103 protein-coding genes, 1 riboswitch and 3 other annotated features (2 of these 107 running past the window's edge) are annotated in these 115,343 nt (G+C 34.9%); of the genes, 79 read left to right on the top strand and 24 right to left on the bottom strand.

Going from position 1 to position 115,343, the window contains the following annotated elements; translation table 11 throughout:
• On the bottom strand, positions 1-1,952 hold the 5' portion of the coding sequence (locus tag QA612_RS05920) for a transglycosylase domain-containing protein (protein WP_278282848.1). The gene continues 994 nt to the left of window position 1, outside the view; only the first 1,952 of its 2,946 coding nucleotides appear in the window; the start codon lies at positions 1,950-1,952; the stop codon falls past the left edge of the window.
• 194 nt (positions 1,953-2,146) lie between these two features.
• Positions 2,147-2,358: a binding site (T-box leader), on the top strand.
• A gap of 66 nt (positions 2,359-2,424) precedes the next feature.
• On the opposite strand from QA612_RS05920, the gene tyrS reads away from it, so the two are divergent.
• Positions 2,425-3,699 carry a tyrosine--tRNA ligase gene (gene tyrS, locus QA612_RS05915; RefSeq protein ID WP_278282847.1) on the top strand — a complete coding sequence of 425 codons (1,275 nt, stop codon included), beginning with the start codon at positions 2,425-2,427 and terminating at the stop codon, positions 3,697-3,699.
• 83 nt (positions 3,700-3,782) lie between these two features.
• Here tyrS and QA612_RS05910 read toward each other — a convergent pair whose 3' ends face one another.
• A complete protein-coding gene (locus QA612_RS05910; RefSeq protein WP_278282846.1) occupies positions 3,783-4,193 on the bottom strand; it encodes a hypothetical protein in 411 nt (136 codons plus the stop codon).
• A gap of 553 nt (positions 4,194-4,746) precedes the next feature.
• The gene (gene rpsD, locus QA612_RS05905) at positions 4,747-5,349 is read right to left on the bottom strand and encodes a 30S ribosomal protein S4 (RefSeq protein ID WP_278282845.1); all 603 of its coding nucleotides are present in this window, start codon (positions 5,347-5,349) and stop codon (positions 4,747-4,749) included.
• Between the two features lie 414 nt (positions 5,350-5,763).
• Between rpsD and QA612_RS05900 the strand changes: the two genes are divergently transcribed.
• A complete protein-coding gene (locus tag QA612_RS05900) occupies positions 5,764-8,076 on the top strand; it encodes a sensor domain-containing diguanylate cyclase (protein ID WP_278282844.1) in 2,313 nt (770 codons plus the stop codon).
• Between the two features lie 80 nt (positions 8,077-8,156).
• On the opposite strand, the gene QA612_RS05895 is transcribed toward QA612_RS05900, so the two are convergent.
• Positions 8,157-8,636 carry a GAF domain-containing protein gene (locus QA612_RS05895; protein WP_278282843.1) on the bottom strand — a complete coding sequence of 160 codons (480 nt, stop codon included), beginning with the start codon at positions 8,634-8,636 and terminating at the stop codon, positions 8,157-8,159.
• Between the two features lie 80 nt (positions 8,637-8,716).
• On the opposite strand from QA612_RS05895, the gene refZ reads away from it, so the two are divergent.
• Entirely contained in the window at positions 8,717-9,340 is a 624-nt protein-coding gene (refZ, locus tag QA612_RS05890; RefSeq protein WP_278282842.1) for a forespore capture DNA-binding protein RefZ, read from the top strand.
• A gap of 21 nt (positions 9,341-9,361) precedes the next feature.
• Here the strand turns inward: refZ and hisJ are convergent, their stop codons facing one another.
• The gene (hisJ, locus tag QA612_RS05885) at positions 9,362-10,180 is read right to left on the bottom strand and encodes a histidinol-phosphatase HisJ (protein WP_278282841.1); all 819 of its coding nucleotides are present in this window, start codon (positions 10,178-10,180) and stop codon (positions 9,362-9,364) included.
• A gap of 666 nt (positions 10,181-10,846) precedes the next feature.
• Between hisJ and ezrA the strand changes: the two genes are divergently transcribed.
• Both ezrA and QA612_RS05875 read left to right on the top strand, forming a co-directional pair.
• Complete coding sequence (gene ezrA / locus QA612_RS05880; RefSeq protein WP_278282840.1) at positions 10,847-12,544, top strand: septation ring formation regulator EzrA; 1,698 nt, start codon at positions 10,847-10,849, stop codon at positions 12,542-12,544.
• A gap of 27 nt (positions 12,545-12,571) precedes the next feature.
• Positions 12,572-12,952: a hypothetical protein gene (locus QA612_RS05875; RefSeq protein ID WP_278282839.1), complete on the top strand. Its 381-nt coding sequence runs from the start codon at positions 12,572-12,574 to the stop codon at positions 12,950-12,952.
• Positions 12,953-13,315: 363 nt separating this feature from the next.
• Here QA612_RS05875 and brnQ read toward each other — a convergent pair whose 3' ends face one another.
• Complete coding sequence (gene brnQ, locus QA612_RS05870; protein WP_278282838.1) at positions 13,316-14,641, bottom strand: branched-chain amino acid transport system II carrier protein; 1,326 nt, start codon at positions 14,639-14,641, stop codon at positions 13,316-13,318.
• A gap of 569 nt (positions 14,642-15,210) precedes the next feature.
• Between brnQ and QA612_RS05865 the strand changes: the two genes are divergently transcribed.
• The 4 genes from QA612_RS05865 (at position 15,211) to QA612_RS05850 (ending at position 19,631) form a co-directional block, all read left to right on the top strand.
• Positions 15,211-16,356, top strand: a complete 1,146-nt coding sequence (locus QA612_RS05865) for a cysteine desulfurase family protein (protein ID WP_278282837.1) — start codon at positions 15,211-15,213, stop codon at positions 16,354-16,356.
• The gene (thiI, locus tag QA612_RS05860) at positions 16,353-17,561 is read left to right on the top strand and encodes a tRNA uracil 4-sulfurtransferase ThiI (RefSeq protein WP_278282836.1); all 1,209 of its coding nucleotides are present in this window, start codon (positions 16,353-16,355) and stop codon (positions 17,559-17,561) included. The genes QA612_RS05865 and thiI overlap by 4 nt, the downstream gene beginning before the upstream one ends.
• Before the next feature lie 112 nt (positions 17,562-17,673).
• On the top strand, positions 17,674-17,874 hold the full coding sequence (locus QA612_RS05855) for an alpha/beta-type small acid-soluble spore protein (RefSeq protein ID WP_278282835.1): 201 nt from the start codon (positions 17,674-17,676) through the stop codon (positions 17,872-17,874).
• 158 nt (positions 17,875-18,032) lie between these two features.
• Positions 18,033-19,631, top strand: coding sequence for an amidohydrolase (locus QA612_RS05850; RefSeq protein ID WP_278282834.1), 1,599 nt, complete (start codon positions 18,033-18,035; stop codon positions 19,629-19,631).
• Between the two features lie 29 nt (positions 19,632-19,660).
• Here the strand turns inward: QA612_RS05850 and QA612_RS05845 are convergent, their stop codons facing one another.
• Complete coding sequence (locus QA612_RS05845) at positions 19,661-20,458, bottom strand: NAD kinase (RefSeq protein WP_278282833.1); 798 nt, start codon at positions 20,456-20,458, stop codon at positions 19,661-19,663.
• A 173-nt stretch (positions 20,459-20,631) separates the two neighbouring features.
• Between QA612_RS05845 and sppA the strand changes: the two genes are divergently transcribed.
• The 9 genes from sppA (at position 20,632) to QA612_RS05800 (ending at position 29,996) form a co-directional block, all read left to right on the top strand.
• A complete protein-coding gene (sppA, locus tag QA612_RS05840; RefSeq protein WP_278282832.1) occupies positions 20,632-21,630 on the top strand; it encodes a signal peptide peptidase SppA in 999 nt (332 codons plus the stop codon).
• Positions 21,631-21,638: 8 nt separating this feature from the next.
• Positions 21,639-22,169 (top strand): RDD family protein, encoded by a 531-nt coding sequence (locus QA612_RS05835; protein ID WP_278282831.1) that lies wholly within the window; start codon positions 21,639-21,641, stop codon positions 22,167-22,169.
• Between the two features lie 66 nt (positions 22,170-22,235).
• Complete coding sequence (locus QA612_RS05830) at positions 22,236-22,895, top strand: DUF2953 domain-containing protein (RefSeq protein WP_278282830.1); 660 nt, start codon at positions 22,236-22,238, stop codon at positions 22,893-22,895.
• A complete protein-coding gene (ytfJ, locus tag QA612_RS05825; RefSeq protein WP_278282829.1) occupies positions 22,888-23,349 on the top strand; it encodes a GerW family sporulation protein in 462 nt (153 codons plus the stop codon). The genes QA612_RS05830 and ytfJ overlap by 8 nt, the downstream gene beginning before the upstream one ends.
• A 160-nt stretch (positions 23,350-23,509) precedes the next feature.
• Complete coding sequence (tpx, locus tag QA612_RS05820) at positions 23,510-24,010, top strand: thiol peroxidase (protein ID WP_278282828.1); 501 nt, start codon at positions 23,510-23,512, stop codon at positions 24,008-24,010.
• A 945-nt stretch (positions 24,011-24,955) separates the two neighbouring features.
• Entirely contained in the window at positions 24,956-25,387 is a 432-nt protein-coding gene (locus QA612_RS05815) for a hypothetical protein (protein ID WP_278282827.1), read from the top strand.
• Between the two features lie 925 nt (positions 25,388-26,312).
• Entirely contained in the window at positions 26,313-27,314 is a 1,002-nt protein-coding gene (locus QA612_RS05810) for a class I SAM-dependent methyltransferase (RefSeq protein ID WP_278282826.1), read from the top strand.
• A gap of 524 nt (positions 27,315-27,838) precedes the next feature.
• Positions 27,839-29,023, top strand: a complete 1,185-nt coding sequence (locus QA612_RS05805) for an acetate kinase (protein WP_278282825.1) — start codon at positions 27,839-27,841, stop codon at positions 29,021-29,023.
• Positions 29,024-29,156: 133 nt separating this feature from the next.
• A complete protein-coding gene (locus QA612_RS05800) occupies positions 29,157-29,996 on the top strand; it encodes an EcsC family protein (protein WP_278282824.1) in 840 nt (279 codons plus the stop codon).
• 57 nt (positions 29,997-30,053) lie between these two features.
• Here the strand turns inward: QA612_RS05800 and QA612_RS05795 are convergent, their stop codons facing one another.
• Positions 30,054-30,368 (bottom strand): hypothetical protein, encoded by a 315-nt coding sequence (locus QA612_RS05795; RefSeq protein ID WP_278282823.1) that lies wholly within the window; start codon positions 30,366-30,368, stop codon positions 30,054-30,056.
• 28 nt (positions 30,369-30,396) lie between these two features.
• A complete protein-coding gene (locus QA612_RS05790; RefSeq protein WP_278282822.1) occupies positions 30,397-30,837 on the bottom strand; it encodes a universal stress protein in 441 nt (146 codons plus the stop codon).
• A gap of 249 nt (positions 30,838-31,086) precedes the next feature.
• On the opposite strand from QA612_RS05790, the gene QA612_RS05785 reads away from it, so the two are divergent.
• Both QA612_RS05785 and QA612_RS05780 read left to right on the top strand, forming a co-directional pair.
• A complete protein-coding gene (locus QA612_RS05785; protein ID WP_278282821.1) occupies positions 31,087-31,845 on the top strand; it encodes an SDR family oxidoreductase in 759 nt (252 codons plus the stop codon).
• A gap of 60 nt (positions 31,846-31,905) precedes the next feature.
• Entirely contained in the window at positions 31,906-32,283 is a 378-nt protein-coding gene (locus tag QA612_RS05780) for a hypothetical protein (protein ID WP_278282820.1), read from the top strand.
• 60 nt (positions 32,284-32,343) lie between these two features.
• Here the strand turns inward: QA612_RS05780 and QA612_RS05775 are convergent, their stop codons facing one another.
• Positions 32,344-33,438 carry a M24 family metallopeptidase gene (locus QA612_RS05775; RefSeq protein ID WP_278282879.1) on the bottom strand — a complete coding sequence of 365 codons (1,095 nt, stop codon included), beginning with the start codon at positions 33,436-33,438 and terminating at the stop codon, positions 32,344-32,346.
• 198 nt (positions 33,439-33,636) lie between these two features.
• Between QA612_RS05775 and QA612_RS05770 the strand changes: the two genes are divergently transcribed.
• Both QA612_RS05770 and QA612_RS05765 read left to right on the top strand, forming a co-directional pair.
• Positions 33,637-34,320, top strand: a complete 684-nt coding sequence (locus QA612_RS05770) for a metal-dependent hydrolase (RefSeq protein ID WP_278282878.1) — start codon at positions 33,637-33,639, stop codon at positions 34,318-34,320.
• Between the two features lie 948 nt (positions 34,321-35,268).
• Entirely contained in the window at positions 35,269-36,576 is a 1,308-nt protein-coding gene (locus tag QA612_RS05765; RefSeq protein WP_278282819.1) for a CBS domain-containing protein, read from the top strand.
• 90 nt (positions 36,577-36,666) lie between these two features.
• On the opposite strand, the gene QA612_RS05760 is transcribed toward QA612_RS05765, so the two are convergent.
• Positions 36,667-36,987, bottom strand: coding sequence for a YtpI family protein (locus QA612_RS05760; protein WP_278282818.1), 321 nt, complete (start codon positions 36,985-36,987; stop codon positions 36,667-36,669).
• Positions 36,988-37,335: 348 nt separating this feature from the next.
• Between QA612_RS05760 and QA612_RS05755 the strand changes: the two genes are divergently transcribed.
• Positions 37,336-38,271, top strand: a complete 936-nt coding sequence (locus QA612_RS05755; protein ID WP_278282817.1) for a DHH family phosphoesterase — start codon at positions 37,336-37,338, stop codon at positions 38,269-38,271.
• 88 nt (positions 38,272-38,359) lie between these two features.
• Here the strand turns inward: QA612_RS05755 and QA612_RS05750 are convergent, their stop codons facing one another.
• The 3 genes from QA612_RS05750 to ytrH form a co-directional block, all read right to left on the bottom strand.
• Positions 38,360-38,545, bottom strand: coding sequence for a YtzJ family protein (locus QA612_RS05750; protein ID WP_278282816.1), 186 nt, complete (start codon positions 38,543-38,545; stop codon positions 38,360-38,362).
• 147 nt (positions 38,546-38,692) lie between these two features.
• The gene (gene ytrI, locus QA612_RS05745) at positions 38,693-39,196 is read right to left on the bottom strand and encodes a sporulation membrane protein YtrI (protein ID WP_278282815.1); all 504 of its coding nucleotides are present in this window, start codon (positions 39,194-39,196) and stop codon (positions 38,693-38,695) included.
• Entirely contained in the window at positions 39,193-39,525 is a 333-nt protein-coding gene (gene ytrH, locus QA612_RS05740) for a sporulation membrane protein YtrH (protein WP_278282814.1), read from the bottom strand. The genes ytrI and ytrH overlap by 4 nt, the downstream gene beginning before the upstream one ends.
• A 204-nt stretch (positions 39,526-39,729) precedes the next feature.
• On the opposite strand from ytrH, the gene dnaE reads away from it, so the two are divergent.
• The 8 genes from dnaE (at position 39,730) to QA612_RS05700 (ending at position 50,980) form a co-directional block, all read left to right on the top strand.
• On the top strand, positions 39,730-43,137 hold the full coding sequence (gene dnaE / locus QA612_RS05735; RefSeq protein ID WP_278282813.1) for a DNA polymerase III subunit alpha: 3,408 nt from the start codon (positions 39,730-39,732) through the stop codon (positions 43,135-43,137).
• 216 nt (positions 43,138-43,353) lie between these two features.
• Entirely contained in the window at positions 43,354-44,592 is a 1,239-nt protein-coding gene (gene ystJ, locus QA612_RS05730; protein ID WP_278282812.1) for an NADP-dependent malic enzyme, read from the top strand.
• A 42-nt stretch (positions 44,593-44,634) separates the two neighbouring features.
• Positions 44,635-45,291: a FadR/GntR family transcriptional regulator gene (locus QA612_RS05725; RefSeq protein ID WP_278282811.1), complete on the top strand. Its 657-nt coding sequence runs from the start codon at positions 44,635-44,637 to the stop codon at positions 45,289-45,291.
• Positions 45,292-45,569: 278 nt separating this feature from the next.
• Positions 45,570-46,448, top strand: a complete 879-nt coding sequence (gene accD / locus QA612_RS05720) for an acetyl-CoA carboxylase, carboxyltransferase subunit beta (RefSeq protein ID WP_278282810.1) — start codon at positions 45,570-45,572, stop codon at positions 46,446-46,448.
• Positions 46,441-47,421 (top strand): acetyl-CoA carboxylase carboxyl transferase subunit alpha, encoded by a 981-nt coding sequence (gene accA / locus QA612_RS05715; protein WP_278282809.1) that lies wholly within the window; start codon positions 46,441-46,443, stop codon positions 47,419-47,421. The genes accD and accA overlap by 8 nt, the downstream gene beginning before the upstream one ends.
• Positions 47,422-47,555: 134 nt before the next feature.
• Positions 47,556-48,515 carry a 6-phosphofructokinase gene (gene pfkA, locus QA612_RS05710; RefSeq protein WP_278282808.1) on the top strand — a complete coding sequence of 320 codons (960 nt, stop codon included), beginning with the start codon at positions 47,556-47,558 and terminating at the stop codon, positions 48,513-48,515.
• A 185-nt stretch (positions 48,516-48,700) separates the two neighbouring features.
• Positions 48,701-50,455, top strand: a complete 1,755-nt coding sequence (gene pyk, locus QA612_RS05705; RefSeq protein WP_278282807.1) for a pyruvate kinase — start codon at positions 48,701-48,703, stop codon at positions 50,453-50,455.
• Between the two features lie 123 nt (positions 50,456-50,578).
• Entirely contained in the window at positions 50,579-50,980 is a 402-nt protein-coding gene (locus QA612_RS05700) for an FxsA family protein (protein WP_278282806.1), read from the top strand.
• A gap of 575 nt (positions 50,981-51,555) precedes the next feature.
• On the opposite strand, the gene ytvI is transcribed toward QA612_RS05700, so the two are convergent.
• Complete coding sequence (ytvI, locus tag QA612_RS05695; protein WP_278282805.1) at positions 51,556-52,677, bottom strand: sporulation integral membrane protein YtvI; 1,122 nt, start codon at positions 52,675-52,677, stop codon at positions 51,556-51,558.
• A 429-nt stretch (positions 52,678-53,106) separates the two neighbouring features.
• Here ytvI and QA612_RS05690 point away from each other — a divergent pair, with 429 nt between their 5' ends.
• From QA612_RS05690 to coaE, 11 genes are all read left to right on the top strand, one after another.
• Positions 53,107-53,580 (top strand): DUF441 domain-containing protein, encoded by a 474-nt coding sequence (locus QA612_RS05690; RefSeq protein ID WP_278282804.1) that lies wholly within the window; start codon positions 53,107-53,109, stop codon positions 53,578-53,580.
• A 371-nt stretch (positions 53,581-53,951) separates the two neighbouring features.
• Entirely contained in the window at positions 53,952-55,067 is a 1,116-nt protein-coding gene (citZ, locus tag QA612_RS05685; RefSeq protein WP_278282803.1) for a citrate synthase, read from the top strand.
• A 94-nt stretch (positions 55,068-55,161) separates the two neighbouring features.
• Positions 55,162-56,427, top strand: coding sequence for an NADP-dependent isocitrate dehydrogenase (gene icd, locus QA612_RS05680; RefSeq protein ID WP_278282802.1), 1,266 nt, complete (start codon positions 55,162-55,164; stop codon positions 56,425-56,427).
• Positions 56,428-56,504: 77 nt separating this feature from the next.
• Positions 56,505-57,446 carry a malate dehydrogenase gene (mdh, locus tag QA612_RS05675; protein ID WP_278282801.1) on the top strand — a complete coding sequence of 314 codons (942 nt, stop codon included), beginning with the start codon at positions 56,505-56,507 and terminating at the stop codon, positions 57,444-57,446.
• A 96-nt stretch (positions 57,447-57,542) separates the two neighbouring features.
• Positions 57,543-58,031 (top strand): MaoC/PaaZ C-terminal domain-containing protein, encoded by a 489-nt coding sequence (locus QA612_RS05670; RefSeq protein WP_347568858.1) that lies wholly within the window; start codon positions 57,543-57,545, stop codon positions 58,029-58,031.
• A gap of 549 nt (positions 58,032-58,580) precedes the next feature.
• The gene (locus tag QA612_RS05665; RefSeq protein WP_278282800.1) at positions 58,581-59,297 is read left to right on the top strand and encodes a response regulator transcription factor; all 717 of its coding nucleotides are present in this window, start codon (positions 58,581-58,583) and stop codon (positions 59,295-59,297) included.
• Entirely contained in the window at positions 59,290-61,080 is a 1,791-nt protein-coding gene (pnpS, locus tag QA612_RS05660; RefSeq protein WP_278282799.1) for a two-component system histidine kinase PnpS, read from the top strand. The genes QA612_RS05665 and pnpS overlap by 8 nt, the downstream gene beginning before the upstream one ends.
• Positions 61,081-61,813: 733 nt before the next feature.
• Positions 61,814-64,447, top strand: coding sequence for a DNA polymerase I (gene polA, locus QA612_RS05655; protein WP_278282798.1), 2,634 nt, complete (start codon positions 61,814-61,816; stop codon positions 64,445-64,447).
• Between the two features lie 59 nt (positions 64,448-64,506).
• Positions 64,507-65,346 carry a DNA-formamidopyrimidine glycosylase gene (mutM, locus tag QA612_RS05650; RefSeq protein WP_278282797.1) on the top strand — a complete coding sequence of 280 codons (840 nt, stop codon included), beginning with the start codon at positions 64,507-64,509 and terminating at the stop codon, positions 65,344-65,346.
• Positions 65,347-65,441: 95 nt separating this feature from the next.
• Positions 65,442-66,080 carry a sporulation membrane protein YtaF gene (ytaF, locus tag QA612_RS05645; RefSeq protein WP_278282796.1) on the top strand — a complete coding sequence of 213 codons (639 nt, stop codon included), beginning with the start codon at positions 65,442-65,444 and terminating at the stop codon, positions 66,078-66,080.
• Between the two features lie 194 nt (positions 66,081-66,274).
• On the top strand, positions 66,275-66,868 hold the full coding sequence (coaE, locus tag QA612_RS05640; protein ID WP_278282795.1) for a dephospho-CoA kinase: 594 nt from the start codon (positions 66,275-66,277) through the stop codon (positions 66,866-66,868).
• A gap of 317 nt (positions 66,869-67,185) precedes the next feature.
• On the opposite strand, the gene QA612_RS05635 is transcribed toward coaE, so the two are convergent.
• Both QA612_RS05635 and QA612_RS05630 read right to left on the bottom strand, forming a co-directional pair.
• The gene (locus QA612_RS05635; protein WP_278282794.1) at positions 67,186-67,938 is read right to left on the bottom strand and encodes a hypothetical protein; all 753 of its coding nucleotides are present in this window, start codon (positions 67,936-67,938) and stop codon (positions 67,186-67,188) included.
• Entirely contained in the window at positions 67,926-68,474 is a 549-nt protein-coding gene (locus QA612_RS05630) for a sigma-70 family RNA polymerase sigma factor (RefSeq protein ID WP_278282793.1), read from the bottom strand. Before QA612_RS05630 ends, QA612_RS05635 begins: the two co-directional genes overlap by 13 nt.
• A 428-nt stretch (positions 68,475-68,902) precedes the next feature.
• Between QA612_RS05630 and QA612_RS05625 the strand changes: the two genes are divergently transcribed.
• From QA612_RS05625 to QA612_RS05560, 14 genes are all read left to right on the top strand, one after another.
• Positions 68,903-69,931, top strand: a complete 1,029-nt coding sequence (locus tag QA612_RS05625; RefSeq protein ID WP_278282792.1) for a glyceraldehyde-3-phosphate dehydrogenase — start codon at positions 68,903-68,905, stop codon at positions 69,929-69,931.
• A gap of 120 nt (positions 69,932-70,051) precedes the next feature.
• Complete coding sequence (gene speD, locus QA612_RS05620) at positions 70,052-70,432, top strand: adenosylmethionine decarboxylase (protein WP_278282791.1); 381 nt, start codon at positions 70,052-70,054, stop codon at positions 70,430-70,432.
• A gap of 726 nt (positions 70,433-71,158) precedes the next feature.
• Positions 71,159-71,566, top strand: a complete 408-nt coding sequence (locus QA612_RS05615) for a DUF1499 domain-containing protein (protein WP_278282790.1) — start codon at positions 71,159-71,161, stop codon at positions 71,564-71,566.
• Between the two features lie 35 nt (positions 71,567-71,601).
• Positions 71,602-72,069 (top strand): transcriptional regulator NrdR, encoded by a 468-nt coding sequence (gene nrdR / locus QA612_RS05610; RefSeq protein WP_278282789.1) that lies wholly within the window; start codon positions 71,602-71,604, stop codon positions 72,067-72,069.
• A gap of 114 nt (positions 72,070-72,183) precedes the next feature.
• Positions 72,184-73,599 (top strand): replication initiation and membrane attachment family protein, encoded by a 1,416-nt coding sequence (locus QA612_RS05605; RefSeq protein WP_278282788.1) that lies wholly within the window; start codon positions 72,184-72,186, stop codon positions 73,597-73,599.
• A gap of 3 nt (positions 73,600-73,602) precedes the next feature.
• On the top strand, positions 73,603-74,538 hold the full coding sequence (dnaI, locus tag QA612_RS05600) for a primosomal protein DnaI (protein WP_278282787.1): 936 nt from the start codon (positions 73,603-73,605) through the stop codon (positions 74,536-74,538).
• A gap of 201 nt (positions 74,539-74,739) precedes the next feature.
• Entirely contained in the window at positions 74,740-75,846 is a 1,107-nt protein-coding gene (gene mqnC / locus QA612_RS05595; protein WP_278282786.1) for a cyclic dehypoxanthinyl futalosine synthase, read from the top strand.
• Positions 75,847-76,124: 278 nt separating this feature from the next.
• Positions 76,125-76,988, top strand: a complete 864-nt coding sequence (locus QA612_RS05590; protein ID WP_278282785.1) for a putative sporulation protein YtxC — start codon at positions 76,125-76,127, stop codon at positions 76,986-76,988.
• A 540-nt stretch (positions 76,989-77,528) separates the two neighbouring features.
• Positions 77,529-79,484 carry a threonine--tRNA ligase gene (thrS, locus tag QA612_RS05585; protein ID WP_278282784.1) on the top strand — a complete coding sequence of 652 codons (1,956 nt, stop codon included), beginning with the start codon at positions 77,529-77,531 and terminating at the stop codon, positions 79,482-79,484.
• Between the two features lie 43 nt (positions 79,485-79,527).
• Positions 79,528-79,649, top strand: a sequence feature (ribosomal protein L20 leader region).
• Between the two features lie 90 nt (positions 79,650-79,739).
• Positions 79,740-80,243, top strand: a complete 504-nt coding sequence (infC, locus tag QA612_RS05580) for a translation initiation factor IF-3 (protein ID WP_278282783.1) — start codon at positions 79,740-79,742, stop codon at positions 80,241-80,243.
• Between the two features lie 108 nt (positions 80,244-80,351).
• Entirely contained in the window at positions 80,352-80,540 is a 189-nt protein-coding gene (rpmI, locus tag QA612_RS05575; protein ID WP_278282782.1) for a 50S ribosomal protein L35, read from the top strand.
• A gap of 84 nt (positions 80,541-80,624) precedes the next feature.
• Positions 80,625-80,981 (top strand): 50S ribosomal protein L20, encoded by a 357-nt coding sequence (gene rplT / locus QA612_RS05570; RefSeq protein ID WP_278282781.1) that lies wholly within the window; start codon positions 80,625-80,627, stop codon positions 80,979-80,981.
• 223 nt (positions 80,982-81,204) lie between these two features.
• The gene (locus tag QA612_RS05565) at positions 81,205-81,474 is read left to right on the top strand and encodes a DUF1294 domain-containing protein (RefSeq protein WP_278282876.1); all 270 of its coding nucleotides are present in this window, start codon (positions 81,205-81,207) and stop codon (positions 81,472-81,474) included.
• An 85-nt stretch (positions 81,475-81,559) separates the two neighbouring features.
• Positions 81,560-82,144, top strand: coding sequence for a TVP38/TMEM64 family protein (locus tag QA612_RS05560; RefSeq protein WP_278282780.1), 585 nt, complete (start codon positions 81,560-81,562; stop codon positions 82,142-82,144).
• A 66-nt stretch (positions 82,145-82,210) separates the two neighbouring features.
• Here the strand turns inward: QA612_RS05560 and ligD are convergent, their stop codons facing one another.
• Genes ligD through ku form a run of 3 tightly spaced genes read right to left on the bottom strand, consistent with a single transcriptional unit; the run spans position 82,211 to position 85,310 of the window.
• Positions 82,211-83,479, bottom strand: a complete 1,269-nt coding sequence (gene ligD, locus QA612_RS05555) for a DNA ligase D (protein WP_278282779.1) — start codon at positions 83,477-83,479, stop codon at positions 82,211-82,213.
• A 25-nt stretch (positions 83,480-83,504) separates the two neighbouring features.
• Positions 83,505-84,446 carry an ATP-dependent DNA ligase gene (locus QA612_RS05550; protein WP_278282778.1) on the bottom strand — a complete coding sequence of 314 codons (942 nt, stop codon included), beginning with the start codon at positions 84,444-84,446 and terminating at the stop codon, positions 83,505-83,507.
• 12 nt (positions 84,447-84,458) lie between these two features.
• Entirely contained in the window at positions 84,459-85,310 is an 852-nt protein-coding gene (gene ku / locus QA612_RS05545) for a non-homologous end joining protein Ku (RefSeq protein WP_278282777.1), read from the bottom strand.
• Positions 85,311-85,470: 160 nt separating this feature from the next.
• Between ku and QA612_RS05540 the strand changes: the two genes are divergently transcribed.
• Entirely contained in the window at positions 85,471-86,010 is a 540-nt protein-coding gene (locus QA612_RS05540) for a hypothetical protein (RefSeq protein ID WP_278282776.1), read from the top strand.
• 125 nt (positions 86,011-86,135) lie between these two features.
• Here the strand turns inward: QA612_RS05540 and QA612_RS05535 are convergent, their stop codons facing one another.
• On the bottom strand, positions 86,136-86,537 hold the full coding sequence (locus tag QA612_RS05535) for a sigma-w pathway protein ysdB (RefSeq protein ID WP_278282775.1): 402 nt from the start codon (positions 86,535-86,537) through the stop codon (positions 86,136-86,138).
• A gap of 194 nt (positions 86,538-86,731) precedes the next feature.
• Here QA612_RS05535 and QA612_RS05530 point away from each other — a divergent pair, with 194 nt between their 5' ends.
• A complete protein-coding gene (locus QA612_RS05530; protein ID WP_278282774.1) occupies positions 86,732-87,232 on the top strand; it encodes a dUTP diphosphatase in 501 nt (166 codons plus the stop codon).
• Between the two features lie 117 nt (positions 87,233-87,349).
• On the top strand, positions 87,350-88,426 hold the full coding sequence (locus tag QA612_RS05525) for a M42 family metallopeptidase (protein ID WP_278282773.1): 1,077 nt from the start codon (positions 87,350-87,352) through the stop codon (positions 88,424-88,426).
• Positions 88,427-88,510: 84 nt separating this feature from the next.
• Here the strand turns inward: QA612_RS05525 and sspI are convergent, their stop codons facing one another.
• The gene (gene sspI / locus QA612_RS05520; protein WP_278282772.1) at positions 88,511-88,717 is read right to left on the bottom strand and encodes a small acid-soluble spore protein SspI; all 207 of its coding nucleotides are present in this window, start codon (positions 88,715-88,717) and stop codon (positions 88,511-88,513) included.
• Between the two features lie 188 nt (positions 88,718-88,905).
• Here sspI and QA612_RS05515 point away from each other — a divergent pair, with 188 nt between their 5' ends.
• The 4 genes from QA612_RS05515 to QA612_RS05500 all read left to right on the top strand — a co-directional run bounded on the left by QA612_RS05515 (position 88,906) and on the right by QA612_RS05500 (position 94,379).
• Positions 88,906-89,658, top strand: a complete 753-nt coding sequence (locus QA612_RS05515; RefSeq protein WP_278282771.1) for a TrmH family RNA methyltransferase — start codon at positions 88,906-88,908, stop codon at positions 89,656-89,658.
• Positions 89,659-89,754: 96 nt separating this feature from the next.
• Positions 89,755-90,000, top strand: a binding site (T-box leader).
• Between the two features lie 74 nt (positions 90,001-90,074).
• Positions 90,075-91,109 carry a phenylalanine--tRNA ligase subunit alpha gene (pheS, locus tag QA612_RS05510; protein ID WP_278282770.1) on the top strand — a complete coding sequence of 345 codons (1,035 nt, stop codon included), beginning with the start codon at positions 90,075-90,077 and terminating at the stop codon, positions 91,107-91,109.
• Positions 91,110-91,135: 26 nt separating this feature from the next.
• Positions 91,136-93,559, top strand: a complete 2,424-nt coding sequence (gene pheT, locus QA612_RS05505) for a phenylalanine--tRNA ligase subunit beta (protein WP_278282769.1) — start codon at positions 91,136-91,138, stop codon at positions 93,557-93,559.
• Positions 93,560-93,653: 94 nt separating this feature from the next.
• Positions 93,654-94,379: a metallophosphoesterase family protein gene (locus QA612_RS05500; protein ID WP_278282768.1), complete on the top strand. Its 726-nt coding sequence runs from the start codon at positions 93,654-93,656 to the stop codon at positions 94,377-94,379.
• An 83-nt stretch (positions 94,380-94,462) separates the two neighbouring features.
• Here QA612_RS05500 and rnhC read toward each other — a convergent pair whose 3' ends face one another.
• Positions 94,463-95,425, bottom strand: a complete 963-nt coding sequence (rnhC, locus tag QA612_RS05495; protein ID WP_278282767.1) for a ribonuclease HIII — start codon at positions 95,423-95,425, stop codon at positions 94,463-94,465.
• 172 nt (positions 95,426-95,597) lie between these two features.
• Here rnhC and zapA point away from each other — a divergent pair, with 172 nt between their 5' ends.
• The 13 genes from zapA to QA612_RS05430 all read left to right on the top strand — a co-directional run bounded on the left by zapA (position 95,598) and on the right by QA612_RS05430 (position 111,881).
• Positions 95,598-95,852 carry a cell division protein ZapA gene (gene zapA, locus QA612_RS05490; RefSeq protein ID WP_278282766.1) on the top strand — a complete coding sequence of 85 codons (255 nt, stop codon included), beginning with the start codon at positions 95,598-95,600 and terminating at the stop codon, positions 95,850-95,852.
• A gap of 2 nt (positions 95,853-95,854) precedes the next feature.
• Positions 95,855-96,391, top strand: coding sequence for a CvpA family protein (locus QA612_RS05485; protein WP_278282765.1), 537 nt, complete (start codon positions 95,855-95,857; stop codon positions 96,389-96,391).
• Between the two features lie 351 nt (positions 96,392-96,742).
• The gene (gene polX, locus QA612_RS05480; RefSeq protein WP_278282764.1) at positions 96,743-98,464 is read left to right on the top strand and encodes a DNA polymerase/3'-5' exonuclease PolX; all 1,722 of its coding nucleotides are present in this window, start codon (positions 96,743-96,745) and stop codon (positions 98,462-98,464) included.
• Between the two features lie 20 nt (positions 98,465-98,484).
• Positions 98,485-100,851 (top strand): endonuclease MutS2, encoded by a 2,367-nt coding sequence (locus QA612_RS05475; protein WP_278282763.1) that lies wholly within the window; start codon positions 98,485-98,487, stop codon positions 100,849-100,851.
• Between the two features lie 12 nt (positions 100,852-100,863).
• A complete protein-coding gene (locus QA612_RS05470) occupies positions 100,864-101,271 on the top strand; it encodes a DUF350 domain-containing protein (protein WP_278282762.1) in 408 nt (135 codons plus the stop codon).
• A 444-nt stretch (positions 101,272-101,715) separates the two neighbouring features.
• Positions 101,716-103,431, top strand: a complete 1,716-nt coding sequence (locus QA612_RS05465) for a long-chain-fatty-acid--CoA ligase (RefSeq protein WP_278282761.1) — start codon at positions 101,716-101,718, stop codon at positions 103,429-103,431.
• 436 nt (positions 103,432-103,867) lie between these two features.
• Positions 103,868-104,458 (top strand): TetR/AcrR family transcriptional regulator, encoded by a 591-nt coding sequence (locus QA612_RS05460; protein ID WP_278282760.1) that lies wholly within the window; start codon positions 103,868-103,870, stop codon positions 104,456-104,458.
• Positions 104,459-104,482: 24 nt separating this feature from the next.
• Complete coding sequence (locus QA612_RS05455) at positions 104,483-105,262, top strand: enoyl-CoA hydratase (protein WP_278282759.1); 780 nt, start codon at positions 104,483-104,485, stop codon at positions 105,260-105,262.
• A 389-nt stretch (positions 105,263-105,651) separates the two neighbouring features.
• The gene (locus tag QA612_RS05450) at positions 105,652-106,422 is read left to right on the top strand and encodes an electron transfer flavoprotein subunit beta/FixA family protein (RefSeq protein ID WP_278282758.1); all 771 of its coding nucleotides are present in this window, start codon (positions 105,652-105,654) and stop codon (positions 106,420-106,422) included.
• Between the two features lie 19 nt (positions 106,423-106,441).
• Positions 106,442-107,419: an electron transfer flavoprotein subunit alpha/FixB family protein gene (locus QA612_RS05445; RefSeq protein ID WP_278282757.1), complete on the top strand. Its 978-nt coding sequence runs from the start codon at positions 106,442-106,444 to the stop codon at positions 107,417-107,419.
• 271 nt (positions 107,420-107,690) lie between these two features.
• Entirely contained in the window at positions 107,691-108,005 is a 315-nt protein-coding gene (gene trxA, locus QA612_RS05440; RefSeq protein WP_278282756.1) for a thioredoxin, read from the top strand.
• Positions 108,006-108,183: 178 nt separating this feature from the next.
• On the top strand, positions 108,184-109,962 hold the full coding sequence (gene uvrC / locus QA612_RS05435) for an excinuclease ABC subunit UvrC (RefSeq protein ID WP_278282755.1): 1,779 nt from the start codon (positions 108,184-108,186) through the stop codon (positions 109,960-109,962).
• Positions 109,963-110,072: 110 nt separating this feature from the next.
• Positions 110,073-110,252, top strand: a riboswitch (Lysine riboswitch).
• Between the two features lie 390 nt (positions 110,253-110,642).
• The gene (locus QA612_RS05430) at positions 110,643-111,881 is read left to right on the top strand and encodes an aspartate kinase (protein WP_278282875.1); all 1,239 of its coding nucleotides are present in this window, start codon (positions 110,643-110,645) and stop codon (positions 111,879-111,881) included.
• Positions 111,882-112,005: 124 nt separating this feature from the next.
• On the opposite strand, the gene QA612_RS05425 is transcribed toward QA612_RS05430, so the two are convergent.
• Positions 112,006-112,449, bottom strand: a complete 444-nt coding sequence (locus QA612_RS05425; RefSeq protein WP_278282754.1) for a DUF2507 domain-containing protein — start codon at positions 112,447-112,449, stop codon at positions 112,006-112,008.
• A 334-nt stretch (positions 112,450-112,783) separates the two neighbouring features.
• On the opposite strand from QA612_RS05425, the gene QA612_RS05420 reads away from it, so the two are divergent.
• The 3 genes from QA612_RS05420 to sdhA form a co-directional block, all read left to right on the top strand.
• Positions 112,784-114,133 carry a TrkH family potassium uptake protein gene (locus QA612_RS05420; RefSeq protein WP_278282753.1) on the top strand — a complete coding sequence of 450 codons (1,350 nt, stop codon included), beginning with the start codon at positions 112,784-112,786 and terminating at the stop codon, positions 114,131-114,133.
• A 396-nt stretch (positions 114,134-114,529) separates the two neighbouring features.
• The gene (locus QA612_RS05415; RefSeq protein ID WP_278282752.1) at positions 114,530-115,138 is read left to right on the top strand and encodes a succinate dehydrogenase cytochrome b558 subunit; all 609 of its coding nucleotides are present in this window, start codon (positions 114,530-114,532) and stop codon (positions 115,136-115,138) included.
• Between the two features lie 22 nt (positions 115,139-115,160).
• A protein-coding gene (sdhA, locus tag QA612_RS05410; RefSeq protein ID WP_278282751.1) for a succinate dehydrogenase flavoprotein subunit crosses the window boundary here: on the top strand, positions 115,161-115,343 show its beginning. The gene runs 1,587 nt beyond the window's last position; only the first 183 of its 1,770 coding nucleotides appear in the window; it begins with the start codon at positions 115,161-115,163; the stop codon falls past the right edge of the window.

The raw sequence follows: 115,343 nt of genomic DNA, 5'->3' as shown, positions 1-115,343 counted from the left end.
TCCTGTGTCGTTCCTGTTTTTCCAGCCCAATCTGCAGTGAAGTTAAGATAACCAGGTATATCTGCAGCTGTACCCGGGGAACGCAGTACATCTCTCATCATATCAACCATTAAATAGCTGGTTTGTGGAGAAAAAACTTCCACAGGTTCTGAATCGTGCTCGAAAATAATCTCTCCACTAGATGTTTCAATTCTTTCTATTAAGTAGCTTTCTATATGTTTTCCTCCATTTGCAAACGTAGAATAAGCAGATGTATTTCCTTCCACAGTCATTTCTAACGTTCCTAAAGGTGATGATGGATGTGGAAAAGAGTAGTCATCCGGTAGAAATTCACCTAAACCAAACTTTTCTAGTCCAGCTCTTCGAAACTCATGAGGTATTTTTAATGCTTCTCTCACTGCTGGAACGTTTCTTGAACGTTGCAACGCTTCACGCGCAGTAATGATACCCATATGACCACCTTCAAAGTTGTTTACCTCTTGATCATCATCAGGTGGAGGATAGTAAAACTCCGTATCTGGAGTAATAATTCCTGGTTGTAACACTCCTGCTTCAAACCCTAAAGCATAAGTAAGCAGTGGCTTCATTGTGGAACCAGTTTGTCGTTCTGCTTGTGTTGCATGATTATAATTTTCTTGTGAATAGTCTCTACCACCGACAAAGCTTAAAATTCTCCCTGTACTATTTTCAATGAGAACTGAGCCGGTTTCTTCTAGAAATTGTCTTTCTACTGTTTCACCATGTTCATTTGTTCTCGTTCCCGATAAACTTGGCCCAAAGCTGTCTGCATAATCAGCTACAACTTGTTGATGAGCATCATAAATTTCCTTATCAATTGTTGTATGGACTTTATATCCATTTCTTTGTAGTAGTCGTGCGGCTTCTTCCTTGTATCTTTGTTCAGTTAAAGCAATTTGTGACGGATCGTCTATATCTTCAATATCAATTCCATCTTCCTCCATTAACACGGTTGCTAATAAATCTCGTGCCTTCGAACGAACTAAATCTGTAATGTATGGATAATCATCAATACTACTTGGTCTTGGTTCTATTAGATTTTCTCGAATATCATAATTAAGTGCTTCTTGATAATCTGCTTCAGAAATATACTCTTGTGAGTACATTCTATATAAAACAGTTCTCATTCGATTTAAGCCTGCATCCATGTTTTCCTTTACTTCCCCTTGTGATGTGAAAGGAGTGTAAGCAAATGGACTTTGTGGTAATCCTGCTATAAAAGCTGCTTGAGGTATATCAAGCTCATTTGCATTTACACCAAATAAACCTTGTGCAGCTGCTTGAATTCCAGCAATTTGTCTACCAGATGAATTTCTACCAAATGGAACAACATTTAAATAGGCTTCGAGAATTTCATCTTTTTCAAAAAAGCTCTCTACTCTTAAGGCTAGTAAAATTTCTGCTGCTTTACGATCATGTGTTACTTCACTTGTTAAAATTTGATTTTTTATTAACTGTTGAGTTAAGGTACTTCCCCCTGTTTGCATTGCTGCGTTAGAAAAGTCTTGATACAAAGCTCTTAATAAAGCCTTTGGAACAATTCCATCATGTTCAAAGAAGTATTCGTCTTCTGTTGCTATGACAGCATTGATTACGTGGTCTGATATATCCTCTAAAGGAATTTCTCTTCGTTCCAAAGGACTAGGTAAATCCCCAAGATACACATTGTCTGCAAAATAAATTTCTGTCGCTTCTTCATAATCATATATGTCTCTTAATAGTTCATCATAGGTCCGAACAGGCTCATCTTTTACAAGGGATGCAAAATACCCTGCACCTGCTCCACCTACAAAAAATAAGAGCATTGTTCCGAGAATAGCAAAAATTAAAAATAAGTTCCAAAATACTTGAGAGGTAATACGCACCCCTTTAAACACATATTGTGTTTCTCTTTTATTAAAGAGTTTATTTAAAGAAAATCGTTCTTTACTCATACAGGCAAACCTCCTAAAAAGTCATGAATATTATAGCATAAAAAAGAAGTTTATAATGAAATAACATGTACATTTCTTTAAATGTAATAAAAACTTCAATATAAGTATAAAAAGTTGGGAAATGCATATTAATCAAAATTTTATTGACAAACAAGAATGTAGTATGGTAAAAATATTCATTAGAAACTATTCATATTTTTACAATGAAAAGGAAGAAAGTAGTCTTCGTCTCCCTGTCCCAGAGAATCGGTGGTGCTGTGAACCGATACATAGACGAAAATGAATTACCTCCTTGGAGTATTTCTTCATAAAGAAGGACGTAGATGAGGCGTTAACCATATTGAGAGGAAAATTTACATTTAAAAATTTTCAATCAGGGTGGTACCGCGAACAACTCGTCCCTATGTATTTTACAGGGAGGAGTTTTTTTGTATTTCATTAGTAATCACAAATATTATGTAGAGGTGAAAAAATGACATTGTTAGAGGATTTAAAATTTCGTGGGTTAGTTAATCAAGTGACAGATGAAGAAGGCTTAACACATATTCTAAATAATGAATCTGTTACACTTTACTGTGGTTTTGATCCAACAGGAGACAGTTTACACATCGGACATTTGCTAACAATCTTAACATTACGTCGCTTCCAATTAGCTGGACATAAGCCATTAGCATTAGTTGGTGGAGCTACAGGATTAATTGGTGATCCAAGTGGTAAGAAAGCTGAGAGAACACTTAATGAGCAAAATGTAGTGGAAGATTTCAGTAATAAAATTAAAGGCCAGCTATCTCGTTTTTTAGATTTTGGTGGAGAAGACGGTGCACAGCTTGTTAATAATTATGATTGGATCGGTTCTATGTCAGTTATAGATTTTTTACGAGATGTTGGAAAAAACTTTGGATTAAATTATATGCTAGCAAAGGACTCCGTTGAGTCAAGGATTTCCTCCGGTATTTCATTTACTGAATTTAGCTACATGATTTTACAGTCGTTTGACTTTTATAAGCTATATAAAGAAAAGGGCTGTAAGCTACAAATAGGTGGTAGCGATCAATGGGGGAATATTACTGCTGGATTAGAGCTAATTAGAAAGATGTCAGGTCAAGAAGAGGATGAACGAGCTAAGGCTTTTGGTTTTACTATTCCTTTGGTAACAAAGGCTGATGGAACGAAGTTTGGTAAAACAGAAGGTGGAGCAATTTGGTTAGATTCTGAAAAAACTTCTCCATATGAATTTTATCAATTTCTATTAAATACAGATGATCAAGATGTCATTAAGTTTCTAAAGTACTTTACCTTCCTAAATAAAGAGGAAATTAACTCTCTAGAAGTTGAGGTGCAGGAACGTGCTCATGAAAGGGCTGCTCAAAAACGACTAGCTCAGGAATTAACTGCATTCGTTCATGGCGATGAAGCGTTAATGCAAGCAGAAAATATTTCTGCAGCTCTTTTTGGAAATGGTAACTTAAAGGAGCTTACAGCTGATGAAGTTTTACAAGGCTTTAAAGATGTACCTTCTTACACAATGACAGAAAAGGAAATAGGTCTAGTAGATTTATTAGTTAATGCGAAAATTTCACCATCGAAACGACAAGCACGTGAAGATATAAAAAATGGTGCCGTGTACATTAATGGAGAACGTTGCCAAGATGTAGAAAAAACGGTAGGTAATGAAGATAAAATTGAAGGTAAGTTTACAATCTTACGTAGAGGTAAAAAGAAATTTTATTTAATTCGCTATGAATAGTTCTAGTTAAGTATAAGAATCTTAACTTTATAATTAATCATAACATTGGGGCACTCCTATTAAAAATGGAGATGCTCCTATTTTTATATTTTATTATCTACCCTGAAAATAAGATAGAAGCCGCCAATAAGCCTGCAAATCGGTAAAAGAGGTTTGCGGTAATATAGAAGGCCGCCAATAAGCCTGCAAATCGGTAAAAGAGATTTGCGGTAGTATAGAAGGTCGTCAATAAGCCTGCAAATCGGAAAAAGAGATTTGCGGTAATATAGAAGGCCGCCAATAAGCCTGCAAATCGGAAAAAGAGATTTGCAGTAGTATAGAAGGCCGTCAATAAGCCTGCAAATCGGAAAAAGAGATTTGCAGTAGTATAGAAGGCCGTCAATAAGCCTGCAAATCGGTAAAGGAAGGTTTGCAGGAATATAGAAGGTCGCCAATGAGCCCGCAAATGGAGATAAGAAGAATTGTGGGAAGGTAGTATACTTTAGAAAGAACATTTTCATGCGCCATGGTGCAAGCCTTCACTTGCACGGGCGGTCTACCCTGAAAATACGGGGTATAAAAGCAAATTGAAGTATCGACAAAAATAACTATTTTCATACCTCATGGTGCAAATTTACACTTGCATCGGCGGTCTACTCTGAAAAAATAAGATAGAAGCCGCTTATCTGCCCGCAATTAGTGGAAAAATTGAAATGCGGTAAGATAGAAGCCGCCAATGTACCCGCAAATGAAGAGAAAAAAGCAATGCGGGATGAATGAAGACGATGTTCTTCCCACAAACTGCGGAAGATCACAAATGCGGGAAGGTAGTATTCTTTAGAAAGAACATTTTCATTTCCCATGGTGCAAATTTACACTTGCATGGGCGGTATACCCTGAAAATTGGTAATCCTAATAAGTTCTATAATGAACCATAATGGAGAATTAAGGAGATTGAACTATGTAATAAGAAACTGTAGATAAAGCTTACAATTACAGAGCAATAAAATAAATAAAAAAATAACCTGTCTCCAAAAGAAATAAATTCCTTTGAGACAGGTTATGTCCTTAACGTGAATAGAATTCAACGATTAACTGTTCAGTAATTTCAGCAGGTAATTCAGATCTTTCTGGAAGACGACTGAATCTACCTTCTAATTTTTCTGCATCAATTTCAAGATATGCTGGTACGAAGTCAGTTACTTCTACAGAATCTTTAATGATATCAAGGTTACGAGACTTTTCACGTAATCCAATTACTTGACCTGGTTGTACACGGTAGGAAGCGATATCAACGCGTCCGCCATCTACTGTAATATGACCGTGGTTTACAAGTTGACGTGCTTGTCGACGAGTACGTGCAAGGCCTAATCTGTAAACAAGGTTATCAAGGCGAGATTCAAGAAGGATCATGAAATTTTCACCATGGATACCTTTTAATTTACCAGCTTGATCAAATAATTTACGGAATTGACGTTCGTTCATTCCGTACATGTGACGAAGCTTTTGCTTCTCTTGTAATTGTAATCCGTATTCAGACATTTTCTTACGTTGGTTCGGTCCGTGTTCCCCCGGTCCGTATGGGCGCTTTTGAAGCTCTTTTCCAGTTCCGCTTAAAGAAATTCCTAAGCGACGGGAAAGCTTCCAGCTTGGTCCAGTATATCGACTCATAATGAGCCCTCCTTTATTTTGTGAAATTAGTGAAAATAATCAACAGTGGTAATCTCGATCACTTGGGCATTTTACTTTCATGTATCTTCGCCTCGACAGCTAGAGGTTACGGGATACACCTCGTTTTTTAGCAGCAGGATTTGCTGCGACGCATGCTGCGCCAGTACAATGAATGTGACTATCAAACGGGAATAAAATGAAACCACATGACGTTTACCGTGGCTGTCTTATTAACACAAATTATAGTGTATAATTTTCAAAAGTGTAAGTCAAGGGAAAATCCTTAAAGTTTAAAAATAAAAATATGTATTTTTACAAAATTGTGCAACAGTAGGCCAGCTTTTTGTTATACGATAGGAGTATAGAATATCATATTAAAAATTTTATATGGCAATTGAGAAAGTAGGGATTTATATGGTTTTAGAACCGTGTTCAATAAATTTCTCTAAGTTATTTTATATGCTTTTGAATGAAGATAATTCATTAGAGAATGATTTTTCACCAGCAATTATTTTTTTGTGTAATAGAGAAGGAGAAATCTTAATTACACATGAATATGGTGACCTGTCAAAAGAGATGATTGACTTTTATCATTCTGTTGAAGAATTTACTAATACAAAAGAACTTACATATTCAAATAGAGAATACCATATGTACAGGAAATTAATCGAGCTTCCAGCTGATTTGGAAGACTGGTACGGGTATTTAGGTATAATAACGGAGAAAAGCAAATACGACAAAAAAGTAGTATCAACTTTGTTACTTGGGTTAATAAAGTCACTGCAAATAGGAACGAAGCTTATTGAAGAGGAAAAAAGGAACAAGCATCTATTAAATAAAGATAGTGTTCATTACTTCATTAGTCGTATATTGAAAGAAACAGAATATACAAGCGATATTCAAGTATTCTCACACCATTTTCTCAATTGTCTACATCAATTAAATAACTATCAGGGAGAAGTAATATTTTCATTAACAAATAAGGCAAGTCAAGTATTCAATCCTGTGGAGGCCACAGATAAAAGTGTATTACAGTGGAAGGAATTATACGAGATTGATAAAGAAAGTTTGATAAACTATTTTCTGGAAATGAAAGAAAAAGGTTTTACGGCATTACACTACATAGATATAAAAGATAGAAAGCTTTTTTCAAAGCAATGTGAATATGAAAATATCATAATAATACCTGTATCTTATGGAATAAAGTACCTTGGAATCGTAATCTTTTTAGATAAGAACAATCGTGCCATGTTAAAGTCCATCGAATTGATAACAGTTCTATTAAAATCTATAGCACCATGGTTTAAACGTATGATTGATTACGAGCAAATGTTATTTGATAAGACACGTAAAGATCTATTACTTAAGGTAAATCGCAAATTTCATTCCTCTATGGATGTTAACGCAATATTGGAGGAAATTTTACAAGCACTTTTTGAAGCATATCCAAGCTTTCAAATAAATTTACTATTATCTCATGATTGGAATGTTCCTGAGCATCTTCCAATTGAACCCTTAGATTTTCAAGTTTCAACGGAGGACGATTTGGCAGCAAAAGCCTATTTAACCGGACATCTTCAACTAGAGGTTTCAATAAACGAAAGTAAAACATTTTTATATGTTCCATTAAAAGGAAAGCAAGGAGTATATGGCGTGTTTAAAATGGGAGCACTAAGCACAAAAGTTTTCCTTGAGGATGAATTAGAATTTATTCAAGTTTTAGCTGACACTGGAGGAAGTGCAATTGAGAACGCAGAATTATACCAACAATCTCAACAGCATATAGCTAACTTAAAGCTAATTAACCAAACCTCTCAGCAGCTAAATGAAAATTTAAAGCTATCTGATGTTGTTCAATATATGGTAAACCGCATGGTTCAAGATTTTTCAGCAGATGAAGTGGGGTTTATTATTTTTAGAGATAAGAATTTTAGTTCTCAGGATATTTTGGATGGGAGCAGTAGTTACTTTTTTTCTATTGATTGTATCCATACGTTAAAACCCATTGTAGAAAAAGTAAGAACGAATAAAGAAGGGGTCTTCAAAGGTAATGTTGAATTAGGAAATGACTCGAACTTTCACTCTATGATGATCGTTCCAATGATCCATAATAAAGAAGTTATAGGTGCTGTGATGGTTTTAGGCAGTCAAGCATATTCCTTTAGTTTCGACATGTTTAAATTGTTTCGTTCTCTTGTACAACATTCAACATTAGCGTTTGTGAACTCTATTCTTCACGGTGAACTAGAGCATCTCGTCATTACTGATTATTTAACAAAGCTATACACGAGAGAATATTTGGATGACCAAATTACTCAATCCTTTAATCAAGATCAAAAAGGGTCGTTTATATTAATTGATATTGATCACTTTAAGCAAATTAACGATCGTTTTGGGCACCAAATTGGGGATGATGTAATTATTCAAGTAGCAAATTCTATTAATGATAATATAAGAGGACATCAAGATTTAGCCGCACGCTGGGGCGGGGAAGAGTTAGCGGTGTATCTACGTGGGGCTGAACTAGAGGATGCGGTAAAGATAGCTGAGAGAATTAGAGAAAGAGTAATGAAAATAACCAATCCTCATGTGACAGTGTCTTGTGGAGTGGCAAGTTGGAGTGAAACTATCGGTAATAAGTCCTTAAAGACATTATTTAATTTTGCTGACCAAGCCCTTTATAATGCTAAAGAAAATGGTAGAAATAAAGTGAAATTTACACCATAATAAGAAGTTGTTCCGCACCAATAACGTTCGTTAGGTGCGGAATGTGTTTCTTATAATGTTATTACAGGTTGAACTTGTAATTATAAAAATTTAGTTAACGTAGAGACATATAATTCTAAACCTTTTTGATCATCTACTGAAAAACGATCCTTTAGGGGACTATCAATATCTAATACTCCAAGAAGTTTTTCTTCTTTAATTATTGGAATAACGATTTCTGAATTTGATGCAGCATCACAAGCAATATGTCCGGGAAATTCATGAACATCTTTTATTCGTAAAGTTTTTCTTTCCTTTGCGGCAGAACCACATACACCTTTTCCATTTGGAATGCGAACACAGGCCGGTAGCCCCTGGAAAGGGCCTAAGACAAGTTCGTCGTTTTTCCATAAATAAAATCCAACCCAGTTTACATCACGTAAAAACTGGTTTAATAGTGCTGAAGCATTACTCAAATTTGAAATGAGATCATCTTCTCCTTCTAATAATGCAGAGAGTTGTTTAGATAATGTATTGTATTGATTATTTATGGAACCAGCATAATTTTGTACTTGAAACATAAAAAACCTCCTAATTTTTTTAAAAGTATAACATATGAAAGATCTCGTATAATGTTTATCGTTTAAGGTGGTGAGAATGGATGAATAGCAAAGCATCAAAGGGAAAAGTAATTAAAGCATCTATTGAATTGTTTAATGTTCAAGGCTTTTCAGGGACGTCAGTACGTGATATTGCCCGGAAAGCAGAATGTAATGTTGCATTGATCTCTTACTATTTTGGAAGTAAACAAGGCCTTCTAGAACATTTAATTACAGAATTTCTAGAGGGATATGTTAATGTCATCGAAATACATGTAACGAATGCTAGAGAAAAAGTAGATACTTCATATGTTTGCCTATTAAAAACAATCTGGGATGTAATGGTGTATCAACAGGAGCATCACCAACTAGCACGATTTGTTCATCGAGAAATCACATTAGATACAACATTAGTACGAGAGTTAATGTCAACCTATTTAACAAAGGAAAAACACTTATTGCATACAATTTTGATGGTAGGTCATGAAAATAGTGAAATGGATGCATTACCTAATGAATACTTTGTACTTCAATTAAGAGGAATGCTAACAATGCCTTTTCTTCATCCGCAATACATTCGTGAAGTTTATCATTTAATGCCAAATGAAAGTCACTTTTTAGACCAATATTTTTCTGAAATTGCCAATTGGGTAGCAACTCATTTTAAACCCTCTATAACGGATTAGTATTATTTATAAACAATTGTTTTATAAGTTGGAAAGGTCTATTTCTTTACATATTTGTGACAAGCCCTGTCCTAGTTGATCTGATTGGTGGGCATCTGAACCATAAACAATGGGAATGTTCATTTCTATTGCCTTTCTAACCCATCTTATAGGTGGATATAGTTCTTTACAATATGGCTTAAATAGTCCTGCGCCATTGACGTCAATAGAATAATGCAACTCTCCTAATTTCATTAAAATATCTTCAATCAACTGACTATCATCGAAGGTTCTTGGAAACAATTTTTGAAATTTCCTAACCAAAGTAAAGTGACCAATTCTTTTAGGTTTAAAGTGGCCAAGATCAGAATCGATAGACATTTGAACGGTTCTGTAATAGGACTTATATACATCTTGAATTGAAGAAAATTGATGAACGAGGTCTTCAAATGAAGCTGGTGAGTAATCTAGACATATAAATTGGTTGTTCGGACATTTTAAGAAATGAACAGATAAGATAGAATCGTCTAGTGCATTACCCCAGTTATTTAGAAGGTCCTTTGTTTCCCTTTCAAATCCTTCAATATAGTCTACTTCTAATCCAATATGAATTTGAATGTGGTCTTTATACTGAAACTTAAGTTTATTTAATTGGTTAATATAACGATCTAAGTTATTCATTTCCATTGCACTATCCTTTAGTGGAACAGGGTCTGTAAACGTATTTGGTAATGGAGCATGCTCTGTAAACGTCATTTTTTTATAGCCGATATTAATTGCTTGTTCGATATATTTTTCGAATGAATCTGTTGATCCGTGTGGACAAAAAGGGCTATGTATATGACCATCAAAAATACTCATATGTTATGCACTCCTAAATAATAATTTATAATATGATTTAAATCACATGATTCTAGTTTGAAAAAGCCAGAAAAAGATAAAAAAAACATATATTTTGTAAATATTTCTTGCTTTTTGTATGTTAAAATAAGATTAATGTTATTTACTAGTTTGATTATATGAGACATTCATATAAATGTCTAAAACAAACAAGTTTAATAGGGAATTGTTTTTCATATGAATGATTTTCATATATAGAAATTTGTTGAAAAAGACGAACATTATTTTCGCTTGAAGTGGAAGGCTGTGACTCTAGCGACGAGCACTTGCTTCACGAATAGGCATGAGTTGTCTTGACGTACTTAACAACAGAGCAATACTTGTAGAGGCAGAGACAGGACAATATGCTTTAGTAGTATACAAAATGTCTAGTGTGGAGATTGAAGCCGCGCCCGGAGCTAGGATGGTGACATTACGCCGTTGCCTACAGGACGTAGGCTGCTCTAAGGCGTAATTGGTCCGTCTGAAGCGGAGATCGAATTATATTTAAATTTTTTGTATAGTTGTTCGTGTTTTAGAATGAAATAGTGAATTATGAAATTGACTCATATAATGATTTTTTTCATTAGAAATAGTATTTTTCGGGATTGTTAAAAAATAATAATGTAGCAGAAGGGATGGCCTCATATGTATATGTACATTATTTATGGATTAATTTTACTTATAGCCGTAGTAGTTTTTTATGGGGCATGGTCTAGGAAGAAAATTTATAAAGAAGTAGATCGACTAGAACATGAAAAAATACAACTATTAAATGAACCTGTTACTGATGAGCTTTCAAGAATTAAATCATTAAAAATGTTAGGGGAAACAGAAGAACGCTTTGACCAATGGAGAAATAGCTGGGATGAAATTGTAACTATACAGCTCCCTGATATTGAAGAAAAGCTTTTTGATATTGAAGAGTTAGCCAATAAATATAGATTTAATAAATGCAAAAGGCTAATAAAATTTGTAGATGAAGAATTTTCAAATATAAAAGAACATCTACAAGAGATGTTAGAAGAAATTGATCAGCTTGTACATAGTGAAGAGCAAAATCGTCAAGATATACATGAAGTAAAGAACTTTTATCATGAAGTAAAAAAGCTATTATGGGCACATCGTGGAACACTTGGAGGAACAGGAATTACACTAGACAAACAAATGAAAGAAGTACAGGAATTATTTAATACGTTTGAAATAAAGACAGAAGAAGGGAATTATCTACAAGCTCGTGAAACTCTTCTGCAAGCTCGTAATCAGTTGGAAAGTTTAAACGAGTTGATACAACAAGTTCCTCAATTTTTAGTACAAATTGAAAAAGAAATCCCTAGACAAATAGAGGATTTAGAAAAAGGATTAAGTGAATTAGAAGAAGAAGGTTACTCCTTGGAGCACTTTACTTTTAAATTCCAAATAAAGGATATGAAACGGAGACTATTCGCAATTCTCCCTTTAGTTGAAAATTTAAAGCTAGAAGAAGTTGGAGAACCAATTGAAATTATCCAAAAGGAAATTGATGAAATTTATGAAAAGTTAGAATATGAAGTTATATCTAAGCAAATTGTTCTAAAAGAAATTCCAGAAATACAAGAAAGACTTGGAAATCTTCCATTTCAATTTAAAAAATTAAGAGATGATACAGAAACTGTCAAATTAAGCTATCGGTTATCTGAAGAAGATGATCGTAAGCAATTGAAGATGGAGAAAAAGTTAAAGGATCTATCAAATCAGTTCTCTGTTATTCTCGATGCTATAGAAGAAAATAAGCAAACCTATACTGCCTTGAGAGGGATAATACAAGATTTTAAAGCTTCAATTGAAGAACTTGAAAAAGAAATGCAAGATGTAAATGATCGATTAAATCATCTTAGAAAAGATGAAAGGACAGCGGCTGAGACTATTAGTGAGTTAAGAAATAAATTAATCTTTGGGCATAAAAAACTTAAGAAGAGCAATTTACCAGGAGTACCAGAATCGTTGTTAATTGAATTAGATGAGGCGGAAAAAAATATATACCAAGCGTCAGATAAATTGAATGAAATACCGTTGTCTATGGATGAGGTACTTGCAAAGGTAGATGATGCGACTCATCATGTAGAACGTTGTGTTGAAAAATTATTAACAATATTAGAAGAAGCAGCATTAGCAGAAAGTGTTATTCAATATGGAAATCGTTATCGTAGACAGTACGACAATATAAATATTAGTTTGTTACAGGCAGAGGATTATTTCAGAAATTATCAATACAAAGATGCCCTAGAAATTGCAGTTCAAGCTATCGAACCAGTTGATCCAGACGTTTTAGAAAAAGTATCAGTATTAACATCAGCACATCATTAAAATTTATGTAAGGAGAGTACCTTTGTTATGAGGCTAAAAGGCTTCTTTGTAATAATAGCTATATTTTTATGTATAAGTGTATGGACTGTTGCTTTCCATTTCATATTCCCATTAGAAAGTAAAGAACAATCGGAAACGATAATAAAGGAATTTGCAGAAGATCACTTGATTGATGAGGAAAGAGAATGGAATGTTTCACTTGATGATAAAATGATTGAACCAACAGAAGTTTTAGAAAGTATTGAAGAAACAGTTGTAGTAGAAGAAAACTCTTGGAATTTTGATGTAGAAAGTCTTGTAACGAGAGGGATAAGGTATGGAGAGCTTAGTTCAGTTGCTCCTGATCAGGTAATATCCATTGATGAGCTACTCTCAATCATCAATCAACATAATAACCATATTGATTAGAATAAAGGTTAAAGCCTTGTACCAAAGCATACTAAGTCAATTACAGCAAAAAATTTAAGAATGCAATAATAAAAGGAAGAGGTTGTCCCTTAAGTCAAAGACTTTAAGGACAACCTTTTTTTCTAACGTTGTCTAGGAGACAGGATGTCGATGATTTAACCTTTGCCCACAGGACGTGGGCGTTCTTAGGTTAAATTGAGGCGCCATCACCTCGTGTCAAATGTTCTGTCCGTATAAAAAGTAAAAAGCACTTTTTAACGGACAGAACATTTGCTTGTCGCCGGAGATAGGATGTCGACATTACGCCATTGCCTACAGGACGTAGGCTGTACTTAGGCGTAATTGGGGCGCCTTGCGCTTTTCTTATTGAATTGGAAATCTCATTGCTCTTCTTGAAATGAGACCACCAATTACTCCACCAATAATGGCTGGAATTAACCAAGCTAAGCCAATATTGGATAAAGGGAGAATCGAAAGGATTGGTTGAAAGGTTTCATTAAATGTTGCTGTCTGGCTTAACCCATCAGGAATACTTACTAAAGCTGTTCCTGTTACAGCACCTTTAAACACTAACGAGTTATGATTAAAATAGCCACTAAATATTGTTAAAATAATTAGTACAATCGCAATTGGATAGATCATAAACAGTACTGGTAACGAAAATTGTATAAGTTGTGTCAACCCCATGTTTGCCATAGAAAAGCTAAATAATGCTATAACTCCTGTAGTTATAGGGTATGGGATAGTGGGCATAACTCGTTGAATATATTCTCCGAATGCAGAAATTAAACCTACAGAAGTTGTTAGACATGCAATTGTAATAACAATGGATAATAAAATTAAACCTGAAAACCCTAATAGATGCTGAGAAACTCCAGATAATATTGCTCCACCATTTTCCTTATAACCAATAACATCCACACTTGTTGAACCTAAATAGGCTAAAGTTAAATAAACGAATGCTAATCCAATTCCAGCTATAAAGCTAACTTGAGTTGCCTTTTTAATTACTTCTCTATGTGTTGAGATTCCTCGTTCCTTCATTCGAGTAATAACAATAATACCAAATACTAAAGCTGCAATCGCATCCATCGTAAAATATCCTTCTTGAAATCCTTTAAAAAATGAATGCTGCTCGTAACCTCCGATTGGGTAATTTGGAGAACCCATTGGCTGAAGGATACCTACCAAAGCTAACAAAACGAGAATGGATACTAAAATAGGTGTTAATACCTTTCCAATTCTTCCTACAAGTTTTGAGGGATTTAAACTTAACCAATAACTAATACCAAAGAAGAAGAAAGTGAAAACTAATAAGGAAAAAGTGTTGGGTCCTCCAGTTAAATAGGGTAAAAGTCCAATTTCATATGCAACTGATCCTGTTCGTGGAATCCCAAAAAGTGGTCCGATAGCTAAATAAACAGCTAAGGGAAAGATAATAGCAAAGAAAGGACTTACTTTTTGAGAAATTTTTTGCAAATCTCCTCCGGATTTTGCAATTGCGATAATTGCTAGTATTGGTAAACCTACACCAGTAACTAAGAATCCAAACGTTGCAGTCCAAATAGCTGTTCCTGACTCTTGACCGAGTGCAGGAGGGAAAATTAGGTTACCAGCACCTAAAAAGAGTGCAAACATCATTAAACCAATCATAATCGTATCTTTTGTAGTATATTCATTGTTGTTCATCTAGGAAGGGCCTCCTTATTATTATGTAGTATTATTTTTCTTAAACAAATTATGTGGTCCAAAAAACAAGCCCAAAGTATTTTAACATATAGAAAGATTGATAACAGTGATAATTATGTGAAAATAATATTAATTGAGAAAAAACTTTTTAAATTTATGGCTATGTTGAAGGATAGTGTTGTTTTTAATAAGAATTTGATTTTTGCGGATCATGGGAGACTCCTGCGAGAAGAGCAATAGCTACGAGCACATGCTTCACGAATAAACTGCGAGTTGTCTCGGCGCATCAAACATTAGAGCAACACTAGCAGAGGAAGAGACAGAAGCCTATAGTAAGACTGTTCTTGCTTCCGAGGTAGCTGAGGCATTGCCCGCACAAGACAGGACGTCAGGATAACACCGTTGCCCACAGGACGTGGGCTGCTCTTAGGTGTAATTGGAGCATTGAGGAGCAAAAATTAACAATGAAGATTAACAGAGTCAAATATATAAATCCTGTTAGATATACTTTCAATGTGTTAAGATGAATTGTTGAAGTATTATAATAGTTGGAAAAAAGGGGTATTTTTATGATTTATTTTGATAATAGTGCTACTACAAAACCTTATAAAGAAGTAGTGGAAACATATATAAAAACTGCATCTGAATATTTTGGCAATCCATCCTCACTTCATCCATTAGGCAAAGCATCGGAACGTCTGTTAAATCAAGCGCGAGAGTTAGGTGCAACATATTTGAATGTATTACCAAAAGAAGTGTATTTTACCTCAGGAGGTACGGAAGGGAATAATATTGCAATTAAAGGGACTGCTCGTTTACATAAGTCTAGAGGGCGTCACTTAATCACGACCAACATTGAACACCCTTCCTCTCTAGAAGCGTTTCAGCAATTAGAGTCTGAAGGGTTTGAAGTAACATATTTAGAAGTAGATGAAAATGGTGTAATAACAACTAACCAAGTTGCGGCTGCAATAAAATCTAATACGATACTCGTTTCGATTATTCATGTAAATAATGAAGTGGGTTCAATATTACCTATTAACGGAATTGGACAACTGTTGACAAACTATCCAAAAATTTTATTTCATGTGGATCATGTTCAAGGGTTTGGTAAAGTTCCTCTACGTTTTTATGAAGATAAAGTTGATTTGTGTACCATTTCTGCCCACAAATTTCATGGCTTAAAAGGGAATGGAATTTTATATATTCGTGATGGAGTCCGAGTAGAACCGTTAATGTCTGGTGGCAAGCAGGAACGGGGAAATCGACCTGGAACGGAAAATGTTCCTGGGGTTGTTGCTATGATAAAGGCTCTTCGATTAAGCTTGCAGGCTTCAAAAAAGAATGTTGAATCAATGGAAAAAATGAACCGATGGATTGAAAAGGAATGTTTTGATTTAGATGGAGTTGTCATTAATTCCCCAACCATGAGAGCACCTCATATTTTAAATATGTCTGTTATAGGGGTAAAACCAGAGGTAGTTGTGCAAGCTTTAGCTGAAAAAGATATATATGTTTCTACAAAATCAGCTTGTTCCTCTAAACAATCAGAACCTAGTAAGGTTTTAGAGGCTATGGGCTTTGATAATGACCGATCATCCACATCCATAAGGCTCTCCTTTACTTATGAAAATACTATGGAAGAAGCGATGCTTTTTGTTCAAGCATTTTCATCAACTGTAGAAACATTAAAAAAGGTGGTAGAGAAGAAATGAAATATAATCACATATTAATTCGCTATGCGGAATTAGCATTAAAAGGAAAAAATAGAAAAGAGTTCGAAAAAAAACTACAGGATAATTTGAAATTTGCTCTTTACTCTTTCCCAGAGTCAAAAGTACAGCGAACCTTTGGCAGGATGTTTATTGAATTAAATGGTGAAGAGGAGAATCGAGTTTCTGAACGATTAAAGGATGTATTTGGAATTCATTCTTTTAGTCCTTCGTTAAAAATTGATTTGAACCAAGACGACATTAATGAAGCGGCTCTTTGGGCAGTTAGAGATGCTTTACCTAATGAATCTGGTACATTTAAAGTGACGGCTAAAAGGCCAAACAAAGCATATCCAATCAGGTCTCAACAATTAAATTATGACATTGGATCTCATATACTAAGAAATACATCTGGCTTGACAGTAGATGTTCATAATCCAGATGTAGAAGTAAAGGTAGAAGTGCGCCAAGAAGCAGCTTATATTATGTGTAAAACGATTAAAGGAGCAGGAGGCTTACCAATACGAACAGCCGGAAAAGTGTTATTAATGCTATCTGGTGGAATTGACAGTCCTGTGGCAGGATACTTTGCTTTAAAAAGAGGGGTGGAGCTAGAAGCAATTCATTTCCACAGTCCCCCTTTTACAAATGAAAGAGCAAAACAAAAGGTCATTGATTTAAGTCGTGTTCTAACAAAATTTGGTGGTAGTATGAAGCTACATATTATTCCTTTTACCGATGCACAACAAGCTATACATCAAAAGGTTCCTGATAAATATGAGATGACAATTATGCGTAGATTCATGTTACGAATTGCTGAAGCTGCTGCGAAGAAAAATGGAGCAATAGGAATTGTTAATGGGGAGAGTCTAGGACAGGTAGCTAGTCAAACATTAGATAGTATGTATACGATAAATGAAGTGACCAATATGCCTATTATAAGACCTTTAGTTACAATGGATAAATTAGATGTTATTAAGGTGGCTAAGGACATAGGAACATATGATTTATCCATTTTACCTTACGAGGATTGTTGTACAATTTTCCTTCCTCCTCAAACGAAAACAAAGCCTAATAGGGAGAAGGCAAATTTGTATGAAAAGGAATTAAATATAGAGTTATATGTGCAAGATGCAATAGAACGAATGGAAACGATAAAGATTACACCTAATTCGGAAGTAGATAAGGAATTTGAAGATCTTTTTTAACGTAGTTTCTCTGAATGATAATGTTAGTAAAAATTTCCATGAAAAAATTTAAATAAACATACATGTTATCACTTTAAGTACGCATTCTATGTGTACAAGGGAGGTGAAAAACATGGCGAACAACAATAGTTCTAACCAATTATTAGTCCCTGGTGTCCAGCAAGCGTTGGATCAAATGAAGTATGAAATTGCGCAAGAGTTTGGTGTTCAGCTTGGTCCAGATGCCACTTCTCGTGCTAATGGATCTGTAGGTGGAGAAATTACAAAACGTTTAGTGCAAATGGCTGAACAACAAATGGGTGGATCTCAATAAAAAAATAAGTGGAACATGAAGAGGTATCTTAAACAAGATATCTCTTCTTTTATTATGTCTTTAAACACCTGCATTGGTCAATAGAATGACACATGTTTTACAATAGGATTTTGTTTTTATAGAATAAAATAAAGTGGGAAAAAATGGAGGGGGATTCTGTGGGAACTTTATGGTTTGGAGGAAAAATTAGAACTTTACAACATAAAAAAGATATAAAAGAAGCTGTATTTGTGCAAGATGGAATTATAAAAGGGGTTGGAGAAAAATCAGACTTAGAAAATCAGTTTAAAAACAGTATTTTAGAATATAAAGATCTTAACGATGCTGTAATGTATCCTGGATTTGTTGATAGCCATTTACATATGCTTGGACATGGTGAAAAGTTGTTACGATTGGATTTGTCACATGTTGAAAGCATTGATCAGTTGAAGGCGGTATTGAAAAAAGCTTCTACTAACCTTTCACAAAATGATTGGTTAATTGGAGAAGGATTTAATGAAAATCTCTATCCTGATCAGAGAATCCCAGACCGACTACTTTTAGATGAAGTGACTACAGAACATCCAATAGTATTAACTCGTGTTTGTCGCCATGCATTAGTTACAAATTCATTTGGATTACAACTAGCGAATGTTGATGCTGAAACTCTAAATCCATCAGGAGGTGTAATAGTTAAAGATAGCTTTGGTGTTCCAACAGGTTATTTATTGGACCAGGCACAAGAATTAGTGAAAGGCATACTACCTAAACATGACTATTCATACTTAATGAGGGCATTAAAGACTTCACTACATGATTTATGGAGGCATGGATTTGTTGGAGGGCATACAGAGGATTTAAACTATTATGGAGATCCAGTTAGTACACTACAGACCTTTTACGATGTTATTGATGGAGAAAAAGTAAAATTTAGAGCAGACCTACTTATTCATCATGAAGTAGCACCGGAAATTATTGTTGAAAATAATAAATGTAAAAATAATCCATTCATAAATTTAAATTCTATAAAAATATTTGCTGATGGTGCTCTTGGAGGGAGAACAGCTTTATTAAAAGAACCTTACTGGGATGATCCATCGACAAATGGGGTAGCCATTCATTCTTATGAAACGTTATTAAAAATTGTAGAAAATGCACGTAAATTAAATATGCCGGTAGCAATTCATGTTATAGGGGATCTGGCATTAGAATATGCATTGGATGCTTTAGAAAAATTTCCTGTACAAAGTGGAAAACGAGATCGACTCATCCATTTACAGGTAACAAGTGTAGAGTTAATCAAACGGTTAAAAAGGTTACCTGTAGTATTAGATATACAGCCTCGTTTTGTTGCTTCTGACTTTCCTTGGGTAGAAGAAAGATTAGGGAAAGAAAGAACAAAGCATTCGTTTGCTTGGAAAACACTTACAGATGCCGGTTTAATATGTGCAGGTGGATCAGATGCCCCTATTGAGCCAATTGACCCTATGCTTGGATTACATGCTGCAGTAACACGTCGAAAGCCAAAAGAAAATCATGAAGGGTATAACCCTTCTGAAAAACTGTCTTTGTTCCAAGCATTGCGGTTGTTTACAGAAGGAAGTGCTATGGCTATTTGTAAAGAGAGGGAGAGAGGTCTCATAAAGGAAGGGTATTGTGCTGATTTTACCATTTTAGATAAAGACTTGTTTGAACTATCACCTGATGAATGGTTGAACGTAAATGTGGTCATGACAGTTGTTGATAACACAGTGATGTTTAAGAGAAATTCTAAATAAAATGCGCCTCATGATAGAGGCGCAAGTTCTTAAAGAAAGTTCCTTTTTACTTTGTGCATAAAGGAGTTGTCTTTCATTTTTACTGTTTTTATAACTTTATCTGATACTTTTACCCTTACTTCATGGGAATGACGAATACTTAAGGCTTCATTATCTACACCTATAATTGGGTGATCATTCCCATCTTGAACAATTTTTAGTACGAGCTCCCTATCGCTATTTAGTATTAGTGGTGAGCCTAATGTACGGTATTCATTATTGTTTAAGGAAGATATTTCAGTTAACTGCATACTTTCTAGTCTTGGATCGACGACTGCACCTCTTAATGATTTATTGTATGCTGTGCTTCCGGTAGGAGTTGAAACTACCATTCCATCTCCACGGAAAGTTTCAAAGTACAAATCATCAATAAATACATCAATTGCAAAGGTTTTGATAATATTTGAACGTATAGAACATTCATTTATACATTCAAACTTTTGGACTCCATCTACCGTAACTTCGAGTGTTGGATAACGAAGGACTTCAACAAAATTGCTTTGAAGAGCTGATTCAATCCTTTCAAAGTCATTTAAATTAAAATCTGTATAAAATCCAAGCTTTTTATCATTAAGTCCTACATAAAGGCATTCCTCTTGGAATCCAGTTTTTCTAATTGCTTGAAGAAAGGAACCATCTCCACCAATACTTGCAATAATGTTGGCTTCTTTCACATCACTGACAAGCTTGTACCCATACTTTCTGCCAATGTTTTTTAATTCTTCAATTTTTGGTTCTAATTCTTCAGATGGTTTGTAGTAAAGATAAACATTTTTTCTTTCTGTCATTGTGTTCTTCCTTTCGTAAAATACTAGGATAATTTTTTACAGAAGTTCGTTTCAATTAAGTGTTTCTTAATATAACTACATGTCTAGTGTTTCTCGATTTGTTCGTCAAATCCTGCTATAAATAGATAAAAAGTTGTACAGTTCACAAAATAGTAAAGAACGGAGGTATTCTTATGAACTCAAAACGATGGGTAGCAATCTTTATTGCAGTGGGGTTATTTTTAGTATCCAGTGCATTTACAATGTTTACAACCGTATTTTCCACAACTTGGGATGATTTATTCCAAGTTTCAGATCATGATTTTGAAGAAAAGATAATTGAAAGAGGAAATGGTAATGGAAAAATTGCTGTTGTCTCATTAAATGGTGTTATTGAAAGTGGTTATGACGTACCGAGCATTTTTTCGTCTGTAGGCTATAATCATAAAGAATTTTTACAGCAATTAGATTATGCAGCGAAAGATGGACAAGTGAGGGGAATAATTATTCATGTTAATACTCCAGGAGGTGGAGTGGTGGAAAGTAGTGAGATACACGATAAAATTGTTTCTATTCAAGAGGAATATAATAAACCAGTGTATATTTCAATGGGAAGTATGGCTGCAAGTGGTGGTTATTATATTGCAGCGCCTGCATCTGGAATATATGCAAATCCTCAAACATTAACTGGCTCAATTGGCGTCATAATGCAATCAATCAATGTTAGTCAATTAGCTGAAGATTTAGGGATTCAGGCAGAAGTTATTAAAAGTGGTCCTTATAAAGATATAATGTCAGCTACTCGAGAGATGACAGAAGATGAACGTGAAATCATGCAAATAATGATTGATGAATCGTATGAAAATTTTGTTGATGTTATTGAAGCTGGACGAGACTTGCCTCGATCAGAAATATATGAACTTGCTGATGGAAGAATATTTAGTGGAAGGCAAGCGTATGAGGCTGGATTAATAGACGGGTTAGGTCATTTACATGATGTTTATGACATAGTTAGAGAAGAACTAGGTCAGGGAAACTTAGAAATTGTTGAATATACCACATCTATAGGATTATCATCTTTGTTCTCTTACTCTATTCAAGAAATCTTATCAAATCAATCTGAACTTTTAGGATTGAGGGGTTGGCTTCAGCAAAACCAAGGACCAAAAATGATGTATTTGTATACAGATTGAGGTGAAAAATGACAATGCATGAGCAGGAACAAAGAAACGTAAAAAAAGTAGAGGTGGGAAGTGATGAACATGTAAGCTATGTTCCAGCTGGTTTTTGGATGAGGTTATGGGCTTATTTAATCGATCTATTGGTTGTTTCGAGCTTAAATGGAATAATTATAGTCCCTATTTTTGCCTTTACTAATTTGCATGATGCAACGATAGGATTTTATTCTATTGCCGGTATCTTCGGAGTAGCTTTAAGCTTTGCTTATTTTTCTGTCCTGACAAAGATATGGCAACAAACTATTGGTAAAAGGATAATGGGTGTTAAGGTTCAATCAGATCATGCATGTGAATTGACGTGGGGAGATGTATTAATTCGAGAGGTTGTTGGAAGGTATATTCATCAATCTATCTTTATAACAAATGCGTTATATTTAATTATTCCATTTCATGAAAGTAAAAAGGGAATTCATGACATGATAGCTGATACACTTGTCATTTTGGAACCAAGAAATAAATTAATTATTAAAAAACATAGTAAAGAGAAAATATAAGAATATTCTTTAGCCTGTTGGAGAAAATTTCTAACAGGCATAATTATTTCGTTGAGGAGGGATGTAATGAAATATTTTTTTTTACTTTTACTACTACCATTTATTGTTTTCTTGAAAATAAAGGTGAATGTTACATATATGCATAATGGCAAGGATGATAATTTGTCCCTCCGTTTTAAGGTATTGTTTTTTCGGTATACAGTGGAGGTTCCTGTACTTGCAATTGATGATGAAAGTCCATCAATTGTCTATAAAGAAGAAAGAAAAAGTGCTATTGGAGAAAAAGAAATTAATGAAAAGTTTACTTTACACCGCTTTTTAGATGACGTGAAACATTTTGAGAGATTTATCAAACATGTAGTTGGTTTTCACACAATCGTTCGAAAATTTATGAAAAACGTTTCGGTTAATGAATTTTATTGGGAAACACAAATGGGAGCAGGTGATGCTGCTTTAACTGGATCTTCCTCAGGAATCCTATGGGCCATTAAAGGAAATGCTATTGGTATAATGGCTAATTATATGAAGCTAAAAACAGAACCTAAAATAAAAATTGATCCTCAATTTCAACAAATGGTGTTAAAAACTGCATTTAAATGCATGGTTTCCTTTCGAATCGGACATGCTATCCTTGCAGGAATAAAGGTTCTACGTCATTGGAAAAAGGGTAGAACATTGTTCAAAAAAAGCATGGATCAATCATCTGGGAGGGATTTAAATGTCTGATCATCCTATTCAAGGACTAATGAAAACAGCAATGGAAAATTTAAAGGAAATGGTAGATGTTAATACGATTGTTGGTGACCCTGTTGAGACCCCTGATGGAAGTGTGATTCTTCCAATTTCAAAGGTAGGTTTTGGCTTTGCAGCCGGAGGTAGTGAGTTTATTCTAGAAAGTTCGCCAAAAACAGCTACTGAATCAGAAAAAAAGCACCCATTTGGTGGAGGTAGCGGTGGTGGTGTTTCCATTACCCCTATTGCCTTTCTCGTAGTGAGTAGTCAAGGAGTGAAAATGGTTCATTTAGATCAAAGTACTCATTTATACGAAAAGCTTCTAGAATTTACCCCACAGGTAGTAGATAAGATTCAACAGATTTTACAATCAAACCAAAATAATAATAATCAAAACCAAACTCAACAGTCACCAGATGTTAACATTAAAGTTGATCCAGAAATTTAAAGAAAAGAGAAACCCCTTATTCATGGTTTCACCACGGATAAGGGGTTTTTAATATTTTTATAGGAAAAAATATTTAAATATGAGCATATCACTGTTTATATGACTAGCCAATGTGGTATTTTATGTATGTATTCAATTTTAAATAGGAGGAGATTTACATATGGCTGAAGTAACATTTAAAGGAAATCCAGTGAAGTTAATTGGCTCTCAGGTAAAGGTTGGAGATGCAGCGCCACAATTTAAAGTGTTAGCAAATGACCTTTCTGAGGTGACTTTGGACGATTCAAAAGGAAAGGTAAGATTAATTTCCGTTGTACCATCTATTGATACTGGCGTATGTGAACAACAAACTCGTCGATTTAATGAAGAGGCTTCTAAATTAGATAATGTAGAGGTATTAACAATTAGTGTAGACTTACCTTTTGCTCAGAAGCGTTGGTGTGCTGCTGAAGGTATTGATAATCTACAAACATTATCTGACCACCGTGATTTATCATTTGGTACAAACTATGGAGTAGCTATTGAAGAACTGCGTTTATTAAGTCGTTCTATTTTTGTTGTAGATTCTTCTGATAAGGTTACTTATGTAGAGTATGTTCCAGAGGTAACAGACCATCCAAATTATGATGCTGCACTTGAAGCTGCTAGAAACGCAAACTAATATTAGCTTGTGAATTTTATATTAAAAAAGAAAGGCATCCTAATGATGCTTTTCTTTTTTTAAAAGATAAAGTTTAAAATTTTCACTCTACGTAAGGATGTCGATATTACAACGTTGCCTACAGGGCTTAGGCAGTTCTTAGGCGTATTTGGGGCGCCTTGCGCTTTTCTTATTTGGTTCTCCTGAAAATTTCATTTGTAAAAATACGCGGTATAAAAGCAAATTGAAGTATCGACAAAAATAACTATTTTCATACCTCATGGTGCAAACTTCACTTGCATCGGGGTCTACCCTGAAAATAAGATAGAAGCCACCAATGTTCCCGCAAATGGAGTGAAAGAAGAAATGCGGGATGAATGAAGACGATATTCTTCCTACAAACGGCGGAAGATCACAAATGAGGGAAGGGAGTATACCTTAGAAAGAGTATTTTCATCCCACATGGTGCAAGCCTTCACTTGCATCGGCGGTCTACCCTGAAAATACGAAGGTTCTTGACGTCCGCAAAGCAGTGAAAAATCCAAATACGGTACTCAAAAAGCGTTCCAGAAGCCCGGAAAGTTGGAAAATCATGAAATGCAAAGCCCAAGAAGCATTCTAGACAACTACATATCTGCAAAACCATAAGATGCGATTGCAGAGAAAGAACATTTTCATCCTCCATGGTGAAATTCACACTTGCATGAGTGGTCTACCCTGAAAATACGCGGTATAAAAGCAAAATGAAGTATTGACAAAAATGATTATTTTCATACCTCATGGTGCAAACTTACACTTGCATTGGGGTCTACCCTGAAAATACGAATGATTCTGGAGTGAAAGGCAGCGACTCAATCGACGAAACTTCAAATCGACTACCCGTTGTCTCGACGGATGAAGATACAGAGCAACACTATACATAGGTAGATAATAAAGTGGCACTACAACTGGTAATTCTAAAAATTCATGATGATAGTGAAGAAGAAGGCTGAACCATCAAGTTCCTGCGCATTGTTGATTTGCAGGTTCATTGGTATCCACTCTATGAACCTGCAAATTTGCTTTTTCCCTTTTGCAGGCTTATTGGCGACCTTCTATACGCCTGCAAACCTTCTTTTCCTTTTTGCAGGCTTATTGGCTCGCTTCTATACGCCTGCAAACCTTCTTTTCCCTTTTGCAGGCTTATTGGCTCGCTTCTATACGCCTGCAAACCTTCTTTTCCTTTTTGCAGGCTTATTGGCGACCTTCTATGGACCTGCAAAACTCCTTTTTCTCTTTTGCAGGCTTATTGGCGACCTTCTATGTGCCTGCAAATTTACTTTTCCCCCCACTGTTCCTGTAAATGTTGTTTTTCCTATTGCGGGAACAGTGGCCGACTCTTTCTTTCGTCTACCCTGAAAATAAGTGTTATCAAACTTATCAGTATTAACAAAAAAGGGCAGGTTAATCATTCGTTCCAATTGGATTAAAATTAATTTTCATCCTCCATGGTGCAAATTTTAACTTGCATCGGCGGTCTACCCTGAAAATAAAAACAGTTCAGTAGTGAATGGTGACGACTCCAGTAGGATCAGTACGAGTCCGAAAATCCCCTACCACTTACTGAGTAAGTGGTAGGAAGTTGAGGCCGTTCCCCACGGAAAGCGTTCACCAGTAACGAATGAACCAACCTGATGTATAATTTTCATCCTTCATGGTGCAAGCCTTCACTTGCATCGGCGGTCTACCCTGAAAATACGAAAGTTCTTGACGTCCGGAAAGCAATGAAAAACACAAATGCGGGATGAATGAAGCCGATATTCTTCCCGCAAACGGTATGAGATTGGAAATGCGGGAAGGTAGTATACTTTAGAAAGAACATTTTCATCCCCCATGGTGCAAATCTCCACTTGCATGGGCCGGTCTACCATGAAAATAGCTGATATCGAACTTATAATTATTAACAAGTAAAGGTTAAGTTAATCATTCGTTGCATCCCACTTCGCTTTCACCACAAGGGTATAAGTGCGACATCTGCTCTGTTTCACTACGTTCGCAATCGCAGTGTCTTCTTTACCGCGTGCAACGCCTCAACTTCACACTTCGCACAACTCGGGATCTTCACCTGTTGCTGTTCCCACTGGAGTCTCGTGTGATTCCACTCATTCCAATTGGATTAAATAATTTTCATCCTCCATGGTGCAAATTCCTCTTGCATAGGAAGTCTACCCCTTTGTTTTTATTTCCGCTATGTTTTATGTGTTTTTATGTTTATCTAGTGTTTAATTTTGTTACAATAGTAAATTAGGGTTACATATAGGAGTATTATCGAGGAGTGGAGAAAATGGGAGAGAAAACAGTCAGTATATTTGAAATTTTAGATGAAGGAACAGATATTTTAAAAGAGGAATTAAACATCCCTTATTTAGATGCATTAGCTGAGTTAGGTGATATGTTATTTCAGAAAGAAATAATTCATCCACTTAAACATACTACAACAGAAAAAATGCAAGAATGGAAAGCATTCTTAATGAGTGATAATAAAATTTCGCCAGAAGAATTTCGTAAAGCATTTCAACTAGCTGTGTTAAAAGGTATGAGGTCAGCAACTCAACCACACCATGAGATGACACCAGATGCAGTTAGCCTTTTTATTGGTTATTTAGTAAATAAAATAATTAGTTATGAAAAGAAAGAAGAAGCTTCTGTTATATTAGATCCAGCAGTAGGTGCCGGAAATTTATTAACTGCGGTCATGAATCAGTTAAATACAAGTGTCCATGGAATTGGTGCGGAAGCAGATGAAACCTTACTTCGATTATGTTACGTAAATGCAAATTTTCAAAAGCATACTGTTGATCTATTTCATCAAGATAGTATTGCTACTCCTTTTGTAAAAAATGTTGATGCAATTATTTCAGATTTGCCTGTTGGATTTTATCCGAATGACGCCATTGCAAATAATTTTGAACTTCATACAGAAGAAGGACATTCTTTTGTACACCATTTACTTATTGAACAAAGCATACTTCATGTAAAACCTGGAGGATTTCTTTTCTTTGTAGTTCCAAATTTTATTTTTGAATCTGATCAAGCTAGTTCATTGCATGAATACTTAAAAAAAGAAGGTATAATATATTCTTTTATGCAACTGCCAAAATCAATGTTTAAAAATGAGCAGTGGGGAAAAAGTATTCTTATAATAAGAAAAAGGAAAGAAGGAATAAATGAACCTAAGCAAGCGTTGTTAGTGGAATTACCTTCTTTTTCCAATGAAATAGCTCTTCGAGATATTATGCAACGTATTTCCACTTGGTTTGAGGATCACTTAAAAAAAATTATATAGGACAACCTAGAGGGAAGAGTAAAGGATGGTTCTGTTCTTCCACTTCTTGGGTTGCAATAGTGTCAATACTCGAGACAACTTGAATTTAATCGCGATCTTTAGTTTCATATCTGTTGCTTATCTTGCAGGAGTCGTCGCCTTTCACTCATGAAGCCATTTAATTTAATGGTAGCTTTATGTGAAAAATAGAGTTCACTAAAATTTCATATTTATGATAATAAAAGAATTTATATCTGTTTGAATACAGCTAAAGGATATGATAGAAACACATTCCTACAAATTTTAACTGATTCTGTTTTAGTTTCTGTGTTATAGTTTTTCATTTAAATTATGTGAAACAGATGTTGCAATTCCTTATATAGAGTGGTTTAATTATTAATGGCTTATTATTGCAACAGTTTTATCTCAAGATTTTTTCTAACTAAAATAATTTAGAAAGTACAAAAAGATAAAACAAGAAAATATATGAATTGTTATGACTTCAATTATTTAGTTTTAAAATGGAACGAAGGAGCGGTAAAAGAATGTCAAAAATTATGGCGATTAATGCAGGGAGTTCTTCTTTAAAATTTCAGCTTTTAGAAATGCCAGAAGAAACAATTGTGACTAAAGGAATTGTTGAAAGAATTGGATTAAGTGACTCAGTTTTTACGATCGAAGTTAATGGAGAAAAAAAGAAAGACGTTTTAGACCTTGAAGACCATTCACAAGCAGTTAAACTTCTATTAGATAAGCTTACAACCTATGGAATTATCGAATCATTAAATGAAATTGATGGGATTGGTCATCGAGTAGTACACGGTGGAGAAAAGTTTAATGACTCGGTTTTAATTAATGAAGATGTAATTAAAGGAATTGAGGAAGTGTCAGAATTAGCTCCTTTACACAATCCAGCAAACCTTGTTGGAATTCGTGCTTTCCAAGAAGTATTACCAAATGTTCCTGAAGTAGCAGTCTTTGATACAGCTTTCCATCAAACAATGCCAAAGGGTTCATATTTATATAGCTTACCTTATGAGTACTATGAAAATTATGGTATTCGTAAATATGGTTTCCACGGGACTTCTCATAAGTATGTCACAGAACGTGCAGCGGAAATTTTAGGTAGACCAGTGGAGCACCTTCGTCTTATATCTTGTCACTTAGGAAATGGTGCAAGTATTGCCGCAATTGAAGGTGGAAAATCGATTGATACTTCTATGGGGTTCACACCACTTGCTGGTGTAACCATGGGTACACGTTCAGGAAACATTGATCCAGCATTAATCCCATACATTATGGAAAAAGCAGACTTAAGTGCAGAAGAAGTTATTTCTGTATTAAATAAGAAAAGTGGTATGTTAGCACTATCTGGATTTTCTAGTGATTTACGCGACATTGAATCTCAAGCTATTGAAGGAAATGAACGTGCAGAATTAGCTCTTGAAGTATTTACATCTCGTATTCATAAATATATTGGATCTTATGCAGCAAGAATGCACGGTTTAGATGCTGTTATTTTCACTGCAGGAATTGGTGAGAACAGCAGTACCATTCGTGAAAAAGTTATGCAAGGATTAGAATTTATGGGGATTTATTGGGATCCAGCCCTTAATAAAGTAAGAGGAGAAGAAGCATTTTTGAATTATCCTCATTCTCCAGTAAAAGTTCTCGTTATACCTACAAATGAAGAGGTAATGATTGCGAGAGATACTGTTCGATTAACTTAATAATTTGATTTAAACTACCTGAGCTATAAATTTCAGGTAGTTTTTTGTATAAGTAAGGTTTATTAAAGCGGATAGGTGAATATCTAATAATAAGGCATCATTTAATGAGGAATATCAAAAGGGGAGAGGGTTCATGTCTTTGACAGAACGGGAGAAAGAAATTTGGGATGATTTAAAACAATGGGAGGATAACCAATTTTCAAATCAAGGGACGGATTTTTCCTCTACGTACCAGAAGATGGTCCATTCTGGTTTTCGCATCTTTGGTGGAAAATGGTCAAGTAAACTATTGACGAAGCTAGATGATATATTGTTCCAATTACAAGTAATTATTCAACAAGGAACTTTTGATGTTGAGGCGAAAGAAAAATTATTTTGTCAAGCAAGGATTTTCCGATCAGATATTCATCATATTGAGGACATGAAGAAATTAACCATTGACCAATTACGCTTTATAGCAAGAAAACAATTAGCGAAGCAACGTATAACAGCATTAACACAAGGTGGATTAACAGGCTTAGGTGGATTCCTGTTTACATTAAGTGATTTACCTTTAATGTTAGCTATTAATTTAAGAACGACACAACTAATGGCATTAACGTACGGTTATGATCTGAGAAAGCCATACGAAATGATGCTAGTGTTAAAATTATTTCATACAATTTCGTTACCTAGCTCTTTACAAAAGGAATCTTGGGATTATTTGCAAAGAGAAGTAAAAGGCATAAAAGGTGATTGGATATTTTATGAGGGGGAAGAAGATATATTAAGTGAAGCATGGATGCAAAGACCATTAAATAATATCTTTAAATTAATTTTACTGTCTATATTACGAAAAAAAGTCATTAATGGAATACCAATTATAGGAATAGCAACTGGAGCTGCATTTAATTATCAATTTTCAAATCATATTGCTGAATGCTCTCATCGCTTTTATCAAAAGAGATGGTTGCTTGATAAACAGGAGGAATAAAAAAATGGGATACAGATGTTGGTACTTTCTGTATCCCATACCTTATTAAATAATAAACTATGCGTGTACTTTTATTTCTACGTCTTCTCCTGTACGATACCAGATCCATAAATCATTTATAATAGATGCTAGTTCAGCAATGGAAGAGTTAATTTTACAGCTTTTTAAAAATTCATCCTCCTCGTATAACTGTTTCTGCAAATGATTAATTTCCTTTTCTAACTCTTTTATTCGATCAGGTATGTCACCACGAATCTCTTCCCATTTATTTAAAATAGAAGCTTGTGTTTCATAGCTTAAATTATCCCATTCCGTTTCTAGGTGAGGAACGGCTAAACCGAGTCGAGAATCGTATTGAAAGCATGTAGTCAATACCATCCCTCCTATAAACTAAATTTTATTATTCACTTCTTACAATTAAGACATCACATTGAGCATGTCGTGCAATGTGTTCTGAAACACTTCCTATGAGAAATCTTTCAACAGCATTTAGACCTGTTGCACCGGTTATTATTAAATCAACAGTATGCTTTTTTGCCACGTCTTTTGCAATCTTAACCTTAGGAGAACCAAAATCAATAACCATGGAAACTTCTTTAACACCTGCATCAATTGCTTGTTGCTTATAGTCCCTTAGCATTTCTTCAGCATATCTTTCAGCTTCTGAGTAAATCATGCGATTATAATGTTCCACAGCTGCAAACGTTCTAGTATCAATAATATGGGTAATAAGAAGTTTTGCATCATGATCACTAGCAAAGACTATAGCTTTTTTTAATGCACGTTTTGCTTCATCAGAACCATCAACTGCTACAAGAATGGTATTATATTGAACGGCCACGATCATCAACCTCCTTGGTTGGATATAGGGTGAACCTATTATTATTATAACAAATTATAGCGGCTCTGACTAAGTAATTAATATATTCTGTAAACTTATATATGTATTTCTTTGTTAAACCGTGTTTGGTTTACAAGGGAACGACATTCTCAGTATAATATATAATAGGGAGAGAATACCTTTTACTTCGTTTACTATTTAAAACAATTTTGAATACTTTATTTAAAGTGTTATAAAAGGGGTGTTCCTATGCGCCATGCATTGATCACAGCAGGATCAAAAGGATTAGGGAAAAAGGTTACAGAAGCCTTATTAGCAGATGGTTTCTCTGTTACTGTACATTTTCATTCAGATATAACAATAATAGATAAATTAAAAAAAGAATGGGAGCTGTATAGTGATAGAATCCAATTTCAACAAGGAGATGTTACAAAAAAAAGTGATCTGATAAGGATTGTAAATGAAACAATTACAAAGTGGGGGCGTATAGATGCATTAGTGTTAAATGCAGGACCTTACATATTCGAACGTAAAAAAATGATTGATTACAGTGAAGATGAATGGCATAAAATGATAGATGGGAATCTTCATTCTGCTTTTTATTTATTAAAAGAGACAATCCCCGAAATGAGAAAAAACCAATACGGTAGAATAGTAACATATGGGTTCCAGGAGGCGGATCATGCGCCAGGTTGGTTATATCGTTCTGCATTTGCAGCGGCTAAAGTAGGGCTTGTTTCATTAACAAAAACCATTTCTATTGAAGAAGCAGAGAACGGTATTACTGCAAATATGGTTTGCCCAGGTAAGATAGTTGGAGGAATGAAAGAAGCTACAATTGAACAGGCAAGAGAGGTAAGTGATGAAGAAACACCGATAGGGCGATCAGGAACTGGAGAGGATATTGCAAGGACGGTTAGCTTTCTATGCCATGAAAATTCTGATATGATAACAGGTTCTGTTATTGAGGTAACTGGTGGCATAGATGTTCTTCATCGATTTCGCTAATGCCTATGAAGGAATAAAAAATATAAGATTGCCTTAAGCTATAGTGAGGTGATGGAGAATATGATAAAAAAAATTATCCAGTCTAGCATTGTAATATTTTCCTTGTTAATTAATTTTAATACAGATGTACAAGCTTTTTCTTGGTATGAACAAATTTCATTAAAAATTACTATGAAAACAGAGGAAACTCTATATGAATGGGAGTTTGAAAATCCTAATTCGTTTGAATTTGAAAAGGGAGATAAAATTATAAGGGACGTGGAAGCAAAAGAATCGTTTGAATCTATATTGCATTTTATTGACTTGTCAGAGCCTACTATTAACGATGAAACAATTAAGATTCTTGAACAGAATGGGTATCCTAACATTAATAAAATAGTTATTAATCGTTTAGATTATAAACAACGAAATCAAACTTGGATATGGAAAAATGAATAAATAAATCTGCCTTAATAAGAGTTGAATACATCTCAAACATAAAGGCAGATTTTTATTTTTCTACTGAATAACAGTTAATTCTTTCGGAAATTTTGTTAATAATTCATAACCTTTTTCCGTTATAAGGACATCATCTTCAATACGAACTCCTATTTGGTTCGGTATATATATCCCAGGCTCAATAGTAAATGTCATCCCTTTTTTTAAAGGAATGTTATTGGATTCTGTTAATGATGGATACTCATGAACTTCTATACCTAAACCGTGACCAATACGATGTGGAAAATAATCGCCATACCCATTGTTTGTAATGACTTCCCTCGCAGCCTTATCTAAGTTAGAAATTGCCTTTCCTTCCACACAATAATTTAATGCAGCTTGTTGTGCTTGTAGAACAGTTTCATAAATTATAGTATTCTCTTTCGATACATGGTCAAAAAACACTGTCCTTGTAATATCAGAGCAATACCCGTTCCAGACTACTCCTAAATCAAAAAGAATTGCATCTCCCTTTTTTAACTTGCGACTTCCTGGATTTCCATGGGGGTCTCCGCATTTTTCACCAAATAAAACCATCGTTAAAAAGGACATTTCTCTTATTCCTTTTCTCTTTAATTCGTATTCAATTTTTGCAACTACTTCCATTTCTGTAATACCTTCTTTTAATGCCTTAACTCCAACATTAATACCAAAATCAGCTAGCTTTGCAGCCTCTCTTAATAAAACTATTTCTTCATTTGTTTTCACTATACGTTGTGATAATATTCCTTCATCCACTTCAACAAAGTCTGCATCAGGAAAGATATCCTGTAAATTTCTAAATCGTTGCCATGAGATTCCTTGTTCAATAGCAATCTTTTTTATAGATGTCTTACGTAATTGACATGAATCTATAATTTTACGCCAAGGGTCTTCTGTATCCGAATAGCCAATTACTTCTCCTTCTTTGTATATTTCACTTATTTGGTTTATTTCCATATTTGGACAAATGACAAAAGGTTTAGCCTGTGGGAACAAAAAGGTTGCAACAATTCGTTCGTGGGGGTCTGTGTTAAAGCCAGTTAAATAAAATACATTTGCACGTGACTGGCACATTATAAGATCAATATTATGCTCATTCATCCATTGTTTCATTTTATTGTTCCGTTTGTTAATCAAAAGATCAACCTCCTGTTTATAAATATACCGTGGCTTCTCTTATCTTATCAATAAGTGCTGCAAGTATCTAGGTATACTAAAAGAAGAAAATAGAGATTCTATCTATCAATAATCTTATAAATGTATAAGAAGGAGTTTGTCCGGGTATGAAGTATTATATATAGATAAGAATATCTAAGGAGAGGTGTAAATATGATGAAAGTTTCATTCCATGGGCATTCTGTTGTGAAGTTAGAAGTAAACGGAACTAATATTTTGATTGATCCATTTATATCGGGTAATGGAATGACAGATTTATTTGTAGATAATGTAAAACCAGATGTAATTTTACTAACGCATGGTCATAACGATCATGTAGGAGATACAGTGCAATTAGCTAAAGCAAATGATGCTTTAGTTGTAGCTCCATTTGAATTAGCCACTTATTTAAGCTGGCAAGGTTTAAATACACACCCTATGCATATTGGTGGCGCTCATGAATTTGGTTTTGGGAAAGTGAAATTAACACAAGCTTTTCATGGTTCATCCTATACAGAGGAAGAGGATAAAAGGATCATCTATACAGGGATGCCCGCAGGTATTTTATTTAGTACTGAGGGGAAAACAATTTATCACGCTGGAGACACAGCTCTATTTTCTGATATGAAACTCATTGGAGAGCAAAACGATATTGATCTTGCATTTTTGCCAATTGGAGATAATTTTACGATGGGACCTGATGATGCAATCATTGCTGCCAAGTGGCTACGTGCAAAAAGAGTTGTCCCTATTCATTACAATACATTTCCGGTCATAGAGCAAGATGGTATAGCTTTTTCTAAAAAGGTAGCACCGGGAGAAGGAATAGTAATGAATGCGGGAGATACAATAGAGCTGTAATTTTAACAACATTATTAAATTTGTCTGGATCTTAAAAGGTATATAAGCGCCTTTTAAGATCCTTTTTTGCACCATGGAGGATGAAAATGATTTTAATCCAAATGGAACGAATGATTAACTTGCCCTTTTTTTGTTAATATTGATAAGTTTGATAACACTTATTTTCAGGGTAGACGAAAGAAAGAGTCGGCCATTGTTCCTGCAATAGGATAAACAGCTTTTACAGGAACATAGGAAGAAAAAAGCAAATTTGCAGGCACATAAAAGGCGCCAATGAACCTGTAAATCAACATTGCTTAGGATCTCGATCGTTAAGCCGTCTTCTTCACTATCACATATCATGAATTTTTAGAATTGCCAGTTGTATGTAGTACACACTTTATTATCTACCTATGTATAGTGTTGCTCTGAAGCTTCATCCGTCGAGACAACGGGTAGTGGATTTGAAGTTTCGTCTATTGAGTCACTGCCTTCCACTACTGAACCGTTTCTATTTTCAGGGTAGACCACTGATGCAAGTGGATATTTGCATCATGAGGGATAAAAATATTCTAACTAAGAGAAGTTCATCCGTTTCAGGCGGACGCTTTCCACGGGCAATGCTTCAGCCTCCACACTTCGCACTATCGTGCCGAATTGTCGGGTCTTCAGCTATTGCTTTTCCCGTTGGAGTCGTCACCCTTCACTCCTGAACCATTCTATTTTCAGGGTAGACTTCACATGTAAGCAAAAACGAGTACCATAGAGGATCAAATTTTTCTTCAATGTTACCACTTCTTATGGTTTTGCCACATTGCAGTCGTCTAAAATGCTTCTTATTTTCAAGGTCGATTAAAAGTACATGGAATAAAAATACCTTGAAGTACATAATTACTCTCGTTATACTTGTAGTAATACAGATCGGAAAAATCAAATACAACAGATATTAAAAAAGGAAGTGGAGGCTCGATGACAAAGCACGAGCAAATATTACAGCATATTCGTTCATTAGAAGTAGGGAATAAAATATCAGTACGTCAGATTGCAAAAGCTTTACAAGTAAGCGAGGGTACTGCCTATAGAGCAATAAAGGATGCTGAAAACCAGGGCTTAGTTAGTACAATAGAACGAGTTGGAACGATAAGAATTGAAAAAAAGCAAAAAGACAACATCGAACGACTTACATATGCAGAAGTAATAAATATTGTTGATGGGCAAGTACTAGGCGGCAGAAACGGATTATATAAAACATTAAATAAATTTGTTGTTGGCGCAATGAAAGCTGACGCTATGATGCGATATATTGAACCTGGGAACTTGTTAATCGTAGGTAATAGAGAGCAAGTACATAAACTTGCATTAGAAGAAGGATCAGCAGTCTTAATAACAGGGGGATTCGATACAAAAGAAGATGTAAAGCAATTAGCTGATGAATTGGAAATCCCTATCATATCTACCTCTTATGATACCTTTACTGTTGCAACCATGATTAATCGAGCAATCTATGATCAATTAATCAAAAAAGAAATTGTTTTAGTGGAAGATATTTTAATACCACTTGAGGAAACAAGTATTATGACAACAGCCCACACAGTGGAAAAATGGCATGAGTTAAACAATAAAACAGGTCATAGTAGATATCCTATAGTTGATGATGATTTAAAAGTTCATGGAATTGTTACAGCTAAGGATGTAATGGGAGTAAGCCCTTTAATAGAAATAGAAAAAGTCATGACTAAAAATCCAATATCCGTAAATGCACAAACTTCTGTTGCGTCAGCTGCTCATATGATGGTGTGGGAAGGTATTGAATTACTTCCGGTGATTGATAATGGTAAACGATTAATCGGCATTATTAGTCGTCAAGACGTCCTTAAGGCATTGCAAATGCTCCAACGGCAGCCTCATGTAGGTGAGACGATAGAGGATTTAGTGACAAGGCACTTTGAAGACATTTCTACATCTCAAGAATATTGCTTTCAGTTAGAGGTAAATCCTCAGATGACAAATCATCTTGGAACAATTTCATATGGAGTTATAACAACAATTGTGACGGAAGCAGGAAGTAGAGTGCTACGGAAGTATAAAAAAGGAGATTTAGTTGTTGAAAACATTACGTTATTTTTTATAAAACCTGTCCAAATTGAAAGCAAAATAAAAGTTTATCCGAAAGTATTAGAAGTAGGTCGGAAATTTGGAAAGGTAGATGTAGAAATATTCCATGAAGGTCAAATTGTAGGAAAAGCAATGCTTATGGCTCAGTTAATTGATAGATAAATAAAATACATGATTAAAAAAGAACGGGATCACACTGTGTGAAACTCCCGTTCTCATTTATGGATAAACGTATTGCTAATGCTTTTAGCATTATGTTTGCTCTTTTGTTTCTTGTTCCTTTAATGCTTCAACCTCTTTTTTGGCAAATGGAAGAAATGTACGATAAAACTTAATACCGAAAATTACATTAAGTAAACCAAATACAGTAAATATTAAAGAGACTATTGCTGCTACTGAAGTTCCTAAATTAATATAAGAACTTACACCAAACGTAATAAAGAATATTCCAATTGCAATACTCCCTTTTGCAGCGTACCATCTTTTTTCAGCAGGACCTGGTGCTTTTGCTTGCTGCACTTTATTATAAACATAGAAAACAAGTGAAATAATTATAATGATAATATATTGCATGAATGAATTTCTCCTTTTTAAAGACAATAATTTTGTGTGAGTAAATTTATTACATATTCTTTCTTTATAATGATAAGAAAGAATAAAAACGATTAACTTTGAAAGTTCGTTGCTCTATGCGCCATCACCTCGTGTCAAATAACCTGTCCGTATAAAAAGTAAAAAGCACTTTTTAACGGCCAGAACATTTGCTGGTCGCCGATATGCAAGCCCCTTGCGCTTTTCTAATTTATGTTTACTAATAGTAAGGTAGCATAAAAACAATAAAATGTACAAGAAAGATAACTAAGAATGCTTCTGTATTGTATGCTAATAAAATAAATTTTTTTTAATGAGAGGTTGGTAGTAGTGAAGGAATTAATCTTCGAAAGTATAAAAAAATGGGATTCTATTATTATTCTTAGACATGTAAGACCAGATCCTGATGCATATGGTTCGCAAGCAGGATTAAAAGAATTGATAAAGGAGCATTTTCCTCATAAATCTGTATTCATGGTTGGAGAACAAGAAGAATCTTTATCCTTTTTGGCTGAAATGGATCAAGTGGAGGATGAAGTATTTAGTAAATCCCTCGTAATCATTTGTGATACGGCAAATAGAGAGAGGATTGATGATGAACGTTATAAGAATAGTGAGTTTATCATAAAAATAGACCATCATCCTGAGGTTGATGTATATGGGAATTTATCTTGGGTGGATGAAAAGGCAAGCTCAACAAGTGAAATGATATGTGAATTATATAAGGAATTTGAAAAGGATGGGGCAATACTAACTAATAAAGCAGCAAAGCTATTGTATGCAGGAATTGTAGGGGATACTGGTAGATTTCGTTTTTCAAATACTTCAGAACGAACCTTTTATTGGGCAGGTAAATTAATTGAAAAGGACTTTTCTAGCTTGGAGCTATATGACAAAATGTACGAAACTTCTTTATCACTTTTACGTCTAGAAGGGTATGTATTATCAAATCTAGACCTTCGCCCTTCAGGTGTTGGAGTTGTTTATTTAACAAAAGAAAAATTAGAGGAATTTGGTGTTACTGCAAATGAATCAGCAGCAATTGTTAATTCTTTTTCTTCCTTAAAAGGAATCAAAGCATGGGTATTTTTTGTGGAAGAAGATGAAAAGATCATTCGTGTTCGTTTACGTTCGAAAGGGCCTGAAATTCATCACCTAGCTAGTCGATTTAATGGTGGTGGCCACCCATTAGCATCTGGTGCACAGGTTTCTTCGTGGGATGAAGCTGAGGTGTTAATAGAAGAATTAGATAATATATGTTCATAGTAAAAATAATAGCTCATTAGACTATCTGTTCGTTGCATTACAAAATGTGATAAGACAAAATGAAAAAGCGTAATGCTTCACTGGAAGCTTACGCTTTTGTTGGAATGAACCATGATCCTAAACTGCATCTGTCCTCTTCAACCTCAATTCCTAACGAATGTAGTTCTTTCTTTATAAGTTCAGAGACTTCTTTTGTTTCTGCGTATGCGGAATATCCAGATTGAATAGTTTTTACCTTTTCCTTGGCTAATTGTCTTCGACTCATTATTTTCATTTCACTATTCCCCCTTTTCAAAGAGTTGTAATGTTTAATAAGTCACAATGAGATAAAATTCAAAATATTAATCTTTATACTATTATACCCCAATTTGCAAGTTATCTAAAAAATATTATGTTTCTTTTCATTAAATTGTGACAATTATTATTCGGCAGTTTCAATCCTTAAGTTCATCTCAATTGTAGTAAATAAAATTAACTTTTCCATCCTAAGCTGGTATTCTTTATCATTTATTCCAAAGGTTTTATTTTCTACCGTACTTTCTAGAAAATCTTTTGAAATAGCAACAGTCTCAATGTTTTGATTTCGAACACTCTCTAATAAATTTTCAACTGCACCACGTAATTCATGCAGAGCTAATTCACTTAAGTTTACATCATCCTCGTTTGTAAACTCAATTTTAATATCTTGAACAGTTAAGTTTTTTTTCATCTCTTCGTTTCTTTCATTATCTTCTTTTCTTAATGTTTCAATTGTATTTTCTTGTTTTACTATTGTTGTTTTTAATTCATTAATATCCATAATAAGTTTATCGTGTACAAGACCAAAATGATAAAGAAAAAATACCCACCCGAATATCATACCTAGGATGAATCCAACGAAAAAACGTTGCCAGCTTTTTTCATGATAGAAGGGAGGTATTCTCATTTTATCCCCTCTTGTGTAAACCATTGAACTAGTAACGAACCTGTATGTGCACCACATAGAGCAACAAAAATCATAGTGATTGTTTTAAAGATGTCAATATGTGTCCCTTCAAAAATACCCCTTTCTAGACTAGAAATGGCATCGAAGGTTCCTCCTATAGCTGCTACTAATGCCCAAATTTTTAAGCTTGAAGATAGATCGTGCATAATAGACAAAGGGGGTTTTCCAATTAAATATGCACCTATTCCCCCAATGACTGTACCACCGATTATTACACCGAATGCAACAAAATAGTCTATAACTAAGGTTGCTAAAAAATCTCTATCCATTGCTGTTCCTCCTTCTAACCATTACCTCTTTGTACATTTTTATGGACAATAGTTAGAAGATATGCTGATGACCTTTTATTTAATTAAATTATACGTGTAAAGAACAAATGTTTCCGTTACAATAGGTTATATAAGTTAAAATGCAGAGGAAGAGATAAAAATTAGCTAGTTCCTTTACAATAAATACTTGAAAGGAGTGTTTACATGTCGTTTGTTCATTTACATGTTCATAGTGAATTCAGTTTATTACATAGTTCAGCAAAAATTAAGGAACTAGTTTTCAAAGCACATGAATTAGGATTTCACTCGTTGGCACTAACAGATAAAGATGCCATGTACGGTGTTATACCTTTTTATAAAGAATGTATGAAATATAATATCAAACCTATTGTAGGCGTTGAATTAGCATATGCTGAAGAAGATCAAGATGTTACAGAAAAACACAGTCATCGAATTCTCCTACTAGCAAAAAATAACAAAGGCTACCAGTCTTTGCTTCGTTTGACTACGAAAGCACATGAAAATGCGTCCCGTTTCGGACCATTTATAACGAAATCAGATTTAACAAAAGAAAGTCAAGGAGTTCTTGTTATTCTCCCCTTTGAAGAAGGAATTGTCCAGCATTTGATTGAAAGCGGACAGTTTGAGCAGGCTTATGATAGATACAAGTGGTTTCAAAGCTTTTTCGGGAAAGAAGATGTGTATATAGAGATTCAAAATCATTGGCGCCCACGAGAGAGAGAGAAGTTATTAAAAATTGTGAATTGGGTAAAGGATATGAAAAAACATATACGAGTTGTAGCAAGTAATCATGTCCATTTTACAGAACGTCATCAAGAAAATGCACATCGTGTTATTCAGTCAATTCGATTAGGAATTAAGCTAGATGATTTAAAAGAAAGTTATTCATCCTCTGAGTATTATTTAAAAACGGAAGAAGATATGCTCAGTTTATTTCCTCAATGGAAGGATGCCTGTAAGGAAACAGAAAAAATTGCCAGCCGATGTAGTGTAAATATTGATTTTGGTAGGTTTGTTTTACCTAAATATCCTCTGCCTGAAAGAATGACGGCAAAGGAATATTTGCGGGAATTGTGCTATAAAGCTATTTCAGATAGATTTAGTGAACCTACAAATGATGTTTTTGAACGGTTGAATTACGAATTAGGCATTATTTCAGAAATGAATTATGACGACTATTTTTTAATTGTTGCGGATTTTATGCGCTTTGCTCATGAAAATCGTATAATGACAGGACCTGGTCGTGGTTCTGCTGCGGGATCACTTGTTGCCTATTTATTGAAGATAACGAATGTTGATCCACTTCAATACGGTCTCCTATTTGAACGTTTTTTGAACCCAGAACGGATTACCATGCCTGATATAGATATTGACTTTCCTGATAATCGACGTGATGAGGTTATTCATTATGTAAAGGAAAAGTATGGGAAATATCATGTTGCTCAAATAATCACTTTTGGAACATTAGCGGCTAAGGCAGCTATCCGTGATGCAGGAAGAGTACTAGGGTTGGAAGTACCCTTAATTGATAAAGTAGTTAAACAAATTCCTTCAAGACCAACTATTACACTAGATGAAGTAATGAAAGAATCCCTAACTATAAGTGAGCTAATAATGAAAGATGAAAAGATAAAAGAACTATTTAAAATAGCAATGGACATAGAAGGATTACCACGTCATTCCTCTATTCATGCAGCCGGTATTGTAATGAGTGATAGACCGTTAATGGATTTTGTTCCTCTACAAATGGGGAATGATGGATTGTATTTAACTCAATATCCCATGGGTGATTTAGAAGACATAGGCTTATTAAAGATGGATTTTTTAGGTTTGAGAAATTTAAGCTTTATAGATAAAACGTTAGAATTGATTCGAATACACCAGGGGAAAAAAATAAATTTAGAAACCATATCACTTGAAGATCAAGCTACTTTTCAATTATTAAGTAATGGAGATACAAATGGTGTTTTTCAATTAGAATCTTCAGGGATGAAAAGTACGTTAAAGAGGTTAAAACCAACAGAATTTGAGGATATCGTAGCTGTAAATGCTTTATATCGTCCTGGTCCTATGGAAAATATTCCTGTTTATATTCGTAGGAAACATGGTGAGGAGCCAGTAGATTATCCACATGAAAATTTGAAGAACATCTTGTACCCTACATACGGTGTACTTATATATCAAGAACAAATTATGCAGATTGCTTCTAAGATGGCAGGATTTACTCTTGGCGAAGCAGATATTCTTCGTCGAGCTGTTGGAAAGAAAAAACGTGAGGTGTTAGAAAAAGCTCGACATCAATTTATTGAAGGGGCTATAAAAGAAGAATATTCAACAGATGAAGCAAATAAAATGTATAATACAATCGTCCGTTTTGCTAATTACGGATTTAACCGCAGTCATGCTGTAGCGTATAGTATGATAGCTTACTATTTAGCTTACTTGAAAGCTAATTTTCCTTTAGAATTTTTGACAGCAATGATGGGATCAGTCGAACACCATCATGACAAACTTGGTGAATATGTTGCTGAAGCAAGGAGAAGAGGAATAAAAGTTCATCCACCTTCTATAATGAATAGTGAAGTTCAATTTACGGTAAAGGATGATGAAATTTGGATGGGATTGGCGACTGTCAAGAATGTAGGTGTACAAGCTGTTAAAGAAATAATTAAAGAAAGAAGACTTAAAAAATTCACTGATTTATTCGATATATGTGCAAGAATCTCCCAAAAGATATTACCGAAAAGATCACTCGATGCACTTATTGCTGCAGGAGCATTAGATGAATTATGTACAGAAAGAGCTAAGTTATTAGCATCTGTAGAGATAGCATTGGAATATGGTGATAAATATCGTGAACAGCAATTGAATTATCAAACAGAACTCTTCTTTGAAGAGGCAAAAAAGCCTGGTTATATTGATGTACCACCACTATCTAATAAAGATAGACTAAATTTTGAAAAGCAAGTGTTGGGGTTTTATGTATCAGCTCACCCAATAGAATTTGAACGTCATTTAGTTGAACAATATAATCCAATTTCCATTACTCTTTTAAAAGAAAATAATGATCAAAATGAACTTGTGCGTGTCTGTGGCATGATTGAAGATGTGAAAGTAATTCAAACGAAAAAGAAAAAACAAATGGCTTTTTTAAAGCTCTCAGACGAATCTGGTGAAGTGGATGTTACGGTTTTTCCAGATGCTTTTCAATTGTATCGAACAAAGCTACAAAAAAGTGAGCTGATTTTTATTGAGGGGAAAGTACAAGAGCACCAAGGTGAGAAAAAATTAATTTTAGAAAAATGTACAACTATTTCTTCATTGAAGAGAAAAATGTATGAGAAAAACAAACCAGTATTATACTTGAAAATTTCTTTAGTACATGAAAAACAAACAGTACTAAATAAATTAAAAGTATTATTAGAAGACCATCCTGGTGAAATATCAGTAATATTAGTTTATGAAAGAACAAATAAAGCTAAGCATTTATCAGAAATGTGGAATGTTTCTGGAGAAGAAAGGCTAATATTAAGACTAACAGAATTATTAGGACAAAAGAATGTATATCTAAAAGATAAAGATCAAAGGTAGTTCCCTTTACCATAGGAGATAAATCGGCGTGACATAATGCTAGTATACACAATGCTTAGGAGTACTTTAGCGGAATGGATTCGCCTTTTTGTTTCTATAAAATAAGATTTAAGGTGTTACTTTATTAGTAATTTGTTATAATGAAAACTGGCTCTATAGTGGTCTGACCACTATAAAGTGAGGTTTAAATTAGGTGGAATAAGGAGAGTGGGGTTTGTGACGACATTACGAGAAGAAGCGTTACATATGCATCAAGTGAAAAAAGGAAAACTTGAAACGAAGGCAAAAGTTCCTGTACGAAATGCTCATGACTTGTCCCTAGCTTACTCACCAGGAGTTGCAGAACCATGTAAGGAAATTTTTGAAGACCCACAAGCAGTATATGAGTATACTGTTAAAGGAAATATGGTCGGTGTCGTATCAGATGGAACAGCTGTATTAGGCCTTGGGAATATTGGACCAGAAGCTGCTATGCCAGTAATGGAAGGAAAAGCAGTTTTATTTAAATCTTTTGCAGGCGTTGATGCATTTCCTATTTGTTTAAACACAACTGATGTTGACAAAATAGTGGAAACGGTCAAGCTATTAGAACCTACATTCGGTGGAATTAATCTAGAGGATATTGCTGCACCAAGATGTTTTGAAATTGAAGAACGATTAAAAAGAGAAATGAACATTCCCGTTTTTCATGATGATCAACATGGTACTGCCATTGTGACAGCTGCTGGTCTTCTTAATGCATTAAAAATTACTGGTAAATCAATGCAAGAGATAAAAGTAGTAGTAAATGGTGCTGGAGCAGCAGGAATTGCAATAATAAAGCTATTAAAAAGTATGGGATGTAAAGATTTTATTTTATGTGATTCAAAAGGGGCAATTTTTGAAGGTCGATCCCACGGGATGAATGAGTTAAAGCACGAGCTTTCACTTGTTACAAATCGTGATAAAAAAGAAGGTCCATTAGCTGAGATTATTAAAGGGACTGATGTTTTTGTTGGTGTATCCGTAGAGGGTGCATTAACGAAAGAAATGGTGGAAAGCATGAATCCAGATCCCATTATTTTTGCGATGGCTAACCCAGTTCCTGAAATTATGCCTGAAGATGCAAAAGCTGCTGGTGCAAGTGTTATTGGAACTGGACGTTCAGACTTTCCAAATCAAGTGAATAACGTATTGGCATTCCCTGGAATATTTAGAGGAGCATTAGATGTTTATGCAACTCATATTAATGAAGAAATGAAGATAGCAGCTGTTAAGGCAATAGCTGATCTAGTTGATGAAAGTAAGCTAACAAATGACTATGTTATTCCAGGTCCATTTGACTCAAGGGTTGCACCCGCTGTTGCAAGGGGAGTCGCGCAAGCAGCTATGGATACTGGTGTTGCAAGAAGGAAAGTTGATCCAAAGTTAGTTGAACAAAAAACTCGTGAGCTCACGATGATTGAAGAAGAATAGCCTTTTTTATAATTTAGAAAGGCTAGTTCTAGAGAGGTGAATATGCAAGAAAAAGTTTACCTAAACATATTAAAAGAAATTGAACAAATTATCTATCAAGATCAGCTATTACCAGGAGATAGACTCCCTTCAGAAAGAGAACTAGCTGAAAGGTTAAATGTAGGACGTTCTTCTGTTCGCGAGGCATTGAGATCCTTGGAATTATTAGATTTAATTATCACGAGGAAGGGCGAAGGGACGTTTATTCAGAAATCAGGTGGTCGCAAAATTGCAGAAGTTTTAGCTAGGTTTTTTTTAAGAGAAGAGAGAGCACGAAGAGATGTTGTTGAAACTAGAAAAATAATAGAAATAGAAGCGGTGCGACTAGCATGTGAAAGGGTGAAACAAAGTCAGCTAGATAAGATTGAAGCTATTATAAAACAATCGTTATCTACATGGACAAAAGGGGAGCCCCCTTTAGATGAGGATTACTTATTCCATGAGGCTCTTGTTGAATCAAGTCAAAATGAACTGCTACTAAATGTATGGCGTCCATTAGTAGAATATAGTAGAGTTGCTTTAAAGAGCACAGCTTCAATAAAGAATAGCAATGACAATATGATTAATGAGCATCAAACTATTTTTGAAGCATTAAAAAGAAAAGATGAAGAAGAGGTAATCTTTCAATTAAAAAATCACTTAGAAAATAGTCGTTTCTAAATTAGTATATTTATCCATTTTATCTTGAACATAGAAGGATAAAGGTGTATGATGCTTCCAAATAGGGACATCTATAGAAGGGCTTTATTTATATTAAATAATATATTATCAGAATTTATATGATTTTTATAAAGAACGAAAATGAAATTTTTCCCGAAAGGTGTTAAGTGTCAGGATATTGACATTTCGCCCAGTTGCTTACAGGACGTAAGTAGTCACTAGGAGTAATTGGAGTGCTTTGCACTTTTCTTTTATTATTAATATGAAGAGGTGAGATTGTGATACGTGATTTATTTTCAAAAAAGAAGAAATATGCAACAATACCTTCAGAAGAAGCGAAACAAGAGGTTCCAGAAGGATTAATGACAAAATGTCCCAAGTGCAAAACCATTATGTATACGAAAGAACTTAGAAAAATTAATATGGTTTGTAATAGTTGTGGGCATCACCATAGTTTGACTGCTTATGAACGTATTAATCTCACACTAGATGAAAATAGCTTTGAAGAGTTTGAAAAAGATATGATTGCAATGGATCCATTAGAGTTTCCATCTTATTTAGAAAAGTCGAAAATAGATCGAGAAAAAACGAAGTTAAATGAAGCCATTGTAACAGGTACAGGTACAATTTCCGGATACCCAACCGTAATTGGTGTTATGGATGCAAGATTTCGAATGGGAAGTATGGGCTCCGTAGTTGGTGAAAAAATTGCTATAGCAATAGAACGGGCAATTGAAACAAACAAACCTTTTATATTATTTTCTGCTTCCGGTGGAGCGAGAATGCAAGAAGGTGTATTTAGTTTGATGCAAATGGCAAAAACGAGTGCTGCATTGAATCAACTGCATGAAAAAGGTTTACTATTTATTAGTGTTATGACTCATCCTACAACTGGAGGCGTTTCTGCAAGCTTTGCATCGTTAGGTGATATTAATTTAGCGGAGCCTGGTGCGTTAATTGGATTTGCTGGACGACGTATAATTGAACAAACAATCCGCCAAAAGCTGCCAGATGATTTTCAAACAGCAGAATTTTTACTAGAGCATGGCCAACTTGATAAAGTGGTTTCTAGAAATGAGATGAGAAGTACGTTAGGAAAAATGCTCCAATTACATTACCCCCAAGTAAATGGTAGGGAGGGATATTTAAATGGCTGAACAACAATTATCTTTTGAAAAACCAATCGTTGAATTAAAGAATAAAATATCTGAATTAAAAGCTTTTACTGCTGAGAAAGAAATTGATTTATCTGGAGAAATTGAAAAGCTAGAGGAACGACTGGAGCAATTAGAAAAGGACATTTATGGTAACTTAAATCCATGGGAACGTGTTCAAATTGCCCGTCATAATAAACGCCCTACAACATTAGACTATATTAAACGAATTTTCACTGATTTTATTGAACTCCACGGTGATCGACTATATGGGGACGATCAAGCTATTGTTGGTGGTATCGCTAGATTTGAAGGATTACCAGTAACAATTATTGGACACCAAAGAGGGAAAGATACGAAGGAAAATATTAAGCGTAATTTTGGGATGCCACATCCAGAAGGGTATCGAAAAGCACTTCGTTTAATGAAGCAGGCTGATAAATTTAATAGACCGATTATATGTTTTATCGATACAAAAGGTGCTGACCCTGGAATTGAGTCAGAAGAACGTGGACAAAGCGAAGCCATTGCACGCAATTTAATAGAAATGTCTGGTTTAAGAGTGCCTGTCGTTTGTATTGTTATTGGTGAAGGAGGAAGTGGTGGTGCACTTGCCCTTGGTGTAGGTGATCGTATTTTCATGTTAGAAAATTCGACTTATTCTGTTATTTCTCCTGAAGGTGCAGCAGCACTTCTGTGGAAGGATTCTTCTTTAGCAAAGCGCGCAGCAGAAACAATGAAAATTACGGCTCCAGATTTATTAGAATTAGGTTTAATTGATGGAATGGTACAAGAAGTAAGAGGAGGAGCGCATCGTGATGTAGATCAACAAGCACATGAAATTGCAGAAACTCTTTCTCAATCGTTACAAGAATTAGTTGGGATAGAGCCTGAAACACTTGTGAAAAAACGTTACGAAAAATTTAAAAATATTGGAGAAATTAACCATGTAAGCGATATCATAGTGATGAAATAAGGTACTTTGCTTTCTCTTTTTAGGGAAAGCATTCTTATTTGTCACCGAATCGATGTTGTTTTTAGTAAATGAAAATGGTATTTTAGACACATATTATATTACATATAATATATAGGTGAGGTGGATTAAGGCAGATGAAGCGAATCGGAGTACTGACAAGTGGTGGAGATTCACCTGGAATGAATGCTGCCATTCGAGCTGTAGTAAGAAAGGCTATATATCACAATTTAGAAATTTATGGTATTTACTATGGGTATGCTGGCTTAATTAATGGTGACATAAAGAAACTAGAAATAGGGTCTGTAGGTGATATTATACATCGTGGAGGTACAATGCTATACACTGCTCGGTGTGAAGAATTTAAAACATTAGAAGGGCAGAAAAAAGGCATAGAACAATTAGAGAAATTTGGCATCGAAGCTCTAGTTGTCATTGGGGGAGATGGGTCTTTTCGTGGTGCTGAAAAATTAACAGAGCACGGTTTCCCTACAATAGGTGTACCAGGAACTATTGATAACGACATTTCAGGAACAGATTATACGATTGGCTTTGATACTGCCTTAAATACAGTAATAAATGCAATTGATAAAATTCGAGATACTGCAACATCCCATGAAAGAACCTATGTAATTGAAGTGATGGGTAGAGACGCAGGAGATATTGCTCTTTGGTCAGGTCTTGCAGATGGAGCTGAATCGATCTTAATACCTGAAGAGAACTATAGTATGAATGATGTTGTTCAACGCTTAATGAAAGGGCATGAACGTGGGAAAAAGCATAGTATCATCGTTGTTGCGGAAGGTGCAGGCTCTGGAGTTGAGATTGCGAAGGAAATCAAAAAAAGAACCAATTTAGAAACACGAGTTACAGTATTAGGACATATTCAACGTGGTGGATCACCAACAGCATCTGATCGTGTCCTTGCTAGCCGTCTAGGAGCTTATGCTGTAGAAATTTTACTTGATGGAAAAGCAGGGAAAATGGTTGGAATTGAAAAAAATGTCCTAGTTTCACATGATATAGATGATGCTTTATCACGTAAGCATCAAATAGATCAAACGATGTTTAAGCTTTCCAAAGAACTATCAATTTAAAGATTAAGGCTAAGCTATTTTCGGCTCGTTTAATAACATGCATGATAATAAACTGTTGCATGTAAAGAAACAGCGTTTTTAATAGCTAGGACAAGCTATTTTGTCCTGGCTTTTGTATGGAAAAAAAGAAAATAGAAAAAACTAAATAGTAGATATTGTTTTTTAATTATGAGGAGGATATGAAATTGAGAAAAACAAAGATTGTATGTACGATTGGACCAGCAAGTGAAAGTATTGAAAAATTAAAGGCGATTATTTCCGCGGGAATGAATGTTGCTAGACTTAATTTTTCTCATGGTGATTATGAAGAGCATGGGAACCGTATTAAAAACATTCGTCAAGCTGCTAACGAATTAGGAAAAAATGTTGCTATTTTGTTAGATACAAAAGGTCCTGAAATACGTACGCAAACAGTAGAAGGTGGAGCTGTAGAGTTAGTCCGAGGTACGACAGTAACAGTATCAATGACAGAGGTAGTTGGAACAGCAGAGAAATTTTCCATTACATACCCTGGTTTAATCAATGACGTTCAAGTAGGATCAACTATTTTGTTAGATGACGGTTTGATTGAGCTTAAGGTTACTGAAGTTGGTAACGACGAATTAGTAACTGAGGTTATTAATAGTGGAGTCCTAAAAAACAAAAAGGGTGTAAACGTACCTGGTGTTAGTGTTAACCTTCCAGGTATTACTGAAAAGGATGCAAATGATATTCTTTTTGGTATCGAACAAGATGTAGATTTCGTTGCTGCTTCATTTGTTCGTCGTGCATCTGATGTATTAGAAATTCGTGAGTTATTAGAAAAGAACAACGCAAACCACATTCAAATAATTCCTAAGATTGAAAATCAAGAAGGTGTAGATAATATTGACGAAATTCTTCAGGTATCTGAGGGTCTTATGGTAGCCCGTGGTGACTTAGGTGTTGAAATTCCTGCTGAAGATGTCCCTTTAGTGCAAAAACAATTAATTAAAAAGTGTAACCTTTTAGGAAAACCAGTTATAACAGCTACACAAATGTTAGACTCTATGCAACGTAACCCTCGTCCTACCCGTGCGGAAGCTAGTGATGTTGCAAATGCTATTTTTGACGGAACAGATGCAATCATGCTTTCTGGTGAAACAGCTGCAGGGGATTACCCAGTTGAATCAGTTCAAACAATGAGTAATATCGCTTTAAAAACAGAAACAGCCCTTAAATATGAAGATATTTTGAAGAAAACAAGACTTGAAAGTGAGCAAACAATTACAGATGCAATTAGTCAGTCTGTATCTCATACTGCATTAAACTTAAGTGCCACTGCAATTTTAACGTCTACAGAAAGTGGCTACACAGCTCTTATGATTTCAAAATATCGACCAAAATCACCAATTGTTGCGATTACAAGCAATGAACGTGTATGTCGTTCCCTAGCTTTATCGTGGGGAGTTTATGCACAAGTTGGGGAAAGAGCTTCTTCTACAGATGAAATGATTCAATTAGCAGTAGATGGCGCATTAAAAACTGGTCTTGTTAAGCACGGAGATCTTGTAGTTATAACGGCTGGTGTTCCAATTAATGAAACAGGGACAACCAATATTATGAAGGTTCACGTCATTGGTGAAGTTGTTGCTAATGGACAAGGGATCGGAAGGAAATCTGCAACTGGGAATGCAGTTGTAGCAAATAGTGCACAAGAGGCAATTGAAAAAGTTAAAGATGGAGATATCCTCGTTATTACAAATACTGATCGTGATATGATAGAAGCTTTTGAAAAAGCTTCAGCTGTAGTAACAGAACAAGGTGGCTTAACTTCTCACGCAGCAGTTGTTGGATTAAGTCTTGGGATTCCAGTGATTGTTGGAGTAGAAAACGCTACAAAGCTTTTCTCAGATGGTGAAGAGTTAACTGTAGATGGTCAGCACGGTAACATTTACAAAGGACAAGCTAGTGTATTATAATATTCAAAAATAGAAAGAGGAGGGGAAAACCCTTCTCTTTTCTTATAGAAATGAAACATTTTAACTTGAAAGTACGTATACCTATTTAAGGAGTAGAAATTAGAAGGAAGGCGAAATATACTCATGGGTAAAATTTTGTTCTTATTATTAATTATCATCCCAGCTTTAGAAATATGGGTATTAATACTATCAATTAATACGATTAATATTTTACCAACAATCCTATTAATTATTTTAACAGGTGTGCTGGGTGCGGCATTAGCAAAAAGAGAAGGGATGAATGCAATCCGAAGTGCCCAATTGCAAGCATCTCATGGTCAAGTTCCAAGTGGTGTTTTGCTAGATGGCATTTGTATTCTTGTAGGTGGAGTTGTTCTGTTAACTCCTGGTTTTATTACTGATGCCTTTGGCTTTTTCTTATTGTTTCCATTAACACGAACGATGTTCAAAGGATTTTTACAGCGCTTATTTGAACGGATGATACGTTCAGGAAATGTGGTATTTTATACAAATAAGCGGTGGTGAAAACTCATCCGTTATTACTTATTTTAGGGTAGACCGCCCATGCAAGTGAAGACTTGCACCATGATGGATGAAAATAATTTAATCCAACTGGAATGAGTGGAATCACACAAGACTCCTACGGTAACAGCAACAGGTGAAAATCCCGCACTTCGGCACAGTGTGCGAAGTGTGAAGCTGAGGCGTTGCCCGCGGAAAAGAAGACACTGCGATTGCGAACGAAGTGAAACAGAGCAGATGTCGCACTTATACCCTTGTGGTGAAAGCGAAATGGTGTGGAATGAATGAATAACCTGACCTTTATTTGTTTAGATAACACTTATTTTCAGGGGAGACCTCCTATGCAAGTGGAAATTGCACCATGGGGTATGATAATACTCATCCAATTGTCTCATCCGTTTTATGCAGAACAATTGCGTCTAAGGTTAGCCCGTGTCCTGTGGGCAACAGCGTAATGTCGCCGTTATTCACTTCTGAACCAATACTTGTAACATAATAATAACAATGAAAGAAACGCACTTGAATTAAAAGTGCGTTTCTTTCGTCGTACTAGCTTCGATATGGTTCAGCTCTTTTAACTAAGAATTATGGTTCGGTCCTTTAATATAAGAATATACTTCGTCAAAAACACCTGCTTTTAAAATAGACTGACCAAATATTAATATTGCTGGTCCAATTAGTAATCCGAGTACTCCTAAAAATTGATAACAGGCAAATAATGTAACTAATAGTGCTAAAGGTGGTATTCCCATGTGTTTGGACATTACTTTAGGTTCTGCTAATTGTCTTTGAATGATTACTATGGCATATAAAATTGAAAGTCCAATTGATAACCACCAGTTCCCAGTAATAAAAGCATAAATGATCCAAGGGAAAAAGATAAGTCCTGTCCCTAAATAAGGAAATAAATCAACTAAGGCAATTAGTAATGCTGTCGTCATTGCATATTCTACCCCAATAATTAGTAGTCCTATAAGAACAATAATGCCAGTCATTGAAACTAACGTTAATTGGGCAAATACATAACCAATTATTGCTTGCTTCCATTGAAATGTAACTTTAGAAATCAAATTGTTTAAACGTTTTGGAAGTCGGTATTCTATCCATTGGACCATAATTGGCCAATCTTTCGTAATAAAAAAAGCTCCAAGAAGTGCAAAGAAAAATACAGTTATGGTATTGGGAAGGGATAATAAAAAATCAGCTAATCCATTTAAAGTGTGCTGGACGATTGTACTCATCTGGCTACTGAGCTGGCTTAATATATTTTCAAGGGATTGATGTACTGTTGATTTTTGTTCTGGATTTAATTGAGATGTAAAAGTTAATACACCTTCGTACATTGGAATGATGAAAGTGTCAAACCATCCATGGATGTGTTCAATACCATCATGTATATAATTTGGAAGTTCTTTTTTTAAATAGCTTAAGCCTGCAACAATCTCTGCTACTAGAAGTGTTATTATTGCAGAAAAGGATAAAACAAAAGTCAGGATTACTAAAAAAACAGCAGAAGATCTTTTCCAGCCAAAAGTGTTTTCAATGAAATTTACAGCAGGTAAAAAAAGTAGCGATATAAAAAGTCCAATTAAAAATGGATATAAATAAACTGTTAATACATATATAAGGAGAACCAAGAATAACAGACAAAAGATAACAGTACAAGAACGAATGAGGCGTTGGTAAATCGAATTTCTCATAATCTCCCACCTTAGCTTCTATATACGAATGCGTGTTAAAATTGTATATACTTACTGACTTCTTATTAAAGATTATTCTTTTCGCCCTAGGTAGCAGAAAGTTTGCCCGAGCCAGGACGGAGACACTACGCCGTGCCAACAAGACGTAGGCGGAACTTAGGCGTAATTGGAGGATCGAGGAGAAAAAATCAACAATGAAGAATAACAGAGCCAATTTATTAAGGAAGTATGTCTTGATTGTGGAATAAGTAGATAAAATCTATATTCCATAAAAAGACAAGCCCTTAGTAAAATGGTATGCAAACAAAATAACATTATGAATGACTAAAACAAGAGTAAAAGAAAAAAACTAGTAACTGAGCTAACTTTTTTTCATATTATTTTGTGTATGTTAATATTAAAGTGTAAACACATAGGAGGAAGTAATCGTTGTTTTCTAGTGCAACTTTATTTATGTTTATATTGCTAGTCATAGCACTTATAGCAAAGAATCAATCTCTCATCATTGCCGTAGTGTTCTTACTAGTAATTAAGTGGATTGGTCTTGGTGATAAAGTATTTCCATATATTCAACAAAAAGGGATTAGTATTGGGGTAACAATCATTACTATTGCAGTGTTAGTACCGATTGTTACAGGACAAATCACCTTTAACGATTTGCAACAGGCATTAAAATCCTACTATGCATGGATAGCATTAGTTTCGGGAATTTTTGTTGCAGTAATAGCAGCGAATGGGATAGAACTATTAAAAGCAGACCCTCACATTACTGTTGCCTTAGTTGTTGGGACAATTTTAGCTGTGGCTGTTTTTAATGGAGTTGCAGTTGGACCATTAATTGGTGCTGGAATAGCCTATATGGCAATAAAAGTAGTGCAATTTTTTACGGGAATTGGTGGATAATTATTTATATATTTGAATATTCAAACAACTTTAAATAGTTGTAGAAGTCCGAATTTTTGGTTGTTTTAAAAAATAAAAGTTCACAAAAATGTGAAAAATGGTATAATAAAAAGCGGAAGGTATGCTAAATACATAGTTGAAAGATTTCCGAAGATATGTATCGAGGGTATAGACGTTGGCGTAAATATTGCCTACGGTTGATTGCTCAAAGGGGAACACGTTTCGAATAAAGTATATTAATAAAATATTCCTGAATTGTAGAAGGGTAAAATAATATGTTTCGAAACGTTCTAGTATTTCTCCGAGTTTTTACACGGGGAGACATAGATAAAGGTATCTCCCAATAAATTTAGGACAAAGGAGAGGTTGGTATGAGTGCAACAAAAGGTTTAGAAGGAGTAGTAGCTACAACATCTAGTGTCAGTTCTATCATCGATGGCGTTCTAACTTATAATGGGTATAATATCGACGATTTAGCTGATCATGCAAGTTTTGAAGAGGTTATTTATTTGCTTTGGAACAACCGACTTCCTAATGAGACAGAGTTAACACAATTTAAAAAGCAACTAGCAGAGGCTGCGACAGTTCCAGCAGAAGTAATAAACCAAATGAAAACATATCCTATTGATAAAGTACATCCAATGGCAGCTCTTCGTACATCTGTATCAAATTTAGCGTTATTTGATGAGTCTGCTGATGATTTGAATGGAGAAGCAAATCTTCAAAAAGCGCTAAAGCTTCAAGCGCAAATGCCAACATTAGTGGCAGCGTTTGCAAGGATCAGACAAGGAAAAGATCCAGTTGAGCCTAAAAAAGAATTAAGTTTTGCAGCTAATTTTCTCTATATGTTAAATGGTGAAGAGCCTGATGAAATATCTGAGAGTGCTATCAATAAAGCATTAGTACTTCACGCTGATCACGAATTAAATGCTTCTACATTTACTGCTCGTGTATGTGTTGCTACATTATCAGATATGTACTCTGGTATTTCCGCTGCAATTGGTGCTTTAAAAGGTCCTTTGCATGGTGGTGCAAATGAGCAAGTTATGAAAATGCTTTCCGAAATTGGTGAAGAGAATAAAGCAGAATCATACATTAAAGATGCTCTATCAAGAAAAGTTAAAATTATGGGGTTTGGACACCGAGTATACAAAAATGGTGATCCACGCGCGAAACATTTAAAAGAAATGTCTCGTCAGCTTACTAAGATAACAGGTGAGTCTAAATGGTATGAAATGAGTGTTAAGATTGATGAGGTTGTGACTAATGAGAAGGGACTTCTTCCGAATGTCGACTTCTATTCAGCATCTGTTTACCATAGTCTAGGAATTGAGCATGATTTATTTACTCCACTCTTTGCAGTGAGCCGTACTTCAGGTTGGATTGCGCATATTTTAGAGCAATATGAAAACAATAGATTGATTAGACCAAGAGCAGAATATACTGGTCCAAGTCATCAAGAGTGGATTCCATTAGAAAAAAGATAAGATTGTAAATAATAGGGGAGGGACTATTACCTTTAAATCCTCCCTTTCCTATTGTCACTACATAAATTACTTAAATTTTTAGGAGGTTATTTTCATGGCAGGAGAAAAAATCACAGTTACAAATGGTCAATTAAATGTACCTAATCAACCAGTTATTCCATTTATCGAAGGGGACGGTATTGGACCTGATATTTGGAAAGCAGCATCACGTGTTATCGAGGCTGCAGTAGAAAAAGCATATAATGGTGAGAAAAATATTGTTTGGAAGGAAGTTTTAGCTGGTGAAAAAGCTTTTAATCAAACTGGTGAATGGCTACCAAATGAAACTTTAGAAACAATTAACGAATATTTAATCGCTATCAAAGGACCATTAACAACTCCAATAGGAGGAGGTTTCCGTTCATTAAACGTTGCACTTCGACAAGAGCTTGATTTATATGCTTGTGTACGTCCAGTTCGTTGGTTTGAAGGAGTTCCTTCCCCTGTAAAACGTCCACAAGACACAGATATGGTTATTTTCCGTGAAAACACTGAAGATATTTACGCTGGTATTGAGTTCCAACAAGGTACTCCAGAAGCGAAAAAAGTAGTTGAATTTTTACAAAATGAAATGGGTGCAACGAAAATTCGTTTCCCTGAAACTTCAGGTATAGGTGTAAAACCAGTATCAGAAGAAGGTACACATCGTCTAGTTCGCGCTGCTATTCAATATGCAATTGATGAAGGACGTAAAAGTGTAACACTTGTTCACAAAGGAAACATCATGAAATTTACTGAAGGTGCCTTCAAAAACTGGGGTTACGAGTTAGCTGAGAAAGAGTTTGCAGATAAAGTATTTACATGGGCTGAATACGATAAAATTGTAGAAGAAAAAGGTCGCGACGCGGCAAATGATGCACAAGGTAAAGCAGAAGCTGAAGGGAAAATTATCGTTAAAGATGCAATCGCCGATATTTTCTTACAACAAATCTTAACTCGTCCGAAAGAGTTTGATGTTGTTGCAACAATGAACTTAAACGGGGACTATGTATCAGATGCTTTAGCTGCACAAGTTGGGGGAATTGGTATTGCTCCAGGAGCTAACATTAACTACGATACTGGCCATGCAATTTTTGAAGCCACTCACGGAACAGCACCTAAGTATGCTGGTCTTGATAAAGTAAATCCTTCTTCTGTTTTACTTTCTGGTGTACTAATGCTACGTCACTTAGGATGGACAGAAGCTGCTGATTTAGTTGAGAATTCTATGGATAAAACAATCGGTAGTAAAGTTGTCACTTATGATTTTGCACGTTTAATGGAAGGTGCAACAGAAGTGAAGTGTTCTGAATTTGGTGACGAACTAATTAAAAATCTTTAATATTGTTATGGCTGAATGTTTTTAGTGGGGAATATCAAGGACATTGTGTTTAATAATATTGAAGGGGGAAGGTTGCTATGGCTATTAAGCGTAAAAAGATTACGGTTGTCGGTGGGGGATTCACAGGGACTACAACAGCAATAATGGCAGCACAAAAAGAGTTAGGTGATGTCGTTATAGTTGATATTCCACAGGCTGAGAATCCAACTAAAGGTAAAGCGTTAGATATGCTAGAAGCTAGTCCTGTTCAGGGGTTTGATTCAAATATTATTGGAACGTCCGATTACAAAGACACTGAGAGTTCAGACATCGTTGTTATTACTGCAGGGATTCCGAGAAAACCTGGTATGAGTCGTGATGATTTAGTTGCCACGAACGCTGGTATTATGAAACAAGTGACAAAAGAAATTGTAAAGTACTCGCCTAATTGTTATATTATTGTACTTACAAATCCAGTAGATGCCATGACATACACGGTATTTAAGGAATCAGGTTTTCCAAAAAATCGAGTGATAGGTCAATCAGGGGTGCTTGATACTGCTCGTTTTAGAACCTTTGTAGCACAAGAATTAAATGTATCCGTTGAAGATATTACCGGCTTTGTTCTAGGGGGACACGGTGACGATATGGTACCGATGCTGCGTTATTCTTTTGCTGGTGGTATTCCAGTAGAAAAATTAATTCCACAAGATCGTCTTGAAGCAATTGTAGAACGTACTCGTAAAGGTGGCGGTGAAATCGTTAACCTTTTAGGAAATGGTAGTGCTTATTATGCACCTGCCGCTTCTATTGTACAAATGGTTGAAGCTATACTAAAGGATAAGAAACGTATTCTTCCATCAATCGCATACTTAGAAGGGGAATATGGATATGAAGATCTATATTTAGGTGTTCCTACGATACTTGGTGGCGATGGAATTGAAAAGATTCTCGAACTGGAGTTAACGGAAGATGAAAAGGCAGCATTACAAAAATCTGTTGATTCTGTTAAAAATGTAATGAAGGTATTAGATAAGTAAATAGAGAATATGATAAAATAAAAGAAATTCGGTAATTTAACCGGATTTCTTTTATCATTATTTTGTAAGCGCTTACTTTAAACTATTTGTAAAGGAGTGTTTCATCTGTTTACTAAAAAAAGAAAGCTAGGGAAAACGATTGATCAGCTGAAAATTGGAGAAAAGATAGAAATATCAAAGGAAATTCAGGATAAAGAGATCTTACTCTATTTAGGATTCTCTGAAGATGCAAATCCTATATATATTCAGCACGACTATGCCTCTAGAACTCCATATGGAAAACCAATTGTTCCCCATATTATGCTTCATGGGTTAGTTTCATCTGCAATTTCAACATATTTACCAGGTCCAGGAAGCTCCATTAATAAAATATCTTTTTCATATCCGAAGCCTCTTTATCATTACGAGACTTTGTACTTAAAAATGGAGATTGTGAGTATTGATGAAAACAAGCATACAGCTTTATTGCATGTAATAGGGAAGAATGAACTTGAAAGTATAGTAATGCAAGGAGAAGTAGAAGTAAGTCCTCCATATCCATGGAAGCCTATGACTCATGACGCTGGAAATTTTGATAACTTTTAGAGGATGTTCAAAAGTCCGGGAAAAATATCTGTCTAATCTCTGCGTTGGCTTGCTTTTCCGTTCCTCACGTATTAAAAGCATACGCTGCGGTACTCAAAGCTACGCCGCCTTGATCTTTCGACGCACAGGACGTGCTAGTGTCGGCGTTGCAACAGGACGTTGTGACTTTAGTTGACTCGGCTATTTTTATCCTCCTTTTTGAACACGCACTTTTAACAGTACAATACAGTGAATAATGTAAACTACTCTTTCAATAAAAGGGTAGTTTTTATTTTTTAAAAAGATAAGAAAGATAAAATTTTTACTTTGAAAGTTGTTTAGGGGACAGGACGTAGGCTGTACTTAGGCGTAATTGGGGCGCCTTGCGCTTTTCTTATCATAATTAAATAAGCCGGTTCAGAACAAAAGGTTATGTATATTAAAAATAATATTTGTGATTCTATTAAAATATAGTAAGATAAAATAAATGAGATATACATAGGGGAATTGTTTATAAACTCTATTTTGCTTAGGTTTTCAGGGAATCTAAGTATATTAGGAGGAAATACAATGTCGCAAAGGTTATTGATTGTAGATGATGAAGAATCGATTTTAACTTTATTACAGTTTAATTTAGAGCAGGGTGGTTTCCATGTGACAACAGCCATGGATGGAAAAACTGCCTTAGAAAAAGCTTGTTCCAATTATTATGATTTAATTATACTTGATTTAATGCTTCCAGAAATGGATGGCTTAGAGGTATGTAAACAGTTAAGACAAAACAAAGTCTTAACACCAATCCTAATGTTAACTGCGAAGGATGATGAGTTTGATAAAGTGTTAGGCTTAGAATTAGGTGCAGATGATTATTTAACCAAACCATTTAGCCCTCGAGAAGTTGTAGCTCGTGTAAGGGCAATATTAAGAAGAACACAAACAACAGAAAAGCCAGTAGAGTCCAGCACTCTGTCAAATAAAATTGTCATTGGTGATGTTGAAATTTTTCCTGAAAATTATGAGGTTTTTTTGAATGGTAGCCAACTAGAACTTACTCCGAAGGAATTTGAACTTTTATTGTATTTGGCTAATCATAAAGGAAGAGTATTAACTAGAGATCAATTATTAAATGCTGTTTGGAATTATGAATTCGTTGGTGATACTAGGATTGTTGATGTTCATGTGAGTCATTTAAGAGATAAAATTGAACCTAATACAAAAAAGCCTGTATATATAAAAACAATTAGAGGATTAGGCTATAAAATGGAGATACCAAATAAAAATGAGTAGTTATAAATCTCGTCTTATTTTTCCATTAGCAATTATTATTTTACTTGTTTTAGCTAGCTTAGGGGTTGTACTAGGATCATTATTTAAAGAATTTTACTTCGATCGAATGTATGATCGAGTAACAAAAGAAACAGAGCTAGTAGCTCTTACACTTGAAGAAGCTGATTTTGAGAATCATTCTATAATACAAAATAAAATAAAGGAAATAGCTAATAAACTGGATATCAGGATAACAATCATTGATCTTGATGGAACGGTTATTGCTGAAACAGATGCAAATATAAGTACGATGGAAAATCACCTCAATCGTCCAGAGATTAAACAACTTATTCAAGAAGGAATAGGTCAAGAGATCCGTTATAGTCATTCTGTTAATAGAGAACTTCTATACTACGCTATTCCATTTAATCAGGAGACGACAGGATTACAAGCTTATTTACGGATTGGTATGCCAGTTGATCAAATAAGTATAATTCATCAAAATATTTGGACTGTCATTTTTGTTAGTTTCTTTATTGCCTTTTTAGTTATTGTATTTTTAGCAACGAAGGTTACTAATCAGATGGTAGCACCGATCGAGGATGCCCGGCTAGTAGCAAATCAATTAGCAAGAGGGAACTTCTCAGCAAGAACGTTTGAAGTATCTCATAATGAAACGGGTCAATTAAATCGTTCATTAAATGTATTAGCTGAAAATTTACAAGAAATCACGAATACTTATGAAATTCAAAAGGAAAGACTTGAAACGTTAATAGAGAATATGGGAAGTGGACTCATTCTCATAAATGCTAAAGGGGATATTACTTTAGTAAATCGTTCGTGCAAAGATATTTTTCAAGAAAATACTGACGCTTGGTTGAATCAACTTTATTATGAAGTAATTAACCATAAAGATGTAATAAAGCTTATTCAAGAAATATTATTAACGGAAAAAAGAAAAAGACAGCACCTTTCCCTCCCGATAAAGATTGAGATTCGCCATTTTGATGTACATGGTGCCCCTATTATTGGGAATGACTTACAATTAAAGGGAGTTGTTTTAGTTTTTCATGATATAACGGAGTTAAAAAAGCTAGAACAAGCACGGAAGGATTTTGTTGCTAATGTTTCTCATGAATTAAAAACTCCTGTTACCTCATTAAAAGGATTTACGGAAACGTTGTTATCAGGTGCAATGGAAGATCCAGAATTAAGGAAACGTTTCTTAACTATAATTGCAAATGAATCGGAACGTTTAGAATCGTTAATTAATGATTTGTTAGATCTTTCTAGAATTGAAGGTTCCCAATTTTATTTAACTATCCAAGATGTAAATGTTGAAGCTATAATAGATGAAGTGTTTATGATCTTGGAAGAGAAAGCTGAATTGAAAGAGATTACGTTATCAAAAAGAGTTGAAGGGAACGGTATCATTAGTGGTGACGCTAATAGAATAAAGCAAATTTTAATTAATCTAATTAATAACGGAATTATGTATACACCTAATGGTGGGGACGTTTCTGTTATTGTAAAGGAACATAATAAAACGGTAGTTTTGGAAGTGAAAGATACTGGAATTGGCATTAGTAAAAAAGAAATTCCTAGAATATTTGAACGTTTTTATAGAGTTGATAGAGCAAGAAGTAGGAACTCAGGGGGAACAGGGTTAGGTTTAGCTATTGTGAAGCATTTGGCAGAAGCTCATAAAGCTACCATGTCTGTTGAAAGTGAAGTTGGAAAAGGAACGACTTTTAGATTAGTTTTTTCAAGGGTAATAACAGAAAATAATGAGAACGGTTTTTAAGTTTTGCAAATAAATCACCATTTCTTTACAAAATATTAATAATCGTTCGTTATAGTTAGGATGTAAACAAGTTACATCCCCTTATGTAGAACAAAGGCCGCCCTGAGCCTTTGTTCTTTTTTATATCTGCCCTGAAAATTAGAAGCGTTCTAGAAGCCCGGAAAGCAATGAAAAATACAAATGCGGTATCCATGAAGCGTTCTAGAAGCCCGGAAAGCAATGAAAAATACAAAAGCGGTACTCAAGAAGCGTTCTAGAAGCCCGGAAAGCAATGAAAAACACAAATGCGGTATTCAAGAAGCGTTCTAGAAGCCCGGAAAGCAATGAAAAACACAAATGCGGTATCCAAGAAACGTTCTAGAAGCCCGGAAAGCAGTGAAAAAAGCAAATGCGGGATGAATGAAGCTGATATTCTTCCCGCAAACGGTATGAGATTAGAATTGCGGGAAGGTAGTATACTTTAGAAAGAACATTTTCATCCCCCATGGTGCAAATATTTACTTGCATGGGCGGTCTACCCTGAAAATAGAAACGGTTCAGTAGTGAAGGAATCGAGGTCTACCTTGAGAATAGAAACGGCTCAGGAGTGAAAGATGTGACTAATTGAATATTTGTTTTATTTAATAAGACTACTCCTTTCGTTTGTAGGAAGGCATATTCATGATAAAATAGGCAAGGAAGAGATTGATTTAATACATACTAAGATAGAAAAATAAAAATGAGGTGTTTATTTATGAATAAACTTGTTTTAGTTGATGGTAACAGCATTGCTTACCGAGCTTTTTTTGCCTTACCCCTTCTGAATAATGAGAAAGGAATATATACGAATGCAGTTTACGGATTTACAACAATGCTCTTAAAAATTTTAGAAGAAGAAAAACCGTCACATATGCTTGTTGCCTTTGATGCAGGTAAAACAACATTTCGACATAAAACTTTTAAAGAATATAAAGGGAAAAGAGAAAAAACGCCTCCTGAGTTATCGGAGCAGCTACCAGTCATGCGTGATCTACTTAAAGCCTTTAACATTGCTTATTTCGAAGTAGAAAATTATGAAGCTGATGATATAATAGGAACATTATCTTCAGAAGCTTCTAAGGATGATGATTGGGAAGTAAAAATTTTTAGTGGTGATAAGGACTTACTTCAGCTTGTATCAGATCAGGTTCACGTAGCACTTAGTCGGAAAGGTATTACTAATGTTGATACTTATGATTTAGCTTTTGTGGATGAGAAATACGGTATTACTCCCAAACAAATCATTGATATGAAAGGCTTAATGGGGGATAGCTCTGATAATATTCCAGGTGTTCCAGGTGTTGGAGAAAAAACAGCCCTGAAACTGTTAAAAGAATTCGAAACAATTGAAGGTGTATATGAATCCATTGATAAAGTATCAGGGAAAAAATTAAAAGAAAAATTAGAAGATAATAAAGACTCAGCATTTATGAGTAAACAGCTTGCAACTATCGAATTAAATGCACCAGTTGATATTAGCTTTGATGAAATGAAGCTTCAAGACCCTAATTATAATTCCCTACTAAGTTTGTTTAAGGAATTAGAATTTTCCTCACTTATTGAACGAATTTCTCCAGAAAATGAGGAGGAAATGCAGGAAGAGCTCGAGGAACTAGACATTTCCATTGTTGAAAATGTTGAAGAAGGTATGCTCCAAAACCCCTCTTCTGTAGTTGTGGAGGTCCTTGATGAGAATTATCACTTAGGCGACATTCTTGGATTAGCTATCGTTAATTCTAGTGGTTATTACTTTATACCAACTGGGGTAGCAAAGGATAGCAAGGTTTTTAAAGCGTGGGCAGAGGATAATACAAAGGAAAAATGGCTCTTTGGTGCTAAGCGAAATGTTGTAGCTTTAGCATGGCAAGGTGTTGAGTTAAACGGAGTTACCTTTGATAGTCAAATTGCTTCTTATCTTATTGATCCATCGTCAAATTTCCATGAAATTGCTGACATTGCAAAAGGTAAGAAGGGTATATCTGTTCAAACGGATGAGAATGTGTATGGGAAAGGGAAAAAACGTAAAATTCCCGAGGAAAAAATTTTAGCACAACATCTAATCCGAAAAGCGATTGCAATCCATGAACTAAAAAATGACCTTGAAAAAAAATTAGAAATAAATAACCAGTATAAACTCTTTGAAGAATTAGAAATGCCGTTATCCATTGTCCTAGGTAGGATGGAAAGAAATGGTGTGTCTGTAGATAAGCAGGAATTAAAGGAAATGGGTGAAGTTCTTTCTGAAAAGCTACAATTAACAGAGAAAAAAATCCATGATCTAGCAGGTACAGATTTTAATATAAATTCTCCAAAACAGCTAGGAGAAATATTATTTGAGAAACTTAACTTACCTGTAATTAAAAAGACGAAGACGGGGTATTCAACATCAGCAGATATTTTAGAAAAACTACAAGATAAACATGAAATTATAGATAAAATACTGCATTATCGACAGTTAGGAAAACTAAAGTCCACATATATAGAAGGATTATTAAAAGTTATTCATCCAAATACCGAGAAAATCCATACGATTTTTAATCAAGCATTAACGCAAACAGGTAGATTAAGCTCTACAGAGCCAAATCTACAAAATATTCCTATTCGTCTAGAGGAAGGTCGAAAAATTCGTCACGCTTTTATACCAGAAAGTAAAAATGCAGTCATTTTTGCCGCGGACTATTCACAAATTGAATTACGGGTATTAGCACACATTTCAAAAGATGAAGAATTAATTAAAGCATTTAAAGAAGATATGGACATTCATACAAAGACAGCAATGGATGTTTTTCATGTTGCAGAAGATGATGTTACAAGCCAGATGCGTCGGACTGCAAAAGCCGTTAACTTCGGAATTGTTTATGGAATTAGTGATTTTGGATTATCACAAAACCTTGGAATTACTCGTAAGGAAGCAAAGAAGTTTATTGAACGATACTTTGAAAGCTACCCAGGAGTAAAAGATTATATGGAGTCCATCGTTGATGAGGCGAGGGAAGCAGGTTATGTTACAACCATGCTCCAGCGAAGAAGATATCTTCCTGAGATTACAAGTCGTAATTTTAATTTAAGGAGCTTTGCAGAACGTACAGCTATGAATACACCTATCCAAGGAAGTGCCGCAGATATTATAAAAAAAGCGATGGTTCAAATGGCAGAGGAAATGGAAAACAATAATCTTCAATCTCGTTTACTTCTACAGGTTCATGATGAATTAGTATTTGAAGTTGTAGAAGAGGAGTTGGAGGTAATGAAAAAGCTTGTCCCAAAAATAATGGAAAATGCAGTTGAGTTAAATGTTCCGCTAAAGGTTGACTTCTCTTACGGAAGTACGTGGTACGATGCAAAATAAATGATAAAGCACGAAAGCACGAATGATCAACAAGAAATAGTTAGTAGGTGGTAAATGATATGCCTGAATTACCAGAGGTTGAAACGGTAAAACGAACATTAAAATCGGTAATATTAAATGAACGAATAAAAAATGTGATTGTTACATGGCCAAAAATGATAAAACGTCCAGATGATGTGGAACAGTTCAAACTTCAATTAATAGGGCAAACCTTTCATAACATAAATAGGAGGGGGAAATTTCTTTTATTCCAACTAGATAATTTTACACTTGTATCGCATTTAAGGATGGAAGGGAGATACGGATTATTTTTATCAGAGGAAGCTCCTGATAAACATACACACGTTCGTTTTCTTTTAGAAAGTGGCAAAGAATTAAGGTATCGAGATGTAAGAAAATTTGGTACTATGCATCTCTTCTCAAAGGGGGAAGAGGAAGGACAACCTCCATTGAGTAACCTTGGTGTGGAACCTTTTTCAGAAAATTTTACGGTCCAACGATTAAAGACTGTCTTACAAAAAACTTCACGAAAAATAAAACCTGCTTTATTGGATCAATCTTTAATTGTTGGGCTTGGTAACATATATGTTGATGAAGCCTTATTCAGAGCTAGACTTCACCCTGAACGAGAATGTGATAACTTAAAGTTTAATGAAATCAAGCGTCTCCATAAAAGCATTGTTGAAACGTTGACTGAAGCAGTGAATTTAGGTGGTTCATCAATTAAAACATACGTTAATGGACAAGGAGAAATGGGAATGTTTCAGCAAACGTTATTCGTGTATGGTCGCCAAGGACAGGAATGTAAATATTGTGGAGAAGAAATTATTCGATCTGTAGTAGGAGGAAGAGGTACACATACTTGTCCCTCTTGTCAAAAAATTAATTTAAGTAATTAGCAAGAAATTGTTGGGCTTTTCATAAATAATTCACGTACATTGGAAAGGCTTCTTCCATATACTATCTTATCAAGGTTGGGAAGGAGATCTTGCCGATGACGGAATTGTTATCACTCCTACTTCTCGCATTTGCAGTTAGTTTGGATAGTTTTGGAGTAGGCTTAACATATGGCTTACGAAAAATGAGGCTTCCGCTTTTATCTCTTTTGTTTATCGCAAGCTGCTCAGCAATTTCTATCCTCCTAGCAATGGGGATTGGTGGAATGATTCAACAATTCATTTCACCTAGTTTAGCTGAATCAATAGGCGGAATCATATTAATATGTATTGGTTTGTGGGCTATTTATCAACTTTATCGACCTGCAAAGACTGAAAGGAAATCCAAAAAAGAACGAGAAACTATCGTAAACTTAGAATTAAAGAAACTTGGTATTGTCATTAAAGTTTTAAGAAAGCCAATGTTTGCTGACTTAGATAATTCAGGTGCAATAACTGGGAAAGAGGCTTTCCTACTAGGATTGGCATTGTCATTAGATGCATTTGGAGCAGGTATAGGAGCAGCATTAATTGGATTTTCACCTTGGGTTATGGCAATTAGCACTGGAATAATGTGCGGAATATTTGTAACTCTTGGGATGAAAAGTGGTTGGTTTTTTTCTGATGCAAAATGGGTGAAACGTTTTTCATTTGTACCAGGCTTATTACTAATTCTTATTGGGGTGTGGCAACTTTAGTCCACACCTTCATCTAGCGATTGATTAGACGAGCATTGATTGTACATAAATTATTTTCAGGGTAGACCGCCCATGCAAGTGGATATTTGCACCATGGGGGATGAAAATGATTAACCTGACCTTTATTTGCTAATACTATTAATTTTGATAACAGCTATTTTCAGGGTAGACCTAAGCAAAAAGGAGGTAATAAAGTGATTATTGGATTAACTGGAGGGATTGCCAGCGGAAAGTCCACTGTATCTTCTATGTTAAAAAAAAGGGGATATCCTATTGTCGATGCTGATATTATTGCACGTCAAGTAGTTGAACCTGGAGAAGTAGCCTATAAAAAGCTTGTTTCAGTTTTTGGAGATGACATCGTTCAAGAGGATCTACATATTAACAGAAAAAAACTAGGTTCTATCATATTTAAAGATAATGAAAAAAGAAAGAAATTAAATAATATTGTTCATCCTGCTGTTAGAGCTAAGATGAAACTAGAGGTTAATGAATACATAGATAAGGGATATGAAACCGTAATTATGGATATCCCACTACTAATAGAGAGTAATTTAACTTATATGGTTGATAAGATATTATTGGTATATGTTGGAGAAGAGACCCAATTAAAGCGGCTAATGGAACGTGATCAATCTAATATAGAAGAAGCAATGGAAAGAATTAATGCTCAAATGTCAATGGAAGAAAAGAAGAGATTTGCCCATGAAATAATAAATAATGAAGGTTCGCTAGAGGAAACTGAAACACAACTAGAAGAAATATTGAAAAAGTGGCATATAAATTAATAGCATCACAGAAACAAAATACCATAAGTAAAACTTAGAGAGAAAACTAATAGGTTTACTTGAGCTGCAAAACTGTAAAATGCTGACGAATCTGATAGGTATACGCACAACTATCACAACTAAAAACACATTATAAATCGTAAAAAGCACGAAGAACATACTTCGTGCTTTTAAATATCCTATTTGTTAGTTAAACTAAGCCGGATAGTGACACAAGGGAATTTATAGCTTGTTCCCCCTAAAGCTAAAGCATCCTCAATAAATTGACATCTTTGGTTTTTTATTTAAAGGGATATGTGAGAAAAATATACTATATTTTAGGGTAACTCACTAATAAAACCTGATAAAATTTCGATTAAGTCCACATCAGTTCTCTTAAATACTGCAGGCTGCAAGTACAAGCTATAGAATCGGTTATCTTTTTCCCATAAGTAAACTTCATTTCCAATGAAATTGCCAATATAAACTTTTATACCATTAAACTCCATTACCTCCATATCTGGAATGTCTGTTTCTTTTAGAGGACCTTGATATTCAAGACGGTTTATTGCTAAACTCCCATATTTTTCTCCTATATAAGAATGGCTATATTTTATTTTTGATCCCCAAACATATGTGTCTTCATTTTGCTTTTCCAACAGTTCTCTGTACTCTTTCGCTGAAAAAAGGTTGTCTTCCGTTTTTTTGCCGAATTCTAAAATATACGCTAAAGGAATTTCGTCGAACTCATTATTCTCTGGGTTATATAGATCATGCTTTATCAATTTTAATTCTTCCTGAACAGTTACAATATCCCAACCATCAGGCATTACAAAGGGATCATAAGTAAACTCTTCCTGGATTAGAGATAATGGCTGTAATTCTTCTGTTGGAAGAAAAGAAATGGTCAATATCAAAAAAATAAATGCTGTTGCAACAAGAGCCCCTCCGTATTTGAGTTTGGAATATTTTCTACTAACTGTTCTATTTTTTAGATTTTTTACAATTCGATGTTTCTCACGGTTAGTAACCTCAATATCTTTTAACAAAGACTGATTTAATGTTTTCCTTAAATTTTTTAGCTCCTCCATTCCTCTTCCCACCCTTGTAAAAGCATTTTTAATTTCTCCCTTGACCTCTTTAGCCTTGATTTAACTGTGTTTTTATTTATTTGAAGGATGGAACTTATTTCTTCAACGCTTAACTCTTCATAATAGAATAGAATGATTACTTCTCTAAATTTTAAAGGTAACTGTAGAATTGACTTTGCTAAAATATCTTTTTCCATTTTCTGAACAGATTGATTTTCAGGGGTATTGTTACTGGTTAATTCCCCTTCCATAATTGGTCTGGTAAAAATATGCCGAAAGCTCCATTTCTTTAGTATATCTTTGCATTTATTAATAGTAATCCTAATAAGCCAGGTTTTATAGCTACTCTCTTCTCGAAAAGAAGCCAAGTTTTGATAACAGGCAATAAATACTTCTTGGAGTACATCTTCTGCTAACGTATGATCTTTTACATACAAAAAAGAAAGCCGTTTCAGCTCTGTTCCATATTGGCCAAGTAAACTTTCAATTTGGAGTACTTTCTCTTTTTCACAAATTTTCCTATTTTTTAGCTGCATCTGTTTCCCCCTTTCACAAATTTGACGACTCCCATGAACTTCCGGTTCCCATTTCATCAAATTATTAAATAAAAAGAATTGTTGACTTTGTTAATTTTTAATGTTGTTTTTTATTACTAAGATGAATTTCCACATCAATTAAAGCTGATTAGGTTATTTAATATACTTACTACTTCATTAACGCATCTGATTCTTAAACCCTAGTGAATTTACTCAGAAGTCCCGATGGCTTTTTTCACTTCTGAAGCTAATCATTAAGAAAAAACGATAGATTTTTAATTGTTATTTTTCTGTTTACTTGTTTCTTTACATTTGAAAATTAGCTCTATAAAATAACACTTTATCTTTTAAATTAGCATAATATGTTATACTATATAACTGTGTTATTTAATTAGTATAACTTAAATAAAATTTAGGAGGAATATTGTGTGGCGAGAATAGCGATTAATGGTTTTGGAAGGATTGGACGTTTGGTTTTTAGAAAAGCTTTAAGTAATCCTGCCTTGCAAATAACTGCAGTTAATGCTTGCTATCCTGCAGAGACGTTATGTCACTTAATTAAATATGATACCATCCATGGACCATTTAGAGGTGATGTTAAGGTATTTAATAATAACTTATTAGTGAATGGGAATGAGATAAAGCTGTTCCAATCAAGAGACCCACTAAAGCTTCCTTGGGAAGAGGAGGGTATCGATATCGTCGTTGAAGCTACTGGGAAATTTAAGACAAGAGAAGGAGCTTCCTTACATTTAGAAGCTGGAGCAAAAAAAGTAGTGATAACAGCCCCAGGTAAAGGGGAAGATGCAACTATAGTGTATGGTGTAAATGAAGACAAATATAATTCAAAACAACATCATATTATCTCAAACGCCTCTTGTACAACAAACTGTTTAGCACCAATTGCAAAAGTACTAAACGAATTCTTTCACATTAATTATGGATTAATGACAACTGTCCATTCTTATACAAATGATCAAAAAAACATTGATAACCCTCATCAAGATTTAAGGCGGGCTCGCGCATGTGGTCAATCAATTATTCCAACAAGTACTGGTGCAGCAAAAGCTATATCAAAAGTTTTACCAGAGCTAGAAGGGAAATTAAATGGCCTAGCACTTCGTGTTCCTACCCCAAATGTTTCACTAGTAGATCTAAATGTTGAAGTTAATCAAAAAGTGAATAAAGATTTGATTAATAACGTTTTTCAAATAGCATCGGAAAAAAGCATGCGTGGAATAATTGATTATACTGATTCGCCTCTTGTGTCTTCAGACTTCAATGGAAATGAGCATTCAGCCATCATTGATGGGTTATCTACATTGGTGATAAACGAACGGCAAGTGAAGGTGTTAGCTTGGTATGATAATGAATGGGGTTACTCATGCAGAGTCGTTAATTTAGTACAACATATTGCTGAAAAACTAAAATTTGATCTCCAAATAAATGCCTCCTAGGGAATAGGAAAAGAAGCAATTACAAACCATAAAGGTATTCCTCCTCTTATGAAATAGTCCATATAAGTTTCATTCTTTCCTGAATAAAAGCAAGAAATCATGTGATAAGGAGGAGTTAATGTGAATACCTTTGGACGTCATGTTATTGCTGAGTTATGGGAGTGTAACAGTAATAAACTTAATGATAGGGAGTTTATTGAAAGGTTATTTGTTGATGCTGCCCTTGAAGCAGGTGCAGAAGTAAGAGAGGTGGTATTTCATAAATTTGCTCCTCAAGGTGTAAGTGGAGTAGTTATTATTAGTGAATCCCATTTAACGATTCACAGCTTTCCGGAGCACGGATATGCTAGTATTGATGTGTATACTTGTGGGAACTTAGATCCTAATATTGCAGCAAATTATATATCGAATGAGCTTAGTGCTAAATCCTCTGAAGTAGCGGAGATTCCAAGAGGCAAGGGGCAAATAAATTTTTTGGAAAAAACAACACTTAATATGTAAATGAATTAATTTTAAGAAGGTGATTGTTCCACCTTCTTTTTTTTTAATAAATAGTAGTCCACGGCAAGGGAGGTTGTTCAAAGGTAATTTATAAAATTTTCACTTTGAAAGTTGTCTAGGAGACTGGATGTCGATGATTTAACCTAAGAACGCCCACGTCCTGTGGGCGTTCTTAGGTTAAGTTAGGCCGCCCTGCGCTTTTCTTATTTATTGGATGCAATTAATTGTGTCAAAGTTATGGGCATGGCGCAATTAAGGTGAGAGTTGGCGAGATTATGGCAAGAATCGGCGCGAATAGTGCATGAACTGGCGCGATTAAACAAAGAATCGGCGCAATTACAACGAAAACGACACATTGGTCCTGAAAAAGAAAGATAGACCTATGAAGCAAAACAGTATTATACTTATAGAGGATGTTCAAAAAAGTCCGGGAAAAATATCTGTCGAATCTCTGCGTTGGCTTGCTTTTCCGTTCCTCACGTATTAATAGAATACGCTAAGGTCCTCAAAGTTGCGCCGCCTTGATCTTTCGACGCACAGGACGTGCTAGTGTCGGCGTTGCAACAGGACGTTGTGACTTTAGCCGACTCGGCTATTTTTGTCCTCCTTTTTGAACACGCACTTATTATTATATATATTTACGAAAACTGACAAATTTCCATAAGATATGAATTGAATAACCGACAGTTTCTTGCTATTCTTAGTATTGGTGAGGTGGGTAAAAATATGGGATTTTTATATACATTAAAAAAGATCTTTAGTAAACGAGCAGAAACCAAAGAAGATCATGTAGACGAAAAACTTAGAACACATTATTACAAAACAACGAAAGACAGATTAGTTAAAGAATTAGAAGAGATAATTAATAATCAAAAGGGCTTTGAAATTAAATCCTATGCGGAAAATCATGGTGAGCTAGTGGTTGAAATTAACAAAGGAAAACGAGCAATTATGGTTATTACTGTTATAATGGTTAAACCATTTAGAACAGCAGTTGATTTCTCTGTTACTTCAGAAACAGGAATAATAACAGATTTTGGTGCAAGTAGAAAGTTAATTTACTTCTTGTACGAAGATTTAAACAAAAAATTTGAGCTTGTAGGAACAGGCTTAGGCAATGAATTAATGAATTAGTACAATTCATAGACGAACAATGGAGATGATCGGTCATGTTATGTCCAAGCTGTCAGCATAATGGTACGAAAGTTTTAGACTCTAGGCCAAGTGATGAAGGCCGTTCTATTCGACGAAGACGTGAATGTGAACAATGTAGCTATCGCTTTACTACTTTTGAACGTGTTGAAAAAACCCCGTTAATTGTAGTGAAAAAAGACGGAAATCGTGAAGAATTTAGTCGTGAAAAAGTACTTCGTGGCATTATTCGCGCTTGTGAAAAAAGGCCAGTCCCTTTGGAAAAACTAGAAAAGATAGTAGAAGATGTTGAAAAGCAAATTCGAAATCAAGGTACAGCAGAAGTGTTAAGTAATGATATTGGAGAGTTGGTAATGGAGCATTTAGCCATGTTAGATGATGTAGCTTATGTTCGGTTTGCTTCCGTTTACCGCCAGTTTAAAGATATTAATGTATTCGTCGATGAATTAAAGGAATTATTAGATCGTGAAAATAAGAAAAAATAATACTACAACATATGGAGCGAAAAAACGCTCCTTTTTTTCACTGTTCTGGACTATTTATACTGTCCATTGATGAGTTAAAGTAATATTAAACTTAGAAAGAAAAGGTGATATGTATTGCATTGGAAAGAAGTTTTGCCCTCCGATAAATATATTGCCTACATGGATGACAGGCTACATGAAACAGATAGAGACACGGTAACGTTATTATATCAACCTCTTATTGGAGCATTAGCATATAGTTTATATATGACGTTAGTAAGTGAAGTTTGTAGGAATGATGGCAAAAAAGTTGAGCAAGCCCATAAAGCATTAATGATTTATACAGGTAAGAATTTAGATGAAATTTTTCAAGAAAGAAAAAAGCTTGAAGCAATTGGTTTAATAAAGGTGTACCGGCAAAAGGTTGGAGATGAATTTATTCATTATTATTCAATTAAAGCACCAATGTCACCTGAAAACTTTTTTAAAGATGATATGTTAAGTGTTTTTTTGTATAACCGAATTGGAAGCAAAGAACAGTATATTAAACTGCGAAATTCTTTTCGCATTGATCGGTTGGAAGAAGAAGGAGAATATGAAAACATTACACGATCTTTTGATCAAGTATTTACATCCTTACACCCATCAGAAATGAGTAGCAATCATCCTGAAGTGATTGATGCACTTACATTTTCTGAAACATTAGAGGGAAGACCTTCCCACGGAGAAAACTATGGTCTTATGGGCTTAGATTTTAATTACGAAGCTATGCTAGCTTTTTTACCTCCCTTTGTACCTAAACAGCAATTGACCTTGAAAAAAAATGAACAGCTAATCAGGAAGTTAGCGTTTTTATATAAGATAGATGCAAATGAAATGAGTAAGGTTATACAAGATTCTTTCCTTCATATGGATGAATTGGATTTAATGGAACTAAGAAAACAAGTGAAGTTACGCTACCGTATGAAGGAAGTAGATAAGCCACCTAGACTTGGATTAAGAGTTCAGTCAGAAGAATTAAGAACCTCAAATAAAGAACCTATGACAGAGGAAGAAAAGCAAATTCATTATTATGAAACGACGTCTCCGATAGAATTCATGGAGGAGTTGGGTGATGGAGCAAAGGTGTATCCTGGAGATGTGGATATTGTAGAACAGATGATGTTTGACTATAAGCTTGAGCCAGGTGTTGTCAATGTTTTACTCGAATACTTATTTTTCATGCACGATAAAAAGTTAATTAAAAACTTAGCTTTCAAAATTGCTAGTCATTGGAGTCGTGCTAAATTAAAAACTGTAAAAGAAGCTATGACCTTTGCTAAAAAAGAGTATGAAAAGAATGAATCTGTTCGTCAAAAGCAAAGTCAAGAACCGAAGAACAATGGGAAATCATATTCCAAATCCAAGTCTGTGAAAGCTGAACCGTTACCAAAATGGATGACAGATGAAAATTGGAATAAGAAGAGTGTAAATAATAACGAATGGATGGAAGCCAAAAAGAAAGTTGAACAATACAAAGAAATGTTAAAGAAATCTAAGGGGGAGGGATAAAGGATGGATAACGTAGGGAATATGCTAAAGGGCATGTCTGGTGGCAATTTTGAGAAACGATTTCAAGAGATGACTAGTAAAATACTTCAGGATCCTCGGATTCAATCCATTTTATCTTCATTCCCAGAAGTATCAGAAAATCAGGTGACTAGAGGGATGAATGAACTGTTTCAGTATAAGTCACAATGGGAAAATTGTGATCAGTGTCCGGGCTTGGACGCATGTCCAAATTTAATACAAGGTTACCAACCTGAAATAACGATCTATCAAAATGATTTTCAATTAGAATACCAAATTTGTTCATTAAAAAGAAAAGTAGACGAAAGAAATAAACATGCTTCGTTAATTAAAAGCTTATATATTCCGAAAGAATTAACAGAAGCCACCTTCGATGACATTTTTCAAGATGATCCATCTCGCACGGAGGCCATGGCAAAAGCTATGGAATTTATTTTTAATGTTAATCCAGGTGAAAATGGAAGAGGTTTATACGTCTATGGCCCCTTTGGAGTAGGTAAAACGTTTTTAATGGGGGCTATAGCAAACGAGTTAGCGAATAAGCAGATAGAAACAATGGTTGTATATGCACCAGACTTTTTCAGAGAATTAAAAAATGGAATTTCTGATGGTTCCTACCAAAGTAAACTAGATCGAGTTAAGGAATCACCTGTGTTAATTTTAGATGACATTGGTGCTGAGACAATGTCGAATTGGATACGTGATGATATTTTAGGAGCTTTACTTCAATTTAGAATGATGGAACAGTTACCAACACTTTTCACATCTAATTTTGATTTAGATGAATTAGAATATCATCTATCCTATACGCAGCGTAGTGGAGTAGAAAAGATGGATCAATTAAAGGCTAAAAGAATAATGGAACGGATTCGTCATTTGAATGATGTGGTTGATATGAATGGTGAAAATAAGCGTGCATAATGTGGTAGGCCTAAGATAAATTTTATGTTTTTTTAATAAAGGTTCTGTTAATCTTTAGTGTTAATTTTTATTAAAATCAACACTATCCTTTAACATAGCCAAAATAAAAGAAATTAAAAGTTTTTTACAAGGTAATTACTAGTTTAATATGTTACGATAGTACTAGATCTGTTTTTTAGTTTCGAGAAACGGGGGATAAACATGAGTATTGATCAAATCCTTGATCGAGCAAGGAATGGGGAACGTATCTCTGTAGAAGATGCTGTTCGTCTATATGAAAGTGATGAAATTGAAAAAATGGGAGCTGTTGCAAACGAAATTATGCAAAAATGGCACCCAGATCCAGTAACAACATTTGTTATAGGACGTAATGTAAATTACACAAATTTTTGCGATACGTATTGTCGCTTTTGTGCATTCTATCGTCCTCCAGGACATGAAGAAGGTTATGTATTAGACAATGAAGATATCTTTAAGAAAATACAAGAGACGATAGATATCGGTGGGACGGAAATATTAATGCAAGGTGGTACGAACCCAGACCTTCCTTTTAGTTACTACACGAATCTATTAAAAGAAATTAAGAAACGTTTTGATATCACGATGCATTCCTTTTCACCTGCAGAAATTTATAAGATGGTAGAAGTATCTGGATTATCTTTAGAAGAGGTGTGTCGCCAATTACATGAGGCTGGTTTAGATTCACTTCCAGGTGGTGGGGCTGAAATCCTTGATAATCGTACGAGAAAGCGAATTAGTCGCTTAAAGGGTACATGGGAAGAATGGATCGATTGTATGAAAACTGCTAAAAAAGTTGGAATGCATGGAACAGCAACGATGGTTATTGGGTTTGGAGAGACATTTGAAGAAAGAGCTATGCATTTGCAACGAGTTCGTGATGCTCAGGATGAGGCGGAATGCTTCTTAGCATATATTTCTTGGTTATTCCAACCAGATAACACGAACATGAAGGGGGACAAGCTAACTCCAGAAGATTACTTAAAGAATGTAGCTATATCTCGTATATTTCTTGATAATATTCCTAACTTCCAGTCTTCTTGGGTTACGATGGGACCTGAGATTGGGAAAAAGTCGTTATCCTTTGGATGTAACGATTTTGGAAGTACAATGATAGAAGAAAATGTTGTGTCAGCAGCTGGTGCCACTCATAAAGTAAATACAAATTTAATTCTTCAATTAATTCGTGAAGCTGGGAAAGTTCCGGCGCAGAGAGATACTAAGTATAATATCCTTCGTACATTTGAAGGGGAAGCAAGTGCTGAAAAAGATTTTGTTATGCAAAATTAATTCTTAATAATATTATGATATTGTTTCCAAAGGAAATGGAAACATTAAAGGGTGTCCCAAATACTTTGGAGACGCCCTTTAGTTGTTTCAAGAGGTACGAAAGTGCTGACGTTCGTCCAGTTGATAACGAAGTAAGCCAAGTTTTTCTTATTGATGATTCATATTTATACGACTCCTCCATATATATGTATTAGATGTATGCAAAGAGTTGAAATTGACAGAAGAAATCAAACTTCCCAAGACTCTCAACTCGATTGCACGATTGGGAGGGGCTGCCGTTGATAACGATTCAATTTAAAGATTTATCCTTGTGTAAAGCTTTCTACAATCAATTGCTAGACTCAATGGATACATATGTTGGTGTGAAGGACGCAATTATGATGGAGCAATTTGGCGATTACACCAACCTTTGTATTGATTTTTCTGCCATAAATGGGGATGAGGTCGGAATTAGAGAAAAGGTAGCATCTATTTTCACAAACATGACGATGAAAGAAATTCTTCCTATTTGGTTTGAAGAGTGGTTAAGAGAAAGCTATTATTATAAGGATCCAGATGAAATTAAATTGATTATTGAACATGCAAGAGAACTAATGTATCACTCAAATTCAGAGGTTTCATTAAAAGACTTATTTTTGAAATTACAGAGGGAAATGTTTTATCTCTATGATCAGTTTATTCATCATTCTGTTCATTTTTCTTTCGATTCATTTTTACGGTTTCGATTACGGAAGATTAAGAACAAAGTAGTAGAGATTGTAGAAAAAGCAATTGATGAACATAAACTAGAGCACGATTATCAAATTATGGTAAATACATGTCGCCAATTCTTACAATCTAATCCACCAAGAGTTAAGGTAGTATATTTATTTATGGAAAATGAAATGATCATTACAGATTCAAATGGAGAAAGTATAACGGCAGAACAAATAAGTTCATGGCTAACACATGAGTTGTGCTTTGAGGAGCCATTACCGTTATCTGAAAGAGTGGTTGGTCCTCTAGTAAGTATTGCTCCAGACAAATTAATTATTTATCCTAAACAGCATCATGAAGGTTTATTACAGACACTATTAACTATATTTGAGGAACGAATTGAGCTTAGGGAAGAAGTTGTGAATGATATTTCTGATCCTTTGTAATGAGCAACAAATATTAACATGAAAAGAAAAGGACATGCCCAATTTAATAACCTTTATATTTATTCAATTGCATTGATATTTATATTTTTCTTATGAAGGCTTGATTTTCTTGTTTTTGATTATTATAATACTATCCATAAGGAAACAAGGAATCAGTGATGATGAGGATATGAGTAGCTTCAAACGACTTTCAGAGAGGGAAGACAAGGCTGGAATCTTCCTAGTACGTGAAATTACTTACCACCTCTAAACTTCAGTACAGAACGAGTAAGAGTCAGTTTCTACTCTACTATGTATTGACGGGAACTCGCCGTTATGGAGAAAATGAAGCTAAAACAGCTTAATAGGTATAGCTGTTTAGGAAATAGGGTGGAACCACGTGTCCTACACTCGTCCCTTGTCTTGAGGGACGGGTGTTTTTTGTGTGATTGACGGACACTATCCTTTCGGTGAAGTAGTAGGTTGTAACGAATGAATACTAGATCTATATTATGAATAGCTTTTTTCAGGGAAATAAATTTAAAAGGAGTGTAACGAAAAATGGCAGTTGCTGAACAAATCGTAATGACATTTCCAGACGGAGCAAAGAAAGAGTTTACTAAAGGAACAACAACAGAAGAAATAGCTAGTTCTATCTCCTCTGGACTAAAAAAGAATGCTCTTGCAGGAAAAGTGAATGGACAACTAATTGATTTAAGAGAACCAATTCAAGAAGATGGGGAACTAGAAATAGTTACATATGATTCAAATGAAGGGTTAGAAATTTTGCGTCATAGTACTGCCCATCTTATGGCACAGGCTGTAAAACGACTTTTTGATGATGTAAAACTTGGGGTTGGTCCTGTGATAGAAGGGGGCTTTTACTATGATATTGACATGCCTCATACCCTTACACCAGAGGATCTTGAAAAAATAGAAAAGGAAATGAAACGAATTGCTGACGAAAACTTAGAAATTCGTCGTGTAGAAGTTAGTCGAGAGACAGCTGTTAATAGATATAAAGAAATTGGTGATGAACTTAAGCTAGAGCTTTTAGAGGATATTCCTGAGGGAGATACGATCAGCATTTATGAACAAGGGGAGTTTTTCGACTTATGTCGAGGAGTACACATTCCATCTACTAGTAAAGTTAAAAAATTCAAGCTCATGACAGTTAATGGAGCATACTGGCGTGGTGATAGTAAAAATAAAATGCTGCAAAGGATTTATGGTACTGCTTTTCCAAAGCAATCACAATTGGATGAGCATTTACGTTTACTTGAAGAAGCAAAGGAAAGGGATCATCGTAAACTAGGCAAGGAGCTAGGTATTTTTACGATTAATCAAAAGGTTGGACAAGGCTTACCATTGTGGCTTCCTAAAGGGGCTACTGTTCGCCGTACCATCGAACGGTATATCGTAGATTTAGAAGAGAGACTTGGATACGATCATGTTTATACGCCAGTATTAGGTAGTGTTGAGCTTTATAAAACCTCTGGACACTGGGATCACTATCATGAAGATATGTTCCCTGCAATGGGAATGGATAACGAGGATCTTGTTCTTCGACCAATGAATTGTCCACACCATATGATGATATACAAAAATCAATTACACAGTTATCGGAATTTACCCGTTCGTATTGCAGAATTAGGGCTTATGCATCGCCATGAGATGTCGGGAGCATTAGCTGGTTTACAGCGTGTTCGTGCCATGACATTAAATGATGCTCATATCTTTTGTCGTCCTGATCAGTTAAAGGATGAGTTTATTCGAGTTGTTGAATTAATACAAGCAGTTTATAAAGACTTTGGTATTAACGACTATTATTTCCGTCTATCTTATCGTGACCCTGATGATAAAGAAAAATATGTAGATAATGATGAAATGTGGGATAAAGCTCAAGCAATGCTTAAAGAAGCAATGGAAGACATGAAGGTTGACTATATTGAGGCAGATGGGGAAGCAGCATTTTACGGACCTAAGCTAGATGTTCAAGTGAAAACAGCTTTAGGAAAAGATGAAACACTGTCTACTGTTCAATTAGATTTCCATCTTCCAAATCGCTTTGAGCTCACGTATGTTGGAGAGGATGGAAAGGAGCATCGTCCAGTTGTTATTCACCGTGGAGTTGTGTCTACAATGGAACGTTTTGTTGCTTTCTTAATTGAAGAATATAAAGGAGCTTTCCCAACCTGGCTTGCTCCAATTCAAGTGCAAGCAATTCCAGTTAGTGACGTTCATATGGAATATTTAAGAAAAGTAGAAGATGAATTAAAACAAGCTGGTGTACGAGTAAAAGTGGATGTGCGAGATGAAAAGTTAGGCTATAAAATTCGTGAAGCTCAAATGCAAAAGATTCCATATATTCTAGTTCTCGGTGATAAAGAAATTGAATCTAACAGCGTAAATGTACGTCAATACGGTGAAAAGGATTCTTCTGCAGTTACATTAGAGGAATTTGTTGCATCTATTACGGAAGAGATTCAAACTAGAAAAAATAAAAGTTTGACTTAACTTTTTGTATATGATACATTATTCAAGTGAACAAAATAGGAAACAAAGCAAGAAGGAGCGCCCGCTTCTCACCTGATTGACGCTTAAAGTTAGCAGGTTAACATGAAGTGATAAACACGTATGTAGAAGTGTGGGCGATTAATGCACCCACACTTTTTTTTATGCTAACATCAGTAGAGGTTTACAAAGGTGTTATGATCACATCTTGCTTTGATCCCCAATAATTTATGGAGGTGGCTCAACATTAGTAAGGAGATGATCATTAACGACGGAATACGTGCAAGAGAAGTACGTTTAGTCGGTGCTAACGGTGACCAAATTGGAGTAAAAACGAAGCAGGAAGCATTAGAAATGGCACAAAATGCCAATCTAGACCTTGTTATGGTAGCTCCGAACGCAAAACCACCAGTTTGTCGGATCATGGACTACGGAAAGTTTCGTTACGAGCAGCAAAAGAAAGAAAAGGAAGCTCGGAAAAACCAAAAGATTATTAATACGAAAGAAGTACGCTTAAGCCCAACGATCGAAGAACATGACTTCAACACAAAACTTCGTAATGCACGTAAGTTTTTAACTAAGGGTGATAAAGTAAAAGCGGCAATTCGATTCCGTGGACGTGCAATAACGCACTCTCAAATTGGAAAAGTTGTTCTCGAAAAATTAGCGAAGGAATGTGAAGATATCGCTACGATCGAGCAGAAGCCGAAGATGGAAGGTAGAAGTATGTTCCTCATCCTTTCACCAAAAGCAGAAAAATAAATAAGTTGATTGAACCGATTTATTTCTAAATTTAAGACAACAACAACTTTAAATAATAGGTTTCAATACACAAGATTATGAAATTCGCAGATAGGGAGGAAACCCAAGATGCCAAAAATGAAAACTCATAGAGGCGCTGCAAAGCGTTTTAAAAAGACAGGAACAGGCAAATTGAAGCGTTCCCATGCATATACTAGCCACTTAGCAGCAAACAAATCTCAAAAGCAAAAGAGAAAGCTTCGTAAAAGCGGTTTAGTAAGCAAAGGTGACCAAAGACGTATTGGAAATATGATTTAATAAGATTTCTTCATGTTATAGAAACATGTGAAATTTTCAGTCTACAGTTGACTACTTAGAATTGATATTGAAGGAGGGATTACGATGGCTAGAGTAAAAGGCGGTTATGTTGCACGTCGTCGTCGTAAAAGAGTATTAAAACTTGCAAAAGGTTATGTAGGTTCAAAACATAGATTATTTAAGTCGGCACAAGTGCAGGTAATGAAATCATTCCTATATGCTTACCGTGATCGTAGACAAAAGAAGCGTGATTTCCGTAAATTATGGATTACACGAATCAATGCTGCAGCACGGATCAACGGACTTTCATACAACCGTTTCATGCACGGATTAAAGCAGTCTGGAATTGAAATGAACCGTAAAATGCTTGCTGATATCGCTGTTCATGATGAAAAAGCATTTGCTGACTTAGCAGAAAAAGCAAAAACAGGATTAAAATAAGTTTGTATGCTTCTAACAATTAAAGGTCACTCTCATTAAGAGAGTGGCCTTTGTTTGTTAGACCGTATTATAAAGATAATTTATAAGTTTTTTCTACCGTTGTCTAGCTCCATCGACTTGCGCTTTTCTTACTGTTGACATGACTACAGTCTTACAGTAAATTTGGGATCACAAGCTTATTTAACATGAATATGCTTTGTAGGAAGGAAAGAAATAGTTGAATATGTTTTTATCGACAAGTTTTATTATATATATTGTTCTCATAAATATTACTGGCTTTATTTTTATGGGTATTGATAAGCAGTTAGCAATAAAACAAAAACACCGTATTTCAGAAAAGACTCTTATGTTCATTGCTATTTTTGGGGCATCATTTTTTATGGTTATTGCATCAAGACTATTCCGCCATAAAACGAGAAAGCCTATGTTTAGCTTTGGGTTACCACTTATTGCACTTATTCATATTTTACTGATAGTATTAGTATTAACATAAAAATTTTAATGATTAATTTTAGAAAAATAGAAAACATAGAATGAAGTGAATAACATAGACATGTTATGAGAGAGGAGGATGCACCATGAATATGTTCAACCAAGCAATCCCTCAAGTCATTGAAGAAGCAGGGTGGTTAGGCCCAGTTTTATTTATCATTTTACACTTAATAAGACCATTTTTATTTTTACCAGTTATTGTGGTATGTGTTGCGGGAGGAATATTATTTGGGTTTTTGCACGGGACTATTTATTCTATTATTGGGCTCTCCCTCATGAGTTTTTTCTTTTATAAGCTTGTAGATATATTTCCTTCCTTTCGAAATAGAATTAGTGATTTAAAAGGTAAAATTATGAAAGATCGGACCCTTACTTTAGGGCAAGTAATGATTTTACGTATGATGCCATTTGTTCATTTCCACCTACTTTCTCTATACTTAATGGAAATGACATCATCCTTTAAAGAGTATATGCGTTATTCAATCGGTGGAGTTATTCTACCATCATTAATATATACTGCATTTGGTCAGGCCATAACGGAAATGCCAATATACGTTTCCATTGTATTCTTTGTTTTATTAATTAGCTTATTTGCTTATTTAGGAAAAAAGGAAACTATAACGTATAAATGGAGTCGTTTTTTTCCTAACAAATCTACATCAACAGATTAGTTTTGTCACGAATCTAGAAGTGAAAATAACTAAAGGAGCTTTTAAGAGTAATCTTTAAAGCTCCTTTTATTTTTTTTGCTTTTCTTTTATTGATGTAATGATCTCCTTTACAGATTCATTTTTTTGCTGAAAATAATCTTTTAAGGGGCAGGAAATTGTATTTAGTCGATCTAACATTGTATAAAGTTGATAATTATTTGGATGAAGATTTTTATTTACTTCCTCCCAATATAAAGGAGCAGCAACTGTAGCTCCTTCTACTCCACGCAAGGAATAGGGACATATAATCGTTTTTCCACTCCAGTGTTGTACGAAATCAATGTATAATTTATTCTTTCGTTTTTTCTTCATTCGTTCTACAGTAAAATCATTCGGGAATTTTTCAACTAAATAGTTTGCAATAAATTCAGTGAAATATCTCGTTTCTTTATATGTGAGTTGTGAATCCATAATGGGAATGTGAATTTGAATCCCTTTGTTCCCTGATAATTTAGGGTAGCTAGTTATTTGAAATTTTTCAAACAGCCTGTGCATTTCCATAGCCCCTTTTATAGCAAGAGGAAAATAGTCTTTAGAAGGGGGATCGAGATCAAAAACAATTTCATTAGGATTGGAGCTTTTAATTGTATTAAAAGGAACATGAAATTCTAATGCTAACTGATTTCCTAGCCATATTAATGTGGAAGGATCATTACAGACAATGTAATTTATATTGTCCTCTTCAAAGGTAGTAATAAAAGGTGGGGCATAATCAGGACAATTTTTTTGATAAAATGCTTCATCATGTACTCCGTGTGGGAACCGAAGTACTGTTACAATACGATCATTCAAAAAAGGTAAAATATATGGGGATATCTCATATAAATAGCTGATATATTGGTCTTTATTTACGTAGGGGTTATTCCAAATAGGTTTATCAGGACTTGTAATTTGAATGCTTTTGTCTATATGTCCATTCATTAAAAGTAATTTTCCCCATGTGCACGTCTCCCAGCTCACATCGGTCCTAAAAGTAATAAATTCAGGACTTTCTAAATTCTCATTTTCAACGTGTGAAAATGTTAACTCCACACATATCCCTAATTCAATTTTAACGTGTTGTTGTCGAACACCTTTATTTTTATTTAGAATAAAGGTTTTTAACGTGTGCTTTTCTTCCTTTGATAAACCATTACTGAATGTGCCAACTTCCGTTAACTCATTATTCTTTAATACTCCAACTGTAAATTCATCCAATTTTTGATGATAGCCTGTAACGATAAAAAGGCCAGTATAATCTTTTTTTATTTTAGGAAACAATGTATTTTTCTTTGTTGTTAATTTTTTATGACTCATTTTTTCATCCTTTTATAGTTCTTACTTATTTGTTAGTTAATCTACATTCCTCTGGTGGGACGTTTACGAAAGCTTGGATACTAGGCTGACGTATGGATCCTCCCTTTGGCCATTCGATAAACTGGATCTTAACTGTTAATTTTGGTTGAAGCCATTTTGTATTTTTTCTTCTTTCTGGTTCATTTATAAATGGGCGAGTTTCCATAATTAACGGTTCTACAAAATCAGTAATCGTCCTCCAATCAGACACAGATAATTTTCCAGTACCAGCGTGTCCTATATAATGAAGGTGTCCATCCTGATCATATAAACCTAATAATACTGCATTTACAATGCCGTTACGGTATGTTACTCCACCAATTACAGCAATAACATCTTGAAAATTTTTAATTTTAAGCCATGCCTCATCTTTTCCACCTAGCTTGTATGATGAGGTTAATTTTTTCGCTAGAATTCCTTCCATTCCCTTTTCCTTTGTTACGTCAAATAATGTATTGCCATCATCGTGAGATGTTGTTAATTGCACATGATTATTAGGCTTTATAATGGATGCGAGAATCTCTATCCTTTCTGTTAAAGGAAGGAGATTTACCCACTTACCGTTCAAATAAACAATATCAAAAACCATATAGTAAACAGGGACTTCGTTTATCATATGCTGTACACGATCCATTCGACGTATTGCGTCTCGACGCATTACTTCACGGAAAGAGGGGTGGCCATGTTTATTTAGTGCGATAACCTCTCCATCTAGAATGACACTTTTTGCATTACAGTAGGAGGGTAAGTCAATCAGTTCTGGGAAGTGGTGTGTTCGTTCATTCTGCTTACGATTACGTAAATTAATTTCTTTTCCATCAAAATAAGTAAGTATTCTAACACCATCCCATTTGATCTGATATATCCATTCCTTTTCGTTTGGTATTTTAGTGGAGCTAATCGGTTCAAAGGGTATGATTGGCTTCATCTTTAAACACCTTTATGTTGCCTTTTTTGTTTGTTTTTTTGTCGTTTTCGAAGGAGTTGCTTTTTTGGTCGTTTTGGTTGCTTTTTTCGTCGTTTTAGCAGGTTTAGCTTTTTCAATACTTTTTTCTAATGCTTCCATTAAGTCAATGACATTGGTTTGTTCCTGTTTTGTTACCCCTTTATCTTCCTCTACCTTTTCACGAATAAGCTCTAAAAGTTCGAGTCGATAGTCATCTGTGTATTTCGTAGGGTCAAATTCAGCTGTGAGATGTTCAACTAATGTTTTGGCAGTAGCTAATTCCTTATCTTGAATGGTTGTCTCATCTGGTACATTTGGTACGCCTTTTATATCCCTAACTTCATCAGGGAAATGAAGTGTTTCCATTACGATGGTGTTACCATATACACGAATTGCAGCTAAATTTTCTTTAGAACGAATGGTGATTTTAGCTAGTCCAATTTTATTCGTATCAGAAAGAGTTTTCCTTAATAAGGCATAGGCTTTTGATCCCCCTTCGTTAGGGCTTACATAATACGTGCGATCAAAATAGATTGGGTCAATTTCATCTAGCATAACAAAATCAATAATTTCTACAGCCTTGTCCTCTTGTTCTTTTTTTAGTTTTTGAAGTTCTTCATCATCTAAAACGACATATTTTCCTTCTGTATATTCATACGCTTTAACAATTTCTTCATTTTTTATTTCTTTTCCACATTCTGAGCACGTACGTGCATATTTGATTGGAGCATGACAATCTTTGTGAAGATTTCTAAGTTTTACGTCTTTGTCTTCAGTTGCAGCATGTAACTTAATAGGTATATTAACTAATCCAAAAGATATGGTACCCTTCCATATGGTGTGCATGTACTAATTCCTCCTTTTAAAACTACTTCGTGTATTGCTTAGTATGTTCCAGTTTATATGATTAAATTATGATAAGTAGAGCTTTAAATTCCATTTAGGATGAGAAAAAAGTGAAAACAGTATGTGTGATTATTCGTAAGTTGATTGGAGGTGACTGTTTATGAAAAATTATATAAAACATTTCTTTCAAACATTATCTGGTATTATGGGTTTAATTTTTACGTTAAGTTGGTTAGGGATAGGTAGTGAGTATGTGAATGAATATTTTAATACATTAACTATTTTACTAATCGTAGGAGTTATTGGAAGTTTTATTATGGGAAGGTTAGGAAATAAAATATCAATAAACGATTTAGAAAGAAAGATGCTAGAGGAAGATATCAACGTTCACCTCGCAAATGAAATACTATCTTTATTACATACAACGAAGGAAAGACATGGAGAGAAAGAATTTGATAAAATAATGCGTAACTTAAATTTTAGAGTGCCAGAAGAACTCCTAGACGAAAACAGAGCTATCTATTTATATGGAAAGTATCAATTTTCGATTGAAGAAGTCGTGGATAGTTTAGAACAAGAATTACAATTATCTTGGGAAGTTCAAACAGAAGATATTCAACATTTAGATGAAAAAGCAAGAAAAGTGCAGTTAGCAGTTGGTCAAAAGCTGACAGATGCAGTCCATGATTTATTAAATTAATCATGGATGTGTGTGGTCGCTGTATTGTACTATGCTATTTTGACGATGGAAAACACAAAAAGGCTTAGATAATTTCTTAGTCTAAGCCTGATTGGTATTAGTAATTCTCCAATCTCCTTATATTATTATTGATTATTTTTTTCCATTCTTTTTAATAACTTATTGATAGGATTTTTCCATTCAATTTCTGCTTTTGGATAGTGTATTAATATCTCTTTTTCGATAAAATAAAAATCCCTTTTACTTAATCCTTGTAATTTATCTGTATCCTCTGTAGAAATCATAATGGAGGTTACCTCAAGAGATTCTTCTGTAGCCCCTAAAAATTTTTCTCCTTCAAACATAACATTGCGATAAGTGAATAATAAATTTTTACGGACATTATCCGCTTCATCGAGAATGAAGAAATCACCACGAAGGTGAGCCGCTTCTAATTTCCGACGTGGATCAAGTAAATATTTGCCGATACTATACACAATGATTCCTATTGCAATAAGGAGGAACAAGCGAAAAAGGATCACCGTCATGACCATCTCTCCTTTAAATACATTCTTAGTTTCATCTATTCCCATCTTGAAATGTAAAAAATCCATCATTTAAAGAAGTGAATACAAGTTATTTTCTATTGTATACGAATAAAACAAAATAAGGTTTCATCTATTTTCACTTTTGCTATAATAAATGCAAAAGTTTTTTAAAATTTTTGAAGAGGAGTTTTCTTATGGACTTTACAAATCTTTATAATAAACAGCGAGAGTTAGATCATTATATCGAAACAAAACATGGATTGCAGGAAAAGGATTTATTGAACCAAAAGCTTCTTGCTTTCCATGTGGAGGTTGCTGAATTAGCAAATGAAACCCGTTGTTTTAAATTTTGGAGTGAAAAAGCTCCATCAAGTGATTCAGTCATATTAGAAGAATATGTAGACGGCATACATTTTATTTTATCTGTTGGATTAGAGTTTGGCTATGAAAATATTGTGTCAATTGACCTTCTACCAGAAAATAAAAAAAGTGGAGAAGACCTAGTTCCTTATTTTTATGATGTCATAGAAGCTGTTTCAAGTCTGCGGTTAAATGGTGCAGAGAAGAAATACATAACTTTATTTCAATCTTACTTAAAATTAGGTTCGGCCTTAGGGTTTACTGAACAAGATATTATTTTTGCCTATGAAGAAAAAAATAAAGTGAATCATACCCGTCAAGATCAAGGATACTAAGACATGATATGGTCGTTCTTATTTCGTATACCGAAATTTGAGAATGCTGTTAAATATCGTTATAATTAAAGTTGGTATTATTTTTTTATTCACTACCAATAAGGAGGTACACTATTAATGGATGAAGTATTAAAAATGCTTAAGGATTTAACAGATGCAAATGGAATTCCAGGTAATGAAAGAGAGCCGCGAGAGGTAATGAAGTCGTACATAGCTCCATATGCTGATGAAATGGAAACGGATAATTTAGGTAGCTTGATTGCCAAAAAGGTTGGAGATGAAAACGGACCTAAAATTATGGTTGCAGGTCATTTAGATGAAATTGGATTTATGGTTACACACGTAGATGAGAAAGGGTTTGTGAAATTTCAACCTGTTGGAGGCTGGTGGGAGCAAGTGATGCTAGCACAACGTGTGACGATTATGACACGGAACGGTAATATTCCTGGTGTTATTGGTTCTAAACCACCACATATTCTCCCTCCAGAAGCTCGTAAAAAACCAGTTGATAAAAAGGATATGTTTATTGATATAGGGGCTTCAAGCAGAGAAGAGGCAGAGGAATTTGGTGTTCGCCCTGGTGACTCCATCGTACCAGTGTGTGAATTCACAGTTATGAAAAATGAAAAAATGCTAATGGCTAAAGCTTGGGATAATCGTATCGGTTGTGCTATTGCAATCGAAGTTCTTCGCCAGCTTAAGGATGAAAAACATCCTAATATCGTTTATGGTGTAGGGACTGTGCAAGAAGAGGTTGGTTTAAGAGGAGCTAGAACGTCTGCACATCATATTCAACCAGACATTGGGTTTGGTGTTGATGTAGGTATTGCAGGAGATACTCCTGGTGTAACACCAAAGGATGCCTTAGCTAAAATGGGAGATGGACCTCAAATTTTAGTTTATGACGCGTCTATGGTATCTCATAAAGGGTTACGAGATTTTGTAACAGATACTGCAGATGAAAAAGGGATTCCGTATCAATTTGATTCTGTTGCAGCAGGTGGAACGGATTCTGGAGCTATTCACTTAACTGCAAACGGTGTACCTGCTTTATCAATCACAATTGCAACACGATACATTCATACTCATGCAGCTATCCTACACCGTGATGACTTCGAAAATGCTGTGAAACTAATTGTAGAAGTAATCAAAAAGTTAGATAAAAATACAGTAAACACGATTACATTTCAATAGTCAAAAGGTTTTTTAACTAATAGTTGGTTGTTCAAAAAAATAAGAATAATAAAAAACCGGGTGTTTGCCCGGTTTTTAAATTATTTACTGAAGTCCCTTTGAGATTTGGTTTAAAACATTTTGTTTATCTTCTTCACTTGCATTTTTCCAATAAACCTCAAATAATACACCTAATCCAGGTAACATTTTCTCTTCTCCACTTTGTACAGCATCTACAATCGTTTCTTCTACTTCTTCTGCACTATTTCCAGAAACGTTTTGGAGGATTGCTCCCCGTAAATTAAAACTCATGGTCATCGTCCTTTCATAAAATTATGAATCAAAATAGACAACCTCATCGAGTTTGGTTGCTTATTCTGTTATAGTATGAGTGATAAAGAGTATGAATATGTGAAAAAAAGGGAAAAATTAAGAGTATTTTCAGGGTAGCCATAAAAGTAACACGCTTTGTTTTTGTAAAGAGGGGAGAGAAAAAAGAGATGGAAATAATTGAATCAATTCAAAATCCAAAAGTGAAAACATGGAAAAAACTTCATTCGAAAAAAGGAAGAGAAACAACAGGAACCTTTTTAATAGAAGGGATACACCTCATTGAAGAGGCGCTAAAAGCATTTATTCCAATGAAAGAATTAATCATCAACTCAGAAAAAGAAGTCCCTAGCGAATGGAAAGTTTCAAATATTCCTCATGTTTTCGTGTCCGCAAAAGTATTAAAAGAAATATGTGAGACAGAAACACCACAAGGCTATGTAGCTGTTTGTGAACTTCCAGATAATAGAAATGTATTACTTGAAAAGGGGAAATTCTTACTTATTGATGGAGTACAGGACCCAGGGAACGTTGGTGCAATAATTCGTACTGCAGATGCAGCAGGGATTGACGGTATTATTTTAGGGGAGGGAAGCGTGGACCCATTTAATGGGAAAGTAATAAGATCAACACAAGGTTCCTTGTTTCATTTACCTGTTCAGAAGATGAATCTAGAGGAAGCTTTACAAATTTGTAGGGAAAATCACATACCGATTTTTGGAACTACTTTAACGGGGAGTACATATAATGCAATTGCTCCACAAGAACACTTTGCTTTGATTGTTGGAAATGAAGGAAGTGGTGTTCAGGAAACATTATTAAATCAATGTGATCAGAATTTATACATACCTATCTATGGGAACGCGGAATCCTTAAATGTGGCAATAGCAACAGGAATATTGTTATACCATCTTAGAGGTTAGGGAAAAAGAGAGTAATTTGTCAAAATGATTTGCTTAAATGTGGAAAAGCTTATATAATTATTGAGGAAAATGACTGAAATAAAAAATCAAAAAATCAAAAAAACAATGATAGAGAGTAGTAAGCTGATTTTGTTCATAATCAGGGAGGATTCGCCTAGACTGGAAGCGTTTCTATATGAATACAGCTGAATTCACTCTGGAGTTGGCATTGGAACATAAAATACATTTAAGAGGTATTTTGTTAAGATGACCCGGTTGAGAAGTCCGTTAGCTTCTATATGAGTGAATGAAGAGCATGTTTTTTCATTAACAAGGGTGGTACCGCGAGCTTTCGTCCCTTATGGGAAAGAAGGCTCTTTTTTATATCTATTTATATAAAATTAAATGATTTGCTTAAATACAAAGGAGGAAATGACATGTTAGACCGTCTACAAGAATTAAAGGACGAGGCCATTACAAAAGTAAAAGAAGCAGGGTCTTTAAACGAATTAAGAGACATTCGTGTTACTTACTTAGGAAAAAAAGGTCCAATCACAGAAGTATTAAAAGGGATGGGAAAGCTTCCAGCTGAAGAACGACCAAAAGTTGGACAAATGGCAAACGAAGTTCGCGAAGCTGTAGCATCTTTGATAGCGGAAAGAGAAACAAGACTTGAAGAAGAAGCCCTTACTGCTAAATTACAGAAAGAAAGTATTGATATTACCTTACCTGGTAGACCTGTGAATAAAGGGAGTCGTCATCCTCTAACATCAGTTATTGAAACGATTGAAGATATTTTTATAGGGATGGGATTTACAGTTGCAGAAGGTCCAGAAGTGGAAACGGATTATTATAACTTTGAATCTTTAAATCTTCCGAAGGATCATCCAGCGAGAGATATGCAAGATACTTTCTTTATTACAAATGAACTATTATTACGTACACAAACTTCTCCAGTTCAAACGAGAACAATGGAAAAGCATGAAGGAAGAGGACCTGTCAAAATTATTTGTCCTGGTAAAGTATACCGACGTGACGAAGATGATGCGACACATTCCCATCAATTTATGCAAATTGAAGGGCTATTGGTTGATGAAAATATTCGTATGAGTGATTTAAAAGGAATTTTTGAGCAATTCGTAAAGCGATATTTTGGAGAAAACCGTGAAATTCGCTTACGACCAAGCTATTTCCCTTTTACAGAGCCATCAGCAGAATTAGATGTATCCTGTGCTATTTGTGGTGGGAAAGGTTGCCGTACGTGTAAGCAAACAGGATGGATTGAAGTATTAGGTTCTGGAATGGTTCATCCAAATGTTTTACGTATGAGTGGTTTTGATCCAGAAAAATATACAGGCTTTGCATTCGGTATGGGTGTAGAACGCTTTGCTATGTTGAAATATGGTGTGGATGATATTCGTCATTTTTATACGAACGATACGAGGTTTTTATCACAATTTACTAGAGTTTAATATAAGAAAACGAAGGAGGAACTAACATGCTTGTATCTTATAAATGGTTAAAGGATTATATAGAGATAGATGATCTTACTCCACAGGAAATTGCTGAAAAGCTAACAAGAAGTGGTGTGGAGGTAGACATTGTCCATGAGATGAATCAAGGTGTAAAAAACATTGTTGTAGGAAAGGTACTGGAATGTGAGAAGCATCCAGAAGCAGATAAGTTAAACCTTTGTAAGGTGGATATTGGTGAAGAGGAACCAGTTCAAATTGTTTGTGGAGCAGCTAACGTTGGTGCTGATCAATTTGTAGTTGTTGCGAAAGTTGGGGCAAGATTACCTGGAGGAATGAAAATTAAACGTGCTAAGCTACGTGGACAAGTGTCAGAAGGAATGATTTGTTCCTTACAGGAGCTTGGTTTTGAGGGGAAAGTTGTTGCAAAAGAATTTTCAGAAGGAATCTTTAATTTTCCAACAGAAATTGCACCAGGAACGGATGCATTGGGTCTACTGAATTTAGATGACCAAGTATTAGAACTTGATTTAACTGCTAATCGAGCAGACTGCTTAAGTTTGATCGGTACCGCTTATGAAATTGCTGCTATTTTGGGGAGAGACGTGAAATTACCAGAAGTTACTGAAATAAAAGAAACAAAAGAAAAAGGTTCAGATTATGTCTCCGTGAGGGTGGAAGCAACAGAGGATAATCCGTATTATGGTGCTATTATGATTAAAGATGTGACAATTGCACCATCACCATTATGGTTACAAACAAAGTTAATGGCTTCTGGAATAAGACCAATTAATAATGTTGTTGATATTACAAACTTTGTATTGCTTGAATATGGTCAACCACTACATGCTTTTGACTATGAACGTTTTGGATCAAAGGAAGTTCTTGTTCGTCGTGCGAAGGATGAAGAGAAAATGACTACATTAGATGATGTAGATCGTACGTTATCTTCAGACTATTTGGCGATTACGAATGGAACGGTACCTGTAGCATTAGCTGGAGTAATGGGTGGTGCAGATTCGGAAGTAAGTGAGGACACAAAGACTATTTTACTAGAAGCCGCTTATTTTAAAGGTACAACCATTCGTAAGGCGTCTCGTGAGCTAGGTCTTCGAAGTGATGCAAGTTCCCGGTTCGAAAAAGGTGTAGACCCTAGTCGTGTGAAAAAAGCAGGCTTACGTGCTGCAACTATGATCGCTGAATTAGCAGGTGGTACAGTTTTATCAGAAGTGGTTGAACATAATAATTTGGATGTAACACCTAAAGAAATTACGATAACGTTAGACAAAATTAATGGTGTTTTAGGAACATCCATTACAAATACTGAAGTGAATGATATTCTCCACAAGCTACAATTTGATTTCGAGGAGGATAACAATCAATACAAAGTATCTGTACCTACAAGACGTCAAGATGTTCAAATTCAAGTTGATATCGTGGAGGAAGTAGGCCGTTTATACGGATATAATAATATTCCAACCACCTTACCAAATACAGCAACAACACCTGGTGGATTAACTTCTGTTCAGGCTAATAAGCGAAAGGTTCGACGCTTCTTAGAAAATGTTGGACTACATGAAGCGGTAAGCTATTCTTTAACAACAACAGAGAAGGAATCTCATTTTAAAGACGAAGGAGGCTATCGAGTAAAGGTAGCATCTCCAATGAGTGAAGAACGTAGTACCCTTCGAACTACATTACTTCCTCATTTACTTGATGCATTAAGCCATAATAAGAATCGAAATATTTTAAATGTGAACCTGTACGAAATGGGTTCGGTATTTTCTACAGAAGAACAAACGGTGACAAAGCAACCAGAAGAAACAACCTATATTTCTGGTGCTATTATGGGTCTGTGGCATGAGCATAGCTGGCAAGGTGAGAAGAAACCAGTAGATTTCTACGTACTTAAAGGAATGGTAGAAGGTCTATTAGCTCAATTAAATGTAATAGATAAAGCTGAATTTATTCAAGGTGAAGGTAAAGGATTTCACCCAGGACGCACTGCGAAGCTATTAGTGAATGGTGTGGAAATAGGTATCCTAGGTCAGCTCCATCCTTCTGTTGCAAAGGAATGGTCTTTAACGGAAGTTTATATGTTTGAAATAAATCTTCATCGTCTACTGATGGAGGAAGTGGAAGCCATTCGCTATACTCCTATTCCACGTTACCCAGCAATGGATCGTGATATTGCTCTTGTTGTAGATGAAGGAGTTCAAGCTGGGGTTGTTGAGAGTTTAATAAAAGAGTTTGGTGGTCAGCTAATTACACGAGTTGCACTGTTCGACTTGTATCAAGGAGAGCATTTAGAGAAAGGTAAAAAATCATTAGCGTTCTCTTTACGTTATCAAGACCCTGAAAAAACGTTAACAGAGGAAGAGGTTACGAAGGTTCACGAAGCAGTTTTAAATGGATTAGAGGAAAAAATAGGAGCTAAGCTTCGATCATAGGAACTGTAGTGTGAAAAGGAAAATTATAGAAGGTGTCCTACTGAGAATAAACTCAAAAGGACACCTTTTCTACAAAATAAAAGGAGGATTTTTGATGAAAATCGCATTTATTTCAGATATCCATGGTAATGCAATTGCACTTGATGCAGTCCTTCAAGATATACATAACAAAAATGTTGATAAAATCATTGTTTTAGGAGATATAAGTTATCGAGGTCCAGAACCAAAGCGCGCCTTAGACATAATTCGTTCACTAAAAACAGATGTCATTAAGGGGAATGCAGACGAATGGGTAGTTAGAGGTATTAAAGAAGGGGAAGTACCTGAAAAAGCTAGGGAAATGATGACGAAAGAACGGGATTGGATTGTTAGTAAGCTTGATGAACAAGATTTGAATTATTTAAAGACACTCCCAAAAGAACATAGTATACAACTAACAGATAATATATCAATACAAGTTTTTCATGCTACACCAAATAGTTTATTTGAAGTTGTCCTTCCAGATGAGGATGCAGAGGAAATTAAAGAGAAAATGATGGGGCAGAATGATGCATCTATTTATTTATATGGCCATATTCATCAGCCATATGTAAGGTATATTCAAGGAAAAGTGATCGCAAACGTTGGGAGTGTAGGACTTCCATTTGATGGCTTACCACAAGCATCCTATATGCTTGTTGAAGAAAAGGAGGGTCAATTTAATATAACAAATCAAAGGGTAAAATACGATATAGAAAAAGTTGTAAAACAATATCATGATTTAGCTTATCCAAATGCAACATTTATGTCACAGGTTATTAGAAACGGAAGCCTTAACTAAAAGTATGTGAAAAACAATTTTCATTTTCCATATGTAGATTATGAAGGATAGAGACCAAGACTCTATCCTTCGTTTATGACTAATTATGGCAACATGTTCATGGCTTTTTGTGTATTTGCAAAATGCCATTTAGTACAACTAAATAACGTTTCCTTTCCTCTTTGTTGAAGGATTTCACTTGCGATTTTATCTACGAGATGGCCCGCCCCCTTCGGTAAAGTAATTCCTAATTCAAGGGAAAGCTTATCCATTTCCTTCAAAAATGAATAGCGTGCTAATACTGATGCTGCAGCTACAGCTGGATGTATATTCTCCGCCTTAGTGGCAAAATATAATGGTTTTGACGAGTTCCATTTTTTCCCTTTTCCTTTTAAATAGTCAAAGTATCTATTTGGTTGAACAAATTGGTCAATCAAAACCCCTTCAAATTCCACATTGGTTTCTTCACATTTTTTCAATACATTTTCAATTGCCTGATGGTGAAGCAAAGCCTTCATTTGACCTTGATTCATTCCTTGTTGCTGTAATGTATTATATTTTTCGTTTTTAAGAACTAGTAAGCTATATGTACATTCTTTAACTAAACGGGGAGCAATTTCACGAATGGTATTATCATTAATCATTTTTGAGTCACGAATTCCCCAGCTTTCAATTGTGTTCATTTGTTTTGAAGTCAAATGGGCACAGACGACAGTCATTGGACCAAAATAATCACCGGTACCAGTTTCATCACTTCCTAGTAAAACGAGTTCTTTCACATTATGAGGAGGCTGGTATGAATGGTGATTGACTCCTTTATTTTTGGCTCCATTAGACGATTGTACTTTTGTTATATTGGAAGCACTTGAATTCCAACGGCTAGCTTCCATGGAAGCTTCTTTTCCTTGGAATAGGACTTTACCAGATTTATATGCAGTGATTGAACAGCCAGATGTTTTAGCTGTAAAAACAGCTCCCTGTGGTGGAGAATCTTTTAAATCTTTGGAATAATACTTTTTAATTTTTTCTATATCGGATTTGGAAACTTGAATTACAGCATAGCTCAATTTTCTATCACCCTTTCCTATCAATTTTTTCATTGTACCATTATCTTGAAGTTCTTTCCTACTAAATAAAGAAAAGTGTTTCATTGAACATTATGAATCTTTATATTTCCAACTACTAATCATCGTGTTATGATATAGATTAGGATTTCTATGACGAATGGAGGCCTTATTAGTGGAAGATGGACACGAAAAGCGTCGAACGAGTGTAATGATATACGGTCAACAATACACCATCGTCGGAGAAGAAAATCGTGAGCAAGTGAAAAAAGTAGCTCTCCTTGTTGATCGTAAAATGCGAGAACTGAAAAAAAATAATCCTTACTTAGATTCAAATAAATTAGCTGTTTTAACAGCTGTGAATATTGGAAATGATTATCTTACATTGCTAGAAAAGCTGGCAAGTGAAGAGAAAGATGGGGAGTCATAAAGATGCTTAGTTTTTTGCTGTTTTTTGCTTTAATAGTTAGTTTTTTTGTAGGTTTTCGAAGGGGATTAATATTACAAGTAATTCATTTGCTAGGATTTGTTGTAGCATTTATTGTTGCGTACTTATATTATCAAGATATTGCTCATTACATACGGCTATGGATTCCATATCCACAGCTTCCAGCTGATTCTAGTATAACGTTATTAGTAGAAGCTTTTAGTTTTGAAGAGGTTTATTACAATGGTATTGCATTTGCAATTTTATTCTTTGGAACAAAAATTGTTATGCAAATCGTAGGTTCCTTGTTTGATTTCTTAGCACATTTGCCAATTTTAAATATGATTAACAGATGGCTTGGTGGCCTCCTTGGACTTTTAGAAGGGCTATTAATCATTGTTGTCATCCTTCATGTAGGAGCCCTATTTCAATTTGAAATCATTCAAGAAACAATACAAAATTCGTCCTTTGCTCAAATGATCTTTGAATATACTCCAATAATCTCGAATGAAATAAAAGAACTATTCTTAGATGTACGGTAAGATATGATAAATGGGTTGAATTTAAGTGCTATTTGTAACATAAAAAAGGGTGTCGCATTAGGGTAGAAGAAACCTTTTGAGACATCCTTTTTCGTATTTAATGCTTAAAAACTCTCTTGATCTTTTTGTTGGAAGGGGATTGTTTGGAAAGAGTAAAATATATCCTTTATAGTTGCGAATAATATACGGATAAGGATATGATGATACAAGATAATTTTAGAAAAGAAATAGTAGGGTCAATAAGACGTCATATACTTTTCATAATGGCAGTGTTAATGAATGGTGTTGTTTTTAGTAAAAATCAACAATAAAAATTAACAGAGCCTTCCTAATAAAAAGAGGTGACCGTATATGGGATTAATTAATAAAAAGGATATCATTCTTGCGTTAGAGAAAATTGCAGTTTATTTAGAAATTAAAGGTGAAAATTCATTTAAGGTTTCTGCTTATCGTAAAGCTGCAAATGCTTTGGAACGTGATGAACGAACAATAGAAGAAATAGAGGATCCATCAACACTCCAGGGAATTGGTAAAGGGACAGCAGCTGTAATTCAAGAAATCTTAGAAACAGGACAATCTAAATTATTGATTGACTTAATGGAGGAATTACCATCTGGATTACTTCCTTTACTAAAAGTTCCTAATTTAGGCGGGAAGAAAATTGGTAAGCTATACCGAGAGTTAAATGTGATAGATGTAGAAACTTTACAAAAAGCCTGTGAAGATAAAAAGGTTCAAAAGCTTGCAGGATTTGGTGAGAAAACAGAAGAAAAAATTCTATCTGCATTAGCTGACTTTGGAAAGCGCCCAGAAAGACTTACAATGAGTCAAGTACTGCCAATTGGAGATTTAATTTTGACTTGGTTAAGTGAAATGAAAGGGATTCAAAGATATGAGTTAGCCGGAAGCTTTCGTCGAGCTCGTGAAACAGTAAAGGATTTAGATTTTATCATATCCACTGATACACCTGAAGCAGTAGGCAAACAATTAGTAGAAATAGATAATATTAAAAAGGTTGTAAGTCACGGTGAAACAAAAATTAGTGTAGAATTCCAATTTGACGATATTATCGTCCCAGCAGATTTTAGAATGGTAAAGGATAATGAGTTTGCAACGACACTACATCACTTTACAGGATCTAAAGATCATAATGTTCAAATGCGGCAAATCGCAAAGAGCAGAGGAGAAAAAATTAGTGAGTATGGCGTTGAAAATGAAGAAACAGGTGAAATAAAGACCTTTGAATCTGAAACAGCTTTTTATAAGCATTTTAACTTACACTTTATACCACCAGAAATCCGTGAGGGAAAAGAGGAAATTTCAACGTTTGAAAACCAACACCAATTAGTTTCCTTTAAGGATATTCGTGCTGATTTACACATGCATACGACATGGAGTGATGGTGCTCATTCCATAGAAGAGATGATAGAGGCTTGTAGAAAACAAGGCTATGAATACATGGCAATTACAGATCACTCAAAATATTTGAGAGTGGCTAATGGATTGACTGTTGAACGGTTAAAACGGCAGCATGAGGAAATAAGAATTATTAATGAAAAGTACAAAGACTTTACGGTTTTTACAGGGATAGAAATGGATATATTGCCAGATGGATCATTGGATTATGAAGATAACCTATTAAAAGATATTGATTTTGTTATTGCGTCCATTCATTCATCATTTCAGCAAGACGTGGCAACGATAATGGGAAGATTACAAGGGGCTATGGAAAATCCTCATGTGGATATGATTGCACACCCAACAGGAAGGGTAATTGGGCGAAGAACAGGCTACCCTGTGGACATGGAAAGGCTAATTGAAATGGCAGTAGATACGAATACAATATTGGAACTTAATGGTAACCCAAATCGCCTTGACCTTTCAGCTGAATGGGTGAAAAAAGCACAGGATAAAGGTGCAAAGATTGCTGTCAATACAGATGCACATCGGTATGAAACGTTAGATCATATGTTAATTGGTATCAAAACAGCAAGAAGAGGTTGGTTAGAAAAAGAAACGGTAGTGAACACGTGGACAGTAAATGAGTTGCAGCAATTTATAAATCGTACGTAATAATAATGGAGGTGACCCTTGTGTTAGAAAGGGTTTGTCGCATACTAGAATATGACAAAATGAAAGGACAGCTAATTAATCATGCAAGTAGCTCCTTGGGGAAACAAAAAGTTAATGCATTGCTTCCTTCCTTTGATTTCTCTGAAATACAGTACGGTCAGAATAGTACGTATGAGGGATCAAAAGTAATTAGATTAAGAGGACAAGCACCATTAGGGGGAATTCGAGATATACGTACATCGGTAAAAAGAGCTTCCATTGGTGGCGTTTTAAATGAACTAGAGCTATTAGATATATCTTCAACTATTTATGGTAGTCGTCGTTTTAAGAGCTTTATTGAAAGCCTTATTGAAGATGAAGTAGAGCTTTCTATCCTCCCTGAATTAGTAGAGGAAATTGTTCCGCTAACTGATTTGGAACGGGATATTAAGCAAGCAATTGACGAAAACGGAGAGGTATTAGATTCAGCAAGTCAAGCACTTCGAAATATAAGACAAACGATACGATCCCATGAAGCAGGTGTACGATCAAAGCTCGAAAGTATTACAAGGTCCACTAGTGGGAGAAAAATGCTTTCTGATGCCATTATTACCATACGTAATGATAGATATGTTATTCCAGTAAAACAAGAGTATCGAAGTCATTTTGGTGGAATGGTTCACGATCAGTCTGCTTCTGGTGCAACGTTATTTATCGAACCTAATGCAGTAGTACAAATTAATAACCAACTTAGAGAAGCACGATTAAAGGAAAAACAAGAAATTAATCGAATTTTACAAGAGTTATCAGCTTTAGTTAGTGAACACGTTGAGGAACTTATAACGATTGTAAAAGTGATGACAGAAGTTGATTTTATTTTTGCAAAAGCCCTATACAGTCTTGAAATTAATGGAACTCAGCCTAATATAAACGAAGAGGGACGCATACAAATGGTGAAAGCCCGACACCCCCTCATCCCAAAAGAGGAAATCGTTCCGATTGATGTAGAATTAGGTAATGATTTCTCATCTCTCGTCATAACTGGACCAAATACTGGTGGGAAGACAGTAACGTTAAAGACAGTAGGTTTATTAACTTTAATGGTACAATCAGGCTTACATATTCCATGTGAGGAAGGCTCTACTGCTGCAGTGTTTCAGCAAATATTTGCTGATATTGGTGATGAGCAATCCATTGAACAAAGCTTAAGTACCTTTTCTTCTCATATGACAAACATAGTTGATATCTTGGATCAAGTGGATCATCGTTCCATTGTTTTATTTGATGAATTAGGCGCAGGGACAGATCCAACAGAAGGGGCTGCTCTAGCTATTTCTATATTAGATTATGTATATAATGTTGGTGCAAAAGTTATTGCAACAACTCATTATAGTGAATTAAAGGGGTATGCCTACAATCGCGATGGTGTCATGAATGCAAGCGTTGAATTTGATGTAGAAACTCTTCGTCCCACATATCGACTTTTAATTGGCGTCCCCGGTAGAAGTAATGCATTTGCTATTAGCCGACGTCTCGGTTTAAGTGATACAATTATTGAAGATGCAAAAAGTCACATTGGTGCTGATACAAATAAAATTGAAAATATGATTGCTTCACTTGAAGAGAGTCGTAAGCGTAGTGAAAAGGAAATGGAAGACACAGAAAAAATTCGGTTTGAAGCAGAACAAATTCATCGAGACTTAGAAAAAGAATTTAATAAGCTTGAGCAGGAAAAAGAGAAGATTTTAAAAGATGCAGAAGAAAAAGCTGCTGAGTCCTTGAAAAAAGCAAAAGCAGAAGCAGAAGCGATTATTACCGAATTACGAACCATTCAGAAAAACAATCCTACAATTAAAGATCACGAATTGATTAATGCAAAAAAACGATTAGAAAAAGCGGAACCTAACCTTGTTAACAAGGAAAAAGTGATTAAGAATTCTCTGGCTCCACAATCAAAGAAGCAGAAATTAATTCCAGGTGATGAAGTAAAGGTAGTAAGCTTTGATCAAAAAGGTCATATTGTAGAAAAAGTAAATGAGAAAGAATATGTTGTTCAACTCGGAATGATGAAGATGAAAGTTAAGGGAGAGGATCTCCTTTATATTGATCGTCCGAAGCAAATTGAGAAAAATCCACTATCTACTGTAAGGGGAAAAGACTCCCATGTTAAAACAGAATTAGATCTCCGTGGAGTACGATTTGAAGAAGCAATGTTAGAGGTGGAGAAGTATTTAGATGATGCCGTATTGGCTGGCTATCATCAAGTATCAATCATTCATGGAAAAGGAACTGGAGCACTTCGGAAAGGTGTTCAAGACTTATTGAAAAATCATAGGAATGTAAAAGAAGCGAGAATGGGAAGTGCTGCTGAAGGGGGATCTGGTGTTACGGTAGTCTCTTTAAAGTAGGAGGGAAACAGGATGGATAGTTTTTTTCAACATACTTATATCTATACAGCAGGAATGTACAGTATTGTCGTAATAGCATTAATTGTTTATTTAACAATCTTTGAATTCGTTACGAGATATGGTACTTGGACGGAAATTAAAAATGGGAATGTTGCTATTGCAATGGCTACAGCAGGAAAAATATTTGGCATCGCTAATGTTTTCCGGTATTCTATCATGCATAATGATTCCGTAATAGAAATGCTTGGTTGGGGTACATTCGGGTTTATTCTCCTTATCTTTGTTTATTTTATTTTTGAATTTTTAACTCCAGGTTTTAAAGTAGACACTGAATTGCAAAAGGATAATCGAGCAGTAGGACTAATTTCCTTTATATTGTCTGTTTCACTGTCATATATCATTGGGGTAAGTATACTTTAAACTAAATTTTAGAGATGTATAGGTGATTGAAAATGGAAACGTTATGGAAGATATTGATTGTTCTTTGTGGTGCTTTTATTGTAACAGGACTAATTTTCTGGATATTTTTTGCATAATAAAATTATTGAGTTTACTCTTTTCGAGACTGTTCCTTTAGGATCACTAATATAGTGATTTATAAAGGACAGTCTTTATTTTTTCTGATAAAGGAATAAATGAGTGTTGAATTGTCATAAGTTTATACAACAAGACAACAAATGAGTCAATAGATTAAAAAGAAATTTCGAAAAATTGAAACAAATACATTTCATTTTGTATCCGTTTTCATTAGAATAGTATAGAGAGAGGTTTGCCTATCTATGGAAGATAGATATTTTTTTCATACTTTCATAGTTAATTTGCTTTATGAAGGAGAGATCACTTTTTAAAAGGGAGGAGATGGGGATGGAAACGTTAACAGAAAAACCTTGGTTTCAACATTATCCTAAAGAGATTTCTAAGTCCATTGATTATGAACTGGAGACGCTTCAAAGCTATTTGAAAAAAGCAGCAAATAAATTCCCTCAAAAATCAGCTTTAAATTTTATGGGGAAAGAAATGACTTACCAAGAGGTATACGATTCAGCTTTAAAGCTTGCTAATCAACTCCAAGAGCTTGGAGTAAAGCAAGGTGATAGAGTTGCTATCATGCTTGCAAATACTCCGCAGGCCGTCATTTCGTATTATGGAGCATTATTTGCTGGTGCTATCGTCGTTCAGACAAATCCTCTGTACGTTGAACGAGAAATTGAACACCAAATGAATGATTCTGGAGCCAAAGTCATGATATGCTTAGATCTCGTGTATCCGAGAGTAGCAAAGGTGAAGGAAAAAACCCAGCTTGAACATATTATAGTCACTGGTATTAAAGACTATTTACCTTTCCCAAAAAATTTGATCTATCCTTTTATCCAAAAAAAGAATACAGGAATTAAAGTAGATTTACATTATAACGAAAAATTACACTCCTTTGTAGATTTTATCAATAAAGGAACACCAAATGAAATAGATCTGGATATCGATCCAAAAGAAGACTTAGCATTGCTGCAATATACTGGGGGAACAACAGGACCTGCAAAAGGCGTTATGCTTACACATTATAACCTTGTTGTAAACACTCAACAGTGTCAGGAATGGATGTATGAGATGGATGAGGGGGAGGAAGTAATCCTTGCCGCTTTACCATTCTTCCATGTGTACGGAATGACAACCGTCATGAATTTATCTATCCGTATGGGCTTTAAGATGATCATCATGCCTAAGTTTGAACCGAAGGATATTTTAAAAGCGATAGAAACCCATAAAGCAACTTTATATCCAGGTGCACCTACTATGTATATCGGTCTATTAAATCACCCAAATATTAAAAAGCACGATCTTTCATCTATAAAAGCTTGTATAAGTGGTTCTGCTCCATTGCCAGTAGAAGTACAAAATAATTTTGAAGAAGCTACAAATGGAAGACTTGTTGAAGGATATGGATTAACTGAAACGTCTCCAGTAGCTATTGCAAACCTTATTTGGGAACATCGCAAATCAGGTAGCATTGGCTTACCTTGGCCCGATACGGATGCAGCTATTTTGTCTGCTGAAACTGGTGAACTAGCAAAGCCAAATGAAATTGGCGAAATTATCCTTAAAGGTCCACAAGTGATGAAAGGTTATTGGAATCGACCAGAGGATACCCAGGCTTCCTTTAAGGATGATTGGTTCTTGACTGGAGATATGGGTTACATGGATGAAGATGGCTTCTTTTATATCGTTGATCGGAAAAAGGATATGATTATTGCTGGTGGATTTAATATTTATCCTCGTGAAATTGAAGAAATTCTATATGAGCATGAAGATATTCAGGAAGCTTGTGTCATAGGTGTGCCAGATCCTTATCGTGGAGAAACAGTTAAAGCATTTATCGTTCCTAAAGAGGGTAGAGATTTATCTGAAGAAAAAATAGAAGAATTTTGTCGAGAACATCTTGCTTCTTTTAAAATACCACGGCTTTATGAATTTAGAGAAGAACTTCCAAAGACAATGGTAGGTAAAGTACTTCGAAGAGTTCTTGTGGAAGAAGAGAAGAAAAAAATTAAAGAAGCTTCTGGCTTTGGAGAAGATGACAAGTAAGGAATAAAGAAAGATAGATTTGAGGGAGTCATGAAGGTTTTTCCATCTACCTTTATTGACTCCCTCTTTTAAAGGAAACATTAATACTTATCAAATAACAAAAATCCAGCCACAATGACTAATAATATGAATAATACTAAAGTTAATATGATGAGCATGGTGTAGAATTATAACCGTTTATTTAGGTTATAACGTATTTCCACCACCTTTCATCAGAGATTGTAATACATTGTATGCATGTAATATGTTCTTGTATAGGCTATAGGTTATTTTGTGTAATGTGATATATTATTGGGTGAAAATGAATTTGTACTCTCTATGTTGTTATTTACTTTCCTAATCTTTATTTGACATAATGAAAGGGATAAATTAAAATTAAATTATGAATGAATAATCATTCATTTTAACTGTAATGATTTAAGAAGGGAAAGAGAATATGGGTAAAAAAAGAGGACAAAAATTTGATCTAATAATAAATGCAGCTGTCAAAGTAATTGCGCAAAACGGGTATCATCATTCACAAGTTTCCAAAATTGCTAAAGAAGCTGGTGTTGCGGATGGAACTATATATTTATATTTTAAAAACAAAGAAGATATATTAATTTCATTATTTGAAGAAAAAATGGGTCTTTTTGTGGAAAAAAGTAAAGAACAATTAACGAAAGACCTTACTATCGAAGAAAAACTTTTGCTACTAATTGAAATGCATTTACGTCAGTTAGAAGCAGATCACAATTTAGCTATCGTAACACAGCTAGAAATTAGGCAATCCAATATTCAATTAAGATCTAGAATTAATAAAGTTCTAAAAGGTTACCTAGGACTAATTGATACTATCTTACTAGAAGGAATGGATAATGGATTTTTTCCCAAGTCGTTAGACCATCGTTTGGCCCGTCAAGTAATCTTCGGTGCAATAGATGAAGTTGTTACGAATTGGGTGATGAAGGAGCATCGATATGAATTAGTACCATTAGCTAAACCTTTATGTAACATGCTTTTAACAGGTTTAAAATCAAATAATTAATAAGGGATAAAGGGGGAACGTAATTTGACTGAGTTTGAGCACTTGCATGTATCGTATGATGAAGGTGTAGCTTTAGTCACATTGAATCATCCACCAGCTAATGCCATAAATCAAGGAATGATTCACGAACTAGATTCATTATTTGATTATTTGTTACAGGATGAAAATGTAAAAGTCGTTCTTATTCATGGAGAAGGTAATTTTTTTGCTGCCGGAGCAGATATAAAAGAATTTACACATGCAACTGGGGAATCGTTCCAACAAATGTCTAGATTTGGACAGAAGGTGTTCAATAAAATTGAAGCGTTTTCAAAGCCTGTTATTTGTGCCATACATGGAGCAGCATTAGGTGGTGGTTTGGAACTAGCCATGGCTTGTCATATACGAATTGTATCGAATGATGCCAAATTGGGTCTTCCAGAACTCCAATTAGGATTGATACCTGGATTTGGAGGAACACAGCGTCTACCTCGATACGTTGGTAAAACAAAGGCAACAGAAATGATACTTACTTCTAAACCTATTACAGGGGAGGAAGCTATGTCATGTGGTCTAGCAACGTATTCTGTTCCTAAAGAGGACTTATTAAGAGAAGCAATGAGTATTGCTACAAAAATTTGTGAAAAAGGGAGAACCTCTATAAAGTTTGCTTTAGAATTAATTAGTATGTTTGATCAAGTAGATTTCGAGACAGCTTGTAAACAAGAGGCTAAGAGATTTGGCGAAGTGTCAAACACAAAGGATGCAAAAGAAGGAATCCAAGCATTTATTGAGAAAAGAAAACCAAAATTTAGAGATTCATAGCTATAAACAGAAGGTTGGTATGGTGTAGTTTCAATCCAATCTAGTGAACGTGCGAAAATACTCATCAAGGAGGTTCATCCGTTGCAGGCAGTCCAATTACACCTAAGATCAGCCCACGTCCTGTGGGCAACGGCGTAATCCTGCCGTCCTGGCTGCGTGGGGCACGACCTCAACTTCCTAGCACTTACTCGGTAAGTGCTAGGGGATTTTCGGACTCGTGCTGATCCCACTGGAGTCGCTGCCTTCCACTACTGAACCGTTTCTATTTTCAGGATAGACTTCCTATGCAAGTGGATATTTGCACCATGTATTTTTTTACATCGAAAAGTTTGAATATTTATAAAAAATAAAATTTTCAAGACAATTTAAATTATAGGAGGGGTATTGGAGTGAATATCTTTGTTATTCTAAAAAGAACGTTTGATACGGAAGAAAAAATTCAGATTGAGAACAGTGAAATTGTCGATGACGGTGCTGAATTTATTATTAATCCTTATGATGAATATGCAATCGAAGAAGCAATCCAACTACGTGAGGAGCATGGTGGAGAAGTAACTCTCATAACAGTTGGGGACGAGGAGAGTGAAAAACAGCTTCGAACAGGGTTAGCTATGGGTGCAGACAAGGCGGTACTAATAGAAAACGAAGAAATAGAGGACGGAGACCCGTTTTCAACGGAAGCATTATTAGGAGCATACTTTCAAGAGAAAGAGATTGATATTATTTTAGGTGGTAATGTTGCAGTAGACGGTGGTTCTGGTCAAGTTGGACCTAGACTAGCAGAGAAGCTTGGAATTAACCATGTTTCATCCATTGTGAAAATAGAAATTGAGAATGGAAAAGCCACAATCGAAAGAGATGTGGAGGGAGATCAAGTAACGGTAGAAGTTTCCTTGCCTATTTTAGTAACTGCCCAGCAAGGGTTAAATGAACCACGTTATCCTTCACTGCCGGGTATTATGAAGGCGAAAAAGAAGCCGCTTGAAGAATTAGACTTAGATGATCTTGATCTTGAGGAAGAGGATGTAGAAGGTAAAACAAAGACAGTAGATCGCTATTTACCTCCTGAAAAGAAAGCTGGAAAAATACTGGAAGGGGATTTAGATGATCAAGTGAAAGAACTGGTAAGCTTATTAAAATCAGAAGCTAAAGTGATATAACAAGAGGGGGATAGGTAAAATGGAAAAAAAAATGCTTGTGTTTGGAGAAATAAAAGATGGAGCATTTCGAAATGTATCCTTCGAAACCATTGCTGCTGCGAAAGAGATATCTAATGGTGGTGAAATTGTAGGTGTATTATTAGGTGAAGATGTCAAGAGTTTTGGAAAGATAATGATCGCTTATGGCGCAGATCGAGTCGTAGTTGTAGAGGATGAAAAGCTTGCCCATTATACCCCTGAAGGTTATGCACAAGCTTTTCACCATGTCATTGAACAAGAAGAACCAGATGGAATTTTTTTAGGTCATACATCCATTGGGCGAGATATATCTCCTAAATTAGCTAGTCGAATTCAGTCAGGCTTAGTTTCCGATGTAACTTCGATTGAAGTAGTAGGGGAAGAAGTTGTCTTTAGTCGTCCAATTTATTCAGGAAAAGCCTTTGAAAAAGTTGTTGTAAAGGACGGAATCTTATTTGCTACCTTCAGACCAAACAATATTAATGCATTAGAAAAGGATGACTCAAGAAACGGTGAAATTGAGAGTGTTGATGTAGAGATATTGGATTTACAAACAATTGTTAAAGAAGTTGTAAAGAATACGTCAACTGGTGTTGATCTCTCAGAAGCAGCGGTTATTGTTGCTGGTGGTCGAGGTATGAAGGGGAAGGAAAATTTTACGATTTTAGAAGAATTAGCTGGTGTATTAGGTGCAGCCGTAGGGGCATCCCGTGGTGCATGTGATGCAGAATATTGTGATTATGCATTACAAATAGGGCAAACAGGAAAGGTAGTAACACCTGATCTTTATATTGCAGTTGGTATTAGTGGAGCAATACAACATGTTGCAGGTATGTCAAATTCAAAAGTAATAGTAGCTATTAATAAAGATCCAGAGGCTGAAATCTTTCAGTTAGCAGACTACGGTATTGTAGGAGACCTGTTTGACGTTGTTCCCAAGCTAACAGAAGAATTTAAGAAGGTCCTTGTGCAAAAGTAAAATGAAATGTCCTTTTATTAGGGGGCTTAATGAAGGTATAGGAAAAGGAACCTGTACTTTAATTAAGCCCTTTTTCCTTTCAATAGATAGGGGCATAAATAACAAATGAAGCATTTTTTTTGCTTTGAGAGGGTATGTTATATATGATAGAAACTGTGAACGAAATGGAATCATGTAATTACAAACATAAGCAAATTATTTTTGTAGATTATACAGCAATGGTATAATTCCGTTAAGGAAAAATGTTTTTTATTTATGAGGAGGAATCTTAATGGCAATTGTGAATGTAACAGACCAAAATTTTTCAAATGAAACAAGTCAAGGTGTTGTCTTAGTAGACTTTTGGGCTCCGTGGTGTGGACCTTGTAAAATGATCGCACCAGTTCTTGAAGAACTAGATAGTGAAATGGGAGATAAAGTTAAAATTGCAAAGTTAGATGTAGATGAAAATCAAGAAACTGCTGGGAAATTTGGTGTCATGAGTATCCCTACTTTACTTGTTTTAAAGGATGGAGAAGTGGTGGATCAAGTAGTAGGTTTTCAACCTAAAGAGCAATTAGCTACATTATTAAACAAACACGTTTAATATAATTTAAAGAAGAGAGGATTGAACATTTCTTGTTCAATCCTCTTTTTGCATATTCAAATTTTTCTATGAAGAAAGGGCACATTACCTTTCGTATGGGGATATATGGATTACGGTATACAAAAAATATATTGTATAATTTAACGAGATAGTCGAAGTAAAAGGGGAGAAGAGAAACATGTCAGAATTAAAGGAGAAAATTTCATTATTACCAGCACAACCTGGCTGTTATTTAATGAAAAACAAGCACGGAACGATTATTTACGTAGGAAAAGCGAAGATGCTTCGAAATCGGGTCCGATCTTATTTTTCCGGAACACATGATAAAAAAACGCAACGTCTCGTCAGTGAAATTCGAGATTTTGAATATATCGTTACCACCTCCAATATGGAAGCATTAATATTAGAGCAAAATCTTATTAAAAAGCATGAACCACGGTACAACGTGTTATTAAAAGATGATAAAAGCTATCCCTACTTAAAAATTACAAAAGAAGAGCATCCGAGATTGATAACGACACGAAAGATTAAAAAGGATGGTGGGAAGTACTTTGGTCCCTACCCTAATGTTCATGCAGCAAATGAAACGAAAAAGCTGTTAGATCGCCTTTATCCATTAAGAAAATGTAGAACATTACCGGATCGGGTATGCCTTTATTATCATATTGGTCAATGTTTAGCTCCTTGTGAATTTGAAGTTTCCAATGAAAAAAATCAGGAAATGGTAAATGAAATAACGAGGTTTTTAAATGGAGGACATAAAGATATAAAAGCAGAAATAACCAAAAAGATGTTTGCAGCCTCTGAGGAGTTGAACTTCGAAAGAGCCAAAGAACTAAGAGATCAAGTGCAACATATTGAAGCAGTTATGGAGAAACAGAAAATGACGTTAACAGATGAAGTGGATCGAGATGTGTTTGGTTTTTCCGTAGATAAAGGGTGGATGTGTGTTCAAGTTTTCTTTATTAGACAAGGGAAATTAATTGAAAGGGATGTTTCTTTATTTCCAATGTATCAAGATCCAGAGGATGATTTTTACACATACATTGGTCAATTTTATCTTGATGATCAACATCGGAAACCAAAGGAAATACTGGTTCCAGAAAAAATTAATGAAAATATTATTTCTGAATTTTTGAGTATTAAAACATTGCAGCCTAAAAAAGGAAAGAAAAGGGAATTAGTTAAACTAGCAAGTAAAAATGCTCAAATTGCTTTAAAAGAAAAATTTGATTTGATTGAACGAGATGAACAGAAAACCGTTGTAGCGGTAGAACGCTTAGGAGAAGCTCTTCAAATTGAGACACCTCACCGTATTGAAGCTTTTGACAACTCAAATATCCAAGGTGTTGATCCTGTTTCTGCAATGATTTCCTTTCTTGATGGAAAACCAGATAAAAAGAGCTACCGAAAATATAAAATTAAGGGCGTGACAGGACCAGATGATTACGAATCTATGCGGGAAGTTGTTCGGAGACGCTATTCTCGTTTATTGAAAGAGGACTCCCCTTTACCTGATTTAATTGTGATTGATGGTGGAAAAGGGCAAATTTCAGCAGCGCAAAGCGTCCTTGAAGATGAATTAAGTTTAGCCATACCGGTTTGTGGGCTAGTAAAAGACGAAAAGCATCGAACATCTCAGCTAATGATTGGAGACCCACCAAAGGTAGTTAGCCTGAAGAAAACAAGTGATGAATTTTATTTATTACAACGAATTCAAGACGAGGTTCATCGCTTTGCGATTTCTTTCCACCGAAATATTCGTAAAAAATCTATGTTTTCATCTATTTTAGATGATGTGGAAGGAATTGGAGAGAAAAGAAAAAGAAGTCTTCTTAAGCATTTCGGTTCATTAAAACGATTAAAGGAAGCTAATATTGAGGAAATTGAAGGAGTAGGTATACCAAAGTTAGCTGCTAAAGCTTTATACGATAAAATAAAAGAAGAGAGAGAATAATGGAAATTGTCAAGGGTGTTAGAATTTGTTACACTCATATACGAGTTTTGCTTTTACAATAGAAAAGTAATTATTTATTACTTTCTAATTCCATACTTCTGCTCTTATGGAGTGAAGGTAGAGGTGCGAAAACCATGACTACACTATCGGAGAAGGTTGAGCTTCATTGAAGATAGTGGAAAGGGGGATTCGCCGAAGAGGATTGTTTTCTCAAAACCAATCTTCTGGCACTGTATTGAATAAATGCAGAGCTGTCGCACAGTATATCTGTGTGGAGAACTATCTCACGGAGCGACTTATTAACTATTATAATCGTTTAAGTCGTATTCGACAGTGGGATTACGTTCCTACTGTCGTTTTTATTTAGTTGTTGTAAAAGAACATTCTTGTGTTCTTGAAGGGAATTCAATATTAATGTTTAAAAGAGCAAATGAATCAGGGTTTACGTTAAATGTACGTGTCTACATTGCCACATTATTTTGCTACATAATAATTGTAATAAACACAGTACTACTTTTTAGCACTTTATATGTTCTGTAACCTAGACGTTTATGTTGGTCCGTGAGTTCGTTCGTCAATTCTACTTCATTAACTGGAAAGATCCAATGTTTAGTTCTATTATGGATCACTTTAGAGTAGATAGTATAGGAATGGTTGAATCAAAAGAGGAGGCGTTCATGTTGGCAACGGTTGTTCAGAAGTTCGGAGGGACTTCTGTAGGAGATGTTACAAAAATTAAAAGAGCAGCTGAGAAGGTTAAAAGAGAAATGGAAGCAGGTAATGGTGTCGTTACTGTCGTTTCTGCAATGGGGAAGTCTACCGATTCTCTCGTGGAGCTTGCTCAAGATATTAGTGATTCCCCTGATAAACGAGAAATGGATATGCTCCTAAGTACTGGTGAACAAGTAACCATGTCATTAATGGTAATGGCATTAAAGGAAATGGGAATTGATGCTGTTTCACTAACAGGCTGGCAGGCAGGTATTAAAACAGAGCCAGTACACCAAAATGCTAGAATTACAGGGATTGATACAGAAAGAATAGAATCCTATTTAAATAGTGGAAAAGCGGTTATTGTAGCCGGATTCCAAGGTTTGTCTGAGGGTGGAGAAATAACGACTTTAGGTCGTGGAGGTTCAGATACTTCTGCAGTTGCATTAGCTGCTGCTCTAAAAGCAGAATCTTGTTCCATTTATACAGACGTAACAGGTGTTTACACGTGCGATCCAAGAACAGCAAAAAAAGCACGTCAATTGTCCAGTATTTCATACGATGAAATGTTAGAGCTTGCGAATCTTGGAGCAGGAGTTTTACATCCAAGAGCTGTTGAATTTGCAAAGAACTATAATATACCTTTAATTGTACGATCAAGCACGATTGATAAGGAAGGAACGATTGTGGAGGAGGAAGCATCAATGGAACAAAATTTAGTGGTTAGAGGGCTGGCGTTTGAAGGAGCCGTTACAAAAATTACTATAGAACAATTACCGAATGAATTCGATACAATGTCAAAGCTATTCTCAACCCTTGCTGACGCAAAAATAGACGTAGATATTATTATTCAGCAAATGACAGGAAAAAATGAGATGAATGTATCGTTCTCTGTTCAAACACATGAACTGAAGGATGCTCTAAAAGTTCTTGAAGAAAGTCAAGAGAAATTGGGCTATAATGATATTCGTCATGAAGATAACTTATCAAAAGTGTCTATTGTTGGATCTGGAATGGTCTCAAATCCTGGTGTTGCAGCTACAATGTTTAACGTATTATCTGAGCAGCAGGTTTCTATTAAGATGGTAAGTACATCTGAAATCAAAGTCTCTGTTGTAGTACCCGAAGCTGATATGGTTAAAGCAGTTGATGCACTGCATACAGCGTTTGAATTGGATGTAAAAGAAGCATCGAAGGTAACATCGTAAATTTTTCCGAGTTTCATAACCTTTGTATTTTTTGGATTTAAAAATAAGAAAGGAACCTAGCTAAAGCTAGGTTCCTTTTGATACTTGAATATTAACATTTTTTAATGGTACGAGTTAACAATTCCTATTCTTGTATTAGAGAATCCTTAAGATCCCAGCGAACGATTATTCTGCATGTACAAGGATTTTTCTTTTTTAGCTCGGAAGTTGCTTCTGTAATAAAGCCTTCATTCATTTCCGTCCAACATGCTAAGAAACCACATTCTAATGTAAATGGACGGTTATGATGCATTAGAGGAGAAATAAGCTCAAAGATTCTTTCGTTTCGTTTTTCTTTGACAAGAGTTAATTGGCCCCAATTTGCTTTTTCAAAAAAAGCTGGTAAATCTTCAAAATTTTCGACATTCACTTTCCTTGCAATTGATTTTCCAGCCCAATATAATAAACTTTCTTCTTCCTCTCCTAATAGCTCTGGTAGTAATACATGGCGTAACAGGTGATTACTAAATGCAGATACGTCTACATTCATTTCTTCTACGGTGTCAATCCACTGTTTTTTATTTTTCATTAAAAGATCATCCTTCATAGCGTAATCATTTATTTACTGTAACTCTTGTTTGAATTAATATATGTATAATTTTTATAAAGTAAGATATAAAATGGTTCTTACTTTTGTTATTCCACTGTTGCAATAATGATATTTTTACTGAAAGTATCCTTTATCATCTTACCACAGACCTGTTTTATTATGATAAAAAAATTAAAAATGTTTTCCTAATCCTAAAGGACTTTATTGGGAAGGGAATAAATGGTTTTAGATGCATGATAATATTGATAAATATGGTAATAGAACTAATCACATGATATACTAACTCCGTATTTATTATCGGAGGTATAGTAAAATGAAATTAGGATTAAATAAATTTTTAAGTCCTTTTCGAATTATTGTTATTTCATATGTTATTGCTATGTTTGTTTTTAGTTTTCTATTATATTTGCCAATATCATCACAACCAGGAGTAACTGTTTCTTATTCAGAAGCACTGTTTACTTCTGTAAGTGCAGTTAGTGTAACGGGATTAACTGTGGTGAATGTATCAGAAACGTACAGTGGAGTAGGGGTGTTTTTTTTAGCTCTTGCAATCCAACTTGGTGGCATAGGAATTATGACATTGGGAACATTTGTGTGGATGGTATTTGGAAGGAAAATTGTCTTATCTCAACGATTATTAATTATGGTCGACCAGAATCAAATCGCTTTCTCAGGATTAGTTAGTTTAATGAGAGGAATTTTATTCGTTGCATTAGGAATTGAGCTAATAGGAGCTTTTGTTCTTGGTACATATTATTTAAATTATTTTGATACAGCACGAGAGGCTTATTATCAAGGAGCATTTGGTGCTCTTTCAGCTTTTACAAATGCTGGATTTGATGTAACTGGAGCTTCATTAATTCCTTTTGCAGATGACTATTTTGTCCAAATGGTAAACATTCTTTTAATATTTGCAGGAGCTATTGGATTTCCGGTTTTAATGGAATTAAAGGAATATTTTACCACGAAAGATAGAAGCTTTCGATTTAGTTTGTTTACTAAGATTGCAGTAGCAACCTATTTTATTGTCTTTATTATTGGTTTTGTTGGTCTTTGGCTAATAGAACGTAATGCTTTCTATGAAGGATTGAGTTGGCATCAACAGCTGTTTTTTTCATTATTTAATTCAGCCACCGCAAGGAGTGGTGGTTTAGCAACAATGGAAATTTCTCAGTTAACGCTTGCAAGTCTATTATTTTTATCTGCCTTAATGATTATCGGAGCTAGCCCTTCAAGCGTTGGTGGAGGTATTCGAACAACAACTCTAGCTGTTATGTTTTTAACTATTAGAAGCTTTGCATTAGGCCGTACGGATGTAAAGGCTTTTGGTCGAGAAATACATCAAGAAGATAGGCAAAAAGCATTCATTGTTCTTTCAGTATTTATCGTGATGCTATTCAGTGCGTTTATTTTAGTAAGTGCCTTTGAGCACGGTAATGATATTGAGCTAATGGCTATTATATTTGAAGTAAGCTCAGCATTTGGAACCTGTGGATTGTCTATGGGGATAACATCAAATTTATCTTTACCGAGTCAAATTACATTAATGATCATGATGCTGATTGGTCGAGTAGGTCTTATTGCATTTTTATTCTCAATCCGAGGTCGGGAAAAGAAAAGTCACTACAAATATCCAACAGAGAGAATTATTATTGGATAATTTAAATGAATATTATGAACAAAAAGGTATCGTAGTAAAATTATGGTGCCTTTTTGTTTTGCGCTTTTAAAGGGGAAATATAATAACTTCATTAATAAAAATACATTTTCATTAATGAAATTTTCTTTGAAATTATTATTTAAAAACAGAAAATTTAAAAGATTGTGTCGTGTTGTACGTATTTCTGTTAAAATTAGACTGTATCCGCTTTCTTGACGTACTTGTAATCGAAGGGTAAAATGAATTTGTCACACTTTATACAAACTTACGTGATTTTCTAGATTGACAATGTTAGAATAATGTTTATATGTGAATCTAAAAAAAGGAGGTATATATTAAGAAAAAAGATTAGGAGAGTTTATTTAAAGAAAAAACTACTTACAAGGGGAGAGTTTAATGTCCACGAATCGTGATTTTTTTAATCGAAAACTACATTCTTTGTTGGGCGTCATTCCTATTGGAGCCTTTTTAATTGTTCACTTCATGATTAACTATACTGCCGTACAAGGTGAAGAAACATACAATCAGGCTACTCAATTTATGGAAAGTCTGCCATTCTTATTATTTTTAGAATTTGCTTTAATATATATACCAATACTTTTTCATGGTATTTATGGACTTTACATTGCATTTCAAGCAAAACACAATACGTCTACATATAGCTATTTCAGGAACTGGATGTTCCGATTACAGCGTATTACAGGTGTAATATTAATAATCTTTATCGCTTGGCATGTTTGGGATACACGTATTCAAAAAGCATTTGGAGCTGAAGTGAATTACGATATGATGGCCAATATTGTAGATAATCCAATTGCACTTATTTTGTATATTATTGGGATAGTTTCAGCAACGTTCCACTTTGCAAACGGATTATGGTCATTTGTTGTTTCTTGGGGGATTGCCGTTTCTCCACGTTCACAACAAATCTTTACGTATATCACTGTTGCAATTTTTATCGTATTAACTTACATCGGTATTCGCGCAATTTTAGCATTTGTGTAGTCAAAGAGAAGGAGTGTTTGGAATGAGCAAAGGTAAAATTATCGTTGTTGGCGGTGGCCTAGCTGGTCTAATGGCGACGATTAAAGCAGCCGAAGCTGGAGTAGCCGTCGAACTATTTTCCGTAGTACCTGTAAAGCGATCCCATTCAGTATGTGCCCAAGGTGGAATTAATGGTGCATTAAATACGATGGGTGAAGGTGATTCT

Origin of the sequence: Evansella sp. AB-P1, from assembly GCF_029688925.1 — a bacterium.
Taxonomy (GTDB): domain Bacteria; phylum Bacillota; class Bacilli; order Bacillales; family Salisediminibacteriaceae; genus Evansella.
This window is presented reverse-complemented; position numbering and strand designations above follow the sequence as displayed.

Coding starts and splice junctions, on each gene's coding strand:
- QA612_RS05565 (WP_278282876.1), top strand. CDS start 81,205: ATGTTTTTATCGACAAGTTTTATTATATATATTGTTCTCATAAATATT.
- ligD (WP_278282779.1), bottom strand. CDS start 83,479: ATGAGTCATAAAAAATTAACAACAAAGAAAAATACATTGTTTCCTAAA.
- pheT (WP_278282769.1), top strand. CDS start 91,136: ATGCTTGTATCTTATAAATGGTTAAAGGATTATATAGAGATAGATGAT.
- QA612_RS05665 (WP_278282800.1), top strand. CDS start 58,581: ATGTCGCAAAGGTTATTGATTGTAGATGATGAAGAATCGATTTTAACT.
- QA612_RS05800 (WP_278282824.1), top strand. CDS start 29,157: ATGTCTTTGACAGAACGGGAGAAAGAAATTTGGGATGATTTAAAACAA.
- QA612_RS05415 (WP_278282752.1), top strand. CDS start 114,530: ATGTCCACGAATCGTGATTTTTTTAATCGAAAACTACATTCTTTGTTG.
- ytvI (WP_278282805.1), bottom strand. CDS start 52,677: ATGAGAAATTCGATTTACCAACGCCTCATTCGTTCTTGTACTGTTATC.
- pfkA (WP_278282808.1), top strand. CDS start 47,556: ATGAAGCGAATCGGAGTACTGACAAGTGGTGGAGATTCACCTGGAATG.
- sspI (WP_278282772.1), bottom strand. CDS start 88,717: ATGAGTTTTAATTTACGGGGAGCAATCCTCCAAAACGTTTCTGGAAAT.
- QA612_RS05470 (WP_278282762.1), top strand. CDS start 100,864: ATGGATAGTTTTTTTCAACATACTTATATCTATACAGCAGGAATGTAC.
- trxA (WP_278282756.1), top strand. CDS start 107,691: ATGGCAATTGTGAATGTAACAGACCAAAATTTTTCAAATGAAACAAGT.
- QA612_RS05460 (WP_278282760.1), top strand. CDS start 103,868: ATGGGTAAAAAAAGAGGACAAAAATTTGATCTAATAATAAATGCAGCT.
- citZ (WP_278282803.1), top strand. CDS start 53,952: ATGAGTGCAACAAAAGGTTTAGAAGGAGTAGTAGCTACAACATCTAGT.
- polA (WP_278282798.1), top strand. CDS start 61,814: ATGAATAAACTTGTTTTAGTTGATGGTAACAGCATTGCTTACCGAGCT.
- QA612_RS05420 (WP_278282753.1), top strand. CDS start 112,784: ATGAAATTAGGATTAAATAAATTTTTAAGTCCTTTTCGAATTATTGTT.
- pheS (WP_278282770.1), top strand. CDS start 90,075: ATGTTAGACCGTCTACAAGAATTAAAGGACGAGGCCATTACAAAAGTA.
- dnaE (WP_278282813.1), top strand. CDS start 39,730: ATGTCGTTTGTTCATTTACATGTTCATAGTGAATTCAGTTTATTACAT.
- QA612_RS05535 (WP_278282775.1), bottom strand. CDS start 86,537: ATGACGGTGATCCTTTTTCGCTTGTTCCTCCTTATTGCAATAGGAATC.
- QA612_RS05615 (WP_278282790.1), top strand. CDS start 71,159: ATGGGATTTTTATATACATTAAAAAAGATCTTTAGTAAACGAGCAGAA.
- QA612_RS05910 (WP_278282846.1), bottom strand. CDS start 4,193: ATGTTCTTTCTAAAGTATACTACCTTCCCACAATTCTTCTTATCTCCA.
- icd (WP_278282802.1), top strand. CDS start 55,162: ATGGCAGGAGAAAAAATCACAGTTACAAATGGTCAATTAAATGTACCT.
- QA612_RS05785 (WP_278282821.1), top strand. CDS start 31,087: ATGCGCCATGCATTGATCACAGCAGGATCAAAAGGATTAGGGAAAAAG.
- dnaI (WP_278282787.1), top strand. CDS start 73,603: ATGGATAACGTAGGGAATATGCTAAAGGGCATGTCTGGTGGCAATTTT.
- infC (WP_278282783.1), top strand. CDS start 79,740: ATGATCATTAACGACGGAATACGTGCAAGAGAAGTACGTTTAGTCGGT.
- ytrI (WP_278282815.1), bottom strand. CDS start 39,196: ATGAGAATACCTCCCTTCTATCATGAAAAAAGCTGGCAACGTTTTTTC.
- tpx (WP_278282828.1), top strand. CDS start 23,510: ATGGCTGAAGTAACATTTAAAGGAAATCCAGTGAAGTTAATTGGCTCT.
- QA612_RS05465 (WP_278282761.1), top strand. CDS start 101,716: ATGGAAACGTTAACAGAAAAACCTTGGTTTCAACATTATCCTAAAGAG.
- QA612_RS05530 (WP_278282774.1), top strand. CDS start 86,732: ATGGACTTTACAAATCTTTATAATAAACAGCGAGAGTTAGATCATTAT.
- uvrC (WP_278282755.1), top strand. CDS start 108,184: ATGTCAGAATTAAAGGAGAAAATTTCATTATTACCAGCACAACCTGGC.
- QA612_RS05875 (WP_278282839.1), top strand. CDS start 12,572: ATGAGGCTAAAAGGCTTCTTTGTAATAATAGCTATATTTTTATGTATA.
- ku (WP_278282777.1), bottom strand. CDS start 85,310: ATGCACACCATATGGAAGGGTACCATATCTTTTGGATTAGTTAATATA.
- rplT (WP_278282781.1), top strand. CDS start 80,625: ATGGCTAGAGTAAAAGGCGGTTATGTTGCACGTCGTCGTCGTAAAAGA.
- QA612_RS05900 (WP_278282844.1), top strand. CDS start 5,764: ATGGTTTTAGAACCGTGTTCAATAAATTTCTCTAAGTTATTTTATATG.
- QA612_RS05500 (WP_278282768.1), top strand. CDS start 93,654: ATGAAAATCGCATTTATTTCAGATATCCATGGTAATGCAATTGCACTT.
- QA612_RS05540 (WP_278282776.1), top strand. CDS start 85,471: ATGAAAAATTATATAAAACATTTCTTTCAAACATTATCTGGTATTATG.
- rpsD (WP_278282845.1), bottom strand. CDS start 5,349: ATGAGTCGATATACTGGACCAAGCTGGAAGCTTTCCCGTCGCTTAGGA.
- QA612_RS05780 (WP_278282820.1), top strand. CDS start 31,906: ATGATAAAAAAAATTATCCAGTCTAGCATTGTAATATTTTCCTTGTTA.
- mqnC (WP_278282786.1), top strand. CDS start 74,740: ATGAGTATTGATCAAATCCTTGATCGAGCAAGGAATGGGGAACGTATC.
- QA612_RS05515 (WP_278282771.1), top strand. CDS start 88,906: ATGGAAATAATTGAATCAATTCAAAATCCAAAAGTGAAAACATGGAAA.
- QA612_RS05425 (WP_278282754.1), bottom strand. CDS start 112,449: ATGAAAAATAAAAAACAGTGGATTGACACCGTAGAAGAAATGAATGTA.
- QA612_RS05810 (WP_278282826.1), top strand. CDS start 26,313: ATGGGAGAGAAAACAGTCAGTATATTTGAAATTTTAGATGAAGGAACA.
- QA612_RS05895 (WP_278282843.1), bottom strand. CDS start 8,636: ATGTTTCAAGTACAAAATTATGCTGGTTCCATAAATAATCAATACAAT.
- ezrA (WP_278282840.1), top strand. CDS start 10,847: ATGTATATGTACATTATTTATGGATTAATTTTACTTATAGCCGTAGTA.
- nrdR (WP_278282789.1), top strand. CDS start 71,602: ATGTTATGTCCAAGCTGTCAGCATAATGGTACGAAAGTTTTAGACTCT.
- ytrH (WP_278282814.1), bottom strand. CDS start 39,525: ATGGATAGAGATTTTTTAGCAACCTTAGTTATAGACTATTTTGTTGCA.
- mutM (WP_278282797.1), top strand. CDS start 64,507: ATGCCTGAATTACCAGAGGTTGAAACGGTAAAACGAACATTAAAATCG.
- refZ (WP_278282842.1), top strand. CDS start 8,717: ATGAATAGCAAAGCATCAAAGGGAAAAGTAATTAAAGCATCTATTGAA.
- QA612_RS05855 (WP_278282835.1), top strand. CDS start 17,674: ATGGCGAACAACAATAGTTCTAACCAATTATTAGTCCCTGGTGTCCAG.
- QA612_RS05805 (WP_278282825.1), top strand. CDS start 27,839: ATGTCAAAAATTATGGCGATTAATGCAGGGAGTTCTTCTTTAAAATTT.
- QA612_RS05485 (WP_278282765.1), top strand. CDS start 95,855: ATGCTTAGTTTTTTGCTGTTTTTTGCTTTAATAGTTAGTTTTTTTGTA.
- sppA (WP_278282832.1), top strand. CDS start 20,632: ATGAACTCAAAACGATGGGTAGCAATCTTTATTGCAGTGGGGTTATTT.
- QA612_RS05630 (WP_278282793.1), bottom strand. CDS start 68,474: ATGCAGCTAAAAAATAGGAAAATTTGTGAAAAAGAGAAAGTACTCCAA.
- QA612_RS05815 (WP_278282827.1), top strand. CDS start 24,956: ATGATGATAGTGAAGAAGAAGGCTGAACCATCAAGTTCCTGCGCATTG.
- ytfJ (WP_278282829.1), top strand. CDS start 22,888: ATGTCTGATCATCCTATTCAAGGACTAATGAAAACAGCAATGGAAAAT.
- thrS (WP_278282784.1), top strand. CDS start 77,529: ATGGCAGTTGCTGAACAAATCGTAATGACATTTCCAGACGGAGCAAAG.
- QA612_RS05845 (WP_278282833.1), bottom strand. CDS start 20,458: ATGACAGAAAGAAAAAATGTTTATCTTTACTACAAACCATCTGAAGAA.
- QA612_RS05765 (WP_278282819.1), top strand. CDS start 35,269: ATGACAAAGCACGAGCAAATATTACAGCATATTCGTTCATTAGAAGTA.
- accA (WP_278282809.1), top strand. CDS start 46,441: ATGGCTGAACAACAATTATCTTTTGAAAAACCAATCGTTGAATTAAAG.
- pnpS (WP_278282799.1), top strand. CDS start 59,290: ATGAGTAGTTATAAATCTCGTCTTATTTTTCCATTAGCAATTATTATT.
- QA612_RS05770 (WP_278282878.1), top strand. CDS start 33,637: ATGAAAGTTTCATTCCATGGGCATTCTGTTGTGAAGTTAGAAGTAAAC.
- QA612_RS05700 (WP_278282806.1), top strand. CDS start 50,579: ATGGGTAAAATTTTGTTCTTATTATTAATTATCATCCCAGCTTTAGAA.
- QA612_RS05635 (WP_278282794.1), bottom strand. CDS start 67,938: ATGGAGGAGCTAAAAAATTTAAGGAAAACATTAAATCAGTCTTTGTTA.
- QA612_RS05725 (WP_278282811.1), top strand. CDS start 44,635: ATGCAAGAAAAAGTTTACCTAAACATATTAAAAGAAATTGAACAAATT.
- QA612_RS05560 (WP_278282780.1), top strand. CDS start 81,560: ATGAATATGTTCAACCAAGCAATCCCTCAAGTCATTGAAGAAGCAGGG.
- brnQ (WP_278282838.1), bottom strand. CDS start 14,641: ATGAACAACAATGAATATACTACAAAAGATACGATTATGATTGGTTTA.
- QA612_RS05550 (WP_278282778.1), bottom strand. CDS start 84,446: ATGAAGCCAATCATACCCTTTGAACCGATTAGCTCCACTAAAATACCA.
- polX (WP_278282764.1), top strand. CDS start 96,743: ATGGGATTAATTAATAAAAAGGATATCATTCTTGCGTTAGAGAAAATT.
- tyrS (WP_278282847.1), top strand. CDS start 2,425: ATGACATTGTTAGAGGATTTAAAATTTCGTGGGTTAGTTAATCAAGTG.
- QA612_RS05525 (WP_278282773.1), top strand. CDS start 87,350: ATGGATGAAGTATTAAAAATGCTTAAGGATTTAACAGATGCAAATGGA.
- thiI (WP_278282836.1), top strand. CDS start 16,353: ATGAAATATAATCACATATTAATTCGCTATGCGGAATTAGCATTAAAA.
- hisJ (WP_278282841.1), bottom strand. CDS start 10,180: ATGAGTATTTTTGATGGTCATATACATAGCCCTTTTTGTCCACACGGA.
- QA612_RS05760 (WP_278282818.1), bottom strand. CDS start 36,987: ATGCAATATATTATCATTATAATTATTTCACTTGTTTTCTATGTTTAT.
- QA612_RS05445 (WP_278282757.1), top strand. CDS start 106,442: ATGGAAAAAAAAATGCTTGTGTTTGGAGAAATAAAAGATGGAGCATTT.
- QA612_RS05835 (WP_278282831.1), top strand. CDS start 21,639: ATGACAATGCATGAGCAGGAACAAAGAAACGTAAAAAAAGTAGAGGTG.
- mdh (WP_278282801.1), top strand. CDS start 56,505: ATGGCTATTAAGCGTAAAAAGATTACGGTTGTCGGTGGGGGATTCACA.
- QA612_RS05750 (WP_278282816.1), bottom strand. CDS start 38,545: ATGAAAATAATGAGTCGAAGACAATTAGCCAAGGAAAAGGTAAAAACT.
- QA612_RS05865 (WP_278282837.1), top strand. CDS start 15,211: ATGATTTATTTTGATAATAGTGCTACTACAAAACCTTATAAAGAAGTA.
- ytaF (WP_278282796.1), top strand. CDS start 65,442: ATGACGGAATTGTTATCACTCCTACTTCTCGCATTTGCAGTTAGTTTG.
- QA612_RS05830 (WP_278282830.1), top strand. CDS start 22,236: ATGAAATATTTTTTTTTACTTTTACTACTACCATTTATTGTTTTCTTG.
- rpmI (WP_278282782.1), top strand. CDS start 80,352: ATGCCAAAAATGAAAACTCATAGAGGCGCTGCAAAGCGTTTTAAAAAG.